This window comes from Arsukibacterium sp. UBA3155 (genome assembly GCA_002364615.1).
Taxonomy (GTDB): domain Bacteria; phylum Pseudomonadota; class Gammaproteobacteria; order Enterobacterales; family Alteromonadaceae; genus Alishewanella.
The window spans coordinates 57,672-173,014 of the sequence record DEYP01000019.1 but is presented as its reverse complement, the minus strand read 5'-3'; the positions used below and the strand labels follow the sequence as shown (position 1 = coordinate 173,014).

Genomic DNA, 115,343 nt, shown 5'->3' with positions numbered 1-115,343 from the left:
TGGACCCGGCTTTTAGTATTGGGGAGCAGCTTTGTTTTTACGGTCAGTTGCAGGGTTTAACCGCCCGCGCAGCACGGGCCGAAACCGAGCGGGTGCTGGCACTGGTTGACCTTGGGTCACACTATCACACCAAAGCCGGCGCACTTAGCCACGGCATGCGCAAACGGGCCTGTATGGCACAGGCGTTTATCGGCTCGCCAGCACTTATTTTGCTGGACGAGCCGACCGCCGGGCTCGATCCGGCCAATGCACTGCATATTCGTGAGCTTATTAGCGATTTAAGCCAGCACACCAGCTTTTTAATTAGCTCACATAATATTTTCGAGCTGGAGCGACTGTGTAACAAGGTATTGTATTTACAAGATGGCCAGCTGCAGCAACATCATGCTCAACCCAATGAGAGTACCGCGCATTTAAGCCTGCAACTTGCTGCCGGGCCAGGTAACGCTGTTGTCGATAGTGAAGAAGTGTGTCAGCAGCTGCGGCAATTAGCGGGTGTAAAAGAAGTCACAGCAGGGCGTAACCATGAATATCAGCTTAGCTACCAATCTCAGGTGGTAGATGATTTCGATATCAGGTTGTTGCAATGTCTGGCCGCTAATGGCTGGCAGTACAAACAGCTAAGCAAAGGCAAAAGTCTGGAACAGCAGCTTTTCGCCCGCAAAAAAATGGCGGCGGTCTAGCATGGCTAAGAAGCTGGCAAGCCATGTTTGCCAGTTTCTTTACCTGAATAGCGGCTAACCGTTATTCAACTAGATTTGGATACTTCAGGTAATTTCAGGGCATACAGTAAACCCGCCAGACAGCTGGCGGCAAAAAACCACAGCACTGCGGATAAAGACCACCAGGCCAGCAAGCTGCTAAGGCCGCCCACCACTAACAACAATACGCCGATAAGCGAATTACTGACTGAGACATAATCGGTACGCTTATTGCCCGATGCCATATCGAGCAAATACGTTTTGCGCCCCACTCGCACTCCGGCATGACCAACACTTAACAGCAAAAACAGCAGCAGATAACCATATAATGGCAGTTCGCCAACTACCATTTGCAAGACCGCCAGCACCGCGCAGCCTGTCAGCGCCAGAGCGGCAGCAATAATAATCACCTGACGGCTACTGCGATCGGCCAGCCTGCCCCAGAAGACGGCACTGAGCGCACTGGCTAAACTGGTGCAAATTAAAAACCAGGCCAGAGTCTGGCCATTGCTATGCTGTTGCTGAGCCAGCAGCACCAGAAAGGGAGAAACCAGCGCCGATCCTAACAATAAACCACGGCAGATAACAAACTGCCGAAACTGCGTGTCCGTTCGCATTAAACCCAGATTCTGCCAGGCCTGCTGCAGCGCATTAGCACCACCATCGGTCTCACCAGGTTGCTCCTGCACCTGGCTGAAAAGCGCTGCAGCGCTGAACCATAACAAACCGGCGGCAACGAGTAGCACCACATAAACTAACAAATTGTCTGGCTCCTGGCGCAGCAACCAAAATGATACCAATAGTGTCAGCACACCAGATACGGTACCGGCAATGCCGGTTAACTGGCCGCGCTGGCCTTTGGGTACTGTTTTGCCCTTTACGTCTTTCATGGCCACTGAACATAAACCACGGCCCAGGCTAAATAATACCAGCAAACCAATAATTGCCAGGCCGGCCAGAACGCCCTGCCACTGGCTGACCGCCAGAGCCATTGCCAGCACACAGCTACCCTGGACGATACTGCCGGCAATCCAGAATGTTTTGCGCACCGCATAGCGCCGCACCCAGGCACCGATCAGTAATTGCGGTAACATTGAACCAGATTCGCGAATGGGCACCAGCCAGGCCACCATTGCCGCTGGCGCACCCACAACACTCATCAGCCAGGTTAATACGGTTTTGGGACTGGTTAATAAATCACCCAGACTGAGCAGTAGCTGGCTAAGCAGCAACAAGACAAAGTTTTTAGGTACTTTGGTACAGGCATTGTCCGGTATATCCTTACACGCCCGGGCATCTTCTTCATTGATCAGTAATTCATATATTTTCCGCTCGGCCATAACCCTGCTTCTGTTGTTAATTGTAAACCTCTACCACCGTCATAGTTTATTACAAATGAAACAGTAGCAAGCTATTAAATTGATTGACCCTTTTATCTAACATCAGGTACTGTTTGTGGCTCAATTTCTTCTACAGGATAAAGCTATGAGTATCGCAATGATCTGGATCATCGTTGGCGTGCTATTAATTCTGTCAGAACTGCTGGCGACCAGTATTGTTGCCGTATTTCTGGGGATAGGCGCTATTGTCGTTGGCATATTATTGCAGCTGGGCTGGATAGAATCTGCCACCATGCAATACCTTGTTTTCGGTATCGTCAGCCTGGCATTATTGCTTTTAGCCCGTGGTCATTTTAAGCGCTGGTTTACCGGTTATGTCGCTGACAGTGGTGAGCAACCAAGTCGGCTGAAAGACGATATCGGCAACCGGGTTATTGTGCTCAATGATTTTACCCAGGGCGCAGGCCGTGTAGTATTAAACGGCGTACAATGGGACGCTCGCTCTAACGAGGCATTAAAAGCGGGCGAAGTCGCCTGGGTAATTGCCAATGAAGGCATTCATTTAATTGTGTCGGCGCAGCAGCCGGTTTGATAATTAGTTATAAAGGAAAAACTGAAAATGGAAGAATTTGATATTCAAACGGTACTGACGCTGGGCTTTGCGATAGCGGTAGTGATTACCATTATAAAAACTGCCCGGGTAGTACCGCAGAAATCTAACTTTGTAATTGAACGCCTGGGTAAATACTCACGCACCCTCGACTCTGGCTTTCATATTCTTATCCCGTTTATCGACAAGGTAGCTTACACCCACAGTTTAAAAGAAGAAGTCATAGACGTAGAGCGCCAAACCTGTGTTACCCGTGACAACATTCAGGTAGGCATTAACGGCGTGCTGTATTTACAGGTGGTAGACCCGCACAAAGCCAGTTACGGCATCAATGACTATCGCTATGCGTCTTCGCAACTGGCACAAACTACTATGCGGTCAGTTATTGGTCAGACTGACTTAGATAAAACCTTTGAAGAGCGGGCTAAAATTAACGAAGAAGTAGTAAAAGCACTGGATGAAGCGGCCTCGCCGTGGGGCATTAAAGTGCTGCGTTATGAAATCTCTGACATCGAATTACCGCTTAGCATTAAAGATGCGTTAGAACAGCAAATGCGTGCAGAGCGGGAACGTCGGGCGGCCATTGCTAAATCAGAAGGTGAACGTCAGGCGATGATTAACGTGTCTGAAGGCCAGAAGCAGGAGGTTATTAACCTGTCAGAAGGTGACAAGATGCGTCAGATCAACGAAGCCGAAGGTCGCGCCCGCGAAATAGAACTGATTGCCATCGCTACCGCCGAAGGTATCCGCCAGATAGCCGAGGCCATTAACCACCCGGGTGGTTCGGAAGCAGTAAGCCTGCGGGTAGCCGAGCAATATGTAAAAGAGTTTGGTAATCTGGCCAAAACCAACAACACCATGATCGTACCTGCCGAACTAGCTAATATCGGCGGCGCCGTTGCGGGCCTGACTGAAATACTGAAAATAGCCCGGCCGGGTGCGAAATAAGGCCGCAGCCAAAGGAGTAATTTATGGCGACTCAACAAAGTTTTAATGAAGCATTACTGAAGCTGGCTATTTTAATGTACCGCGTTGACGGCAAAATACGCTTAAACGAGCAGGAGCTGGTAGATGACATTGCCGACAGTTTAGACTGGACCGGCGTGAACAGCATTACCGCTATACAAAGCCAGGCCATGGCCGATGTACGTCAGGCCATCAGCTCTAATAAAGTAGAAAGCTATATAACCGGGTTAAAAAGCGACTTAATGTTTAATAAGCAACAAGCGCTGGATACCGCTAAGCAAATTATGCAAAGTGATGGTGAAGAAGCCATTCAGGAACGTCGCCTGTATGACATGCTTCGCCAGTCAGTATTGGTATAACCTGCCAGGGTGTGTTTGGAGCGAAAGCCAGCATAATGCTGGCTTTTTTATTTAGATCGAATCGCTAAAAACTATGACTGACGTATTCACTCCCATTGAAGCCATTATGATGGATCAGCTAAGTTTTGATATGTGGCGGGTGAAACTAGAAGCTAAGATGGTTCAACGGATAAAAAGAGCAGGTTAATTTATGTTAAAGAAGATTTTGTTTCCTGTTTCGTTGGCACTGTCAGTATTTGCTTGTAACGGAGTGGAGATTGAAAAAAAATTAATTAACAACATCGTTCCTTCTGAAATATGCACCGAAAAGGCTGCCTTTGACGGAGAGACCACGGTTATATTTTCTGAATGTGAGCACTACGAATTCATAAATCAATATACCGTAACAGATGCGATGAGCATGGCTGATTTCAGTGAGTTCATTGCTAATTACAAGCTCGGGTCTGAGTATGAAACTAGACTTGAGCAGGAGTTGTTGCGCCACTTTGACGCAATGATTTCACCATTCGACCCTGATACGAAAGTAAGCCAACACGATAATTTGATATTATTTCAATCGAAGAGTCATCTCGCGTTATTTCAGCGTAATGATAACCATTGGTTACTTACCAAGGCGGTATTGCCACAGGCTGACTAATTAGTGTTAAAAAAGAAAAGCCAGGGCAGTGCTGGCTTTGCTAATTTTAAGGCAACTACCATGAAAACAATTGGCTTGCTGGGCGGTATGAGTTGGCAGTCGACCATTCCTTACTACCGCATAATAAATGAAACGGTGAAACAGCAGCTTGGTGGCCTGCACTCGGCTAAAGTTATTCTATACAGCGTTAATTTTGCCGAAATTGAGCAGATGCAGCGAGCTGTGTCTGGGCAAGGTGCTGCCAGAGTCAAGAGAACAGTATCGCCAGATCATTGGCCAGCTTATCGACCAGGGTGCCGAGGCTATTATTCACGGCTGCACTGAAATTTCTTTGCTGGTATCCCAGCAGGACTCTGTCGCGCCCCTGTTTGATACCACCAGCATCCATGCCTGCAGCGCCGCTGAACTGGCGTTGCGGTCATAGTGGTTTCGGTCAATAAGGTCATTACAAATTGGATCTGACCCTTAACATCCAAATTGGATCTGACCCTTAACATCGCTGGCAGAATAGCAATCAGCTAACCTGTTTCCGTTTTTTGATCTTTTGCAACGACATCGCGATAAAATCTAATACTAAAGCAATTGCAAAAGCATAAATCGGTACCAGCACCTCAATTGCATTATTTAACGGGTCAATCTCAATGGTAATGTCGAAAAGCAGACGGTGAATTAATTGATCAAGCGCCATAAAAATCAGACAACTGGCAAATATCATAAAAATGGCTTTGGGATAGCTAATATTTAGTAAACGGTTAATCAACACCGGCATACCGATTATCAAAATAAGGCTGAATACACCATAAATCATACCGAGTCGTTCCTGATATTCGATCATCTCCAGCTCCATAGTGATGTTAGTAATGTTAGTAATGTTATTAATGTTAGTGATGTTAGTGATGTTAGTGATAATTGTAAAAACTAAGCTTTATTTCTATCCACAGCTATCGCTTTAATCCCTGCCACTATTGCCGCTGCGCTATCTTTGCCATAGCCACCGCCACCTAAAAATACCGTTGGGATATTTAGCGCTTTTAAGCGCTGATACACCAGCTTATGGCTTTGGGCGACATCGGCAATGCTAAGCTTTAAGCTACCCAGCGGATCGGTTGCCAGGACATCGGTACCGGCTACTACAAAGGCCAGTTTATAACCCCCGGTAAGCAATTCCAGCGCGCCGCCTAGTTTATTCAAATATAAATCGCTGCCGGTGCCAGTGGGCAAAGGTACCTGGATATCGACCCGCTGCCGGCTGACCGGTGTATTGGGATAAATATCCTGGTTATACACATCGAGCAGGGTGGTGTACTTGTTGTCGTCAAAGGTGCGTGCATTGCCGTTACCATGATGAGCATCGATATCAATAATCAGAATTCGGTCAGTAGCCGTTAGCTCGCCACTTGCCAGCAACTGCTGATAGCAAATGCCAATATCGTTATATATACAAAAACCTTCCATCTTATGTGGGCTGGCATGGTGATAACCACCAGCCAGATTCCAGGCATCGGTGCCAGTCAATGCTAATCGGCTGGCCGCTAATGTGCCAGCAACGCCCCAACGCATAGGCTCAAGGATGCGACTGTCCAGCCACGAAAATGACAAAAACGGAATTTTAGGAATTTCAAGCGCCCGGCATAATGCCGCTTTATCTTTCAGCTGTATTTTTAGCAGTTCATTTACTGAGCCAAGAATGGCCGATTCCGAAATAGCAGCGTCAGGTGCAACAACATCTGCATCATACAGTGCTGCGCGCACCTTGCGAAACTTACAACCATCAAACGGATGCAGAAATTTAAAAATGCCGACATCAATGTTGTATTTTTCGTGGTAGATAATCTTCATGCTGATTTCAATTCGTTTGCATAGCGCATTACGTTTGCCGGAGTCCATATACCGTAACCCAATATACGACCGACTTTAGCATACTCTGCTGCGTTAGGTTTGAATGTCGGCTTTTTACTAGCGCCTTTTTGCAGTATATCTACAACTAAATGCGAACAATTATGCCGGGCAAGTTGATAGCGCGGTACGTTATTTTGTAAATAGTTTACATAGTGCAGCATCGCAACCTCATTCAGGTTGGCTATATCAACTGTAATGGGCTTGCGACCTCCCTCATTAATGATATCTTGTGCTAACGTCTCGACATATGAACCCGGGTGGCTGGTTTTTATTTTTAAGTCTTTTTTGCCAGCATCACCATCGGGCCAGAAGCTAACGTAAACATCTCTTATAGTAAGAGCTGCGTGGCCAATATGTTGTTCATCCCTTAACCAGATATGTACCTTTACCATGACTTATTCCTTTGCTTTTTGAAGCCATTAGGATAATGCAGAGATACCAAAAGATAAATATATTGTTAATTAAAAATTAACATTAGTTGGCTATCAACCAATTTACAATTTAACCTTCTTTAGGTGCTGGCTATTCTATTTTTAAGGCAACTACCATGAAAACAATTGGCTTGCTGGGCGGTATGAGTTGGGAGTCGACCATTCCTTACTACCGCATAATAAATGAAACAGTGAAACAGCAGCTTGGTGGTCTGCACTCGGCTAAAGTTATTCTGTATAGCGTTAATTTCGCCGAAATTGAGCAGATGCAACGCGCTGGTGACTGGCAGGCTGCCGGCCAGTTACTGGCAGAAGCCGCCAAAAGCCTTGGCGCCGCCGGTGCCGATTTTATTGTTCTGTGTACTAATACTATGCACAAAGTAGTAACGGCTATCGAGGATGCGACAACACTGCCACTACTGCATATTGCCGATGCCACTGCTACAGCGGTAAAAGCTGCCGGTTATAAAACGGTTGGTCTGTTAGGCACCAAATTCACCATGGAGCAGCCATTTTACAAAGACCGGCTAACAGCGCAGCACGACCTGAATGTGCTTGTGCCCGATGAACAAGCACGCGAGCAGGTGCACCAGATAATTTATAACGAGCTTTGTCTAGGCAAGGTGCTGCCAGAATCCAGAGCGCAATATCACCAGATCATCTCGCAACTTGTGGCGCAAGGTGCCGAAGCCATTATTCTCGGCTGCACTGAAATTTCTTTGCTGGTATCCCAACAGGACTCTGTCGCGCCCCTGTTTGATACCACCAGCATTCACGCCCGCAGCGCCGCTGAACTGGCGTTGCGGTCATAGTGGTTTCGGTCAATAAGGTCATTACAAATTGGATCTGACCCTTAATATCGCAACTTGGATCTGACCCTTAACATCGCTGGCTTTGTAATGACCGAATCAACGCCTATTTATCCATAAAGCTTTACACAATGACAAGCTTGCTTGACACCCCAATCCATTTGATCTACTCTTCGCATGTCAAGCAGGCTTTACTTAAAGTCAACAACACTTACGGGGTATTATTATGAACGACACGACATCAACGACTTTGGATCAGCGTAATAAAGCATCCACAAAGTCATTATTTATTTGGACCCTGGGATGGCTAGTATCTTTAGCGCTACTAGCGTTTGGCCCTAAATTCATCTGGGACTTTAACGTCACCATCAGCCTTAGCGTTATTGCTGTTAACGTTTTTCTTGGTTATCGGATGATTATTACTAATAAAAAACATCTGGACGGTTTAGATGAACTGCAACGCCAAATGCACCTGAATGCGATGGCTATTTCGCTTGGGGTTAGTGTGGTATTTGGGGCTATTTATGGCTTATTAGAACCCGCCCGCTTACTCGAGTCGACACCGAGCCCTTCTAACATTTTATTTGTTATGGGCATTTCATATTTTGTCAGTTTGGTACTTAATTTTCGGAAATATCAATGAAGAACCGGCTAAAAGTGTTGCGGGCAGAACGCAACTGGACCCAATCGGATCTGGCAAAAGCACTTGATGTGTCGCGCCAAACCATCAATGCCATAGAAACGGGCAAATTTGATCCCAGTTTACCGCTGGCGTTTCGTGCCGCCAGGATCTTTGGTTTGGCGATTGAACAAATTTTTGATGACAGTGCGCACTGATCAGCGTCTGATATCTCTTCTTGCCTGGCAGACTATCAGAAACTATGGTTAAGCCATTGTTTTATTAAAAATGAGAAAGCTGTGTTTTTAAAGCAAGCGTTGTTACCCATTTCGTCGTTATTTATTTCCATTGCCTTTCTGGCGACCGGCTATGGCATGCTGATGACCTATATCGGTCTGTATTTAAAACAGGCCGGTCTGTCAGAAATGGCCATCGGTGTTATTAACTCGGCGTTTTTTCTGGGGGCCCTGCTGGCAGCCGTTTTTAGTCAGAAATTGATTGTAACGGTAGGGCATGCCCGCAGTTTCTCTGCATTTTCTGCACTGATGGTCATGGCCTTTTTAGGCCATACCTTACATTATGATCCCTGGCTTTGGGCTGGCCTCAGGCTGCTGTCCGGCTTTGCGTTTTATGCCTTATTAATTGTGCTGGAAAGCTGGCTGAACGAAAAGAGCAGCTCGGCAGACCGCGGCCGCGTGCTGGCGGTGTATACAGTGGTGTTTTTTATGGCCACGGCAGTGGGCCAGCTGATTTTAGGTTTGGATGTGGCATCACATGTAGTATTTGTGCTGGGCTCAGTACTGGTGCTGGCGTCACTGTTTTTAGTCGCGATTACCCGTATCAGCCAACCCGTATTAAAACCGTTTGAGCGCTACAGCTTACCCAGGGTATTACATATTGCGCCATTAGCGCTGGTAGGCAGTGTTATTGGCGGTTTTTTTGTTGGGGGCTTTTACACCATGGTGCCGGTGTTTGTGCTGAATACTTACGGACAGCAGTCGGTAGTGGCGTCCTTTATGGCCATTTCAATATTAGGTGGTTTGTTGGCGCAGTGGCCTGTCGGCACCTTGTCTGATCGCTATGGCAGGCGCAAATTACTGGCGTGGGCAGGCTTATTCAGTGCTGTAATTTGTCTGTTGCTGGCGCTGCTGGCAACCCAAACCTGGTTATTTTACCTGCTGGGTTTTTTACTTGGCACCAGCCTGTTCAGTATTTATCCGCTGAGCGTGGCCCGGGCCAATGACCGTTTAGACCATGGTAAAGATCTGGTTGAAGTAAGTCGCAGCTTATTGTTTGCCTATGGCATAGGCTCTTTTTTAGCACCGTTGTTGCTGGGTGCGGTGTTAGGTTTATCCGGCGGTTTATTTTTCACGGTGTTAGCCGTCGCTGCGCTGATTTTGGGTGGTTACGCCTTAACCGCTGAGCGCATTGCCAACGAGAATTTAAGTGTCTATGTGGCGGTACCGGCAGCCTCTGGTGCATCCCTTGCCCAACTGGACCCGCGCCAGGATGACGAGTGGGTCGAAGATCATAAACCGACTTTTCCAGCAGCGACAGACAGTGCGCCCCGTACTGAACCGACCATGACAGATATCACTGAAACCGGGAACGCTACGGACGATTCGACACAGCCAAAACGACCGAGCAATAATTAACTTGGACTAAAAACCTGCTGCCACGGATAGTTGCATAACTGCTGGCAAAACCAGCTAAGTGCATTGCCTTGCTGTTGTTTATGCCAGGCCAGGTATAACTTAGCACTGTCGCGCGGAATACTGTGCTGTTTAGCAATCAACTCACCTCGTGCTAACTGCTGTTGCACCAGGTGGCGGGGTAAAAAACCGACCCCTAAGCCTTGCTGCTGAGCACTAATTTTTTGTGCCAGATTAGCCACCACTACTTTTTGCCGGGTATCGAACAGGCCACTGGACAGCTTTTGGCTGTCGATGGCCGAGTCGGCAACAATAATGGCGGTTTCCTGCTGCACGTCAGCCAGCGTAATCACTTTGTCACGTTCAGCCAGCGGGTGGTGCGGCGCTACAGCAAACACAAACTCCACTTCACCCAGCAGCTGCAAATGGTAAGCCCCACTATGCTGGGTAGCCGGCACGCCTATAGCAATATCGGCCCGGCCGGTGTGTAGTGCTTCCCAGCCACCCGCCATCACCTCCTGGCGCAGTGCCAAGCGGGTTAACTTACCCAGCTGCAAAAACTGGCTGATTAACGCAAAAACCGGCTCGGCCGGCACTACGCTGTCCAGCGCAAGCGTAAGCTCAGCCTCCCAGCCACTGTCCAATTGCTGCACCGCTTTTTGCAATTGATCGGCCGCTTTGAGCAACTCGCGGCCCTGCTGCAGCAATAACTGGCCGGCAGGGGTTAAGCGGGCTTTTTGTTTACTGCGATCAAATAAGCTTACCCCCAGATTTTGCTCCAGCTGAGACATAGTGTAACTAAGCGCAGAGGGCACCTTATGCAACGCGTCGGCCGCCGCCGCAAAACTGCCTTTGCGCTCAATAGCGTCCAGTGCCCTTAGTGCATCTAAATTAATCAGTTGCTGCATAGTAAAATCTGCCTGCATTAAGCCAATGGTGGCAGGATAGGCCGCCAGCACCAATCCCAGCAACATTAATTCAAAATATTTGAACTAATAATACGAAAAGCTCCGCTTTTTCTAAGCTCAGTATAGCGATATCTTTAACTCATCGACAGGTTGTTTGCGGTCGAGTGAATAACCAAACCTTACTCAACCAATAAATATTTTGACAGGTGATTTATGAAAACATTGATTAAAAAACTGACTGCAACAGACGCTGGCTGGTCAGCCCTGGCACTACGTATTCCGGTAGGTATTATTTTTGCCGCGCACGGTGCCCAGAAATTATTTGGCTGGTTTGGCGGCTATGGTCTAGAAGGCACCGCCGGCTGGATGGACAGCATTGGTTTAAGCCCGGGCATGCTAATGGCCTTGTTAGCCGGCGCAGCTGAGTTTTTCGGTGGTCTTGCTCTGGTGATTGGCCTGTTAACCCGGCCGGCCGCAGCAGCCTTGTCGGTAGCCATGCTGGTTGCGATATTTGCCGTACATTTCCAGAATGGCTTGTTTATGGCCAATAATGGTTACGAATTTGGGCTGGCACTATTAGCAGCCAGTGTCTCGCTATTGTTTAGTGGCGCAGGCAAGTTTTCAATCGATAATCTGCTATCTGGCAAACTTAGCCGCTGAACCTGACTGCATGGTGGCTGGTATGCTGACGTAACAGCAGCAAGGATACTGCGCAGGCTGAAGGGGCACAGGGATGTGATCCTTGAAGCCGGTGAAGTCAGTATGCCAGCCACCATGCCTTTCTCTTAATTACGTATCTAAATGGTTTAATAATCAGCATCCAAATTATTTGGCAAAAAGGAGCAGCGAATGATTACCCTACGCAAAGCTGAAGAACGTGGCAAAGCGAGTTTTGGCTGGCTGAAAAGCCACCATAGTTTTTCCTTTGGCAGCTATTACGACCCGGCGCATATGGGATTTTCAGCGCTGCGCGTCATTAACGATGACTGGGTAGCCCCCGGTGCAGGTTTTGATACCCACGGCCACCGCGATATGGAGATTATTACCCTGGTGCTGCAAGGGGCCATTGTTCATAAAGACTCCGCCGGTAACGAAAAAGTACTGCCGGCCGGTGAATTTCAGTTAATGAGTGCCGGTAGCGGTGTGTATCACTCGGAATATAACGCCAGCCAGAGTGAAGATCTGCGTTTTTTGCAAATCTGGATAATGCCAGACCAGCAAGGCGGTGCGCCTGGTTATCAGCAAAAGCATTTTGCCGAAAAGGCTGGCTTAACCCTGATTGCTTCAGCCGATGGCCGTGACGGCAGTTTAGTACTAAAACAGCAAGCCCAACTGCTACGGCTAAGCTTGAGTATTAACGAGCAGCTTAGCTACCAGATTGCCGGCCGTAATGGCTATTTGCAGCTGATCAGTGGCGAGCTAACGGTGGGTGACCAGATTATGCAACCGGGTGATGGACTAGTGATCAGTGCTGAAAGCGTGTTGCTACTGCACGCGGCTAAACCTAGCGAAGCACTGTTGTTTGATTTGCCATAATACCCAGTCACGCACAATCGAAGAAAGTCGGGCGAGAGCGTCAGCCGCTATCGCCCTGTACAGCAGTTTTTACTGCTGATCCGCCGTGGGTAAATCTGTTTGCGGGTCGGCAGTTACGTTCTGGGCCAGTAAGGCCGAAACCTGCAGCTCCAGCTGTTCAACTTTTTCCCGGGTACGCAGTAATACCTGGCGTTGCACGTCAAACTCTTCCCGACTGACAAAGTCCAGATTGGCCAGCTTTTGCTGCAATACCTGCTTAACTTTGGCCTCAGTATCATCAGCAAACTGCTTTATTTGTGGTGGCAGCGCATTGCCAATTTGCTTAGCAATATCTTCAATTTTCTTTGGATCTAACATAACTGACTCCATTTATTCGGTTTCGCTGGGGTTTTAGCCTATTCTACGGAGATAAATCCAGAACGCGAATGCTATTTGCCGCATATTTTGGTTACAATGCCGGCCCCGGGTCAAGGTATAGGTTATGCAGTTAAATTCGCAACAAAATGCCGCAGTCAAATTTATTGCTGGCCCCTGCCTGGTACTTGCCGGCGCAGGCAGCGGTAAAACCCGGGTTATTATTAATAAAATCGCTTACTTAATTGAGCAATGTCAGTTACCTGCCCGGCATATTGCCGCGGTGACCTTTACCAATAAAGCCGCCCGGGAAATGCGTGAGCGTATTCAGGCGCAGCTACCGAAAACCGCCACCCGCGGCCTGACCATTTCTACCTTTCATACCCTGGGTTTGGAGATCATCAAAAAGGAATACCGCCATATTGGTTATAAACCCAGCTTCAGCCTGTTTGATGATCAGGACAGCATGGCGTTGTTAAAAGAGCTGACGGCCAATGAGTTTCAGGGTGACAAAGACTTATTAAAAGCGCTGCAAAGTAAAATTTCCGGCTGGAAAAATGACTTAACCCTGCCGGCTCTGGCGATAAAACACGCCAGCGATGCGCAAAGCATTAATTTTGCCAACTATTACCAGCAGTACAGCAACCAGCTTAAAGCCTATAACGCGCTGGATTTTGATGATTTAATTCTGATCCCAACCTTGTTGTTTCAGCACAATATGGAAGTACGACAAAAGTGGCAGCAGAAAATTCAGTATTTGCTGGTCGATGAATATCAGGATACCAATACCAGCCAGTATGAACTGGTTAAAGCACTGGTAGGTGAGCGCCAGCGCTTTACCGTGGTGGGCGACGATGACCAGTCTATCTACTCCTGGCGCGGTGCCCGGCCGCAGAATCTGGTGCTACTTAAAACAGATTTTCCGAATTTAAATGTGATTAAGCTGGAGCAGAATTACCGCTCGGCCGAGCGGATTTTAAAAGCGGCCAATATTCTGATTGCCAATAACCCGCATGAATTTGAAAAAAAGCTGTTTAGCCAGAATAGTTACGGCGTGCCATTAAGGGTACTGCCCTGCAAGCATGAGGAAGATGAAGCAGAGAAAGTGGTAGCCGAAATTATTTCTCACCGCTTTATTAATCGCAGCGAGTATCGTGATTATGCCCTGTTATACCGGGGTAACCATCAGGCCCGGGTGTTTGAAAAGGCGCTGATGACCAACCGCATTCCGTATAAAATTTCCGGTGGCACCTCGTTTTTTGCCCGCAGCGAAATTAAAGATGTCATGGCCTACCTGCGGCTATTGGTCAACCAGGATGACGACAATGCCCTGCTTCGAATTATCAATGTGCCACGGCGTGAAATTGGCGCAGCGACGCTGCAGCAAGTGGGCAATCTGGCCAATGAAAAACATATCAGCTTATTCGCCGCCTGCTGCGATATGGAACTATCCATGCACTTGTCGGCTCGGGCTCAGCAAGCCGTGCAGCAGTTTGCTAACTGGATTAACCAGGTAGCCGATAACGCTAAACGTGCTGATCCGGCAGAAGCGGTGCGTGATTTAATCCGGCAAAGCCATTATGAAGCCTGGTTGTTTGAAACCAGCAACAGCCCTAAGGCGGCAGAGATGGCGCTGAAAAACGTAAATGAGCTGTATCGCTGGATCAGCACCATGCTGGAAGGCGATGACGAACACGAAGCCATGACTCTGCCGGAAGTCGTTACCCGGCTTACCCTGCGCGATATGATGGAGCGCCAGCAACAGGAAGATAATGCCGATCAGGTGCAGTTGCTAACCCTGCATGCTTCTAAGGGCCTGGAGTTTCCTTATGTGTTTATGGTGGGCATGGAAGAAGGTTTGTTGCCGCATCAGAGCAGTATTGATGAAGAGAACGTGGAAGAAGAGAGACGGCTGGCTTACGTAGGCGTCACCCGGGCACAGCGCGAATTAATTTTCACCTATGCCAAAGAACGTCGCCAGTACGGTGAAGTAATACGACCTGAACCGAGCCGCTTTTTGCACGAATTACCGCAGGACGATCTGGAGTGGCAGCAGACTGCGCCAGTCAAAACCGAACAGCAACGGCAACAGACCGGCCAGGCCCATTTGGAGCGACTGCGCCAGATGTTGAAAAAAGAGTAATTTTCACTATTTTAGTGCGGCAATAATCGGCAGGCACATCAGGCGATAATTTAGTCGGCGCCGAGTGCACGCAGCATCTGATCGCGCATCTTGTCCTGAAATATCGCATAACGGCCACGGCCCAGTGCCTTGGCGTGGTACATCGCGGCATCTGCATCTCGTAACAACTGCTCGCCGTTACTGTACTCGGCTTGCATTAACGCAATACCAATACTGACCCCGGAATTTACCTGCTGACCTTCCAGATAATAAGGCTCGCGTACTTTTTCAATAATCCGCTGTGCTACATCCTCAGCGTCATGCTCGCCCTGCAAGTTCTGTAACAAGACGACAAATTCATCACCGCCAAGCCGGGCCGCCAAATCGTGCTCCCGTACCGCACTTAAAATTCGTTTACTGGTTTCTATCAGAAAGGCGTCACCAATATGGTGCCCCAGCGTGTCATTAATAAGTTTAAAACGGTCCAGATCAAGAAAAAGCAGTGCCATTCCTACTTCCGGTTGCCGTTTGTAAAGCGCAAACTGGCGCTTTAACTGTTCCAAAAACATCTGACGGTTCGCCAGGCTGGTCAACAGGTCGTGATTGGCTTCGTAAAACAACTTTTGCTCTGCTTTTTTCCGTTCCTCTACCTGTAACCGCAGAAATAAATTGGTCTGACGCAGCTCGCGGGTGCTTTCAAAAACTTTACGTTCAAGCTCTTCCTGATGCTGCCTTTGTTTTTCTGCTGCCAGTTTGCGCTGAATAGCAACACCGATATGCTGCGAGACAAAGCGCAACACACTCAGCTCCTGCTCTGTGTAATCGTAGGCATTGTCATACGATTGCACCGCAATAACCCCGATAACCCGTTGGTCTATCAGCAAGGGTGCGCCTAGCCAGCATGAAGAGAGTCTCGCACGCTGCATAGGGTTTGCCATACCCCGGCGGATCTCACCTTCTGCTGCTAACTGTTCAGCAGCATCGGTGTTAATTAAACGCGCTTCAGCACACCGGATAACATATTCAGTGAAACCGCGGCTAATCGGCCGTTCCCGCGCTGGTGGTGAATACTGATCAAGATAAAACGGAAACGTCAGTTTAGTCTGATCGCTATTAAGTAATGCGATATAACAGTTATCTGCCGACATTAATCCAGACAGTACTTTATGCATGGCTTTATAAAAGCTTTGCATATCACGACTGCTAGCCGTCAGTTCAGAAATTTCATACAAGGCAGCCTGCAATCGTTCGGCGTTGGTGCGCTCTTTAATTTCTTTCTGTAACGACTTATTGATAAGCTGCAATTGCTGCGTTCGTTCCTGTACAGTCAACTCCAGTAATTCACGGCTTTTCACCCGATCCAGCGCAGTAACGGTATGGCCGCCAATGCTGAGGAACATCGCCAGCTCTTCATCGCCATAACGGTAATCACTATCATAGGTTTGAATTGCCATGACACCGATTAGCTGTTCATCCCGCCACAACGGTATGCCCATCCAGTGAGTACACTCAGAACCCTGCGCCCGAATATCGCCGTTAGCGACCATGGCATCAAATTCATCTTTGTCACACAATAAGGGCTTGCCTGTTTTGGTTACATAGCCGGTCAGGCCGCTGGAAAAAGCCGTTGATGGCACTTGCTTGATATATTGCTGGTCTTTTTCGTCAGAAAAATATTGAAGCTGGTATTGCTCGTTACTTGTATCGTAAAGCACAACATAAAAATTTTCAGCATGTAGCAGCTCTGAAACCATTTTATGGATAGCCGGATAAAACTCCCGCATATCACTGATGGTACTTGCCAGTTCAGACAGCTTTAATAGTGCTCCCTGAATAATATAAGCCTGCTTATAGCGGCTGATCAGGGTAGTTAACCGACGGGCTTTGGCTTTTATCAGTTGGAGTTGTGATCCGTTTAGCTTCAACGTATTTCTGCTCTGCTTCTACTGGATTGACAATAACTCTTATTATGCACAAAGTTTCACCACATGGAAGCAGTCAACGGTTAAACATGTACTAAACCGTGCCTTTTTTAAAAACAAAGCCGTGCTTGGCACGGCTTTGTCAGCTTAAAACGTTAACTATATTACACGCCGTCGGTCATAAACCGGATAGCAGCGGCAATTTCATCTTCACTGCAGGTGGCACAAGTGCCCATCGCCGGCATGTTGTTAAAACCTTCCAGAGAGTGTTTTAACATCACATCAAAACCCTGAGCAATTCGTGGTTTCCAGCTGTCGCTACCTGGCTTAGGTGCATCTAACGCTCCCGTACCATGACACGCAATACAGGCACCATTATATACTTGCTCGCCAGAACGCGGGCCACTAGCAGCGGCCGCCACCTCGGCTTGCTGACCCGCTATATACACCTGACCCACCGGCGCAATGCGCTTGGCTAATTCTTCGTTGTTGTCAGTGCTGGCGGTCGCACCAACCGCCAGCAGCATTGTGGCCAGCGCAAAAGTTAGTTTCTTCATTAAATATTTCCCATAGCTCAAAGCAGTTTCATATTGCTGGCATTATAGCCTGCAAGCTAATGCAATTAAAAGACTGCAATGCCGATCCGGACTGCTGATTAATTAATCGATTCGGGTCAAGGTAGATTACGGTAAAATAATCTCGCGGGATCAACAAAGGTTTTTCCATTGTCGAACCCCGCTAAGCCTTGCCACACTTGCTTTATGCTTTTAGCTTCTTTAACAGCTAACCTTTAATAGCGAAATTATTTAAAACAACTACTATGCTTCGGCCTGGTTTGTGGTAGTCTATTCGACCTACTCAGTCAGGGAATGATTAAGTTGCCAAGCTCCCTCAGACCTCGTAGAAAGTTTTTCCACAAAGTGGATGTAAAAATAATAATAACAAGGGCGTTCGCGATTTCCCCCTCAGTTACTATATAAATCAAGCAGTTAAACACCATTCTTACCCATCATTTTTTTAAATGCGTGGTGCATTTCTATTAGTTTTGCACAAAGTTATCCACAGCTTATCCGTTAAAATTCAACTTTGCTTATTGCGGCAATTCTGGCTGTCACCCGTTGGCTGTGGCATGCTATAAAAAATTTCCAGAGGACAGCTTAACCATGGTCTATATTCCAAAGAATCCGTTGATTTTAGTTGATGGTTCTTCTTACCTCTTTCGCGCCTATCATTCTCCGCCACATTTAACCAATTCCCGCGGAGACGCTACGGGTGCTATTTATGGCGTGGTCAACATGCTGAAAAGCTTGTTACGTCAATATAACCCCAGCCATATGGCAGTGATTTTTGATGCTAAAGGTCCAACTTTTCGCAACGAGATGTACAGTGAATACAAAGCTAACCGCCCGCCAATGCCAGACGACTTGCGTAGCCAGATTGAACCGATACATCAAATCGTGCAGGCCATGGGCCTGCCACTATTGTGCATCAGTGGTGTAGAAGCCGATGATGTTATTGGTACCTTAGCTAGACAAGCCAGTTTAGCAGGCCGCCATACCCTGATCTCTACCGGCGATAAAGATATGGCGCAACTGGTGGATGCACACGTTACCCTAATTAATACCATGACCAATACCCTGCTGGATCCGGAGTCAGTGGTGAGCAAATTTGGCGTAGGCCCCGAAGCAATAATCGATTATCTGGCATTAATGGGCGACAAAGTAGATAACATTCCCGGCCTGCCTGGCGTTGGTGAAAAGACGGCAGCAGCCCTGTTGCAAGGGCTGGGATCGATTGAAAAAATTTACCAGCAGCTGGATAAAGTTGCTGAACTTAACTTTCGTGGCGCCAAAACGATGGCCGCGAAACTGGCAGAGCACAAACAGCAGCTGGAATTATCGTATCAGTTGGCCACGATAAAAACTGATGTGGCATTGAATTGTCAGCTGGATGATCTGGCGATTGAACCAGCAGATAGTAAACAACTTGCTGAGTTGTATAAGCTTTGCGAATTTAAACGTTGGCTCTCGGAGATACTGCAGGATAACCCGACGCAGACACCTTCAACCGGTGACTCAAAGCCAGCAGCAGAAATGCTGGAACCTGCGGCTGTACCACCGACCTTAGATCGCAGCCAGTATCAAACTATTCTCAATCAGCAGCAATTTGCAACATTGCTGGAGACAATAGACAAAGCTGAACTCACCGCTTTTGATACCGAAACCACCAGTCTGGATTATATGCAGGCCGAACTGGTCGGGATGTCTTTTGCGGTCGCTCCAGGCCGGGCCTGGTATTTACCGTTGGCGCATGACTATGTTGGTGCGCCTGAGCAACTGGACCGAGACGAGGTGTTAGCGGCATTGAAGCCCTGGCTGCAAGATAATAACAGAGCAAAAGTGGGCCAGAATCTTAAATACGACAGCAGCGTGCTGGCACGATATGACATATCTCTGCAAGGCATCTGCTTTGATACCATGCTGGAGTCGTATGTGTTTAATTCGGTCGCCAGCCGGCATGATATGGATAGCCTGGCGCTAAAGTATCTGGGGCATAATAACATCAGTTTTGAAGACATTGCCGGTAAAGGTGCTAAACAACTTACCTTTAACCAGATTGCGCTGGAACAGGCAGCGCCCTATGCTGCAGAAGATGCCGACGTTACCCTGCAATTACATTTGAAACTGTGGCCACAACTCAGTGCCGAGCCCGGTCTGAAAAAAATTCTGACCGACATTGAAGTGCCGTTACTTACGGTATTAAGTAAAATTGAGCGCAATGGCGTGCTAATTGACAGCACTGTGCTGGCTCAGCAAAGCCAGCAGTTGGCTGAACGCATTGATGAACTGGCAAAGCAGGCTTACGAACAGGCAGGCCAGACCTTTAACATGGCCTCACCCAAGCAACTGCAGGAAATTTTATTTAACCAGATGGGCTTACCGGTATTGAAAAAAACCCCGGGCGGCACCCCGTCTACTGCCGAAGATGTGCTGGCAGAACTGGCGCTTGAATATGAATTTCCTAAATTGATTACTGAACACCGCGGTTTAAGTAAACTTAAATCGACGTATACCGATAAGCTGCCAAAAGTGATAAACCCGACCACTGGCCGGGTGCACACCTCGTATCATCAGGCCATCGCCGCCACTGGAAGGCTAAGCTCTACCGAGCCAAATCTGCAGAATATTCCCATTCGAAGTGAAGAAGGTCGCCGCATTCGCCAGGCTTTCATTGCACCGACAGGGAAAAAAATACTGGCCATCGATTATTCACAGATTGAATTACGGATAATGGCGCACCTGTCAGGCGATAAAGCCTTACTGGATGCCTTTGCAAAAGGTTTAGATGTTCATAAAGCAACTGCTGCAGAAGTATTCGGTGTCACTCTGGATGAGGTCAGCAGTGAACAACGTCGTCAGGCCAAGGCGGTTAACTTTGGCTTAATTTACGGTATGTCGGCGTTTGGCCTGGCGAAACAACTGGGGATCAGCCGCAGCGACGCCCAAAGCTATGTAAATCGTTACTTTGACCGCTTCCCCGGAGTACTGCGCTATATGGAAGATACCCGCAAACAAGCGCATGAACTTGGCTATGTCGAAACCCTGTTTGGTCGACGTCTATATTTGCCCGACATTAACGCCCGGAATATGGGGCGGCAAAAGGGTGCAGAACGGGCCGCTATCAATGCACCAATGCAGGGTACCGCTGCCGATATTATAAAAATGGCGATGATTAAAGTAGATAGCTGGCTCGACAGCCAGCAAACCACTGAGGTGAAAATGATCATGCAGGTACACGACGAACTGGTGTTTGAAGTACCTGATAGTGACTTAAAGCGGGTGCAAACCGAGTTAGTTGCATTAATGGAAAGCGCTGCCAGTCTGAAGGTGCCGTTACTGGCTGAAGCGGGCAGTGGTGACAACTGGGATCAAGCACACTGACCGTACTCAAACCGCCTGCAAATATGGTAACTAAATTACATTAATTGGTTAAATGCTGCTATTTATCATTTTTTTGTAGTTTTATTACATAAAAAACTTGCAATCGTCGACTGAGTGGTTAAAATTTGACGGGTAGGGTACAGAGGTAAGATGTTCTATCTTTCAGCGCTACGCCACTGGCAAAGCCAGGTTCGGTAAGCAATAGAAAGTAGGCTTATTTAGCCGCCCCGCTGTTTTCAGCGGGGCGTTTTTTTATCTGAAATTCAGTAAGCGGTAAAAAAACCACGATAAACCTGAAATTTAGCAATATATTTTAGAGTAAATACTTCAAAATGCGCGGATTTGTTGTATAATGCCGCAGTCCTAGCGATAGGACACCCTGTTGATTTGAATTATTAGCTTCTCCCCGATTGCTATAACCGACGCCCACTGGTGTCGGTTTTTTTATGACCGCTGCTTTATTCAGCCTGTGGTAACAGTACTATGTTCATTCCTATCACTGCTAAACCAGTTGTCCAACGTCTGCTCGAATTCATCCATACCCAGCTTGGTCAGTGAACTAAACATATGAACAGTAACATCTCCCATAAAGGCCAACGACGCCTCGCGAACCTCCAGTAAGGTTTTTTTACGGGCACCGGATCCCAGCTTATCGGCTTTAGTCAGTAAAATAAGAACCGGTAAATCGCTTTGCACCGCCCAGTGTACTAATTGTTGATCTAAATCTTTGAGTGGATGACGAATATCCATCAGCACGACCAAACCCTGCAAACTCTGCCGCTTTTCCAGATACTGCGACAATGACTTTTGCCACTTTTCTTTGACCGCTAGTGGCACTTTTGCAAAACCGTAACCCGGCAAATCGATCAATCTTTTATTTTCCGCAAAGGTAAAAGTATTAATCAGTTGGGTACGGCCAGGTGTTTTACTGGTTCTGGCTAAACTATTTTGCCGGGTAAGCGTATTAAGTGCACTGGATTTTCCTGCATTAGAGCGACCAGCAAAAGCGACCTCAATACCATTATCTGTTGGTAATGCCTTAATATCGGGGGCGCTGGTTAAAAAACTAGCTTGTTGATAATTGAATTTTGCTTTGTACACAGCCTGCTCCGGCGGTTAAATTTGGGCTATTGTAACGGATCTGGCGGATCGGAAGAAGCTTTTGCAACACAGATGGGATTTTACTTTGGGCAGTTTCGTGTAAAATGGCGTAATAAATTCTTATAAACTCACTTGGTTGCCAGTTTGCTGGCGGTTTAATGCGGACAGAGACGGATATAAAATGAAAAAACTCGTACTTCCACTGACGCTGTTAATCGGTTTAATCGGTACAGCACACGCTTTTGATGGTGATGCTGAGGCAGGCAAAGCAAAAGCAACAACCTGTGTTGCTTGTCACGGTACTGACGGTAACAGCATGGTTGATATTTATCCTAAAATTGCCGGCCAGCATGCTGAGTACTTATATAAGCAGCTGACTGATTATAAACTGGGTATGACTACTGCCGGCAAAGAAGGCCGTAACAATGCCATTATGTTTGGTATGGTTGCATCGCTTAGTGACCAGGATATGAAAGATCTGGCAGCTTATTTTTCTTCTCAAACCATGAGCAGCGGTACAACCCCGGAAAACGTCATTGCGAAAGGTCAGCAGTTATATCGCGGTGGTGACGAGGCGCGTGGTATCGCGGCCTGTATCGCTTGCCATGGTCCACGCGGCGTGGGCACCAGCCTGTCGGGTTTTCCTAAAATATCAGGTCAGCACGCTTCTTACCTGAAAGCGACTTTGCAAGAATTTCACAATGGTACCCGCGCCAATGATATGAACGGCATGATGGGTGATATTGCCAGAAAACTGACCGATGAAGATATTGAAGTCTTGTCACAATATTTAGGCGGTTTGCACTAATCTGTTACGCCGGACAGGGTTTCAACCTTGTTCGGCGCTGTTTTTTTGTGAGATATCTCTCACAATTCCGTACGAAATTGACCATATTAAACTAAATATTGAACTTTTCTTCTTTCCCCCAAAAAATTTAAACCATTGTTTTTGAAGGCATACCTGTATATCAAGCTATTAAAATTGCTTTTTTTTTCGACAGAGACTTGTCATCTGCTCAGATCAGAGTAAATTAAACACAGTTACGTTTAGTAACAAATAACAACAGGGAAATGCGCAAGCGGCAAGGAAGTAAGTGCCGATATCGGTACACTCTATTTGGCATCAGGAAGGTGCACAGCGTTTTGAAAACGCCCAGGGATGAGTAATAAAGTACCAGGATGGTCGTAAAGAATAAAATTTAATACATGGAAGATACGCAATAATATAGGGAACTTTGATTAACAGGGTCGTTGTAAACGCATCAGGATGATTTAGCGAAATTGAGAGAAGTGTCCACCTAGACACAAGTATAAACGGGGCGATAAGGCTATCTTATCGCCCTTTTGTTTTGTCGAAATTGCATTTTTTGAGAAATAGCCCAACCAATGCCTGCCAATAGCTATTGTCCGCTTTGTCTGACAACTCATACCCGTTTTTATGTTCAGGATAAGCTACGCCAGTACTTTCGTTGCGATAGCTGTGCATTAGTTTATGCAGATCGCAGCAGCCTGCTAAGTGCACAAGCCGAACATGCTCAGTATCTGTTACATAATAATGATATCAATGACGCCGGCTACCGGCGCTTTCTGAGCAGAGTAAGTGAACCATTGCTGGCCAGGCTTAACCGTACCGGCTTATCAGGTCTTGATTTTGGTTGTGGGCCCGGGCCACTTCTGGCAAAGATACTGAGTGAGGCTGGCCATAGCATGCAGTTGTGGGACCCTTACTTTGCTGCCAACCCGGCTGCCCTGCAGCAACAATACGATTTTATCAGTTGCACCGAAGCAATAGAGCACTTCATTAATCCGGCTATTGAATGGGCAACCTGGCAGCAATTGCTAAAACCCTCAGGCATACTGGCAATAATGACCAAGCGCTATACCGATCTGAATGCATTTAGTCGCTGGCACTATAAAAATGATCCAACTCATGTCAGCTTTTTCCATAACGATACTTTTTGCTGGCTGGCGGCGCAGGCAAAAATGACTGTAGACTTTGTCACGAATGATGTGGTGATCTTGCAGAAATCTGGTTAAAATATGCGCCCTTTTTTACAGGTATCCTGTTATGACGCGTCAAAAGAAAAGCCGTAATGCCGGCGACAATGGTCAGCGCCATTTGCCAGCTTCAGAAGCCCGCAAACTTCGCCAACCCAAAGAAGAAACCAAGAAAAAAGGCGCGGGCAAAAAATCCGGTAGTCGTAATTCGGTTATCGAACAGCAAGCAGAGCAACTCGCTGGCCACAGTGGCCCTAAAGATCCCAGAACCGGCAGCAAAAAACCGATTGCGCTTGTGGTAGAGCCGGTAATGGCGCCTCAGGTTAAAGCCGATTTGCAGCCTAAAGCACGGTTAAGTAAAGCGGTAGCGCCAGGTTTAAGCCCGGCAGAAGAGCTGACGCTGATTGAAAACGATGCGCAGTTGCAGCAATTGCTGGAGCGGGTTGAAAATAATGAAATCCTGACCGGTAAAGAAGCCAAATACTTTAACGCCAAGACCGCCAGACTGGAACAACTGTTGGAGGAGCTTGGTCTTTCTGAGAATGCCGCACCTGACACCGATGACGATCCATTAGCTCAGTTTGAGCGTACTGATTGGCGTAAGTCAATATTAGGTGATGAGGATTAATGCAAAACGTCTGGATGATCATACTGGTAGTACTGGCGGTAGTAATAATAGCAAGTCTGGCGTTTTATGCTGGCAAGCTATTGTTGCTGTTGCAACAGCAAACTAAACAACAAGCACAGTTGGCGCAAAGAGAGCAGCAACAGCAATTACAGAATCAGCTGTATGTTGAGCAAAGTATTTATACGATTTGCAAGGCAGTCAATGCCGGCCAGTGTGAGTTGTCAGAAGGTGCATTACGGGTATGGGTGTTGCTCAATCGCTTGCCAGAGCAGCAACAAGGCCCGCTGACTGAAGACTATCCCGGTATATATCAGATGTACCAGGTAGTAAAAGAAATGCCGACACATGAAGTGCGGAAACAACAGAGCAAACAAGCCACGGCAGAACAAGACAAGCAACGGCTACAAGCTGAAAAAAACCTGGAGTCGCTAATTCAGGCAGATGTCAGCAGATTACTACAGCGCTTCAAGCCTGTTTAACCCGCACTGATTATCAGGCCTGAACGCTACCTTTCAGGCCATATTGCGCCGGCTTTTTTAGCTAATTAATGCTAATGGGTTTAAAAACGGTACCGGCTTTCATTACGAAGCTGACATCACCCATGACCCGGATATCCTGCAATGGATCTCCGGATACCGCAATAATATCGGCTGTTTTACCGACTTTGATGCTACCCAATTCTGCTTCTACGCCTAACAGGCGAGCGCCCTCTATCGTTGCCGACTGAATAGCAACCATGGCAGGCATACCGGCTTCTGTCATATAAATGAACTCCCGCCAATTGTCGCCATGAGGAAACACCCCGGCATCGGTACCAAACGCAATTTTTACGCCGGCTTTATAAGCTTCACCAAAGGTTTGTTGGATCAGCTTGCCGATATTTGCGGCTTTTGGCCGTACCAACTCCGGGAAAAATCCATTTATCGCTGCTTTTTCTGCGGCCCATTTGCCAGCGCTAATGGTGGCGACATAGTAGGTACCGTGCTTTCGCATCAGAGCGAAGGTCTCTTTATCCATAAAGGTGCCATGTTCAATAGAATCTACCCCCGCTTTTATCGCCCTCTCCATCCCCTCTTTGCCGTGCGCATGCACTGCAACCTTCATGTCATAATCCCGGGCGGTATCCACTACAGCGGCAAACTCGGCATCGGTAAACTGCGGGTTAGTACCGCTTTTAGCTACGCTCAGTACGCCACCGGTTCCGGTAAGCTTTATCAGGTCGGAGCCCTCTTTGTAGCGCTGTCGCACTGCTTTTCGGGCCTCATCCGGTCCATTAATCACCCCATCCTTCGGTCCCGGGTCACCCATCTGAGCGTAAGCCACCCCATTAGTGGGGTCGGCATGACCGCCGGTAGTAGCAATTGATTTGCCTGCTGCAAAAATTCTCGGGCCCTTGACGTAGCCCTGTGCTATCGCCTTGCGCAATGCAACACTAATATGATAACTATCACCCAGTTCACGTACTGTGGTAAAACCAGCCATTAAGGTCTTTTCTGCAAACACCGCACCACGCAGAGCAAAATCAGCCTCATTTAACCGATGTCCTTCACTGTATACAGTGGGGCTGAACTGGGTGTAAAAATGGGTATGCATATCCATCAGGCCTGGCATTACTGTCTGCGCCGTCAGATTTATTACCTGATCACCACTGGCTGGCTGACGATAGCCCGCCTCTAGAGCGGTAATAATTTCACCTTCAATAACAATGGTTTGCTCGGTTAATACCTTACCGCTCTCTACGTTAATAAGCTTGCCGGCATGGATCAGGGTCGCGGCGTTTAAAGTAGTGCTACTGCAACAAAAAGCAACTGCAATGGGTAATAGTGCTATGCGCATAATAAATTTCCTTACAAAAATTCACCCAATGTGCACCTAGCCAACGCTGGTTAGCAACAGCACTGCGGCACAGCCCATTATTTGTCAGTTGAAATGCAGGTTCAGGCCAATACACCCAGGGTAAACGGATAACCGGCACTTTTCAGCTGATAATGACGCGCACCATCGCAGTACACTTCGCTGGATTGTTCTATCAGCTGATAATAAGTATTGCGATTTATTCGGGCTGACAAACCCCGCCACAATTGTAAATAGGGCAAAGGTTGCTGCTGAAATGATTTTAAACGTAAAGGATACTCTGGTGTGACACTTACCGCGTCACCAATATTGGTGGTAAGCGTAAGCAAAGGCCCGTTTCTGGTGTTTTGCCACTGGCTGGCGACAACCAGAAATGGCGCGTCTTCCACCTGGATCCGCACTTTTTCTACCGGGGTTTGTAAAAAAAATTGTTGTTGCTGACAAATTAATACCGAGGCAAATAACCGTACCATCGGTTGACGACGGATTTCACTGCCCTGATATAACCACCGTCCATCTGCGGTGATCAACAGCGGTAAATCGCCACAGAATTTTGGCTGCCAGCTTTCTACCGGTGCAAGGTCGGGGCACTGTAGCTGCTGTTGAAGAGATGTTAAATCCATATCAGAGCGGGTAATAATTAAAAGTGATCTTAACAATAGAGGGCAGACGTAGCAGGGTCAAGCCATGGATTGCAGTCTCAGGCACTGCTGGAAGCATCTGTATTGGCAACAGCAAGAGAAGTGGGGTGACTGATGGGGCTCGAACCCACGACAACCGGAATCACAATCCGGGGCTCTACCAACTGAGCTACAATCACCACGGTATATGGTGAATATTTTAGCTAAAATTGCTGCCTCAACCAAGTTTTTTTACTTAAATCATGTGGTGGCGTACCATCATCTGGCTAAGATTGTTAAACTTGCCATGATATTACGTTTTAATAAGGAATGTGTAATGGAAGAAATAACGACATTTTATCAGGAAAATCACGAAGTTGTATTAGGGTATTTGTTGCAGCTGGTTGCTGCTATTGTTATTTTTTATGTCGGTCGGTTTGTCGCTAAAGGCGTATCGCGCTTGCTGGAACGTGGCTTGCTCGCCCGCTCTGTAGATAAGGCGGTAGTCTCGTTTCTGATCAGTATTGTCTACGCCATTATTCTTATTGCCACTATCCTGATGGCATTATCGCAACTGGGAGTACAAACTACCGCCTTTATTGCGATTCTCGGCGCTGCGGGTCTGGCCATTGGCCTGGCATTACAGGGTTCGCTGGCTAATTTCGCCTCAGGGATACTGATTATTCTGTTTCGTCCATTTAAAGCCGGTGATTTTATTGACGGCGGTGGTGTCAGTGGCACGGTCGAGAAAATAGAGATTTTCCAAACCCAGATGAAAACCCCGGATAACAAGCGGGTTATTGTGCCAAACGCGCAGATCACCAGCAACCCCATCACAAACTACTCGGCAGAGCCTATTCGTAGGGTCGATCTGGTGATCGGCATTAGCTACGATGCAGATTTATTGCTGGCTAAAAAATTACTGGAAGATATTCTGAAAAACGATGAGCGCGTGCTGGCTGAACCAGAGTTCAGCATTAAGGTTGGCGCTTTAGCTGATTCGTCGGTAAATTTAAACGTTCGGCCCTGGGTAAATTCAGCTGATTACTGGGGTGTGTACTGGGACACTCTGGAAAAAGTGAAATTAACCTTTGATGCCAACGATATTGGCATTCCATTCCCGCAAATGGATGTACATTTGTTCAAAGAGCAAACAGAGACTAAGGAGTAAGCATGAGGTTATTCACTGTACTGGCGCTGGGCAGCCTTGCCATAAGCAGCGCCCTCAGTGCGCAGGAAGCCACGTCGGATGATAATAGGGTATGGAAAACCTCTGCAGAGCTGGGGGCTATTACCACCTCAGGGAATACGGTAGGCACGTCAATTACCGGTAAAATTGATGCCCGCCAGGAACTGGAATCCTGGAGCAATCAGTACATTGCCAGCGCTTTCTTTAAAGAAGACGAGAAGCTCGATGCCGAAGGTAACACCATTACCGAACGGTCTGCTGAACGTTATCTTATTTCGGCTAAAGGCGCTTATAAGCTTGATAAAGAACACGATAATTTGTTTATTATCGGCTCGCATACCAGCGATAAGTTTGGCGCTTTTGAAAAATACAATACCGTGGCAGTGGGTTACGGTACGCGGCTTTATAACGCTGAAACACAAAATCTGGACGTTGAAATTGGTCCGGGTTATTTCAGCGGCACCCGGGCAACAGGTGAGTCAGAAAGCGGCTTTATCGTCCGTGGTGCAGCTGCATACGAATGGCAAATAAGTGAGTCGGCAGCATTTAGTCAGACCCTTAGTGTCGAATACGGTACCGACAACACCCGTACTATTGCCGAAACTGCGCTGACAGCAAAAATTAATGGCGCCATGCAAATGAAAGCGGCTTTTTTAGTGCAAAACGATTCTGATGTCGTAGATAAAGAAAACACTGACACTCAAACCTCACTTACCCTGGTCTACTCTTTTTAATCGTCCTGTGCCTTAGTCAAATTCCATGACTAAGGCATTCTTATCTAATAAGAATCTCTATTAATTCATGTTTTATTTTCTATTTTTACACTATGCTTAACCTTCTCATCACCGGCAACGGTGTTTCGCTATTTGTGCCAGAGAAGTAAATGATGAAACATAAAGGCGCCGCCAAAACACTACGGTTTTACCCAATCATGGGTGGACTAATGTATGTTTTACTCGGCGTTAGCTGGATTTTGTTCAGTGATAATATCTTGATCATGCTGACTGACAATCCAGAACTGCTTAACCGGTATCAAACTTACAAAGGGCTGTTTTATGTTGGCCTGACCGGATTACTGGCCTGGCTGCTGTTGCGTCAGCATCATCGTCTGGCCCTTTCTTTACAAGCGAGCGAGCAAGCGTTCAGCGAAACCTTTGAGTTTGCCGCCGCGGGTATTGCCCACGCCAACGCAGACGGCCAGTTTTTACGGGTAAACCAACATTTTGCCACTATGCTCGAGTACAGCCCGGCAGAGATGCGTAATTTTTCTTTTCATCAGATCACCCATCCGGAAGATCTAGACCACGATCAGCAGCAGTTTAGCCAACTGCTGCAAAAGATCACCACAAGCTACACCCTGGAAAAACGCTACTTTAGCAAAACCGGTAAAGTGGTTTGGGTAAAGCTTGCTGTTTCCAAAGCGCCAGACAGTACAAACATGGCCCCTTATTTTATCGCTGTGGTACAAGATATTTCCGCTCAGAAACTGGCAGAGCAACAGTTACTGGAAAGCGAGCTGCGTTTTCGTACCCTACTGGATAATGCTCCGCAAATCTCGGTGCAGGGATATGATCAGTTTGGCACAACCATTTACTGGAACCGGGCCAGTGAATTAATTTATGGCTACACTAAAGAAGAAGCGCTTGGGCAAAGCTTGCTGGAGTTAATTATACCGGATGAAGCCCATGATGACGTTCGTCAGGCCATGACCTACATGGCTGAGCACGCTGAGCCGATAGCGGCCGAAGAATTAACCTTAAAACGTAAAGATGGTTCGCTTATTTCGGTGTTTTCTAATCATGCTGTGGTCAAATTACCGGATAAGCCACCACAAATTTTCTGCATCGATATTGATTTAACTGAACGTAAACGTCAGGCGAAAGAACTGGCCTTTTTAGCCGAGTTTGACCCGCTAACTCAGCTTCCTAATCGGCAACATTTCAGCAACCGTTTAAGAAGCGCAGTCAAGCTGGCCAAGCGCAACCAGCAATTTCTGGCAGTCATGATCCTCGATCTGGATCATTTTAAAAATGTGAATGACAGCTTTGGACATCAGACCGGAGATGCTCTGTTATTGCAGGTAACTGACCGGCTGAATCTGAGCTGCCGGGAAACCGATACGCTGGCCCGCCTGGGCGGTGATGAATTTGTATTTCTGGTAGAGCAGCTGGCGCAGCCTGAAGATGCTGCCAGAGTGGCCGATAAGATTCTGCAGCAGCTGCACGCTCCCTTTAACCTGGGGCGGCACAACGATATTACAGTGGCGGCCTCCGTCGGCATTTGCATCTACCCTACCCATGCCGATAGCGCTGAGGCCCTGTTGCAAGGTGCAGATGCGGCGCTGTATCGCGCTAAAGCGGATGGTCGCAACACCTATAGCTTTTATTCTGACAGCCTTACCCAGCAGGCCAGAGCCCGTTTAGTACTAGAGCAGCGCTTACGTAATGCGATGAAACAGAATCATTTAACCTGTTATTACCAACCACAACTGGATATGCAAAGTGGCCGGATTATTGGCGCGGAAGTGCTGTTGCGCTGGATTGACCCGATTGATGGCATCATAGGCCCGGATACCTTTATTCCGATGGCCGAGTCCACTGGCTTGATCCATCCCATTGGTAACTTTGTGTTACAGCAAGCCTGTCGGCAGGGCCAGGCCTGGAAACTGGCCGGCCTGTCGGACATCAACCTTGCTATCAATGTCTCAGCACAGCAATTTAATAAAGGTGACCTGCAGCAAAAAATTGCCAGTATTTTGCGCGAAACCGGGTTTAATCCGAGCTGCCTGGAACTGGAAGTCACCGAAAATGCTTTAATGGGTGACGAAGATGTGGTCATTAAAACCATGACCGCACTGCGTGAGCAGGGTATCAAATTGGCTATAGACGACTTTGGCACCGGCTATTCATCGTTAGCCTATTTAAAACGCTTACCATTAGATGTGCTTAAAATCGACAAACGCTTTATTGAAAACCTACCCCACGCAGAAGACGATCAAAGTATTACCAAAGCAATTATCGATCTGGCGCACAATCTGAGGTTTAAAGTGCTGGCCGAAGGTGTCGAAACGGCTGAACAGCTTGATTTTTTGCGTGAGCAGCATTGTGACTATTATCAGGGCTATTATTTTAGCAGGCCGGTGCCGGCTGCAGAATTTGCACAGCTGCTGAAAAAACAATGTCCCGCTGCTACTGACTAATCCGGATTTGGCTGTATCCTAACCCTTGCTGTTTCTCTAATCTGATTTGCACCGGCAGCCGCTGTTTCAGTGCTTCCACATGGCTGATAATACCGATCATTTTGCCACTGGCATTAAGTTGATCCAGCGCAGCCAATGCACTTTCCAGCGTGTCAGCATCCAGTGTACCAAAGCCTTCGTCCAGAAATAATGAGTCAATGCTGGTTTTGGTGCTGACTAAATCTGATAATGCCAGCGCCAGCGCCAGGCTCACCAGAAAGCTCTCGCCACCCGACAAGGTTTTTGTATCCCGCGCGACGTCGGCCTGCCAGGTATCCAATACCTGTAACTCTAACTCTGCACTAGGGTGACGCGCCAGCTGATAACGGTTATGCAATAATTGCAACTGCCGGTTAGCCAGCACCACCAATTGTTGCAGTGTCAGGCCCTGAGCGAAACGCCGGTATTTAGCGCCATCTGCCGAACCAATCAGGCTGTTAAGTCGTTGCCAGAGCGCCAGTTGCTGCTCTGCTTCAGCAATTTTTGCCAGCAAACTTTGTTGATTGGCACGCCGCTGCTGATCGCTGCTTAGCTGATGTTGCAGTTGCCCTTGCTGCCCGGTAAGTTGCTGTAATTGTTGCTCCAGCTGCTGTAAATGCTGCTGTACCTGCTGCTGCGGTAGTGATGTTAGCTGTTGTTGCTGTAACACATTGACCTGCTGTTGACGGTCGCTGAGCAAGCGATTTATTGCCACTTCCGCTTGTTGCAATTCTTGCTGCAACAGGGTCAACTCTGCTAATTCAGTATCAGTCAGCAGTGCCGCCAGAAACGCTGGCTCATCAGCAAAATCACTTATTGTTAGCGCCTGTTGCCATTGCGCTGCGGCTTGCTCAGTCTCAGCAACTATTTGCTTCAACTGCCGCTCTAGTACTTGCTGCTGCCCCTGCCAGTGCTGCAATTGCTGTTGCTGCTGTTGCACCTGACGCTTCAGCTCAGCCAGCTCAGTAACATTAGCACTCACCTCAGGCTCGGTTTGCTGCAAGGCTTGCCATTGCTGACGCCATTGGCTCAATTCGCTATGCTGTGCGGTTTGCTGCTCCGTTAAGCGCTGCTGTTGCCGGGTCATTAACTCCAGCTTATGCGTCAGTTCAGTTTGCTGGCGCTCAGTTTGCTGCTGTTTTTCTGCCAACTGCTGCAATAGCTGCTGTTGTTGCTCCAGCTGCTGTAATTGCTGCTCGGTAGTATGCAGCTGCTGCTGTTGCTGCTGATAATGCGAGCTTAACAGCTCAGGCAAGTTAGCCGTTGCGGCATGCTCCGACAGGTTATTACCGGCACCTTGCTCCAGCCCCGTTAACAAAGCTGTCAGTTGGCTGCTCAGTTCCGCCAACTCCTGCTGCCGCTCTGTACTCTGACGTTGTAGCTGCTCTGTTTCACTTTGCAAACGAGCCTGACTGGCCCGGGCCGCCTCGCCGGCCTGCTGGGTCTGGCTTAATTCGGCCTCTTTTGCAGCCAGTTGGCTGGCGGTAACCGAGCCATCCAGCTGCTGATATTCAGTCACCGCCGGATGTTCAGTGCTGCCACATAACGGGCACGGCTGCTCTGGTTGTAAATGATTACGATGCTCAGATAACTGCATAATCAACTGTTGCTGTGCCAGCAATTGTTTTTTATCCGCGATTTGCTCGCTTAGCGTTTTAAACTGGCTTCGCAATGCTGTTAACTGCTCCGTCAACGCGCTTAGCTGCTGCTGTTTGCTGTGAAGTGCCTGTTGAAATTCTATCTGCTGTTGTTGCCATTTTTGCTGCTGACTTACCAGTTGCTGCGCTTGCTGCAGCTGGTACAACCGCTCCCGCTGCTGTTGCTGGTTCTGACGTAGTTTAACGGCATCGCTACCGTTGGTCAGTTCGGCGATTTTCTGCTGTAAGGTTTTATAGGCTGCAGTATCTCGTTGCAGCGTTGTTTCCAGCTGACGTTGCTGCTGCTGCATAGCCTGCTGTTGCTGTTGCAGCTGTTGCTGTTGTTGCTCTGCCTGCTGCTGCAAGCTTTCCAGGCATTGCCAGCCCTGCCACAGCAAGCGGCCTTGTTCAGTGCTGGCACCTGCAATTCGGGCTTGCAGTTGCTGCTGCTCATCAGTCAATTGCTGCTGTTGCTGCTGAGCCCGCTGCCACGTCTGATAAAGCGGCAATAACTTGCTGGCGGGCTGATATCGTTTTAAACGGTCTAACGCTGGCTGTTGTCTGGCCTGTTCTGCATTGAGTTCAGCGGCCTCTTGCCGGGTTTGCTGTAATGCCTGCTCAGCCGCAGCCACACTCTGGCACCACTGCTCTAATTTGCGCTGCTTATTAACTGCGTGTTGCTGCGCTGCTACGTGTTCCTGAATATTATCCAGCTCAGCTGTCAGGTTTTGCAGCTGCTCAGCAGATAACAATTCGGTGGCCGAGGCTTTGGCCTGCAATAACTCCAGTGCCGTCTTCTGCTCGCGGGCATCGCTGAATACCTGCATTGATATCCGGCCATAAATATCGGTGCCTGTCAGCTCCTCTAATAGCTCGGCCCGCTCATTAGCATCGGCATTTAAAAACGCCGCGAAGCTACCCTGCGCCAATAGCATTGATTTGGTAAAGCGGCCAAAATCCAGGCCAGTCAGTTCGGTTATCAGTTTTAATTTTTCATTGGTTTTTTCGGCTAAAATGGTGCCATCCAGCTTCGCCAGTTCTACCTTTGCTGCCTGCAGGTTTCCGTCAGCCTGACCGCGCGCCCGGCGCTGACTCCAGAACGCCCGGTATCCCTGACCTGCCACTTCAAACTCGACTTCTGCCAGACACTCGCTGCTGTGTCTGCTCATCAGCTCATTACTGGTTGGCGAGGTTTTTAAACGTGGGGTTTGGTGATACAACGCCAGGCATATCGCATCTAAAATGGTGGTTTTACCGGCGCCGGTAGCACCAACAATCGCAAACAGACTGGTGCTGTCAAAAGGGGGCTTGCGAAAATCGATGCTCCACTCACCTCGCAGTGAGTTCAGGTTTTGCAGCCGTACTGCTAAAATTCTCATGGCTTCGCGGGCTCTTTCTTAGGCTCTGGTTCAGCTTGCTGTGCTGCATCCTGCACAGTGGCCAGCACTTGTTGATGCAACGTACTCAGCTGCTGTTGCTGCTCAACTGTCAGTGTTTCGTCTGCCAGCCTGGCCTGCCAGACATCAGCTGGCGCCAGCTCAGCCAGACTGGTTTGCTTAAGTTGCTGCAAGCTTGCGCCACTGCTATTTCGTTCACGCCGCAGCCTGAGCAATTCCACCGGCTGGTCGATAAGCAGCTGCTCGACCCGCGGTTGCAGGTCGGTTAAGTAACCATCGCTGCTGCTGATCACCACTTCCAGCCACAGGGTATCATTCACGGCCAGCTTATCCAGCTGCGACGTTAACATGGCCGGTAAACTGGCCAAATCGGTTTTTATGCTGGCTAATGGCTGAAAACATGGGATTGCAATGCTGCTGACTGTTTTTTGCTGATTGCTGAATTCAACTAACCAAAGCTGCTTCTGCTGACGGGCTTCATCAAAGCTCAGCGGTATCGGCGAGCCACTGTAGCGGATATCGGTTGTACTGTTCAGCTGCTGCGCCTGATGAATATGACCAAGAGCAATATAATCCGCCGGCGGAAACTGGCTTGCCGAAAACGCCTCTAAAGTACCAATGTAAATATCGCGTACCGATTCAGACTGGCTAACCCCGACGGTGGTTAAATGACCGGTCATTACAACGGGCAACTGTAGCTGATGCTGCTGATTGTACTGCTCTGCCAGGGCAAAAAGCTGCTGGTAATGGCTGGCTATAGCTTGTTGCAGGTTTTGCTGCTTCTGCTGACCACTCTGGCCAGCCTGGCTTTGCAAAAGATCGCGCGAACGCAAAAAGGGTACCGCCGCCAGCAAGCAGGCAGCATTGCCGTTTTTATCCTGCAGTACTAATAATTGTTCAGTCACCTCAGCTGGAATAGCGGGTATCACAGTGGTATTCAGTTTTGCTAACAGCTGTTTACTCTCCGCCAGCACCGCCGGCGAGTCATGGTTACCGCCCACGACCACCAACTGGCAGGCCGTTGGCTGCAATTCAACAATAAACTGGTTATATAACTCGCGGGCATAACTGGGCGGTGTGGCCGTATCAAATATATCGCCGGCAACAATAATAGCATCTATATTCAGCTCTTTTACTTTCGTCACCAGCCAGCACAAAAAGGCCGCATGTTCGCCAGCGCGGCTTTTACCAATAAAGTGCTGGCCTAAATGCCAGTCAGACGTATGGAGAATCCGCATATCAGCGCTGCTGCCTACCTAATGTAAAAAGCCTGACGATGCAGGCTTTTTTAACAATTAACTGTCAGAATGGAATATCGTCATCGAAATCGATTGGCGGTTCCATTGGCGGGCGTTGCTGCCCCTGGGCCGACTGGCTACCGCCTTGCTGCGCTGGCTTCTGATAGCCGCCTTGTTGTGGTGCATTCTGAGACGGCTGCTGATAGCCCCCGCCTTGTTGTGGTTGCTGGTACCCGCCACCTTGCTGGGCCGGTTGTTGCGCCGGACGCTGATAGCCACCTTGCTGGCCACCGCTCATGCCGCCACCCTGTTGCTGACCATCACCACGACCATCCAGCATTTGCAGCTCATTGGCTACAATTTCAGTGGTATAACGTTCAACACCGTCTTTATCAGTCCACTTGCGGGTTTTCAGTTTACCTTCAATATAAACCTTGCTGCCTTTACGCAGGTACTCGCCGGCAATTTCGGCCAGGCGTTGATAAATCACAACCCGGTGCCATTCGGTCTGCTCTTTTTTCTCGTTGGTATTTTTATCGGTCCAGCTTTCTGAGGTTGCCAGTGTCATATTGGCAACAGCACCGCCCTGTGGCATGTAACGCACTTCCGGGTCAGCACCCAGATTGCCGATTAAGATAACTTTGTTAATTCCACGCGCCATGCGTTTTCTCCTGAAAAATTAGGGTTGGCCGATGCCAACTAATGATCTGGCCTGTGCCAGATCAAATTGCTGCGAACTGACTTTTAAATAACAGCGTTGTTCAGTCAGTAAAATTGTCACTTCCTGCACACCGCTAAGGGCCGCTAACTGGCCAGCCAGCTTGTTGGCGTCCTGCTCTGATGCCACCTGCACCGCCAACGACAAGCGCTGAGCCCGGGCAGGTACCCGCATCGTCCGGGCAATAAGCAACCATATTAAACCAATACCGGCCAGCACGGCAAACACCATTGCATAACTAAATTTCTGGGCAACCAGGCCACCAATAACCCCGCCGGCAAAGGCTCCAAAAAACTGACTGCTGGAATAAATACCCATGGCGCTGCCTCGCTGCCCGGCAGGCGCTACCCTCGACACCATTGCGGGTAAGCTGGCTTCCAGAAAATTAAAACCGGTAAAAAATAATAATAGCGCGGCAATTAACCAGCCTAACCCGGTGGCAGTAAACGCCAGCAGCATAGCAACAATTAACAGCGCGATCGCCAGTAGAAAATAGCCTTTTTCCTGCTGACGGCGCATAGCGATGATCATCATCGGTACCATCAACACAAAGGACCCCAGCAGCACCGGCAAATACACTTGCCAGTGCTGATCAGCCGCCAGCTGATACTGGCTGAACAACACCGGCAGTGCCACAAACATGGCGGTTAACATCAAATGCAGCAGCATTACACCAATATCCAGCTGTAACAGCTGGCGGTGTTTTAACATATTAAGTAACGTAGCCGGTACCGCCAGAGTTTCAGCAGCCGGCGCTTTACTGACGCTTTTCGGCACCAGAAACGCCACAATTAACATCGCGCAGCAGGCCAGTATCGCGGTAAACCAGAATACGCCGCCAAGACCCGCCCATTTTGCCAACAGCGGTCCGACAATCATCGCCAGTGCAAAGGATAAACCAATACTGGCACCAATAATTGCCATTACTTTAGGCCGCTGCTCATCGCGGGTTAAATCGGCTGCCAGTGCCAGTACCGCGCCAGCAATCGCGCCAGCGCCTTGCAAAATACGACCCAGTGTCACCAGATATACTGAGTCAGCCAGCGCGGCGACGACCGAACCTACCGCAAATAACGCCAGGCCCAGCAACATGACTTTATGCCGGCCAATCCGGTCAGATAACCAGCCAAACGGAATTTGTAAAATAGCCTGCGTCAGGCCGTAGGCACCAATGGCCAGCCCTATCCATAACGGCGAGTAGCCAATCAGTTCCGTGCCATACAGCGCAAAAACCGGCAGCAGCATAAACAGGCCAAGCATCCGGGTAGAGAAGACCATAGCCAGCGACAGCGCAGCGCGTTTTTCAAGAGGGTTCAGTTGATCCATTAATTCTAATTAACAGCCAGAATAAGCGCGTAAGTGTAACATAGAAGCAGCGCGCGTTAACGTGCTAAACGTTAACAAACAGCCATTTTGCGCTATTGTTAAAGTCTGAGTTCAGTTTTTATATTTAGGTAGTAAGCCAGTTTAGTCTCCATGCCGTATTGAGACGTTCTGAACAAAAGACTAATTGCTTCGGGTTACAACACCCGCCCCGGCTCGCCACAGCAACTCGACTTTACTGGCGTAAAGCCTCAGACACTCTGTGGCGACCGAAACGGGGTTCTAACCCTTTGCTAACTCAACCAACATCCCGCTAAACTAACTAAGCCGGGCTGGCTGGTTTTTTATTAATGCCATGTAGTGTATATTTGTACAGCCATAGTGCTTCACTGCCCATAACCGGAAACCGCAATGGATAAAATTGATATTCGGGGTGCCCGTACCCACAACCTTAAAAACATTTCGCTGCAAATTCCGCGCGATAAACTTATTGTGATCACCGGTTTATCCGGTTCCGGTAAGTCGTCTTTAGCATTTGATACGCTGTATGCCGAAGGTCAGCGCCGTTATGTTGAATCGTTATCAGCATACGCCCGGCAGTTTTTAAGCATGATGGAAAAGCCCGATGTCGATCATATTGAAGGCTTATCACCGGCTATTTCTATTGAGCAAAAGTCGACCTCGCATAACCCGCGCTCGACCGTTGGCACCATTACCGAAATATACGACTATCTGCGATTGCTGTTTGCAAGAGTGGGCGAGCCGCGCTGCCCGATACACGACCAACCCTTAGCCGCGCAAACCATTAGCGAAATGGTCGATAAAGTGACTGAGTTTCCGGAAGGCACCAAATTAATGGTATTGGCACCGGTGGTGCAGGAGCGCAAAGGGGAGCATGTTAAAACCCTGGAAAACCTGGCGGCGCAGGGTTATATCCGGGCCCGGATCGATGGCGAAGTATGTGACTTGTCAGACCCGCCAACTCTCGATTTACATAAAAAGCACACTATCGAAGTGGTGATAGACCGGATAAAAGTACGCGATGACATTAAGCTGCGCTTAGCGGAATCGTTTGAAACGGCGCTGACGTTATCCGGTGGCGTGGCCAAAGTAGCGTTTATGGATGAGCCTGACGCGGCAGAACTGGTGTTTTCAGCCAATTTTGCCTGCCCGACCTGTGGCTATTCGATGACCGAACTCGAACCTCGGTTGTTTTCATTTAACAATCCGGCCGGCGCCTGCCCCAGTTGTGATGGCCTTGGGGTAAAGCAGTTTTTTGACCCGAATAAAGTGATTGTCAGCAACCAGCTAAGTCTGGCCGGCGGTGCTATTCGTGGTTGGGATAAGCGTAACTTTTATTATTTTCAAATGCTTAAGTCTTTATCTGAGCATTTCGGTTTTAAGCTGGACGTGCCTTTTAGCAGTCTGTCGAAAAAGCAGCAAGACGCCATTTTACAGGGCAGCGGCAGTGCCGTGGTCGACTTTAAATACCTGAACGACCGTGGCGATGTGGTACTGCGCAGCCATCCGTTTGAAGGCATTTTACCGAATATGGAGCGGCGCTACCGCGAAACAGAATCGAACTCGGTAAGGGAAGAACTCAGTAAATATCTGGCGACTCAGGCCTGCCCCAGCTGTCATGGCACCCGGCTGCGCACCGAAGCGCGCCATGTGTTTATTGGTAAAACTAACCTGCCCGAAATAGTTGAGTTATCTATCGGTGACTGTCTGGCGTTTTTCCAGCAACTTAGTCTGCAGGGACAAAAAGCCAAAATTGCCGAAAAAGTATTAAAAGAAATTCAGGATCGGCTGAGCTTTCTGGTCAATGTCGGCCTTAATTATCTGAATTTATCGCGCAGTGCCGAAACATTGTCAGGCGGCGAAGCACAGCGTATTCGCTTAGCCAGCCAGATTGGCGCCGGTTTGGTCGGAGTAATGTATGTACTCGACGAGCCCTCTATTGGCCTGCACCAGCGCGACAACGAACGCCTGCTCGGCACGCTGACTCACCTGCGCGACCTGGGTAATACCGTTATCGTGGTAGAGCACGATGAAGATGCAGTAAGGCTGGCCGATCACGTTATCGATATCGGCCCGGGCGCCGGGGTGCACGGCGGCTATATTGTAGCCCAGGGCAGCCTTGAGCAAATTATGGCAGAACCGGAGTCTTTAACGGGCCAGTATATGTCGGGTACCCGCAAAATTGCCGTGCCGGAAAAACGCACGCCGCTGACCGATAAATGGCTGGAAGTAACCGGTGCCACCGGCAATAACCTGAAAAAAGTGGATTTGGCCATTCCGTTCGGGGTTATGACCTGCATAACCGGCGTGTCGGGCTCGGGTAAATCGACCCTGATTAACGATACGCTGTACCGGGTAGCACACCGGGTACTGAATAAAGGTGAGGGAGCCGATCCGGCGCCACATAAAGAAATTAAAGGCCTGGAGCATTTTGATAAAGTTATCGATATCGACCAGAGCCCGATCGGCCGCACCCCGCGCTCCAATGCCGCCACCTATACCGGCATTTTTACTGCAGTACGTGAGCTGTTTGCCGGCACCCAGGAAGCGCGCTCACGTGGTTATCAGGTCGGCCGTTTCAGCTTTAATGTTAAAGGCGGGCGCTGTGAAGCCTGTCAGGGCGATGGCCTGATTAAAGTAGAAATGCACTTTTTACCCGACGTATACGTGCCATGCGATGTGTGCAAAAGCAAACGCTACAACCGCGAAACGCTGGAGATAAAATACAAAGGCAAAAATATCCATGAAGTATTGGATATGACCGTAGAAGATGCGCTGGCCTTTTTTGAAGCAATACCGGCGGTAAAACGTAAATTGCAAACCCTGCAGGATGTGGGCTTAACCTATATTAAGCTCGGCCAGTCGGCGACCACCTTATCGGGCGGTGAAGCACAGCGGGTAAAACTGGCGCGAGAGCTCAGTAAACGCGACACGGGTAAAACGCTGTATATTCTGGACGAGCCGACCACCGGCCTGCATTTTTACGATATTCAGCAACTGCTGAACGTATTGCACCGTCTGCGCGACCATGGCAACACTATAGTGGTAATAGAGCATAACCTGGACGTAATAAAAACCGCCGACTGGATAGTCGACTTAGGCCCGGAAGGCGGTAACGGCGGCGGTAAAATCCTGGTAGCTGGCACCCCGGAGCAAGTCGCGGCCTGCAAAAAATCCTACACCGGACAGTATTTAAAACCGCTGTTGGGGTAAGGTACTAACTGAATGACGGATAAAAAATACACCATTGCAAAGTCCCATAATGGGACTATAATTGCGCTATGAGAATTATTGCACTTTCAACGTTAAAAGCATTCTGGCAGGACAAACCAGAATATAGTGATGCCACAGAGCCTATTCTCGCCTGGCATCGCCACGTATTAAGTGCAGACTGGCATTCGCCTGCAGATGTAAAACAAGATTTCAGGCATGCCAGTATTCTCAAAGATGGCAGAGTGGTATTCAACATAGCTGGTAATAAATATCGGCTGGTAGTTTGGATTAATTATGCCTACAAAGTCGTTTATGTGCGGTTTGTCGGCACTCACAGCCAATATGATCAGATTGATGTACAAACGATATAATCGCCGGAGAAGCAATGATGGATATCAGACCTATCAGAAATGATGCCGACTACCGCGCGGCGTTGCATGAAGTCGAGCAACTGATGCTGGCTCAACCAGATACGCCGGACGGCGAGAAGTTAGATGTAATGGTTACGCTGATTGAAGCTTATGAGGCTAAACACTTCCCCATCGATTTGCCCGATCCTGTTGAGGCTATAAAGTTTGAAATGGAACGAAAAGGCCTGACAGTTAAAGACCTGGAGCCGATGATTGGTAAAAGTAATCGGGTTTATGAAATTTTAAATCACAAACGCTCGCTTACTTTGAAAATGATCTGGCGGCTGCACGAGGGGTTGGGCATTCCGGCAGAGTCACTGATTAAACCACCGGTAAACCGGTCAAATTAAAACCAGCGCCTTACCTGTTTGGTATAAACCTGATACTCCGCACCAAACTTTTCCAGCAAATAGCGCTCTTCCGGTACTATCTGCAACCGGTTCATATACAGCACAAACAGCGGTAGCATTGCCAGGGCTGCTATGTTTATTAAATAACAAGCCAATGCGGTTAGCAGCAGTAAAAACCCCAAGTACATAGGGTTACGGCTATAGCGGTAAATCCCTTTGATAACCAGACTGGAAGTTTGCTGCGGCACGCGCGGATCTACCGTGGTATCAGCGCGGCGAAATGCCAGCACACCCGCTAACGCCACCGCGATACCGGCACCAGCCAGCATAAAAGCTGCAACCTGCCCCCACAACGCTGGCAAGGCCAAAGGCGGCAGCCACTGCGCCACCAGCCACATTGCTAGTGCAAACAGCACTACCACAACAACCGGCGGGATTTTAAGTTCAAGTGCCTGCATTATCGTTATCCATTAATTTCTGTAATTGCATCATACTGCTTTGCACACTTTATTGGCTGTAGTTTTGGTGAAATTACACTTTTCTGCGCCTAAAAGTGTAATATAAAAGTTAAATATTGCTTATTACCATCGGGGCTCACAAAATCAACCAATTATTGCGAAGAAGACCTCAATTATGGCTTTAACGAGTAAGCAGAATGCTGCAGGTCTGGGTTTATTGTTGTTTTGCTTGCTTCTGTTACCTCTGGTTATCTGGGGTTTGCTATACGATCTATCGAATCAACAGCAACAAGTTGCAAGTGGCCATCAGCTTATTATTCACAGCGACATGCATGGTTTAGCTTTTGGCGGCGGCATTTTTTGCCTGGTACTTATCATGTGGATTGCAACACGACTAATTACCCACAAATTTAGCGTGCATACTCAGCCCTCAGAGAAAAAATTTAACCGGATTTTCAGCGGGTTGTTATTAGGTAGTTTTGGGCTAATGCTCGTGAGTTATTACGGAGTTAGCCACTACTGGCAAAACCAGATCGCTGCAAAGGGCTATGAATCCTGCCCGACTACCACTCTGCTATTTACCCGGGTAACTTACAGCGCCTGGACGCAGAACCCTGCTTTATGTTTTGACAGCGACGTGAAGCGCATTGTAACCCGGGGCTCATGGAATGAATCTGTACAGGTAGAACAAATGCTTCAGCAGCGGGTACGACAGCAAGAAGCACGCGGACAGTTTTTGTTACAGGAAGAGCAGCTTAAACGGTCCCGGAATACTCAATCATAATAATCAGATTACCGTTATTACAGCCAGTGAAGCCAATAGCATCGACTTAAAACCGTAAACTACAACCAGCGCCGGAACTCTTTACTCTACAACTTCAGGCAGTTCAGCAAAGCTGCTGCCGTTTTGCAGCCAATTGGTGATCTTATTGGTAAGTTGTGGCAGCGGCAGTTTTTTCTTACCTTTTAGTGCACACTCCCAAACCAGCAATACCCGCCAGCCCAGCTCACGCAGTTTGTCCTGCACCGCCTCGTCATGGGCACGGTTGGCGCTGATTTTCTGCTGCCACCAGTCAGTGCGGGTTTTCGGCCAGTGAAACATAACTTGTAGTATTTGAGAGCCGAAAGTTTTTGTTGATTTATATCTCCCTTAAACCACAGCTCAGCAAAAATTGGAATGTACCGTCGTAAAATTCGGGTTTTCTCGTACAATCAGATACGCTACCTTCTGGAATAAAAATAATCATACCTTCGCGAGCTCGTGTTAATAAAACTCTATATGCATTTTCTAAATAACGTTGATTCTCAAGCTTATGTCGAGCTTGCCAGCGAGTACCTTTGAATTGCCAATGCTGAAACTCGCCATTAACGAATCGTAGATCTGCGTCCCAAGCTACTAGAGTCCAGTCTAACTCAAGACCTTGTACATCAAACTCAGAGGCGGCATCCTCTAGAAAGTTACTCGACCGAATATCATCGCCGGGGGCAAGGAACCATTTTTCTGGTTCGATCGTGTTTTTAATAAAAATACCTTCGGCTTTTAATCGAATACCATTGGAAGATGCCAATATGCCGCTTCGTCTGTTTGCTAGCGTTTTATTTTTAACCCATGCCTTAGCTTTGACAATGTCCCGAGTAATTGCAATAGGAAACAGGTGCATAATCTGTGAATAAATTTGTGCTGCCGCAGCAGCCTCACCAGCGATTAGAAAGTGTACAAATGAAGAAAGGTTTTCAGCGCGGAAGGAGCGCATAGACGTTGCTAGGTGTAAACTCTGCTCCTGTTCAAAATATTGCAAAGTTTTTGGTTCTATCCCATTGCTTACATATTCACCAGCCAATAAATTTGGTGAGCAATAGACCTGCCAATGCTTAAATGACTGATTAATTGCTTCAAACCAGCCAAGAATACCGGCTTCACCAACATTAATTTCTTGCCCTCCACCTACCAGAGCAATAATAACTGCCCAATCTTCATGCCGATCCATGACAGAAATAAGAAACTCGGGTTCTGTCATATCAAAGTCGGGAATACCTCGCTTGGTTTGCATAAATTTTGCGGTTTGTGTTTTATCCCATGCGCGTTGCGCTTCATCAAAAATAGCGACATGTTCTGGTGGTTTGGCTCGGTCTTGCAAATAATAGTCTCGAAACCGATGAATATTTTGAATAAAGCTTTCTACCCTTTGCCTAGCATCCTTTTTAGTAAGTTGCTTGTCGATGTCATGCCGCATCTGCAATAACTCATTCTTATAAAGGTCCGTTGCCAACGCTTCCTGAAGCACAGCAACTAGAGGACCATTTCCACTTAGAAATACCGAGTACTCATCGTCTTTTGGGTTTGCGTGTTGATTAGCGATATTTAACCCTACCAACGTTTTGCCTGCTCCAGGTACGCCGGTAACAAAACAAATTACTTTATGTTTGTTCAGCCGAGCTTGATGAATAACCTCAAACAACCTTAAACTTGTTTCAGAGATATTTTGGCTACCGGCTTCTGAACGAGTAATGTCTACAACGCTGTGCTTGGAATACAGGGCTTGAGCGGCTTCGACTATAGTGGGAGTCGGTTTATATGACGCTTCTAACCAAGTTTTGATGTTGAATTCTGGAAGCGAAAGTTGAGTAATTGTCTTGTTAATCAATGCAGCTAAGCTTGAACCTGAAGTACATAGAACATTTGCGACATGTTCAGAGTTAAAAAGTAGCGGGGCGTTTTGTTCTAAAGCGTTGGTGCAAACCAGAATTGGCACAATATACCTATGGTGGCTACCGGCATGAAAATGTTTTAAATCTAAAGCGTAGCCAGCAGCTTGAGTGCGGTCAGCGTAATTGTATGTGCTAGCGCCAACCTTGAACTCTAAGACGAATATTACACCTCCTAGAATAAGCAGAACGTCCGCACGCCGACCCATTCTTGGGATCATAAACTCAAAGAAAACGTTGCCATTGCGCTCTGTGTTCACAAAGACTTGTTTTAGTAGTCGTATTTGCTGAGCCCATGCAACTGTTTGCGAGTGCTGTAACTCCTGACCATGGGCCTTGGTTAACTCGCCGATAATCAAAGACTCATCAGCTTGAAGAAACGCCTCGATAGACGCGTTGTAATACGCCCGGCTCATACATTAAATTCCGGGATATTAAACAAATCAGAAACAGAAACTTTCAGAGCACTAGCAATTTGCAAAATGTTCCTAAGGCTGACATTACGTTTACCACGCTCAATACCGCTGATATATGTGCGATCTAAACTGGATAACGCTCCTAGTTCTTCTTGGCTAATTCCCTGAGCAAGCCGGAGCTGTCTAACCCGTAGACCAAATAATTGCAGTGCATCCTGATGCATAACTCTACCCGATAATTTGAGAGCTAACATCGTCCAGCGATGTGACTTATAATACTACGGACTATGAGTCACATCGAGTGTCAATTATGGATTTGGAAAGTAATAATAACGATTATTTTAAGCAGCTTAGTAAAGAGCTCGAGCGTCAATACTGTATAAGCTTTAATGACACTGGTTATACAGAGTACGAATGGTTGGACCGGTTTGGAGATATGCCTTTAGACGAAGCGGTTTCAGCCTATGCACAAAAATATGACCTAACTTCGTTAAAGGATGTTGCACCGATGGTTAAATACTAACTATTTGCGTATTCACGCCGACCGTGGCAGTTTGCCAATTACCATAAATTGAGTAGCGTTGAATTGGTAAACTTGTGTGTCGCCGTTTTGTTTAAACGCTGCCTGTGCTGCGATTTCTTTTAACATAAGGGTAATTAAATATTGAAAGCAGATTCCTGCATTATTTGCTCTGTCCGGCTAATGCCCAGCCGCTTCGCAACGGTTTGCCAGTGTTTAACCGAATTTAGCACTTCGTCTTGAATTTTAGTTGCCTGAATTTGAGAAAGCCGAAAGAAGTCTTTTACATCAAAAGCCAACTGGTAGTCTAAAGCGTTGTCTGTATCAGTAATGTTCAGGTGTAGGCCTTGTTTACCAACGATGGGGTTTAAGTCATAAGCAGGTGATAACTTCCAGCCATTCTTGGTCAGTAAAAAACCATGGTTACGCAGGTGATCATCCGTATTAGACACCGCAATATTAAAGACGATACGGCGCCACAATTGTGCTAAATCAGCTTCTGTTTGTGCTCCCTGTTTGGAAAGAAACTCAGCAATTTCCAAATAGCTGGCACCTTGCGATTGTTCGCAATCATAGTATTGCAGCTGAGTCATAGCCGATGAAAAATGCAGCCGCTGCTGTCCCTGCCGGTCAAAGCGCTTTGTTAAAAAGGTATGGTGTTGCGATGAAAACTGCCTGATCTCACTTGGAAACATCTCAACGCCAGCGGCTAACGCCAACTCATAACAGACCATCTCCCACGCACCAACATCATGGGTATCATTTACATTAGGAAATTTAGCTATCCATAATTGATTTTGTTCATCGGTTACACAGGCTTTTGGTCTGGCACCGCCTAAAGATGAACCAGGTGCAATCAGCATTTGTAGCCAACGATAATACTCGTCACTGTCAATGTTATCGTCTTTTTCAATTTGCATGGCGGCGTGTTCTAACTCACGTAATGATGCCATTGGCGGTGCAACAAACTCGACATGATTGTCTAGAAAAGGGTTGTCTGAAAAAGAGGCATCTGAATAATCAGCATTGTCAGCCCGCTTAAATCGGATCCCTCCCATTCGATATGAATCATGTACGCCCAGCAAGTAATCCAATTCGTTTAATCGACTCGTTGCCCGAATGCCCTTACGCGCTTCAATGGCAGCACGGCGTTGCATCAAAATACGGCCCCAACGATCGGGGGATGAATCCAGAAAAGCCCGGAAGTTTTTATCGGCTTCGTCGTTGTACAGTTCACCAGCGTACAGTGTCAGCATAGGGTCTATTTGTAAGCGATAAGGTGAGGTAAGAAATGCTTTGTCGTACGCAAAGCTAAACGCACCGCCCCGACTTGATTCACTGTAAGCAAGGTGCCCAACCAATAATGGCTGTTCAATTGGATGCCAGTCGGCATACACCTCGACGATTTCACGGCTCATTTTGAACCTTCCAGCAATTTTATATTTTGCAGCTTGATGCCCACTTCATCATGAGCAGCCATTTCTGCAAAGTTACTTTCCATTCCCAATACGGCCATGATCTTCAGGTAAGTGCCGATAGCGACACCAGGGTCACCCGCGAAGACCTTGTTCACGGTTTTATGATCAAAACCAGTTCGCTCACACAATAATTTTTTAGTAAAACCACGGCGTTTCATGGCTAACAACAAGTCCTCACCAAAATGCGTAAGGATTTTTCGCTGCTTAGGAAACAGAACATTGTGCAAATCACGCTTAGCCATACCTCACCTAATGGGATTATATTCCTACTAATTAACCATTAATGGGAATATAGTCCTACTTTATCAAGTTAGCAACTGTCAAATGAAATTAAGAGGACTATGTTCCCACATATGCGATTTTAATAGGATTAATATCCCACTATAAGATATTCCACACGGAATCGATGAAGTTGATGGCACTATTAACCCGGTTTTGCTAATTATTCACGCCGGCCTTGGCAGCTCGTCACTTGCTTTAAATAGCCCGGCGCTGAATTGATGTAATTCGCTGTCACCGGCATGTTAAAAAACGACCTGCTCAGCACTCAGCTCGCACAACCACTGGCTGGTGCTGTCGGGCTGGCTATTGGTAAATTCGGCGGTGCATAACAAACCAATACACAGTTGCTGAAACCATAAAAAAGGGGCTACAAATGTTGCCCCAAAAGCGCTAGCGTAACTACCAGAGAAACTTAGAACTGACCCACTACGCTCAGGCTGTAGACCTTAAGATCTGAGTTATCAGCATTGCTGCCAAAACCGGCTTCTAATGCCCAGTTCTGGTTAAAGAAGTGTTTAGCATTGATGCTGTAGCTGTCTTCTTTATCGTAAGACACACCGACGGAGGTCATTTTACTGAAATAGTAGTCAGCATTTGCTGCCCATGTTGAGCGATCAAACTGCTCTGACAACGACACACCTACAGCGATAAATCGGTCAGATCCCAAGCTCGCGAAGTATTTACTGCTAACACCATATTGATCAAATTCGTCATCTGTGTATGCCGAAAAACCGACATAGTCATTACCCTGCAGCTGATGATTGTAGCTTGCAGAGAAACGATAGCTGGTATCACCTTCTTCTGGCTTAGCTGCTTCAGCACGGATAATAAAGTCTTTTGATATCAGATAGCCAATACCAACAGCCGTTGTATAAAAGCCGTCATTGTCGGTGTAACGAGCAGACAATACCAAGTTGTTGTCTGCAAAGTACTCACCACCAATACCCCAGAAGTTATCGCCATCAAACCGGCTGAATGCTGCATTTACGTTAGTTACTTTATTTATATATTCAAACTGATCCAACGGGCCTAAGGTTTCCTTCTTATCAAAGAAGTAAGTGCCATTAAGCGACCATACTGTTTCGCTTTCGCCGCTCGCCCGCAAGTGGTCTGCACGCAGTTCAGTAAATATTTGGTATTCTTCGGCAGAAACGGCCGTAGCGGTAAGTGCGATAGCAGGCAGTAAGTACTTCAACGTCATTGTTTTAATTCCCTAAGTTGGTGATTTCGGCGCGCATTCTATAGCTGGCGAGTACCAAAGTAAATTAATATTTAATTTTTATTTTACAAATAACACCGCATGATTACTTTTTGAGAGAAATAAGGTAATTCCCTTGCATCAATAGGAGACACAGATCAAACCTGCATTGTAAGGCAGCCGAGCGCTTGCCTTTTCTGGTGGTTCCGCCAGAATAGGGTATTGGCTACAGGAGCATCACTATGTTTAAAACACTTTTGGCTTTGGCATTTTCCGTCACATTGTTCAGCGCTCAGGCCACTACCGTTTTTGGTGAGGTTGTTGATAAAGCAGCGGCAATGCCGGTGGAGCAGTTATTAGCTGCACCGCAAAAGCACTTGCAGCAGGTAGTGACGATTTCAGGCACTGTTGACTCGGTTTGCAGCAAGCAGGGCTGTTGGATGAAATTTACTGCGGATAGCGAAAATGGCCCATTCAGGATAAAAGTTCGTGACGGTGATATGGTGTTTCCGCTTAGCGCGAAAGGCAAAACAGCCTATGCCACCGGCTTAGTAACGCCGTGGCCGCAGGGCGAAGATAAAGCCGATGGTTATCAGCTGGTACCTACTGCAGTGGAAATAGCCGACTAGGTGATACTGCCAAGTCGCAGTTGCACTAAGTAATGACGTAGCTGCGCCACTCGCTCTGGCCGGTTAAACAGCTGATATAGCTGTAGCCAGTCTGCAGGCGGCATCCAGCATACGCTATTTTGCCAGTGGCAGCGCTGTGGGTTAAAGTGCCAGCGATTCATTTTGCCGCCGGTTTTTACCGCAATGCCTGCCATCAGCTCAATGTCAGGCCAGCCAGCGCGGCTGAAGCGGGCAAAGTGTCTGGTAGCATATTCACTATGTGCTGGCCGGTCATGTAACTGATACTCTGCTGCCAGTTCATTACACATAGCGGCAAAGTCATCCTCGCTGCACACAATATCGATATCGTTGGGTGATGTTTCCAACCCCAGTTGCCACAACAAACAGCTGCCGCCTATGCCAAACTGAAACGGCCGCAATAACTCACTCAATTGCTGCAGCTGTGCCAGCAACATTTCATTATTCATCTAATGTCCTTATCAGCTGCGCTAAATAAACCAGCTTTTCATTATTAAGCTGTCGGTAGTCAAAATACGGGCAAACCAACACCCGGTTGAACTTATCAATGGCAAACTCGTTATTCAGCCAACTTAGTTGAACTGTTAAACCGGCATCAAGCAATGCTTTGGCGTAAGTACGACCAGCAATTATATGAACGGTATTAACGCGCGGCAGCAACTGCGGGATGCTAAACAACAATGCCGTGTCACTGCCGGCTTGTAACAGGCGCCGATCCCGATACTGCTGCCAACTCGCTGCTTGCCGGGTAAAAGCAAACTGCTTCGTATCCAGCGCAAATAAAAGCTTGGCATAAACATTAAACACCTTACGCCAGCCATTGCCGCAGGCACTGTTGATCAGCGTAACCTCACCGCTTTGTAGTTGCTTTAGCTGGGTTAATTCAGCGTACTCGGCCATCGGCGGCCGCCTGGCAATATATACCCGGATGCCCGCAGCAGTATCACCAAAACCGATGTCTGAAGTGTTATTCATGTTTACGCGGCCAAAAATAAAAAGGGTGGCCACGGCCACCCCAGAAAATACAATTTAGCAATTAAGCATCTTTGGACAATAAATAGCTAATTAACTCCTGCAGCTCATTTTCCAGGTTACGCTGGTTAAGAGCTTCATTCAGAATTTTGTATTTGTCGTTTACCACCAACATTGGCACTGAACTTAACACCCGGCTTTCTGAAAGTTCGGCTTGCTCTTTTTTCATTTGGTTGGCTGCGCCACGAACTGAGAAGCTGCGCATGGCTTTTTCATAATCCTCTGCGCTAATGTCGTTAATCAGCATCAGACTACGCACGTCATCTTCGTTAACGAACGGTACCCGGCTACGATGGATTTGATTAAAGATAGCTGAGGCGACCTGATCGCCCTTACCCATGTTTTTGCCAACAAGGTAGGCGCGTGCCAGCATATTCTGAATTTCTGGCGACGCAGCACGGATAAAATCGACATGGACTTTCTGAAATTCGGCATTGTCAGGCAATTTTTTGGCCAGGCTTTGTGCTACCGGTTCAAACCCATAACAACCGCCGCAAAAGAACGAAAAATATTCTTTCACTACCGGTTTGGCAGATGCTTTCTCGGCAATCACCTCATAATGCTTACCTTCTACAAATTTTGAATTAGCACTTACTGCCAGTGGCAATAGCAGCGCAAACAAACATAGTGATAACAGCTTTTTCATTTTAACTTACATCCTTAATCGGGCCGACTCAGCCGCTAGCTTAACAAATTGTCAGTAGCCTGGCACCAATGATAATGGCGGTTGCTGCAATAATGCCAGTTGTTCTTTTAGCACCAGGCATTGTTGTTCCCAGTATTTATCAGTAGCAAACCAGGGAAAACTCTGTACAAAAGCCTGATCTTGCCAGCGTCGTGCTAACCAGGCCATATAGTGCACCATACGCATTGCTCTGAGTGGCTCGATCAGTTTTAGTTCCGCAGGATCAAAATCACAGTATTGTTCATACTCGTCCAGCATCAGTTCCAGTGTTAGCCGTTGTTCTTGCTGATCACCAGACAACATCATCCACATATCCTGAATGGCTGGTCCGGTACGACAGTCGTCCAGGTCTACAAAAAAGGGCCCCTTATCAACGTAAAATAAATTACCGGCATGACAATCACCATGCAGTCTGATTTGCCGGCCAGGTTTATATTGCCTGCCCGCCTCGGTAATGACCTGTTGCAGCACCGTGTCGAAAGCCAGTCGCATATAATCAGGGATCAACTCCAGCTTGTTCAGTACTTGCTGACTTTGCAGCAGGTGGCTGTCGATGCTGAAGGTTGGCCGGCTGACAAAAGTTTTTTTGGCACCGACCTGATGCATCCTGCCAAGAAAGCGTCCTAACATCGCCAGCTGTTCGTCGTTGTCTACTTCCAGTGTGCGCCCGCCACGGCTGGGAAACACCGCAAAATAATAGCCCTGATACTGCAGTAAACTGTCGCCGTTAAACCGTAGTGGCGCCACCATAGGAATATCGGCATCGGCAAGTTCAAAGGCAAAATCATGCTCTTCCTGAATTTGCTGTGGACTCCAGCGCTCGGGCCGGTAAAATTTCACCACATATTTTTGCGCTGTCGAGCTGTGATCCGGGTACGCCGTAAATTGATATACCCGGTTCTCATAGCTGTTTAATGCCAGTAAGCCGCTACTGACATCCAGCCCTAACTGCAATAACGCATCCAGAATAAGTTCGGGCCCAAGGGTGGCAAAATCAAACCGGCTGATCACTTCGCTATTAACGGCCGGCAAAGAATTTATTCCCCTGGCTGACGCTATAGCCATCTTCCGACAATTCAGTCACCGTGAATTCAATATCCAGGATGGGTTTACTTACGCTGTAAGGGTCAAGTGCCAGGCTTACCGGCACATTAAGATTGTCACCGCCGGCAATAGTAACTTGCGTCACGCCAATCCAGCTTATTCCCGTCACGCCCGAAACCTCGAGCTGATAACGTTTTTCCTGTTGCGATTTATTAATAATGCTAAGGGTGTAGGTGTTTTCAATCAGACCCTCCGGCGTTTCACGATACAGCGCACCCCGGTCGCGAATGATATCCAGCTCCAGCGGTTTGCGCAGGTATAGGTTAGTGGCAAAAGCAGCACACACAACCAGCAGAATAATAAAGTAGCCCACCAGTTTTGAGCGGAATACCTTAGTGGGTTTGCCGTTTAAGCTATGCTCTGTGGTGTAGCTTATCAGGCCGGGCGGGTAGCCCATTTTTGCCATGGTATCGTCGCAGGCATCTATGCAGGCGCCACAGTTAATACATTCATATTGCAGGCCGTTACGGATATCTATCCCGGTTGGGCAAACATGAACACACAGGTTGCAGTCAATGCAGTCCCCAAGGCCTTTTTCTTTATAATCTTTATCTTTACGGCTGCGGGGGCCGCGGTTTTCGCCACGTTGCTCATCATAAGTTACCGTAAAGGTATCTTTATCAAACATGGCTGATTGAAAGCGGGCGTAAGGACAAATGTGAGTACACATAATTTCCCGCATCCAGCCGGCGTTGCCATAGGTACAGGCTGCAAAAAATAGCACCGAAACAACCGCCCAAAACCCGGCCTGAAAAGTAAAAAACTCCATAAACAAGGGGCCTACCGGCGTAAAATATCCGACAAAGATTAATGCTGTTAATAGCGCGAAAGCCAGCCAGCAAAAATGGGTCAGTGCCTTTTTAACAAACTTAGAGACCGACCAGGGTGCCTGGTCCAGTGTCATGCGCTGGTTGCGGGTGCCCTGAATTTTTTCTTCAAACCACATAAAAATAAAGGTCCATACCGACTGTGGACACAAATAGCCGCACCACACCCGACCATAAAAAGCAGTAACGAAAAATAAGGCATAGGCTGCAATAACAAATATCCAGGCCAGAATAGTGAAATCCTGAGGCCACAAAGTAAGAGCAAAGATATTAAATTTCTGCTCACCAATGTTCAGCAGGATGGCCTGTTTGCCGTTGTATTGGATCCAAGGCAGCAGCATAAACAGCGCCATAAAAATAAAACCCATATTGCGCCGCAAACTCTGGTGTAAACCTTTTACTGAGCGCACGTAAATGCGATCCCGCGACGCATATTTGGCCTGGCTTAATTGTTCGGGTTTATAGGTTTCCACCTTTACAGGTATATTTTTGATATCGATGCGGTTGTTATCCACTGCTACCTCTTACCAGCTGCTGTGCTGGGGCAAGTATAACAGCCTTGACCAGATAATATTTGATATAAAATAAGCCTCAGTGCAGCAGATGCACCGTTGCCAAAAATACTTTACAATAGCGGCTGCGATTTTTGAGGTGCGCTATCAGATGAAAAAGTTTTTTTGGCTTGCTGTGATTATTTTATTACTTCTTACCTTCTCTGATCATGAGTTACTAAGGCCCTATCGTGATCAGTTATACGGCCTGATACTCGATAACGCGCCCAGTTCCGGAAAAATGTCTGATGAGCAGGCGCTCAGGCAAATTAAAAAACAACTTGACGAGCTTGCTGCAGACTGGGGCGAAGGCCAGCAACAGCAATTAACCAAGGCTGCAGAATCGAAACAGAGCGTATTGACGTTTCACCAGCGTTACTGTGTAAATCGTGATTTTAATCCTATTTTATTTGGTGAGCCACTTCGGCAAAGCTGCAGCATTATCAGCAGCCATCTGGAAGCCCTGACCAGCCCTTAACCGGGCAGAATTAACTGAGAAATACTATGCGTGTATGTGGAATTGAAATTAAAGGCAGTGAGGCAATTTTATGCCTGATGACATTAAAAGACGGTCTGTTTGATTTACCGGAATGCCGGCAAACCCGCTTAGCCCTGAGCAACGATAAAGACGCTGAAAGCCTGCAAAAATTTCAGTTTAATCTGGCGAAACTCATTGAAGATTATAAAATTGAACAACTTGTGGTGAAAGAGCGGCCACAAAAAGGTAAATTTGCCGGCGGAGCTGTTGGTTTCAAAATCGAGGCAGCGATCCAGCTCATCAGCAGTTGTCCCAGCGTGATATTGTCCGGCAATACCATAAAAGAAAAACTGAAACAGCATCCGGTACCTGTTGATTTTAAAGACACCGGTTTAAAAGGGTTTCAGGAAACTGCCTTTATTATTGCTTACGCATTTTTAGCTAAATAAGCAGCGCAACCGTGAACAACGAGGCCGGCTTAGTCAGCGCCGGCTTTATTTTTATTATCGGGAATGTTCTGCAACTCAAAGTCCGCTCCCGGAATGGCACGCAGTATTAACCTGCGTACTAATTTAGACTTCGCTTCACCGGTCAGTTCGCTAAGCTCATTTAACGCGGCTATTGCTTCCTCACTTAAGGTAAAAGTCGCATGGCGCATCGGCAAACGGCTGTTCTCATCCTCTTCCGGTAGCTGCTTGCGTAAACTGACTATACGCGGCACGCCTTGCGCATAGTTGTTTGCGTCATCAATAAACTCGTCAGCAGTAAAAGCCGGTTTACTTGACGGCAAACACTTTTTCTTCAGGTCGCTCAGCGCCATCTTCTTGTATCGCCTTCATTGCCAGGAGTTCTTCAATAATTGCGCGGATTTCGTTGGCAGCTTTGCCGTCGCCATCGACATCCATTACCGATAAGCCTTTCTCTTCGCTATCATCATAAATATTCCTGCTGTAGGTAATATTTTCCAGTACCCTGATGTTGAACGACGCGCAAACTTCTTTGGCATCCAGGATCCGGGCAGCCTGATTAGGTAACGAAGGACATTGGGTCATGACGCATCCAACAATCATATCCGGATTAACGACATTACAGGCACTGACCAGATCTTCCAGATGTTCCAGGGTTTTCAAATCGCGTCGCTTAGGACGCAACGGAAACAGCACGTGGCTCGCTACTACCATTGCAGAACGTAACGCAACGCTATCCTGGCCACCACAATCGACCACTACCACGTCGTAATGTTTCTCCAGGCTTTTCAACTCGAACCGAATTTTGCCGTACATCTGGACACAATTTATCCAGGCCAGGCTGGGATCTGTGTGCCGCTCTTGCACCCAGTCGGATGTAGTTCGTTGCGGATCGCAATCTACCAGCATGACATTTGCTTGTTTTTCACGCGAGAAATACACAGCAATATTCTGCGCCAGACAACTTTTACCACTACCGCCTTTTTCACCACCTACTAACACGATCATTCATGCCACCTTCTTGAAATGCAACGACATACTAATGTCATTGTGATCACGGTATGGATAAGTGTAGGCGAGGAAACGAACAGTAATGCAAACTAAGCAGAATTATTTGCTATAAACATGGCTTTTTAGTGAAGGCTATCTGCTAAGTAGTGCGTTGACCTAAGCCACACTACTTAGCTATAACGACATTCCAGCGCACTACTGCTGGCGGCGGCGCCACCATAATAGTGGCCCAAGCAGCAGTAACCACAGGCTGCTACTGCCGCTACTTTCTTCAGGATCAGGCAACAAAGTATTGGGCTTAGGGTTTAAACCCGATGCACTATTTGCTCTGGCGTCTACCACGGTAATACTCTCAACCGTAACCACATTTGCGATACTAAGCGGCACATTATTCGCACGATCATCTGCAGTGTAGTTTCGCAGTGGTAATCCCTGAATACCGTTAAAACTATAGGTAGGCAGGTTAGCAATGGCCATCACCACTTCCATGTCTGCAGCGCTTATTTGACCGAAAACGGTATAAGCCCCTTCAACGGTATCCAGCTTGGGACTGCCGGCACTGTTGTCCGCCAAATTAATAAACCATTGACTGGTTGCACTATTGGGATTTCCCGATACTTTCGCCATCGCTATGGTAGCCCGAACGTTAGATAGCTTTGGTTCATTAACAATTGCAGCATTTGTTTGAATCGGGGTCAACGGCAATTGTTCTACAAAGCGAAAGCCGCCGCCCTGAATAATAAAGCCGGGAACGGAACGATGAACAATAGTCTGGTCATAGCGGCCACTATTAACGTACGCCAAAAAATTCTGAACCGTTACCGGTGTGGTTTGATCAAATAAATTGACCTCAAAATCACCCAGACTGGTTTTTACCTGAACGATGGTTGCCGCTGCCTGTTGGCTGGCCAGTAACATCGTCGCAGCAACCACAGCCGTAACACATTTATTCTTAATCAAAGCGCTCTCCCACACACATTGTCAAATTAGTGCGGTGAGCATAATAAGCTATGACCTCGCTTACCAGCGAGATTACACTTATTAACTAATTCATACAGTTGTGGCCGCCTTTGTCCCTGATGCTGCACCGTGCCGGGGTGTCACTTTTCCGCGATGAGGTCGCGGCTTACTTGCCGTTTTTTTATCACTGCCGGTAAACACTACTCGTTTTTTCGTTGTTTTTTTTGTCCATTTTTTCGGCTGCCCACTGCCCAGCCCCTGAGGTATAACCGCGCCAGCCTGCCTAATTAATTGTTGCAGGTTAGTCGTTAAAGGCTGCATAAAGGACTGGTAACTTTGTTCACGCTGACAAATATTATTAAGGCCGGCTTCCCATTGTGCCGTCATATCAGGCAACGAGGCCTCAGGCGGTAATGCCGCTATCAGTGCCTTACCGGCGATGGTCGCCCGGATATGCCTGCCCTCCCGTTGCAAGAAATTTCGTTTAAACAACAATTCGATAATTCCTGAGCGCGTCGCCTCAGTGCCTAAACCATCAGTGTCTTTTAAAATGCGTTTAATTTGTGGGTTGGTAACATAACGGGCAATACCGGTCATTGCGCTTAACAGACTGGCATCAGTAAATGGCGCCGGCGGCTGCGTTTGTTTTTCAAGTAAGACACTGTCACTACACAATAGCTGATCACCAGGTTGTAGTTCCGGTAAGCCTGGCTGTAACGGTGGTTCAGTATCCGTAGCAGCGGTTTTACCGCTTTCATTATTGCTGGCCGCGGGTAACAACGCCTTCCAGCCGGCCTGCAGTTTTTTACGGGCTTTTGCTACAAAACAACCACCGACGATGCGAATTTCCACCGTACTATCGGTAAAGGTACATGCCGGATAAAACTGCATTAGGTACTGGCGGGCAATCAGAGCATAAAGTTTGCGCTCTGTTGCATCAAGCCGGTTACCTGAAAGCGTTTTGGCTGTCGGAATAATGGCGTGGTGCGCGGCGACTTTGCTGTCATCCCAGGCTTTGCTTTTTAACTTTAAATTTGCGCCGGCCAGTGCTGTCTCCAGCGTGGGTTCGTTTGCTGTTATTGCCTGTCCGACTTTGCCCGCCTCAGAAAAATGAGCCGTGGGCAGGTAGCGGCAATCTGATCGGGGGTAGGTAATTAATTTGTGTCTCTCATATAATTGCTGACAACTGTTTAACACCTGCTGAGCGCTGAAACCATATGCTTTAGCTGCATCAATCTGCAACGCCGATAAACTGTAAGGCAAGGGTGCATAATGCTTTTTATCTTGCTGCTGCACTCTGATTACCTCTGCCGGCTGACCTTTTACAGCGCGCTGCACTTTTTCCGCCAGTGCTTTAAGTATTATCCTGCCTTCGCTGTCCTGATAAGGTTCGCAAGCTACACTAGGTTGCCACTGTGCGTTAAAGGTAGAGCCATTATTGGTTTGCAGCTCTGCCTGCACCTGATAGAACGTCGCACTGTTAAAACTGGCGATTTCCAAATCACGTCTGACAACCAGACCAAGTAACGGGGTTTGCACCCGGCCAACTGACAATACCCCCTGATATCCTGCTACTTGCCCGCGCAAAGTGTAAGCACGGGTCATATTTAAACCATAAAGCCAGTCGGCACGACTGCGAGCCAATGCGGAGGTAGACAACGGCACAAAGTTGCTATTAGGTTGCTGCTGTTTTAGTGCCTGGCGAATGGCTGCCGGATTAAGATCATTGATTAATAAACGTTTAACATTGTCACGTTTTGCTTTAGGTACTTTGCACCAGGCGATAACCTCATCTACCAGCAATTGCCCTTCCCGGTCAGGGTCACCAGCATGCACCAGCATATCTGCCTGCTTTATTAATGTTTGCAGGATACTCAGCTGCTGCCGGGCAGACTTGCGCTCTTTCAGCAGCCATTGCTGAGGAATAATAGGTAGATGCGCAGCCTGCCAGCGTTTATAATCCGGATTGTAGTCCTGCGGTTCGGCTTGCTCCAGCAAGTGACCGATGCACCAGCTTATGACGTCACCATTGGCCAGTCGGATACATCCTGTATCTTTGTGCTGCGGTTTAGGCAACACAGCAGCAATGGCACGCGCCATACTGGGTTTTTCAGCAATGTAAAGTATCATAGCAGCCACCAACACTGTATAAATTAACAGTTAATTTAGTTGTTCTGCCAGATAAATGCAAAAATTATGTGATAAAAATTTAGTTTTTCTACAAAAAAGACTACAGTATGCTTCTTGCGACTGTTTAAAGTTGTTCTGCAAAATCAAAGTAGTGAATCGGATGTATAACTATGACCCAATATAGTGAAGTCAAAAAGATCTGTGACGAATTGCAGCAAGCTGGCAAACCCGTCTCTCTCGATTATCTTTTGGCAAAAGTGTCTGGCGCCCAGGCCAGCCTGGTTGTGCATTATCAGAAATGGCGTAACGAGCAGGCAACCCGGATCCCAACGGTAGCTGAAACGGCGTTTAGTGAAGACTTTGTGACTGCCTTTCAACGTGAAGCACAACAACACGCCAGTAAACAACTTGAACAGCTAAATGAACAGTTAGCACAAGCTATACAGGCTGAAGTGCAGGCGGCAGAGCATAATCAGCAAATTCAGAAAGATCTTGAGCAATTACAGCAAAAACGCTCTGAGCTCGAAGTTAGTCTGGCCCATCAGCAACAGCAACTGGCAGTGCAGTCTGAAAAATACAGTGCGGTAAAGGATGAGCGCGACCAGGCTTTGCAGCATGCAAAAAGTCAGCAACAGGAGCTGGCCGACTCAAAGCAATTACAGGAAGAGCATCAGATGCGGCTGGATCAGCTGCATAATGAACTGGAAATTGCCGCTACAGAACGCCAGCAAAGCGAACAGCAATTACAGAAACAACTTGACGCTGCGGCCAACGACCTGCAGCAAGGCGAGCAAAAACTGCAGCAATTGCAGCAACAGCTGGCAGACACCAACAACCAATTGGCTGCCAGCGAACAAGCTGCCGCCAACGCCGCTGATGAACTTAAAGCACTGCAACAGAGCAATGAACAGCTGCAGCAACAATTGCAGCAGCAAAGCGAACAACACAGTCAGCAGCTGGCTGAACTGCAGCAGCAACTAAGTGCGGCAAGTTCGGAACAACAGGCTTTACAGGACAAGCTTACCGAAGCGCTGGGCCTGGAGCAGAAGCTACTGGAGCAACAGCAACTTAATAAACAGCAGTTGCAGGATTTAGAAAAATATCAGGCCTCAGCCAAAAAAATCGCCGCTGAGCAACAACAAAGCAGCAACGAAATTGTTGAGCTGCAAACTATGCTCAGCGAGTTCGAGAACAAACTACAGCAAGCCACCAAGACAGAAATGCAGGCCGTGGCACAAAGCCGCCGTTTGCAGCTGCAGCTGGACCAACTACAAAAAGCACAGGAAGAAGGCGGTAGTGCCGCTGCGGATAACGGCCAGCAAGATGCTATTATTGCCGAGCGCGACAGGGCCCTGCAGCAGGTTGCTGAACTGGAAGAACTGCAAGCCAGCCTGACTGAGGAACGCGATGCAGCGCTGGATCAGGTTGCTATTGAACAGAAACAACTGGCTAAATTACAGAGCCAGCAACAGCCGGATAACAATGCTGAACTTGAAGCCGCGCTGGTAGCCCAGCAGCAGTTGGTAGCAGATCACAAGACCGCGTTGGACAGCTTGAAAGCAGAGCGGGAAGCGGCGCAGCAAGAAGCCGACGCCCAACGCAATCTGGTGAGCGAACTGCAGCAGCAAATTGACCATCTGCAGCAGGTACAAAGCGAACAAGGAAGCGATCAGCCCGATCTGCAGCAACTAGTCGATCAGCTGCGTGCCAGCAATAATATGATGAAAGATCAAAGCGCGATTACGGCTAACCATCAGGCTGAGCAACGCGAAACTATTAAGCAACTGCGTGATGAGTTACAGCAACAGCGGGATCAGATGCAGGAAATGCTGGTTGATAAAAACGGCTGGTCAAAGCAAAAGCAACAGTTAGAAGAGCAAGTAAGTTTCGTAAAAAGCAATGCTACTGCGACCATTGAAAGGCTTACCCGCTATCGGGAGCAGGCGCAGGAGAAAATTGAAAAACTGGAACAAAAATTACGAGATCAGCAAAAAGATCCCGCTAAAGCAACTTAATTAATCTTTATACAACATATAGGTTTGTGCCGGCTAACCAGCCATAAGCCGGCAATCATGTTCTTTTAGGTTACCGAAATAAATACCGGGCAGTGAGTTAACCACGGCATGAAGCAAAAGACACTGAGCAGCCTGTTAACGATTGGCACCTTATTGGTGCTAACAAGTTGCAGCAGCAATACTATTACGCAAGTAGCAGGGCAACCCGATAATGCGCCAGAGCTGATTGAAAATAACCAGCCGTTTCGAAATCTGTACTACGGCAATATTCCTTATCCGGCTAATTGTGAGCAGGACTGCTACCTGGCAAACCCACTGGTTGACTGCAAAACCCCGGCTGAACAATGCCGTTATACTGGCCAGCAACACGCACCTGAGTTAAAAAGCGGCTTTAGCATCCACTGGCTGGGCCATGCCAGTTTTAGTATTCAAACCCCTGATGGCCAACAGGTATTATTGGATCCGGTAACCGGCCAATTTGACTGGCCGGTAAACTGGGCAGCCCATTTAGTGGGTACCAAAGCACGGCCCACCACGCCAAGGGTCAGTGCTGAACAATTGGCCGCCACCGATGCGGTGTTATATTCCCACCTGCATTATGATCATTTCAGTATCCGTGACATCAAACGGATTGGTAGCAATGCCCACTACTACCTGCCCTATGGTATGGCGTCGTATATGCCAAAGGGTGGCTATAACGCTACCGAGATGGCCTGGTACAGCAGTGCGCTCCAGGGTGATTTAACCATTCATGCGTTACCCGCACGCCACTTTAACAGCCGTACTTTAGGTGATGAGAATCAGGCATTGTGGGCAGGCTGGTTACTTCAGCATGGCAATAGTAAGTTATTTTTTGCCGGAGATACTGGTTATTCGCAGCATTTTAACGATATTAGGCAAAAATTTGGCGCTATTGATATTTGTCTGTTGCCAATCGCTTCGTACCATGGCCCTAATTACCGTGCCGTACATATGACACCCGAAGATGCGCTGATGGTTGCTGATGAGCTGGGCTGTAAAGTGATGATCCCGTGGGGGTACGGTAATGCCAGCTGGCAAATGGGCGATCACAGCTCACACTCACCCTTGCTGCGTTTACTGAATATGCAGCAGCACCTGAATAGCCAGGTGCCGCTGCTAATTTTAAACGAAGGTGATGTCGTCGCATTGTAACTCTGCGCAGATTATGCCACCGGTTTTAAGCGAGCTTTAGCGGCCAATTTATCACCCAGTTTGCCGGTAACCGCCCACACACATAACGCCACCCAGGCTATTACCGAAAACCCTGCCGGCACATTTAACAGCGCAATTTTGCCGGCGTGCCGACGGTTTAACAGCAGTGCCAGCAGGCTGGGTAAAAACCATACCGCCAAAAAGAACAGGCCAAACACTACCAGAAAAACCCAATCCGCTTGCTGCCAGGCGCTGCTAAAGGTCGCGATAAATTGGTTTAAAGTTTCCATTTTTACTTCCTCTTTGTTTATTGATTTGTGTTTAATATGTGGTGGTTATAGCTCAATATCAGTCAGCGAAACTAATCGTGCTTTTAACTCGTCCACCTGCCAGCTAGTGCCTTGCTGCACTACCGTGTGTAACGTATTCAACGCCGCAAGATCATCCAGCGGATTGGCCTTCAGCACAATAAAATCGGCAACAAAACCCTCTGCCAACTGTCCAGTGTCAGCTAAATCGAGGTGGCGGGCGCCGCCTGAGGTGGCGGGCGCCGCCTGAGGTGGCCAGTTGCAGTACCTGCCAGTTTGTCAGGCCGGCAGCCTGACTAAGCTGTAATTCACGCAAATAAAACGGCCCGCTGGCTACGCTGTCGGTACCAATTGCTAATGGCACGCCGGCGTCATATAAACGTTTAAAAAATTGCTGCACTTTAGGTAATTGCTGCTGCGCAACTTTAAAATCTTCTGTTGTCCAGTCATAGCTGGGCGCTGCCATCAGCGCGCGCCAACCCTTGCGCATTTGCGGGTGAAAAACCCATAACCCCGGCTCCGGATAGATGGCATTTAGCTCACGGGCAAAATAGAACAATTCGTTCACTACCAGGGTGAGATCAATCCGGGTGTGCTGCTTAGCCAGAGTGCTGATTAACCGCTGCATTGGCGCACTGTCATAGTCAACATATTGAAACCAGCTGTAAATAAATCGCTGATTCATCGGATTTTTTCGCTCTTTCAGATAAATCTCTCTGGCATCGCCGGTTAACAGCTCGGCGCTGGTTGGCAGCGCATGGGTTAACATATCAACTCCCAGATCAGCCGCAAACTTCCAGCTGACATTGTCAAGATGAGCCACTGTTTTCAAGCCAGCTTCGTTCGCCAGACGGACCCCCATAGTGACTTCATCTTTATTAAGACCCGTATACAATTTAATGTAATCCACTCCTAGTGCTTTCTGGCTGGCAATTTCTGCCCGCCAGCTGCTCTCATCCTTCGGATGAACAGCCCCCCCCAGAATCGGGGTAGGCTCAAAGATAAACCCGGCATAACTCAAATTTGGGCCAATCCAGTTACCCTGTTGCTGCTGGCGCACATATTCCGCGTTGGCCGCCGGCTCTCCCGCCGGACTAAATGCGGTGGTAACACCGGTAGCCAGTGTGCTGATGGCATGATAACGCGTAAGCTGGCTGTGACCCTTCATTGTCAGCAGCGGCTTGCCATCCTGCATTTCAACCCGCGCCGGTCCGGCGGTCAGGTGCAAATGCACATCAATCAAGCCGGGCATAACGTACTGATCCTGCAAATCAATTTGCGTTGCCGTTACCGGTAAAGATTGATTTTCCTGCAGCTGCCCCATTTGTACAATGCGACCGTCCTGCACCAGCAGCCAACCATCATTAAGTTGCTGCTCAGTAGCCGGGTTAATCAACGTTGCGTTGTGATACAGCACCGACTCTTGCCGGGCAGTGGTTAAGCTTTCCGCCTGAACCTCTGCCACCAACGTGTTAGCTATCAGATAAAGTAATAAAGATTTTTTCATAGTTCGTTTCTCGCTTTTCGGATGTTTGTTGGTTAAGTCGTGGCGGGCTTATCAGCTGTTACAATATTTTTTTTATTTATTTATGTAACACTTTGCCAACACCGGCAGACTTACTAATGGCATAGTGTTAACGTTGATAAATAAAATAAGATAATAATAAGACATTGAGCAGAGAGGCTTTTTTGACTCTATCCCATTTAATCGCAGAAACACCTGAGCAGTTTTTACTGACGCTATGGCAACAAGACCAAGGTGCCATCAGCCGCACATTAATGGCATCGGAAGCAGACCCGGCTGCACGGCAGGATTTAAAACAGGATATTTTTCTGGCATTGCACCAGTCGGCTGAGCGGTTGCAAGCGGCCGAGCTACCGCGGGCTTATTTGTTTCGAATTGTCCATAACGTCACCGTTGATCACATTGCCCGGGCGCAGCGCTATAAATGGCAACCGCTGGATGATGAGACTCAGCAACAGATGCTGCAAGAATGTCCGTCTACAGAGGTAGCCGAACAGCAGCAAAGCCAGCAGATAATGCAGGCCGTTCGCCGCTTATCACTGGCCAACCGTCAGGTGATGTTACTGGCAATGGAAGATTTAGATGCACCGGAGATCGCAGAAATTCTGCAGATAAGCCATGGTGCGGTAAGAGTGCGGCTTAACCGCGCCAAAACAGAATTAATGGAGTTAATGCAAAATGACCGATAATTTTGATTTTGCCGCCTTAGCAAAAAGCTGGCAACAACAAGTTACTCCAGCTGACACTTTGCCGGGTGAGGCAGACTTGGCTCAAGCCCGCCAGCGACAACACCAGCAAAAGTTACTGATGTATGGCGAATGGCTGGGTGGATTAGTCATGGCCGCGGCGTCCTGCTGGTTGATTCTGGCGATGCCAGACGCACTAGGGTATTTAGCCGCCGCGTTTTTAGCGCTGGGGGCAGTCAGCACCTTTTATATCAGCTGGCAGGTGCACCGGCCCATTCTGGCCTATGACAATTGGAGCAGCGGCGGCCTGCTGCAATTTCGCCAGCGCGCCTGCCAACTAAGCTTACGCTATTACCGCTATACCCAACTTAGCTTCGTTGCTTTGCTGCTGTTTACTGCCGCACTTTGGCTACTACGTTGGTGGCAGCCGGCCACCGCCTCAGTCGACTTGATATTATTCTACAGTCTGATTGTCTCGCCACTATGCTTGTTTGGTATCTATCGGTTGCAGCAAAAATCTCGGGTAAAAGCGGCGGAGTTGGCACACTTAACCAGGCTGGCAGACGATTTTAATTTTATTAGCGAAGGCAACTAGGCAACGGCGGCCAAAGCGGCTAATGTAACGTCTTTGTAAATTACAAGGAAGATAGATGAAATTCTGGCCGCACCTTACAATCGGTGTTGCAGCTTATCAGCAGCCAGTAGCGTAGGTGTTTGCTGCTGGTCAAGGCGCACAATATAATTGGCAGCGGTGGGGAGCTGTTGCCAGCTGGCCTGGGTCAGGCGCTCAAATGTTTGCATAAAGTGAGCGAGCTGGTGCTCGTTCATGCCTTTGCCCCTGCTTTGCCTTAGCTGTTGTTCTTGTTTGGCCCGCCAGCGACAAACGCAATCCCAGTCGGGTGCTTGTAACCAGATCAGCGGCGTTAATAATCGCCAATAGTCGGCATAACTTCCTGCCAGCTGTGCATTAACATAATGACGCCACAACGCGTGCTCATCCTGCTGCGCTTCCAGGGCATTAACGGGCAGATTAAGTTCGGCCGCCGATTGTGCTTTAACGCCCAGGCACCAGCCTTCCACTATAAGAAGCTGATACTGCTGCGCTGGCAGCGCTTCATCAGGTTCATCCAGGGCTTTATCAAACTGCGGTAATGATACCGGTTTGCCCGCCAGTACAGCGTTGGCATCGTTTATAGCCCGTTGAATATTATGGCTGCCGGGCACGCCGCGCATAGCCAGCAACGGATGAACCCTTTGCGCCAGTTGCTGCCGGTGGCTTTTACTTAAATAATAGTCGTCCAGCGACACGGTTGCGACGGCAATGCCCTGCGCGCTGAGTAACTGCACCAGCGCACTGGCTAAGGTACTTTTGCCAGTGCCCTGAGCACCACTGATACCCATAACTTTAGGCCGGCCGCTAATCAGATCGGTTTGCAGTTTATTGGCTAATCGGGCTAAGGTAGCCTGATACTGGTTGCTGGCAATAAAGTCAGCCATGTTGAATGCCCAAACACATAATAATAACGAGCCCCTTATGCTAAATGCCGCCGCTAAACCCTTGGTCAAACTGGTTGACCGTTACCTGCCGGACCCTTTTATCTTCGTGTTATTACTTAGCATAGTGGTTTTTGCTGCTGCTGTAATCGTTGAAAAACAGGCTCCGTTGCAGGTGTTACAAATTTGGGGTGACGGTTTCTGGGGCTTGCTAAGCTTTTCCATGCAGATGCTGCTGGTATTGGTAACCGGCTTTATGCTGGCTAGTACGCCACTGATTAACGGCGTGCTGAACCGCCTGGCTATGCTGGCTAAAACAGCCGGCCAGGCCATTATTCTGGTAACGATAGTCTCGCTTATTGCCAGCTGGCTGAACTGGGGGTTTGGCTTAGTGGTGGGTGCTCTGTTTGCCAAAGCACTGGCCCGAAACGTTAAAGTTGATTATCGCTTGCTGGTGGCAAGCAGCTACTCGGGCTTTATTGTCTGGCATGGCGGTCTGGCCGGTTCAGTGCCACTTACTATTGCCACCCCCGGCCATTTTAGTGAGTCAATGATTGGCGTAATTGGCACCACTAATACCATTTTTGCCAGCTTTAACCTGTTGTTAGTCGCGCTGCTGTTTATTGCCATACCGCTGGTCAATTATCTGATGCAGCCAAAACCTGCTGACAGTGTCTATGTCGACCCGGTCAAATTACAGCAAGATACCCTACCGGCCAGCAGTAATACGCGCCCGGCTGATAAGCTGGAGAACAGCATGCTATTGGGCGTGCTGATGGGTGTTGCCGGTGTCGGCTATTTAATCCAGTACTTTACAGACGGCGGCGGCCTTAACCTGAACATTGTCAACACCCTGTTTTTATTTCTGGCCATCATGCTGCATGGCACGCCACGGCGCCTGCTCCACAGCCTGCAGCAGGCGATACAGGGCGGTGCCGGCATTGTTATTCAGTTCCCGTTTTATGCCGGCATTATGGCGATTATGGTGCAATCGGGCCTGGCACAAAGTATGTCACAGTGGTTTGTCAGCTTTGCCACCGCAGAAACCCTGGCGTTCTGGAGCTTTATCAGTGCTGGTATTGTCAATATTTTCGTGCCCTCCGGCGGTGGCCAGTGGGCGGTGCAGGCACCTATTATGCTGCCTGCGGCAATAGAACTGGGTGCCGATGTCAGCCGGGTTGCCATGGCAGTCGCCTGGGGTGATGCCTGGACTAACCTGATTCAGCCATTCTGGGCCTTGCCGGTGCTGGCAATAGCCGGCTTAAAAGCCAAAGACATTATGGGCTTTTGTCTGCTGCAACTGCTGATCACCGGGGTTATTATTAGTCTGGTGTTAAGTTTTGGCTGATTGACGCTCAATCCGCCCATTACCCAGCTGCATTTGCTGCATCAGCATCGCCAGTGCTTGCGCCTCTGGCTGTGCGTTATTACTAAGCGCGGCAAATACGCCTTGCTGATCCGCAACACTTCTGTGCTGGCCGAGCTTTAACTTACCCCCTAACTCAGAAATAGTAACCTTAACACCAACAATGCCTCTGGCCAGCTGTTGCTGATATTGCTCAGGCATTTTCAGCAGCGCTGCTGCCTCGTCGGGTTCGTATTGCGCGACCTGCTGAGCTAGCCTGGCACTGGTCACCGAGTCATCCAGCAGCTCTGCCTGCCCCAGCACCTGAGCCACCGCATAGTTCCAGGTTGGCACGGCTTTTTGACTCTGATACCAGCGCGGCGAAATATAGGCTTGTGGGCCGGTAAAAGTGATGAGTACCTGTTGTTTATCTAATTGCTGCCAGTGCGGGTTTTGCCAGGCGAGATGGCCGTACAGTACACCATGTTCCCCTTCGTCGCGCTGTAACAACCAGGGTAGATGGCTGCAGAAAAATGGCGTACTCACCAGGGTGCCAAAACTATGCTGCGTTATAAAATCGTGCAGGGTGTTTTTATTGGCAAAGGCCATATGCGGCGGGCAATACAGCATTCTTTATTCCTTACGCGCTATGGCAAACGCATTACTGAGCGGGCTAAATCCCTGGGCTGGGTAATACGCCATCGCCGACGGCGCACTTAACAGCAGTTGCTGCACCTGAGGCCCGGTAACCCGCTGCACCTCAGCCAGCAGCTGCGCGCCAATGCCCTGCTGCTGTACCACTTTATCTACCAGCAAATCGGCGATATACACCACAAAACTGTAATCGGTTAAACAGCGGGCCAGCCCGACCAATTTGTTATTCTGACGCGCGGTAATAATTAAATTGGCGTGCTGTAACATGCGCTGCATCCGATCTGGCTGATCAGTCGGCCGTTTAATGCCCGATGCAATATATAACGCAATGGCCTCATCCAGCTGAAGCGAAGGTTCAATGGTAAATAGTAATGACATTAGGTGTACTCCAGTTGTGTATCGGGCTATTTCACCGCTAAACTGGCATGTTATAAATAACCAGTTCTAATAAATGGAGCAAACCAGTTGCCAGCTTTTCGTCTGAACACCGATGCGCTTACCCTAAGTGGTAAAGGTGAATTGCAGCAGCAGCTTTACTTGAGCCTGCGTCAGCAATTATTAAGCAAGCCGTGGCCTGCCGACGCATTATTGCCCTCTGAGAGGCAACTGGCGGCTGATTTAAAGCTCAGCCGCAGCACCGTGCAGCAGGCACTTCAGCAGTTAGTGGCGGAAGGTTATATTGAGCCACAGCAGGGCCGAGGTTATGCCATTGTTACCGCGCTGCCCGATAGCTTTTTTGCGGCAGAATACAGCCGCGTTGCAGCAACCGCCGCCTTGCCCAGCCAGCATTATGGCTTAACGGCAAAAGCACCTTCGCCGGCAGGTCGGCTACAACCTGGCGTGTCTGCATTGCAGCAATTTCCGTTTAGGCTATGGCAGCAGTTACAGCAGCGCCATGCTGACCGGGCGGTGCTATGTGGCATGGCTGGCGATCCCTTGGGTTACGCACCACTGCGTCAGGCCCTGGCTCTGTATCTGCGCCAGTCGCGGCAATTAGTGTGTGATGAAAATGCCATCTTGATCACTACAGGCGCGCAGCAGGCGCTGTTTATTGCTGCAAAATTAGTCGCCAGCAGTGGCCAGCATGTGTTCATAGAGTCACCGGGCTATCCGCGGTTAAAGCAGGCATTGCAGTTGGCAGAATTGCAAATTAGCTATGCTCCGGCTTCTGGCGCCAGCGGCTTGAACCCTGCGCTGCTACCGCGAAACAGCCACGCCAAAGCGCTGTTTTTAACACCGTCGCACCAATATCCGTGCGGCGGCATTATGCCGCTAAGCCAACGGCTGGCGCTGCTTAACTGGGCTGCCGCTGAACAATGCTGGCTGATTGAGGATGATTATGACAGTGAGTTTCAGTACCGGCACCGGCCGATGGCCAGCTTGCAGGGCTTAGCTGGCGGCCAGGGCGTGCTATTCGCCGGCTCATTCAGTAAAACATTGTTTCCGGGTCTACGCTTGGGTTATCTGGTACTCCCACCAGAACTGGCGGGCCAGGCCAGTGCCATTCAGCAAGCCATGCATGGCGATGTGGCAATGCTATCGCAAGCAGTACTGGCCGATTTTATCCACGAAGGCCATTTTAACCGCCACCTGCGCAAAATGCGCCGCGTTTATCAGCAGCAAAAACAGCTAGCGGTGCAACTACTGCAGCAGCATTTTCCAGCATGTACCTTGCTGGCGCAGGATGCCGGCCTGCATTTGACCATGCTACTCCCTGAGCTGACTGACGATTTGGCATTGTGTCAGTACCTGAACCAGCATGGCTTTAAAGTGCAGCCATTCAGCCGCTATTGTTTTCTAAACGAGCCGCAGCGGGGCCTGGTAATTGGTATTGCCGATGCTGATGAAACCCGACTAAACCAATTAATCGGTCTGCTTAAAGGGCAGCTGCTGCGTTATTCCTGAAATAATATTCAACACTCCAGATATTAATGGTATTGATAATCATTATCATTACTGTATGATTATCACCAATTTGGGAGATGAGTATGCAGTTAACCATGAATAAATTAAAACTGGCCATCGCGGTCCAGCTGGCCTGTCTGCCAGCAGCAGCTTTTGCTTCGGTAGCAGACAATGAAAAAGCGGTTGAAACCATTACCGTGAGGGGTCAGTACACAGTAAATGAAACCATTGATACCGCCACTGGTCTGGGCTTAACCTTGTTGGAGACTCCGCAATCAGTCAGCGTGATGACAGCGCAGCGGATAAAAGATTTAGATATTAGCTCAATTGCCGATGCGGTAACGCAAACGCCGGGGCTGACATCAAAATCCTTTGACAGCACCCGTAACACTTTCAGTGCCCGTGGTTTTGATATCGATAAATTTCAGCTGGACGGCGTACCTATGGCCTGGAGCTTGGCCGGTGACTCCGGTGAAACCATAACCGATGTCGCTATTTATGAACGGATAGAATTCGTGCGCGGTGCGACCGGTCTACTGACCGGCGTTGGTGAACCCTCAGCCTCTATTAACCTGGTGCGCAAACATGCCAATGCCCGTGAGCTGACAGGGAGCGTTAATGGCGGTATTGGCAGTTGGAATAAGCGTTTTCTGACTACCGATGTCAGCACATCGCTGACAGCCGATGGTAATGTGCGCGCCCGCATCGTCGCCAAAAAAGAGCTTAGCGACAGCTTCCGTGATTTGGCAAAAGAAGACAAAACCGTACTGTACGGAGTGCTGGATGCCGATTTAAGCAATAGCATGACCTTAAGCCTCGGTAGCAGCTATCAGGACAATGACCCAACCGCCTCTACCTGGGGTGCACTACCTCCGCTGTTTACTGACGACACCCCAACCAACTGGGACAGAGCCACTACCACCGCTGCCGACTGGACCCGCTGGGATTCGACCAGCAAGAACCACTTTGTCAGTTTAATCCAGCAATTTAATAACGGCTGGCAGCTGAAAGTTAACCTGAACCACAATAAAAATACCGCCGATACCCGCCTGCTCTATATTTATGGCGCAGCAGACAAAGACAGCGGCACCGGGTTGCTCGCCTGGCCGTACAATAGCGATGGTTTTAGCAAACAAACCAGCGTTGATATTCAGTTGCAGGGCAGTTACGGTTTGCTTGGCAGCGAGCATGAGTTCGTCGTCGGTGCATTAGACAGCCGGCAACAATCTGAAGTAGTGACCTATGCGGCGCTGGTATGGCCTGGCACCGGTAACTTTTATCAGTGGGATGGCATCGTAGCCGAGCCGGAGTGGGCCACTACACCGGAACAGGCAGTAAATCTGGATACCGATCAATCTGGTTTCTATGCTGCAACCCGCTTTGCTATCACTGAGCAACTTAAGCTGATTGCCGGCGGCCGCTACACTGAGTGGCAACGTGCCGGTATCAACTACGGTGCCGCTCTGGATTTTGGCGATGATAAGTTTGTGCCCTATGTTGGCTTAACCTGGCAGGTTGCCGACAACCATATATTGTATGCCAGCCATACTGAAATTTTTACCCCGCAAAATGCCTATGATCGCAACGGCAGCTTCCTGGATGCCGTTGTTGGCAGCAATCAGGAAATCGGCGCCAAAAGCAGCTTCCTCGACGGCGCACTGCAAACGGCTGTTGCCGTGTTCCGCATTGAACAGGATAACCTGGCGCAGGCAGACAGTGACTTCAATGATCCGGCGAATAACTTCTTCCCGTCGTTTGCTGCCCGCGGTGCAGAAAGTAAAGGTTTTGAACTGGAACTGATTGGCCGGGTTGACGAAAACTGGAATATCAGCGCCGGCTATTCGCAGTTTACTGCTGAAGACCGTGATGGCGCAGACATTAATGTTAACCATCCGCGCAAAAAGCTCAATCTGTTTACTACCTATGAGTTTACTAACGCGCTGGCTGGCCTGACGGTTGGCGGCGGTTTAAGCTGGGAGAGCGAGTCGTACAGTGATCCCCTGCCGCTGCTGTTAAGCGAGCAAACCTATCAGGTAACCCAGGACAGCTTTGTGCTGGCTAACCTGATGGCACGTTATCAGATTAACCAGCAATTCTCGGTACAACTGAACGTGCATAACCTGTTTGATGAAACCTATTACAACGGTTTAACTCAACAATATAACTATGGTGCACCACGTAACTTCAGCCTCGGCGCAACCTGGTCGTTTTAACATGGCAAAACTCAGCAATCGTTTCTGGTTTCAATTACATGGCTGGTTTTCATTGCCAATCTGGCTGATTTTCTGCTTTGTCTGCCTGAGTGGCACGGTGGCGGTGTTCAGTCATGAACTCACCTGGCTGGCTAACCCGGCGGCCCGTGCCAGCAACCCGGATAATCTGCCCGCCAAACCGGTGGCCGAGCTGGTTGCTACCGTGCAGCAGGCTTATCCGACCGCAGATGTTGGCAATGTGATGCTGTTTGAACCTTATCTGGTTAATGCCGTTACTTTCACCGATCACGACAAGCCGTTTGCCATTGCCTACGTTAATCAGTACAGCGGCGAGATTCAGCAGATTAATGAAGGCATGACCTTTATTAACTTTATGCGCAGTCTGCATGGCTGGTTACTGTTTCCATGGCAAAGTGGCTACAGCGTCGGCTATTACCTGGTGTCGGCAATGGCTATCGTCATGCTGGGGGCCTTAGTTACCGGCTTGGTGATCTACAAAAACTTCTGGCGCAGTTTTACCCGGCCAAAGGTGCGCTTGCATCAGGGCAAAAAAACCGTGCTGACCGATCTGCACCGTTTAGCCGGCGTCTGGTCAATCTGGTTTTTGATGGTGATGAGCGCCACCGGGCTGTGGTACCTGGTGCAGGCGGTAATGTGGCACGCCGATATTGATATTGAACCACATGCGCCTATCGTGGCAGTAACGGACTTACCTGCCACACCACAAGCACCTGTGGTCAGCTTTGCTGATGCGATGCAGATTGCCCAGCAACGTTTCCCGGACTTTCAGCCCGGCTTTTTAATGTTGCCGGAGCATAACCGCGGCATGTACACCCTGATGGGCGGCGGCGACCATATTTTTTATGACCAGTATTCCTACAACCTGAGCATTAACCCGTGGACCGGTGAGATTGCCCAGCAGAAATCGCCGGAATCGATGACCGCGCTGCAAACAGTAATGCATATTGCCGACCCGTTGCATTACGGCACCCTTGGCGGGATCTGGACTAAGGCCATCTGGTTTCTATTTGGTTTGTTACTATCGGGCATGTCGATCACCGGCTTTATGATCTGGGGCAGCCGCACCGTTAAAGCCGTGCGGGAGAGCCGCAACGCAACTTATCTGCAGGAGGTGCCGGATGGCGCACAGTAGCCGTTTCTGGCAACGGCATAAGTTTAAATTAAATGGCCTGGTGCTGTTGTTACCACTGTGGTTTTTGTACGACTCACTGACACCGGAATTCCCACCGGTCTGGCCGGCACAGCAACTGGGGCAGTTTGAAATTGCGCCGATGCCGCTGGATTTAAAGCAGCCCTATGCTCACCATGATCAGTATGTGAAAGATTTTTACTTAAGCTTTAGTCAGGGCGACATTGCCAGTATCCGCCAGGGCTATCTGAATATCGGCCCGGTACCACTACCGCTGCCAGAGCTGCAGCAGGACGAAGAAGGCATTTTACATGGCAGCCGCCATGGCCAGCATGTGCATGCCATCGCGCCACCGCAGCTGGCAGCCACCGATAAAGTCTGGCTGACCCTGCAAACCTGGCAGGGCGAAGTGCTGACGACGAGCTGGCCGTTGCCTGCGCCATTACTGGCAGCAGAATAAGCTGCGGCAGCTTAAGCTGGGGCCATTGACCGCAACCTTGAATTGTCGTGGCAGTGACCGGATATCCTGTTTATCGTTTGAGTAAAATAACAGGAGCAACACTATGCAACATGTCGTGATTACCGGCGGTAATAAAGGAATTGGTCTGGCGCTGGTGAAGCAGTATCTGGCAAATGGCGATAAGGTATCGGTGCTGTGCCGCCAGCCCTCAGCCGAGCTGGCCGATTTAGATGTTACCCTTTATAGCGGAGTTGAGTTGAGTGATCCGCAGAAAATTAAAGACATTGCGGCTAAATTCGCCGATAACAGCATAGATATACTGATTAACAACGCCGGTATTTTCTGTAACGAAACCCTGGATAACTTTAATGAAGCCACCATTTTAAAACAGTTTCAGGTGAACAGTATTGCACCCTTACTACTAAGCCAGCAGTTGCAGGGCGCGCTTAAAGACGGTGGCAAAATTGCGATGATTACCAGCCGGATGGGTTCAATTGCGGACAACGACTCGGGCAGTTATTACGGCTACCGGATGTCAAAAGCGGCGCTAAATGCTGGCAGTATGTCGCTGGCTAAAGATCTGGCGCCACGCAAGATCAGTGTGGGCATATACCACCCCGGCTATGTCCAGACCGAGATGGTCAGCTATGGCGGTGATATCAGCCCTGATGAAGCCGCCCGCCGCTTAAGTGGCCTGATAAGCGAACTAAGCCCGGCTAACAGCGGCAAGTTTTACCACAGCAATGGCAGCGAGCTGCCCTGGTAAGCGTTAAAAAGCCGGCCCGGGTTAGCGGGCCGGCAAAGCGGCATTGGTTGGGAGATCAAAGCCGTTAACGCTGGTTTGCTGGTAAAATTTAATGCTTACTGTCCAACAACGCCTGCAATTGTTGCAGCTGATCTTTAGTAAGCTCGGCGTTTTCCAGCAAATGCTTAATAGCGCTAAAACTGTGCTCACCCACTTCACGCTGAATTTCAATATGCATTAACTTCGCATGTTCGCCAGCCTGGCGATGAATTTCAATCAGTTGCTGTTGTTCATGGCCATCAATTTCTTTGTGAATAATAACGTGTTTACTTCCGTCACCCTGATGCCAGCTAGCGCGCGGCGGATGAGGTGGCATCGGCGGCACCGGCGGGGCTTCACTCAATAGTTTTTCCAGCTTTAGTTGTTGCTCAGGTGCCAGCTCAGCACTGAATTTTTGCCACTCTGCACTGTCGCGCCAGTTTTCGCCACTAAAGCGCCACTCTTTTTTCTCGCCGTCCTGCATTACCACAATCCGGGTTTCGTTCGTTTCCTCTGGTGCGCTCTGCTCTGCTTGCGCCTGGGGTAAAGCGCAGCCCGTTAAAAACATGATTAACGCGGCATTAGCCATTATTATTTTCATCTTGTTGCTCCTTCTATTCCATCATACGCAAAATGCACTTTACTAATGAAAGTTTAATGCCACTATTTTTATAGATTTAAATCAATTACTTAAAAAATCACTTGCAGAGTTATCCCGATATCGGTCGTAACACATCCCGATATCGGGATAAATCGTCAGCAAAAGCCTTATGGTTGCCGCCGGTTACCTGACAAACTACCGCCGTCAGTGGCTTTGGCAAACTGGCACAGGGGTTGTAAGCTACACGTTATTAGCATTATTGAGAGCGGCAGTATGTCAATTCGCTGGGCATTGAGTTTAGGCATAATTTGCCTGTTACTGGTTATGGCGGCTAGTCAGATTTGGCTGGTACGGTTTTTTCAGGGCCAGATAGAACAACAAATTAGCAGCAGTAGTTCAGAAATAACCCGGGTAGTACTGGCACAAACCGCGGATCAGCTGGAAACCATAATCCGCAGGCCACCCCGGCCTCCTGCGCCGCCAGTACCCGCTAACAGCGAGGCACCACGCGAGCAGGCCGCAACGCGCCAACATAAGGTACGAATTATTGAAATTGAAAAAGACGGCCGGCAACTTAGCGTTGAATCACTAACTGATATTAACTGGCAGCAGGAGCAACATGCGGTAGAGCATTTGTTGCAGCAAATTGCCGCCGAAAAACTGCAGGATCGCGCGGAACAATTGCACCGCAGCGGCCGCTTTAATCAAGCAGGGCCGCTGATTGCTGAATTTACCCGTTATACCATGCTGCTGATTGCCGCCAGCACCGCACTGGCCATGTTGATTGCGCTATGGCTGGGGCATCGTCTGATCCAGCCATTGCAACGGCTGGTGGCGGGTTTTAAACAGTTGCAACAGGGTCAGCTTGGTCAGCAGGTAGCCACAACAGGTTTAGCAGAGTACCGTTTTGTCAGTGAACAATTTAACCAGATGAGCAGCCAGCTGGCCGCTTTGGCCGCGCAAGCAGAGCAACATCAGCAGCAACAGCACCTGGCCGAACTGGGTGAAATAAGCCGGGGTATGGTACACGCGCTACGCAACCCCATCCATACTTTAAGCTTATTGCTGGAACAGGTTGCCAGCAGTGACGACCCGCAGTTGCGCCAGCGTTTAAGCGAGCAGGCCGAGCAGAAAATGCAGCATATCAACCGTAACCTGACGGCCATGCTAACATTAAGTTGTGCCGATATTGACCGCAGCCAACCGGTATCACTTCAAAACGTAATTAATGATTTGCTGCTGGAATTCAGCACCGGGCAATTACAGTTTACGGTCAGTGGCTCTGGCAGTGTCCGGCTGCCCGGAGCCGAAGCAGAACTGCGTAGTATTTTTCATACCGTGTTAGCGAATGCCGCTGAAGCGTCCGGCGGTAAGGGCCAGATCAGCATTGACGTGCAACCGCAGGCGCAGCAGTTACACATAACAATTTGTGACGATGGCCCGGGCGTGACTCCAGACATTGCCAGTCGCTTATTCAGCCCGCATTGCTCAAGCAAAGCCGATGGCGCCGGCATGGGCTTGTATATCACCAGCAGGCTGCTGAAGCTTTATTATCAGGGTAGCATTAGCCTGGAAAACCGTGCAGCCGGTGGCTGCTGCGTCACCATTATATTTAATAAAACCGACACCTTTACCGCAGCAGGAGCGCAATGATGACAGCTGGAATTCTGCTGGTGGAGGACGATAACCAACAACGTCAGTTACTGTGTCAGCTGCTACAAGCCGAACAGTATCAGGTATTTAGCGCCGCCACCGTGGAAGACGCCCTGCTGCTGTTAAAACAGCAACCACAAATTGAGCTGGTATTCAGCGACTGGAAGCTGGGTAATTATACCGGCTTAACTATCCTGAATTACGTGCGCAGCAACCTGCCGGAACTGGGCTTTGTAGTGGCAACGGCCTACGGCTCCGTCAGTCATGCGGTCGAAGCGATTCAGGCCGGCGCCGACGACTATTTAACCAAACCCTTTAAACGTCAGGAGCTACTTCTAGCCGTTAGTAAAGGCTTAAACGCCAAGCAGCTACGCAGCCAGAACCGCCAGTTAAGCCAGCAGCTTAGCGAGCAACGCCAGCTGGTCGATTTAATAGGTAAAGCGCCCTGTATGCAGCAATTGTTTCAGCGAATTAACCGGGTATCGAACAGCGATGCCACAGTGCTGATCAGTGGTGAAAGCGGTACCGGTAAAGAGCTGGCTGCCCGCGCCCTGCACCAGCTTTCAGGCCGCAACAAAGGCCCGTTTATCGCAATAAACTGTGGTGCGATACCAGAGCAACTGGCAGAGGCTGAGCTGTTCGGTGCAGAGAAAGGCGCCTATACCGGCGCTCATCAGTCGAAAGCCGGTAAGTTTGAAGCGGCTGCCGGCGGTACACTTTTTCTGGATGAAGTGGCCGAGCTGCCGTTAAGCCTGCAAGCGAAACTGTTACGCCTGTTGCAGGAAGGCAAAGTCACCCGACTGGGCAGCCATCAGGAGATTACGCTGAATGTGCGGTTAATCGCCGCCAGTCATCAGGACCTAGCTCAGGCAGTGCAGGAAGGCCGCTTTCGGGAGGACTTATATTACCGCCTAAATGTGGTGCCGCTGCATATGCCGGCGCTACGTCAGCGCAGTGAAGATATTCCGCAGTTAATTCAGCATTTTTTGCAAATCAGCCAAAAACGTTATCAGCTTGGAGCACCTGTTTTAACGAAAGGCACCCTGAAACAACTCATGGACTACCCCTGGCCGGGTAATGTGCGGGAACTGGCCAACCGGATTGAACGCTTTGTATTGTTGGGCGATGAGCAGGAGCTGCTGGCGGGGTTAACTACCAGCACAGCCAGTACCGGTCAGTTTGCATTGCCGGCAGAGGGCCTGAACTGGCAACAGCATGAGCGCGACTGCCTGTTACAGGCTTTGCAGCGGGCAGACGGAAATAAAGCCCAGGCTGCTAAGTTATTACAGCTGCCTTATAAAACCCTGCTGTATCGGTTGGAAAAGTATCAACTAACGTCCTGAGCTTTTGCGTTTACTGCCTTTTAGCTTTTAGCACCGGCGTAGCGACGGAAAATCCACAGGTTTATCATAACCAGTATGCCGGTGAACAACAGCAAAATAGTCAGATGCAGCCACCACGGCTGGCCCTGATCCATAGCCAGCAATTTTAATCCCAGCTGCGACAGATGATAACTTGGCCAGACCCAGGCCAGCTGCTGTAAAAAAGACGGCAGCATAGTAACCGGCAGCCACAACCCCGATAAAAAGGCCATCGGCAGGTAAATCAGGTTTACCACACCTGGCGCAGCTTTATCACTCAGGGTTAAGCCCAATAACAAACCGATAAGGGCAAAAGGTACTGTCCCCGCCAGTAACAGTAACGCCAAACCAAGCCACTGGCTGCGCTCCAGCCGAACGTCGCCAAAGATAGCGGCCACACTGAATAACATCAGAATAATCAGCATCGCAAACACCAGGCTGGTGGCCATTTTCGCTAGCAAATAAGCACTGACCGGCATCGGTGACAAACGCTTTAGCGTTAACCAGCCCTGCGCCCGATCGCTGGCGATATTCATGGCAAAGTTAAACATCGCCGGGCCCATAATGCCAAAACAGCTGTAAGTCACGAGCATATAAGCGGCATGACTGCTGCTGCCAGAAGGACTGAACAGCACCCCGAAAAAAACATAAAACACCACTGGAAAAGCCAATGCCGGCAAGACAAAGCCCGGCGTGCGCCAAACACTGATTAAGTCGTACCAGGCTTCTTTCTGATATATCGATAAGCGACTCATGCGGCGTGCTCCTTAGTTCCGTTGCTATGCTTCGCAGCCGGTGCGGTAAGTTGTAAAAAGGCTTGCTCCAATGCCACCTGCTTTACTTCCAGCTGGCTAACATTGCTATCCTGAGTCAGCAACGCCAATACGGTTTTCTCAGCATGGCTGCTTTGTAGGGTAACCGTGCCCTGCTCACGGCTAAGCGCCAATACTGCGGGTAGTGCTAACAACGCCTCATCACTAAGTGCCGTGCAACATTGCACCAGCTTATAGCGGGTCAATGCTTTTAATTCAGCCGGGCTGCCACTGGCAATAAACCGGCCCTGATGCAGTACCATCACCCGATCGGCTAGCTGTTCAGCCTCTTCCAGGTAATGAGTAGTTAGCACCACAGCCACCCCTTGCTGTTTCAGCTGGCGAATTTGCTGCCATAAATTGCGCCTGGCCTCGACATCCATGCCCAGGGTCGGTTCATCCAGAAATACCAGCTTTGGTTTGCCCGCCAGTGCCAGCGCAAATAACAAGCGCTGTTTCTGACCGCCGGATAAGCGGCCAAAGCGGGCTTTAGCGTGCGCTTCAAGTCCGGCAATACTTACCAGCTCGGTAGCGCGGTATCCGCTCTGGTAATAACAGCTGAACAAATCACACTGCTCGGCCACCGTTAAATTAGCGCTCAGGCTGCCAATTTGCATCATCACGCCGCACTGCTGGCGCAAGGCCATGCTGCGGGTAGTACCTTTTTGCAGCTGCCCCAGTAATTGTATGTCGCCGCTATCGGCGCCAATAAGCCCTAAAATGGCAGAGATTAGCGTGGTTTTGCCAGCACCATTAGGGCCAAGAATACACAACACTTCGCCGGCGGCCAGCGTCAGGTCAACACCATCCAGTACCGTTTTGCCCGCGAAACGTTTAACCAGACCGGTCACCTTTACCTGTGTTTGCATTGTACTCATCAGTTACTCCTGCTCAGGTTTTGCTAAAAACTGTATAATTTGCTGGTTCAACCACTCTGGCGCATCGGCCATAATAAAATGCTTAGCATCACGGGCGAAGGCAAAGCGGTGATACTGTGCTGGCGCATTCGCTAACTGATTTTCATAGTTTTGCTGTACCTGCTCCGGCGTGCTGTAAGGCGCACCATGTTGTAAGGCGCCCAGCGTTAGCACCGGCACCCGGATATTGGCCAGTTGCCCCCGTAAATCAGCTTGCATTAGCTCGCCCATTACCCGGCCAGAAGTTTGACCGTCAGAGCGCATCATATTAGCGACAATCCGTTGCTGCCAGTCTTCGTCCGACGCCATGCTTTTTGCCATTGCCATCGGGTCAAACCGTTGTGGCTGTTGCGACTGTTGCTCATTACTGTTGCTGGCAGCCTGGCTGAATAAGGCACCTAAGGCCGGCAGGCCATCAACATTAACCGCAGCGCCAATCTGCTCTGGCGCATTTGCCGCCAGCGCCAATGCCAGATAGCCGCCCAGTGAATGTCCGATAATCACTGGTTTATCCAGCTGTTGCTCGTTGATATAACGCAAAATCGCCTGCTGCTGGATTGCCAGATAGTCTTCTCCCCAGCTTTGCATCGGTATCGGCTTTACCCCGGCAAAACCAGCAAGGGTGAGCACATGCAGCTGATAATCAGCTTTTAACGCTTGTACCGTGCTCTGCCACACTTCGCCCGATGAGGCGACGCCGGGAATAAGAATAATCGCCGGGCCCTGGCCGGTGACTTCTACTTCAAAACACGCACAAGTCTGTTGCTGCTGCACTGCAGCCCCGGCATGTTGCGCGCTGGCCTGTGGGCTAAACAGACTACCAGTTAAACCTAAAGCCAGCGCCAGCGTTAAAACCTTCAAATGTGATGCTTTCATTTTATGTATCCCGTTAGTGTTGGTAAGTGTTTATGAATGTTTCATATCGAGGTTGTCAGCTTAAATGTGCGGGCAGCCAAGCGCAGGTATGGTTTGTCATCAATTGCGGCTGACAACTGTCACGGCGTCGAATGACAGTTGTCACTGGCGTAAACCCCCGGTTGCTGATTACACTGGTAGCCCAAACAGCCTGGGAGAAGTAGATGGCGTCATTCGACAAACTGGAAAGTAAACTAAGTTGGATTTATCTGATAAACCTTATTTTCTATATCATTCCACTACTGACAGTAGACTTTGCCCCGTGGCAGTACCTGAGCATGCTGGCGGCACTGTTGTTGTTTCTGGGCTGTTATTTCTGGGCTTATCGTTGCAGCCGCCAGACGATGCACTGGCCCATAGCCGGTATCGTGCTGGTAGCCGCTCTGATAACCCCGGTTAACCCGGGCTCTATTGCCATGTTTGCCTATGCCGGCTTCTTCATTGGTTTCGCCTATTCGCTGAAGCGCTATCTGCTGCTGATAACAATGCTGATGGGGTTACTGGTATTACTGGATTTAACCCTGACTATTCACTGGGATCTGTTTTTAGTGATGGGGATCCCCATTGTGCTGGCGGTGAGTTTTCTGGGCCGGGCCGAGCAGGCAAAGCTACATCATCGACGGGCAGAGCTGCAAAGTGAGGACGAAGTTAAACAACTGGCAACCATGGTAGAGCGGGAAAGAATTGGTCGTGATTTACATGATATTCTTGGCCACACGTTATCGAGCATTATTTTAAAAGCTGACCTGGCAGAGAAATTACTGGCGCGCCAGCAGAGTGAAGCCGCCCAGCAACAATTGACCGAATTAAGCCAGATAGCCCGCGATGCCCTGGCGCAGGTGCGGCAAAGCGTCTCGGGTTATAAACATCAGGGGCTGACGGCGGAAGTGGCCAAACTGTTAAACCGGTTGCGTGAAGCAGGCTATACTGCGGTGCTGAGCGGCGAGATCCCACAGCTGGACAACCGTCGGGAAACGGCTGTCATTCTGGCACTGACGGAATTAGTGACCAATGTGATGCGCCATTGCAAAGGCGATCAATGTCAGCTTCGTTTCGCCCGTCTGGGTAACCGGCTTATTATCAGCCTGGATGACAACGGCCATGCTACTGAATTGAACGAGGGGAACGGTATTGCCGGTTTACGTGAACGGCTGGCGGCTATTGGTGCCACTCTGACGCTGCAACTTAATAACGGCGTAGCGGCCACCATCGAACTACCGCTGCAGGAGGCAGCTTAATGAATATATTGTTAGCTGAAGATCAGGCTATGGTGCGCACGGCCCTGGCCAGCTTACTGCGCTTAGAAGCAAGTTTTGCGGTCACAGAAGCCGCTGACGGCAGCGCGGCATTGGCGCTGCTGAAGCAAAAACCGTTTGATTTACTGCTCAGTGACATTGAAATGCCTGGCCAAACGGGTATCGAGCTGGCGCAATATGTTCAGCAGCAACAGCTGACAACAAAAGTGGTTATCATTACCACCTTTGGCCGCGCCGGCTATGTGAAACGGGCCATGGACGCGGGAGTGGGCGGCTTTTTATTAAAAGACGCCCCGGTAGAGGAACTGGTGCAGGCGATCCACCAGGTAATGGCAGGTAAGCGGGTGGTCGACAGCGAGCTGTTATTGAATTCACTGGGCGAACAGGACCCGCTGAGCGACAAAGAACGTCAGGCGCTGCGCCTCGCCGCCGATGGCAAAAGTACCAGTGAGATTGCCGCGGCACTCTACATTGCTGAGGGCACCGCCCGTAATTACTTATCTGAAGCCATCAGCAAATTGCACGCAGCAAACCGGATTGACGCCGCCCGGATTGCCCGCCAGAAAGGCTGGTTGTAAGTGTGCTTGCGTTATTGCAACTCGCGGCTAAGTTCAGCTTGCAACTTTTCAATTCGCGTTAAGGTACGTTCAATAAATTGTTTACGCTGAGTGGTTTCGCTCATGGCAAACACCATCATATTTTTAAACAAAACCAGATGTGGCATTTGCGGGTCTTGCAAGGTGCTGTTCATCACATCAACGCTTCTTATCCATAAAGGAATAAACTCTTCATCCAATCCCTGCAGGTAATTTTGCTGCAGCCTGTTTAATATGTCATAGCTTTTATGCACCGCCAGCAACTGGGATTTTATCTCCTGATTGCGAATAAGCTTAAAATCGCCGGACTCCCGTAACGATAACAAGGTAAAATCCTGAGGTGAGAAAAAATGATAATTGTTTACCGCGTCAGAGCCACTTAGCGCTGTTGCTGCTGCAAACTCCGGGTCGGTGGTATAGCGGGGATCACTAAATGCCAGCAAATGCGTTTCTAAGGTCTGTAGTTTTTGTTCAATACGGCTCAGAATAATAGCCAGCTCTTTTTGGTCCGTACGTAAATCGGCCGCAATCAGGCTTATATACTCACTCTCTTTACGATGATCTTTCCAGGTCTGCACTTCGTTTTCCATCCACAGTGCCAGATAAATACCAAAGGCCAGTATCGCCAGCTCTTTGACTGTGCCTGCAACGGAAGATGAAAATAACATTTTTCGGAGTCGGCCCATTTTTTCTATCTACCCATGTCTTAGCGTCATATAAATCTAACCGACAATCTGGTTGTAAGCCACTGCTTTACAGCGGGCTTAGGTTTGGGTCACACTGAGCCCACTTAAGCACCGCTGGAAACCATGATGGATTTTCACAATAAAATCAAAGCCGACCGGGCACTGCAAAGCAGTAGTAGTGATTTACAAAGCGCATTAGAAAGTGACCGCGGCCGGATTATTAATTCGGCCGCGGTGCGCCGGTTGCAGCAAAAAACCCAGGTGTTCCCGCTGGAGCGCAATGCGGCCGTACGCAGCCGGTTAACCCATTCGCTGGAAGTGCAGCAAACCGGTCGTTTTATTGTGCAAACGGTATTTCGCCTGCTATCTGAGCAACAGCAGGCTGAATATGGCCTGACCGCACTGGAGCGGCCAATAGAATCACTGGTTGAAATGGCCTGCCTGCTGCACGATGTAGGCAACCCACCCTTTGGTCACAGCGGCGAAAGCGCAATAAACAGCTGGTTCAGCCAGGCATTGCCTGAGTTAACCCGCGGCCATCAGCTGGCAGATAACACTTTATGGCAGACCCTATGCACCGAGCTGGCCCAGTTTGAAGGCAATGCCCAGGCCATCCGGCTGGTGCAAAGCCTGCAGCGAATGAACCTGACCTATGCGCAAACCGCCTGTATTCTGAAATATACCCGTTGCGCCACCAACCCCAAACCAGATAAACAGCAACCGCTGAGCTATTTACAGAAAAAACCGGGCTATTTTTTCAGCGAGCAGCCGTTTGTTGAGCAACTGTGGCGTGAGCTGGAAACTACCCCTGGGTGCCGCCACCCACTGACCTACATTATGGAAGCCGCCGATGATATCTCTTACTGTCTGGCCGATATTGAAGATGCGGTAGAGAAAGGCTTATTCAGCCTGAAAGAACTGGCGCATCAACTGAATACCGCGTTTGCAGCACTGGAACCGCAAGCGCGCTTAATCACGACTCAGCGCGGCGGCAGCGCCAGTTTTTCCGCACTGATCAAAGCGGCGTTAGATAGTGCCGATGCTGAACCTGTCAACTGCACCTCTGCATTTTTTATCAGACTGCGGGTGATGATGATCCACCCACTGGTTCGCCATGCTGCACGTCAGTTTGTCAGCAATATCGGCGCAGTATATGAAGGTAATTTGAACCGTGCCCTACTGGAAGATAACAGCCAGTACCATGCCATTACCAGTACCTTCAAACAGGTGGCGAGGCAGTTTGTATTTAACCAGCCCGAGGTAGAAACCCTCGAGCTGCAGGGCTTTCGAATTATTGCCGGGCTGCTGGATAGTTATCAGCCGCTGCTGTTATTAACGCGTCAGGACTTTACCGCGGTGCTGCAAAACCGCGGCTATCACTTTGTACAGCAACAACGGCTGGCTCATCGCTTGCCGAATAAACATGTCGCCGCTTATCAACTGGCCACAGCGAATATAAGCCCGGAGGACAATGCACTGGAATTGTATTATCGCTGCCGGTTATTGCAGGATTACATCAGTGGCATGACAGACCATTTTGCCTTTGATGAATATCAAACCCTGGTGCAATGCGCTAACTAGCCGGCTGTTGTGCCGGTAGCTCAGGGCAATTGCAGCTGAGCAAACAGCCATTCCAGTGCAGCTTTAATTTGCTCCGGCTGCTCAAGCGCCACCAGGTGATCACTATCGCTAAGCGCAATATACTGGCCATTAGCTTGCTCCGCCTGTTGCTGATTCCAGCTGTTACTTTCTTGCTGCCACAACCTTAACAACTCGACATTGTCAGGATTAGCATCAATTTGCGCCTGCTCAAAATCGGTATCAATTACTGATACTGGTATCGCCTTCAGCATAGGTAAGGCAGCATAAGCTGTTAAATCGGCACTGTAGGCCGCAATTTCCCGCGCCCTGCTTTGCTGATGGCTAATTAGTAAACGCTGCTGGCTTATCAGATCAAAATATTGCCAGTCCATCAGCGGGTTGTTGCCAACCAGTTGTTCGGCATGACTGCGTTCGACCTGAAGTTTATCAATAGTACGCTCTGTCCAGGCACCGCTGGCCAGATGCGGAATTAATGCTTCAAGATTGGCCAAATACCAGTCGGCCGGATAACCCTGGTAAACGCTCAAGGCATTAGCGGTAGGTACGTCCGGGTCGAGCAGCAGCATCGCTTTGATATCAATAGCCTGATGATGCTTCTCATAAAAAAAACGCGCGCTGATACTGGCGCTGGCCATCGCCATAACGACAACTTGCTGCTCATCTAGTGCTTTCAATACTGCAGCTAAATCATCGGCAAATCGCCGGTACGACACGTTCTCTGCAACATCACTGAAGCCATTACCCAGCCTGTCGATACTGTACACCCGGTATTTTTCCGCCAACACCGGTTGCAACAAGCTGAACCAGGCGCTGTCACTGTGATAGTTTTCGTTGGGTCCGGCTAACAGCACCACTGCCGGGCCAGGATGTTGTTCGCCCATCAGCCTTACATGCATTTTCTTATCGTCAACTTGCACCAGCTTAGAGGCTTCAGGCAGGCGCGGCGTATCCAGTTCTCGGAAAAATGTCAGAATTTCAGCCGAGGTATCAAACGAATTAAACCGCCACTGATGCTGGCCCTGTTTAATGCTAAATAACTCGGCTTTTTGGCGGCCATTGCTAAAACTTAGTATTTCGACCTGATCATTTGTCATAGTCTGTTTTAGCGCCACCGGTAAACTTCTGTTTAATGTTGCAAAACGGGTTATCGCCTGAGTAGCTGACACCAGTCCGAAGTTGGAATGGGTGTAACCATTGTATGGCAGCACATTATCGTTTTTGCCCATTACTAGCATGATCGACACCGGTTCTGCAGGCTCACAGCTTTGCCACAACTGACCTGACATTGGCGCAGCGACCACCGCAAAAGCTTTAAAACTGCTGCTGCGATTACAGGCTAAATTCTGGGTAAACAGTCCGCCCTGTGAGAAGCCAACAGCAAAAACCTCACCCGGCTGAATACGGTATTTTGCGCTGATATCGGCGACAACTTCATCAACAAAACCGAGATCATCGATACCCAGCCGGTTGGCAATATTACAATTACAGCCCTCATTCCACTCTACTGTGCCAGACTGCGGATAAGCCACGATATACTCATCACTATAGCCACTGAAGTTAGCCGTGTTTTGCATATCGGCACTGGTGCCGCCAGAACCATGGAATGCCAGCAACAGTTTATATTGTTGCTGTGGTTGATAACCGGCGGGGAGGTTCAGAAAATAACTGCGATCGCCCAACTTAATCAGGCTACTTTCGCCTTGCTCAGCATCACCGCTACCGCAACCCGCCATTAGCAGTGCTGCCCACAACAGCAAAAATCTTAGTTGTAATTTCATATTGCTTTCCTGTTAACATAACGTCGCCAGTTAAGCTAATGCCACGCCGTAAATATAGCGATAATGGCCAGATGATTAATTTATGATGAAAAGCTTACAGGCTTTTTATGTATATAAACAATGGGTTGTAATAGCTTATGAACAAAAGGCACTGGCAGCTGGGTAAACTTGTATTCGACCCGCAACGCCGAACTCTGCAACTGAACGGGCAACGCTGTGCATTAGAACCCCGGCAGGCAGCGCTTTTGCTGTTTCTGGCGCAACACGCCGGCGAGCCGGTCAGTCGTGAAAAACTGATAGACGAGATATGGCAAGGTCGTGTGGTCAGTGAAGGCGCCATAAACCGAGCGGTAAGTTTATTGCGAAAAGCCTGCGCCAGCCTGGATCCTGCTACTGATTACATCGCCACTATTCCTAAACTGGGTTATTGCCTGCAGGCAAGCGCAAGCGAAATAGCTGCGGCTGCAGCGCCGGACAGTCAACGTAGCACTCAGCCTTTTGCAAAGTCCGCTTCAGAACACGATTTGCAGCAAATAGCCGCAAATAAAAAGCACCATGTTAAACCCGTCGCCGCTAAAAATCGCATGATGATATGGCCCTTTATTTTACTTTTGATGCTGGTTTTGACGGCACGCTGGGCCTGGTTACAATATTACCCTGGTGCCGGTAAGGAGCAAAACAACGTTTTGATCCCAATACCGGTCACCAGCTTCGACGGCGCAGAGTTTAATATCAGCAGCAGCAACGATGGCAAGCTGCTATATCATCGCCGTGATGCTGACGGTAAAATTCAGCTGTGGCTTTTGCATGGTCAACAGCACAAGGCACTTATCACGCAGCCAGAGCATGCTATTAACGGCAGTATCAGTCCCGATGGTTACCAGGTGGTTTACCGCAGGCTGGACGGTAATCAATGCCAGATAATGTTACTGTCCTTGCATCCGGTGACATCTGAGCGGGCGTTATTTGATTGCCCTGTAGACAGTGTATTTCAGGCCAGTTGGAGCCCGGACAGCGAGTACCTTTATTACCGGATCCGCCAAAATAAAACCCGGCCTTACCTGGTGTATCGGTACCAGATTGCCACAACAAAACAGGAACAGCTAACCCTGGCTGATCCCGCCAGCTTTAATGGTGCCATCGCCCTGACACTAAACGCAGATGGCACACAACTGGCCATTGCCAGTTATCTTACTCCCGATAGCAGCCAGCTTAAGTTATATAAACTGGTCACGGGTCAGCCGCCGCAATTGCAGCAAACAACAGACCTTAACATTGGGGTGGTCGATTTAACCTGGCCGGCTAACCAGGCGTTGCTGCTGGCCAGCAGTAACCAGGTGTACCAGCTGGCCGTGGATTTTAGCTTACAGCACTATTTTTACTCGCAGCAGCTTATTAACTCGATCACCAGTAATCAGCAACAGCTGTTTTTTGCCAGCCAGCAGCAACAAGCCGATATCTGGCGCCAGCCGCTGAAAAACGTAGCCGGTAATTCTGCAACCGTCGATAGTGCAATACCCCTGATTGCCAGTTCAAGACTGGACATACTCCCCCGGGTCAATCAGCTGGATAGCGAGCTGCTATTTTTGACTACCCGCCAGGGAGTCCATCAAATCTGGCGTAAACCCATCAATGGTCCGGAGCAGATGTTGTCAGCTATACCGGCACCGGCCGGCTTTATCCGACTCAGCTGGTCGTTTGATCAACGTAGCGTGTATTTCAGCCAACAAGGTTCGGTGTATCAACTGGAGCTGGATAATGCCCAGTTAACTCAGTTGTTTTCCGCCGAACATCAGGCCTTCGTCATCAACCCAGGGCCAGATAATAACAGCCTGATCTACAGCAGCAATAAAACGGGTGACTGGCAACTGTGGCGTTATATGCAAAACAGTAAACAACACCAGCAACTCACCACGCAGGGTGGTTATAGCGGTTATATGGCGGGTGATACTCTGTTTTATAGCAAATTTCATCAGGATGGCTTGTGGCAACTCGATATTGGTGCAGACAACGCCGGCAATGCAGAGACACTGCTCTTCGCCGATTTTGATAAAGTTAACTGGCTTAACTGGCAGTTGCAGGAGCAAAGCGTGGTGTACTATCAGCCGGGTACAGGTATCTACCGCCAGGCACTGACTACTGACGCCACACCTGAATTACTGCTGGCCTACAGCCCGGAGCTGGTACATCACTATAGTGTCAGTAAACAGGCAATTTACTTCGTAAAACGACAGCCACCACAGGGTGATATCTACCAGTTACCCTTGCCATCAGGCACGCCATAATTGTTTCAGGCCAAGCCGAGGTGGTCGGGTACTTTGCGGTTTTAAGGGTTAGCTTCTATGCTTGCTGTTGATTCACACTGCCTTGTTTTCACGGTCACGGAGGATATTTATGCAAGATTATATAGCCAAGCCAAACTATTTCGCCAAACTAAAGTACGTTACTGCCATCAGCACCCTGTGCAGCGCGCTGCTTGTGTTTAGCTTGTCCGCCAATGCTGAAAAGCTGAAACTGGACGTTGAACCCGGCTTATGGCAGCACAGCTTTAGCATTGAAACTGCCAGTGGTGAACTGGAACGGGCAATGCAACAACTGGAGCAGCAACTGGCCAGCATGCCAGCAGCGCAGCGCCAAATGATGGAGAAAATGATGGCAAGCCAGGGTATGTCTTTTGATTTAAAAAGCCGCTCTATGCAGGTTTGCCTGACCCAGCAGGAGATTGATCGCGGTCAGTTGCCGCAACAGGACGGCTGTCAACAGCAACTTAACCAAACCGGAGATAGCAGCTACCGTTTTTCTTTTAGCTGCGACACCAATCCACCCACCAGTGGTGAAGGCGAAATGACATTTAGCAGCCGTAAGGCGTATAACGGCAGCGCCAGCTTTACTACCGAGGTTAATGGCAAAGCGGAACAGATGACCATGCAGCAGAGCGGCAAATGGCTTAAAGCGGAGTGCAGCTAGCCACAGCGGGTTTAACTTTAAGGTTAAACCCGGCTACAGCTAGAACGTGTTACGTTTAATCCGTTTTAAAGCGGCTAACCTGGCCGCTTAAACCGGTCGCTACTTTCTGTAATGCCGCGACGGCGCCGCGATTTTGCTTCATCGCTATCGTCGTTTCGCGCGACATCGTCGCAATTTGTTCAATATGCCTGGCAAGCTCAGATACCGCTGCCGATTGCTCATTGGTTGAACGGGACACGTCACGCACATTATGCAGCGAATCTTCCGCCTGTAAGCGAATTTGCTCCAGCATGGTCGCCGCCTGCTTGGCTAACGCCAACCCCTGCGCTACCCGTGGTGCCGAGGTTTCCATTCCTTGTACCGCCTGCTGGGTTTCATCCTGTACTAACTGGATCATGCCGGCAATTTCAGTGGTGGCCTTACTGGTTCGTTCGGCCAGCTGTCTTACTTCATCTGCTACCACCGCAAAACCGCGACCTGACTCTCCGGCTCTGGCGGCTTCTATCGCGGCATTTAATGCCAGCAAGTTGGTTTGTTCTGCAATGCTGCGAATAACTCCGGCAATACCGGCAATATCTTTCGAGCGCTGCTGCAGGCTGCCAATCTGAGTGGCTGACTGTTGCACCGTTTCCGCCACCACACCGATTTCGGTAGCGGCATCTTTCACCAGTTTAGCGCCCTGTGCTGACAGTTCTGCCGTTTTCTCAGAATTCTGCTCGGTCAGCTGCACGGTGTTAGCCACTTCTTTCAGACTAACCGTCATCTCTTCAATGCTGGCAGCAGAGGCAGTTGATGAAGTAGCCTGCAACTCAGAGGCTTGCAGCGCTTCTTTTGAAGCAAGATCCAATTCCGTTGCCTGAGCCGATACCGTGCTGGCAGCACTAATCACTTCTGTCAGTGTTTGTCGTAATTGCTGTTGCATTCTGGCAATGGCTGCCAACATGCTGTTTGGCTGGCTGGTTTTAATCCGGGTGGTTAAATCACCGCCGGCGATTTGGCTGACAATTTCTGCAGCCTCTGCAGGTTCGCCACCCAGAGAGCTGCGCAAGTACCGGCTAATGTACCACGCGGTAAGTGCACCAATCACAATCGCCAGCAAAGTCAGCAATACCATCGACACGGCAAAGGTGGCCGCTACATCGCGGGCATAGGTGGTAGCTTGCTGATTTTTCTGCTCCTGAAAATCGATAAAGGCATTAATGCTGGCTAACCAGTCCACAAAAGCCGGGCTCATTTGCTGCAATAACAACTGCTGGGCCGCAGCTTGCTGGCCTTGCTGGCGCAGCCGGATAACCTCGGCTGCCAGCGGCTGAGCGCGCTGCTCTACCTGATGAATAGTATCCAGTAAGCGCCGCTCCGCCGCGCTAATATCAGCAGACGCCTGAAACAGCTGGTCCATCGGCTGTCGGGACTTAAGATAAAACGCTTCCAGCTGCTCAATGCTCATCAGAACAGGCGCCAGGTCTGTGATATTGGGTACCAGGGTCACATCGCGCAGGGCGATGGCCCTGTCATGCACACTGCCCCGGAAATTAATGGCATAACGCTGTTTAACTGAGTTTACTTCTGTAATTTCGGTCAGAGTCTGATTTATCTGACTTACCCGCTGCACGCCGAACAATGTCAGCCCCACCATCAGCAACAACACCACCCCAAAACCTAACCCAAGTCGCATGGCGACTGTCATTGCCTGTTTATCCTGCATATTTTTTCCTCAGCTCTGCATGCAACTCTACAACGGGTATACGTTTATCATGCTAAATTAGACATGCAGTATACGCAGTTGTTGTTAACAAATACCAATAAATTAAACGAACAATCGCATCGCTTTTTTGGTGTATTCACTTTATGTTTTCGCAAACTTGTTCAACAATATTAAGCTTCGTGCGCTGCCGTGGCCGTAACTGTTAATTGCATCCGGGAATTACTATGACTTTGCAACACACTCCTCTGACGGATTATCTTGCTAATACCAGCCGCCTTATTTTTGGTTGTATGAATTTGGGTGGAGGCTGGAATACCAATGCCATCAGCATTGATGATATTAGACAAACTCACGCGGTAATAGATGCCGCGCTGGATGCCGGCATTAGTATTTTTGATCATGCCGATATTTATACTTTTGGTAAGGCAGAGCAGGTATTTGGTAAGGTATTGGCAGAGCGCCCCGCGTTGCGCCAGCAAATGTCTTTACAGTCTAAATGTGGTATTCGTTTTGCTGATGAACAGCAGGTTCAGCGTTACGATTTCTCAGCCAACTGGATAACCTCGTCGGTTGACCATATTTTGCGCCGGTTGCAGATTGAGCAACTGGATACCTTGCTATTACACAGGCCCGACCCGTTAATGCAACCGGAAGAAGTGGCGGCAACCTTTGCCAGCTTGCGCGAAGCCGGCAAGGTAAAACAGTTTGGCGTATCAAATATGCAGCAGCATCAGATTGGTTTGCTGCAAGACGCCTTAATTGAACCTTTAGTGGTAAATCAGCTGGAGCTTAGTTTAAGTCACCTGGCCTGGCTGGATGAAGGCACGACCGCAGGCTGCAGTGGTCAGCCGCCCGTTAACTTCAGTGCGGGGACTATTGAATATTGTCGACGTCAGCATATCCAACTGCAAGCCTGGGGCAGCTTAAGCCAGGGATTGTTCAGCGGCAAAGATGTCAGTAACCAGCCGGAGCACATTCAGCATACAGCCAAACTAGTGCAACAGTTAGCGGCAGAATATCAGGTGAGTAAAGAGGCAATAGTATTGGCCTGGTTAATGCGCCATCCGGCAAATATACAACCGGTAATTGGCAGCACAAACCTGAAGCGAATTGCGGCCTGTGCCCAGGCAACAACCGTGCAGCTTAGCCGCGAGCATTGGTACGCGCTTTATGTTGCCGCCCGCGGTGTGCCTTTGCCCTAGTTGTTAAAAGCGAAAGTTGTTATAAGCAAAAGTCGTTATCTGCAACAGTGGCCACACGCGAGCTTAGTCTGCCGTAGCCCCGGCCACTGAGTCACGGGGTATAAGGTGCGGATTAAATATTTGCTGCACATCAATTCGACTTTGCTGATATACCTGTTTCAGCACCCAGCGCGCCGCCATCTGGCCCATGGCGCTGACCGGATAGTCAATTGTGGATAACTTCGGATAGGTGTAGTAGGCAAAATTAACGTTATCAAAACCGATTACCGAGAAATCTGCCGGCACATCATACCCCAGCTCTCTGGCAGCAGTGAGCGCACCAGATGCCATTTCATCGTTGGCACAGACAACGGCACTAAATGGCCGGCCGCTGTCCAGTAACACCTGTAAGCCTTTGCTGCCGCCAGTCTCCCGGAAGTCACCTTCAAAAAATAAGGCGTCTTCCGCGGTTAACTGATACTCGCCCAATGCCCGTTGATGACCATGAAAGCGATCGCGGGCATCCGTTTTCCACATCGGGCCGGCAATATAGCCAATATGGCGATGGCCCTGTGCCAGCAAATGCTTTGTCGCCAGATACCCCCCTAATTCATTATCCAGACTAATGCAGCGATCTGCCAACGCCGGTACATGGCGGTTTAACAACACAAAAGGGGTTTCTTTAGTGCTTAAATCAATCAGAAACTGGTCGCTGACGGCTTCAACATGCAAAATTAATGCATCACAATTGCGGCTACGTAAAAAATCAATGCCATCTTCCTCGGTTGCCCGCTCACTGTGGCCGGCGGCAATAATAACGTGCTTACCCGCGGCCCGGAACTCGGCTTCAATACCGGTGAGCATTTCGCCATAAAACGGACCATGCAGTTCTGAAACCAGAATACCGATACTGTTCGAGCGGCTGGAAGCCAGAGACTGAGCAATAGAATTGGGCCGGTAACCCAGTTGCTCCATTGCAGCAAGGACTTTATTGCGGGTCGCTTCACTCACCCGGACGTTATTGTTCATCACCCGGGAAACTGTTGCCAGTGATACGCCAGCTAATTCAGATACCTGGTAAATGGTTGCCATGTCGTGCCTGCATTAATGGTTTGAGGCCGGTACTGTAGCATGCTCTGGCGCGACATCACCAGATTGCTGTGCCAGTTGCCGGTGAATATCCAGTACCCGCTGGCCAGTAAGCTGGTAGCGGGTCATTACCACAGCCACCAGCACCGAGCCAATAGCGGGCAATACGGTAAAACTGAGCAGAATACCCTGCTGCGTAGAGGCGCTTTGCACCACATCTGCCTGATAACCAAAGCCGGCCAGCAACCAGCCCGCCAAGGCACCACCCAGGGCCAGCCCCAGCTTGATAAAAAACACGATAGAGGAATACACCAGGCCGGTGATCCGGATCCCGGTTTTATAATGACCGTAATCGACCGTGTCGGCCATTTTGGCCCATAACAACGGCGTAGCCATTTGCAAAAAGAAACCCCACAAAAAGTACAGGGCAAAGGCCAGTGCCACTTGCTCGCTGCCAATAAAAAAGCTGATAACACAAATAAAAGCCGAGATAAGCTGCAGACCAATATAGGCTTTTACTTTATCAACATAGCGGCTTAGCCATTGAGCGACAGCGCAGCCGGCAATATTGCCCAGCATACCCAGGGTAATAAAGGCGGTAATTAAGTCTTCCCGCCCCAGATAATACTTTACGTAAAAAATGGCCAGGGTAGAGCGTAGCACCATGCCGGTAAGCAGGAAAAAGGCGGCGACACATAAAATTCGCCACTGATCATTTTGCCACAAAGAATTAAAGCTGCTTTGCAAGGTCAGTTGCTGATTAACCGGGGCATGCACCCGCTCACGCGTGCCGAAAAAGCACAGCAAAAACAATAGCAGACCCAGCGCGCTCATGGCGGCTATGGTTAGCTGATAGCCTTTGGCGCTATCGCCATTACCAAAGAAGTTGACCAGCGGTAAGGTGCAGGCGGTGACCAGCAAACCACCCAGCATGCCGAATACAAACCGATAGGATTGCACCGACACCCGCTCGGTCGGATCAGCAGTTAACACTCCGCCCAGTGCCGAGTAAGGAATATTAATCGCCGTATACGCCAACATTAATAAGGTATAGGTGGCAAAGGCGTAGATTACTTTGCCATTGGCTGATAAATCGGGCGTGGTAAAGGCCAGCACACTGCACAGCGCAAAGGGCAGCGCTAACCAGAGTAAATATGGTCGGTATTTACCATGCCGGCTGGTGGTTTTATCGGCCAGGGCGCCCATTAGCGGGTCGGTTACGGCGTCGATAATACGGACCAGCAAAAACATACTGCCCACTACCGCCGGCGAAATGCCAAAAATATCGGTATAAAAAAAGGTTAAAAACAGCATGACGGTTTGAAATACGATATTGCTGGCAGTATCACCAAGGCCGTAGGCCACTTTTTCCCGTTTTGTCAGCATACTGGCCCCGTTATGGCACTGTTATATTTTTATATGATGTCAGCCGTGCTTTCTGTCGACATAGACTCAGCCGACATGCGTTCTGCCGGCAAAGCAGTCACGCAAGGCGATAGCACTGGCTTTTAACGTACGTTGCTGGGTAGTGTAATCAACATAGACTATACCAAACCGTTTGGCATAGCCTTCAGCCCATTCAAAGTTATCCATCAGGCTCCAGGCAAAGTAGCCGTCAATCCGCATTCCGGCATCTATTGCCTGCTCTACCGCCTGCAAGTGTTGCTGAAAGTAGGCGACCCGCTCGCTATCTTCTATCTTGCCCTGCTGTAAGGCGTCAGGCATGGCGGCACCGTTTTCAGTGATGTAAACCGGCGGCAGTGAATAGCGGGTATTCATATCCAGCAGAACTTCGGTTAAGCCTTGCGGGTAGATCTCCCAGCCCATATCGGTTAGGGGCGGGCTGGTCGGCGGCACATCGCTGAACCAACCTTTGTTATTAGCTCTGTATACTGTGCGGGTGTAATAGTTAACACCCAGAAAATCTAATGGCTGAGCAATTATTGCCATATCACCGGCCGCAATGTCTGGCTGTTCAGCAAGCGGTAACTGTTCCAGCAGCTTTGGATAGCAACCTTGCATCAGTGGCTTAAGATACCACTGGTTATGATATTGATCGGCCATATCAGCAGCACGAACATCCGCCTCACTTTTACTGGCGGGGTGGCAGGGACTAAAATTCAGTACTATGCCATTTTTGGCCTGTGGCGCATTGTGTTGCAGCACTTTTAATGCAAGGCCATGCGCCAGCAATAAATGATGCGCTACCTGACGGCCTTGTTGACGGTTTTGGACACCGGGGGCATGAATACCGGCTTCGTAACTTAAATAGGCACTGCAAAACGGTTCATTTAAGGTGGCATAAGAATACACTCTGTCACCAAAAGCGCGGCTGACTTTATCTGCGTAATCAGCAAACTTGTAGGCGGTATCACGCTTAAGCCAGCCACCTAAGTCCTGCAGGTATTGGGGTAAATCCCAGTGATACAAGGTAACAAACGCTTTGATCCCCCGAGCCTGAAGGGCATCCAGCAACTGCAGGTAAAAATCGAGTCCGGCCTGATTGATACTGCCATCAACATTAATGACCCGGCCCCAGGCTATTGAAAAGCGATAGGCATCGACGCCCAGCGCAGCAATAAGCTCAATATCATCATGCCAGCGATGAATATGGTCACACGCTGTCAATCCGTCAGAGCCGTCTTTAATCCGGCCGGGCTCGGCACAAAAGGTGTCCCAGATACAAGGCAGGCGGCTATCGGCCCCGCCTTCAATCTGAAACGCAGCGGTTGCCACCCCGAACACAAAGTCGGGCTGGCGCAGGGGCGAGGTGGCAGCTAAGGAGATTTTCATCAATTTGGCTATCTTCCGAACGAAAAGTTACTGGCAGCTGGACGACAAAAAATTTGCCAACAGCGTGATATATGCTATAAATGAAAGCGCTTACATAATACTAGACGGCCCAGACCAGTACGTCAACAACCGGCCCGTCAATAAAACACAATGCACCCCAGGGGGACAAGATGGCAACAACACCAATTCCAGCAGCTGGCGCCAACGCCGCTAGTAACCAGGGCAATTATCGCTTTGCGTTAACGGCCCTGACCTCACTGTTTTTTATGTGGGGTTTTATTACCTGTCTGAATGACATTCTGATCCCCTACTTAAAAATTCTGTTTGAGTTAACTAACTTCCAGGCCATGCTCATCCAGTTTTGCTTTTTTGGCGCCTATTTTATCGTCTCGGTGCCAGCCGGTATGCTGGTCAGTAAAATTGGTTATAAAGCGGGCATTGTTACCGGCTTGCTGATTGCCGGTGCCGGCTGTTTGTTGTTTATTCCGGCTGCCGCAATGCATGTCTATGCTATGTTTTTACTGGCACTGTTTGTACTGGCCTCGGGCATTACTATTTTACAGGTGGCGGCTAACCCTTATGTCAGCGTGCTGGGAAAACCTGAGACGGCGTCAAGCCGCTTAACCATGACCCAGGCGTTTAACTCACTGGGCACCACCGTTGCGCCCTTCTTTGGCGCCTGGCTTATTTTTGGTGGTATGGATGCGCCGGAGCCGGTGCCGGGCGCGGTCACCGAATCCACCGTACAATTACCTTACCTGATACTGGCCGCCAGTTTAATTGTGCTGGCGATTATCTTTGCCTGGTTAAAACTACCGGCGATGGGCAAAAAAGACCCGGGCCAGGCACTGCCACTGGGTGGTGAAGCCTGGCGGCAGCGGCATTTAATGCTGGGCGCACTGGGTATTTTTGTTTATGTTGGCGCTGAAGTGGGTATTGGTAGCTTTTTGGCCATTTATCTGTCGATGCCGGAAATCGGTGATATGACGACGGCCGCTGCCTCACACTATATTTCCTGGTACTTTGGTGGTGCTATGGTCGGGCGCTTTATTGGCGCTGCGGTAATGCAAAAACTCAATGCGGGTAAAGTACTGGCCTTTAATGCCATTATGGCGGTATTACTGCTGGCGATAACCATTTTATCTGCAGGTAAACTGGCCATGTGGTCCCTGTTATTAGTGGGCCTGTGTAACTCCATTATGTTCCCGACCATTTTCAGTTTAGCCATAGCCGGCTTAAAACATTATACCAGTCAGGGTTCCGGCATTTTATGCCTGGCCATTGTTGGCGGCGCTATTTTGCCTCTGCTGCAAGGCGCCTTAGCCGACACCGTTGGCGTGCAACTGGCGTTTATTATACCGCTGCTTTGCTACATCTATATTGCTTTTTACGGTTTAAATGGCTGCAAACCCCGCGGCTCGCTGACCGAAACCATTGCAGCGACGAAGGAGGCGTTATAATGCTCCACAGACCATCACTGTTGTTAAAACCCTTGCTGCTGGTCATCAGCAGCAGCCTGACACTAGCGGCATGCAGCAAACCTGCCCCGGTATCGCCAGTTGTCGGGGACAGCCCGACCTCAACCGCAAATAGTACGATCTGGCCCAGGCTTGAATTGCCAGTAGCACAAGACCCGGCCACTGAGCAGGAAATTACCGAGCTGATGGCAGGCATGACCCTGCAGCAGAAAATTGCCCAGATGATCCAGCCGGAAATTCGCGATATTACCATCGAAGATATGCGCCAATACGGTTTTGGCTCTTACTTAAACGGGGGTGGCGCCTTTCCAAACGATGATAAATACGCCACACCCGCCGATTGGATAGCGCTGGCCGAAGCCATGTATCAGGCCTCGGTGGATGCCAGCATCGACGGCAGTAGCATCCCGACCATGTGGGGTACCGATGCGGTGCATGGCCACAACAACGTCATTGGTGCCACTATTTTTCCGCATAATATAGGCCTGGGCGCGGCTAAAAATCCGGCATTAATTGAACAAATTGCTAAAGTCACCGCCCGTGAAGTGATGGTAACCGGTATTGACTGGGTGTTTGCCCCGACAGTCGCCGTGGTGCGCGATGATCGCTGGGGCCGAACCTATGAAGGCTATTCAGAGCATCCGCAAATTGTGCATGACTACGCCGCGGCAATTGTTACGGGCTTACAGGGCGCGGCGGATGCTGATTTCCTGGGCAATGAGCGGGTAATCAGCACCGTAAAACATTTTGTCGGCGATGGCGGCACCACCGGCGGCATTGATCAGGGCAATACCGAAGTGACCGAGCAGCAGTTGTTCGATATTCATGCTCAGGGCTATGTCGGCGGCCTGCAGGCCGGTGCCCAGTCGGTCATGGCGTCCTTTAACAGCTGGAACGGCAGTAAAATTCATGGCAATCAGTATTTGCTTACTGATGTGCTGAAAAACCGCATGGGCTTCGATGGCTTTATTGTCGGTGACTGGAATGGCCATGGTCAGATCCCGGGTTGTACTAACGACAACTGCCCGCAGGCTGCCAATGCCGGACTGGATATTTATATGGTGCCCACCGCAGCTTGGAAACCACTGTATTACAATCTGATTAAGCAGGTTGAAGCCGGTGAAATTAGCATGGCGCGCATTGATGACGCAGTGCGGCGTATTCTACGGGTAAAAAAACGCGCAGGCTTATTCACTAAAGCCAGCCCGGCACAGCGCCCTCTGGCAGGAAAAACCGAATTAATTGGCTCGGCAGAGCACCGGTCCATTGCCCGTGATGCGGTGCGCCAGTCACTAGTATTACTGAAAAACCAGCAAAATCTGTTACCACTTAACCCCAGCCAGCGCATCTTAGTTGCCGGGCCGGGTGCAGATAATATTGGCCAGCAAGCCGGTGGCTGGACGATAAGCTGGCAGGGTACGGGTAATACTAACGCCGATTTCCCCGGCGGTAGCTCCATTTATGCCGGTATTGCCCGCCAGGTTAACGCCGCAGGCGGCTCAGCAGAGCTTTCAATCGATGGCAGTTATCAGCAGAAGCCCGATGTTGCTATCGTGGTTTATGGTGAAGAGCCTTACGCCGAAGGCAATGGTGATATTGATAACCTGGAATACCAACGAGGCGTTAAAACAGATTTAGCGTTACTTAAGCAGTTAAAAGCCGACGGTATTCCGGTGGTATCGCTGTTTATCAGCGGCCGGCCACTATGGGTAAACCCAGAGCTTAACGCCTCAGACGCTTTTGTGGCAGTGTGGTTACCAGGCAGCGAGGGTGATGGTGTTGCTGATGTTATTCTGGCCAAAACCGATGGCAGTGTGCAGTATGATTTTCACGGTAAGCTGCCGTTTTCCTGGCCAGCCAGTCCGCAGCAAACCGCGGTAAATGATGGCGATAAAGAGTATCAGCCTTTACTGCCGTATGGCTTTGGCCTGCGTTATGGCCAGAGCGATGTATTGGCAACAGATTTATCAGAACAGGTGGAGCTGGACGACCAACTGGATGAATTGGTTGTTTTTGAACGTGCTCCGCGCTCGCCGTGGCAGTTACAACTACAAAGCGGAAATGATAACGAGCTGGTCAGCAGCAGCATTCAGCAGCTCGGCGCAATCAACAGCCGTACCTTTGATAAAGAGGTGCAGGAAGATGCCCGTCGCTTTGAATTTGATGGCACTGCCAGCGCTTCGTTCAGCTTTATCAGCCCGTTTCCACGTGACTTACGGGCCTATGCCGAAGCCGACAGCCAGTTAACGTTACTGGTTAAACGGCAAGGTGAAGTGCCGGCGGAAGTGATGCTAAGCATGGCCTGTGGTGATGCTTGCGGTGGCGAGGTGAATATCAGCGCCGCACTGGCCGTTATGCCGGAAGATCAGTGGCAACCACTGACGGTAAAATTAAGCTGCCTGCAGCAACAGGGACTGAACCTGGGGCAGGTATTCCAGGTGCTGTCGGTGCAAACCAGCGGTAAGTTAACCCTGAGCCTGGCTGATGCCAGAATAAGCCCGGTGGCGGATAAGCAGCATACTGTGGTGGCTTGCCAGTAACGACCTGGTGTTAAAGTAAAGCTTAAGGGTGCCCGCGGGCGCCCTTTTTTAAATCCTCTCAACTATCATTCCCTCTGTACTGAGTTGCTAAGGCTGATACTAACTCCGAGAGGCACAGTGACTGGTGTAGCCGCTAAGATCGGTGCAGAGGCTGGGGGGCTGGAGATACTTACTTCACCGCCTTCAAGGATCACATCCCTGTGCCCTTTCAGGCTCCGCGGCATCCATGCCGCTGTTACGTAAGCACACCAGCCACCCAGCCATAACAGATTGTTGTTAGAGTTAGTGAGCAATATAAAATCAACTTAAAAAAAAGTGCCCGCAAGCGGGCACCAAACCGGAGTTACAACAGGGAGGGTATTAAACTATTATTAATTGCCCATGGTGTATCTGACACCAATGGCGTACCGCGGACCATATTGAGCGGCACTTAAGAACTGTCTTTCGAACCGGCCAAAACTGCGCTCGGTTTCATTGGTCAGGTTAATGCCTTCAAAGAATACAGTCAGGTTTTCATTAATGTCGTAGTTAACACTTAAATCCCACTGCAAGTACTCTTCCACATAATTAGGCGGCGCATCGGTGGTATCCGGCTGGCCCTGTCCGGCCAGATATTCATCACGCCATGCGGCCGTTAACCGTACAGACAAACCTTCTTTCTCGTAAAAGAGCTGCCAGTTAGCCGAGTTACTCAAACCGGGCAAAATTGCCTGTGCCGCCAGCACGAAATTATCGTACTCGACGTCACCGTCAACCAGTGTGCCGTTTATTCCCGTGCCGAAACCACTGTCGCCAAACACATGCTGAACCGCAAACTCCAGGCCGTTTACCTTTCTGGCACCGACGTTTTCAGGAGAATTAATTGTCCACTGAATCAGTGGGTCTGTGTTCGGATCCGGTAACACACGGTTGTTTTCACCTATACCCACACCATTGGCAACAATCTCATTGTAAATGGCTGAATCGGTGGCCTGATCGCCACGAGCCTCGATGGCCGCAACCGCATTATTCCAACGCTGGCCCTGATAAACGTCGTGCAAGCCCTCGAAAGTGGTAGTGACTTGTGAGTTATCGATCCAATCGTCAACGTCTTTCCAGAACAGCCCTATGGCTGCATAGCTCGCCTCGGCATAGTAATACTCAAAGGAGATATCCAGGTTAGTTGACTCGAATGGCTTCAGATTAGGGTTGCCGCGGCTACCACTTCTGGCGCCTATCTTGGGTGAAGGCGTCAGGCTAAGGTTACCCAGCATCTGCCCCAGGGTAGGCCGGGTAATGGTTTTACCTGCGGAGAAGCGTCCAACCCAATCATCGGTAATGTCAACTTTCAGGTCAAACATTGGCAGCAGTAAGTCATAGTTACCGGTGAAATCGACTTCCACCAGATCTCCGCCACCAGCGAACTGAGTCAGCCATTCCGAACCACCGGCCCAATAGACATACTCAGGTACGCGGCTCTTAGCAGGACTAATAATGTCGGTTTCTTCATAACGCAAACCAAGGTTCACATCGACATAATAACCTTTGACCTCAAATTCCCACTCTGATGAAACATAAAGGCTGACCGTTTCTTCTTCGATGCTATTCACCGGGAACATGTCCGGCCCGAATGAACCAATCTCGTACGCATCGGCACCCAGCACATCCTGTGTCAGGAAGGCCATTTGCCGGATGATGGCTTCATCGATATCATAGGTATAGGCATAGCCGGGTGATACGCCCTGTGGCCCGAAGGAAAATTCATCCAAGAAGTTACTTAAATCAACACGGGTAAACATGCTATCCGGGAATATTTCAGCAAAGGTACCGTTGTTAAATCCCGGCGCGTTGGCGTTGTTCGAGCCGCCTGAGCCGCTAAGCGATTGTTTGGTGTAAGCCGCACCAAATGAAACACCTCTAAGGCCATAACCAAGTTCGGGTAACCAATCTCCGCCAACCTGATACTGAGTCACTTCTGATTCACCCGGTGTGCGGGTGAAAATGCTGAAGTTCGAGCCTATTTCATTGGGGTCGAGTTCATTGGAGCCATTTTGCCACCTGATGTTGTAGCCTGGAATATCACCCTCGCGGAAAAAATATTCCTTGGATGACAGCGCAGCTGACCCCAGAATAATCCGTGCCTGTGCCCCCAATCCCTCATCCATGCCATTGTCTGTGGTGGTTTTAGAGGTATGCGCATCAAAACTGAAATTTAGTGAGTCAGAAAACGTCCAATCCATATTGAGGCCAGTGGCTTTTGAGTCAACTTCGCTCGTTTCCCTGAACCCGGTAAAAGAGCCATCATCACCGGATGAGTTGTAATAAATAGCCGTACCATTTTCATCCAACTCATAGGCATTGGCGTTGCCGCCGAAGGAACCGTTCCATACCCCCCAGGACAACGAGTTATTGCCAGTCACCGCATTGGAGACGGTGTGATCCAGGGTAAAGATCATATGTTCGGTTGCCGCAAACTGAAAGGTCACCTGGCCATTGGTCCGCTCACGCTGAATATCATCGCGGGCGAAACTGATTTCCTGCGGAAAGAACGCTGCCGTAACAGGCTGTAAATCACCGTTGGCATCGGGTGCCAGGAAACGGGGAACGATTTCGCCGTTGGCATCCACTGGCCGGCCATCCACAATATCTGACGCATCCACCGACAAGGACGGGTTTAACTGCCATGAACGAACATTGGCCGACTGCCGTTGGAAATCTCTGCGGTGGAAGGAGAAGTTAGCGGTGACGCCGAAACGGTCATCCATAAAGGTATTGCTGTAAATACCCGCCAGTTCGGGTGTCACGTCATCACCGGCTTTATTCGAAGAGTCATGCAGCCCCTTGGCCATAACAGAGTACCGCTCTCCCGGGTTTTGGAAGGGTTTAGCAGTAACAATATTAACCGTTGCGCCCAGGCCGCCTGTTGGCACATCTGCCCGGGCGGTTTTGTATACCTCTAACGCACTGACGCCCTCGGAGGATAAGTTTTCGAAGTTAAACGACCGTGAAAAACCCGTTCCCGCCATCTGACGACCATTAAGCGTAACCAAATTGAACTCAGGACCAAAGCCCCTTACGGTAATCTGACTGCCTTCACCGTTTGCCCGACTGACCGATACCCCGGTAATACGCTGCAACGATTCAGCCAGGTTGGTATCAGGGAACTTACCCATTTCTTCTGCTGAAATGGCATCCACTACGCCCGAGGCTTCGCGTTTCACGTCCATCGAACGCGCTAAACTACCGCGAATACCCTTTACCTGAATAATCTCTACTTTAACGTCCTGCGTCTGCTCTTCTGTTGCTTCCTGAGCGTGCACCGGCATTAGCAGGCCGGCTGTCAGTACAACTGATACCGCAATGGCAACCGGGCTTTTATTAAATAATATTGGTTTCATAATGGTTTTACTCTCGTCGCACTGATTAGTTATTAGAAATTTCAACGTTATCAATCTGATACACTGCACCTAACCCAGTACCCCAGGCCGGGAACACCATAATCACATTGATGTCGCTGATATCTAAGCCGGCGTCAAACAGGCTTTGTAACGAGAAGCTGTATCGCTGCCACTCACCGGTAACGGGCGCCTCATCGTTGTTGCCAGCAGCCAGTGGCAGCTCTACTGCACTGGCTGCGCCAGTCGATTCAATTTTAAATAACCAGGTTGAATCCGGATTAGCCGGGGCATCAACGACCCGCATGTCAAAGCTAACGCTGCCGTTAGCAAGCAGTGGCGTAGCATCGTACGACACACCCTCGTTGGCTAGGATACCCTGCACAGTTTCTGGTGAACCCAGCACTGAGTACTGCGCGACATTGCCATAAGGGGCACCGGCATCGACCACCTGAGGGGTTGAACCGGCACAGCAATCCCATAAGGTCCACTCCGGGTTCACCGCATCACGGAACAGCGATAACATACCGGCACTTTGCGCGTTAGGATTGTAAATACGAACGTTATCCAGGCGGTACACGGCACCATTACCGGTATCCCAGGCAGGGAATACCATCAGTACATCAATCGCGCTGATATCCAGGCCAGCATCAGACAAACTTTGAATGCTGAAAGTGTAAGTTGCCCACTGGCCGGTAACCGGTTCCTGCCCTGCGCTGCCAGCACTTAACGGCAGCTCAACAGCTGATGCAGCTCCATCGGCTTCAATTTTGAACATCCAGGTCGAATCGGGGTTGGTCGGCGCAGTTACTACTTTCATTTCAAATTGAACGACACCTTCGCTTAGTAAAGCGGAAGCATCAAATGGCTCGGCTGCGGCTTCAAGCAAGCGAGTATTAAAGCCCATTACTGTTGGCGTGGCGCCAATAGTAAACTCGGCAGTAAGACCATGGGCTTCATCGTCCATCACTTCAACCGGGGTGGTGCCGCCACAACAGTCCCACATTGGCCAGGCTGGGTTTTGCTCGTCGGTAAAGATAGTTAACTCTGGTGATGCACCCTCTGGCTGGGAAATTTTTACGTTATCGACCCGATAAACTGCACCATTACCGGTATCCCAGGCTGGGAAAATCATCACAACATCAATGGCCGATAAATCCAGACCGGCGTCGGCCAGCATTTGCAGCGAGAAGGTATAAGTTTGCCACTGGCCGGTAACCGGCGCAATGCCTTCATTACTGGCGGTAATAGGCAGTTCGGCGGCGGTGGTATTTTCGTTGCTCTCTACTTTAAATACCCAGGTCGAGTCCGGGTTAGACGGCGCTGATACCACCTGCATATCAAAGCTGACGCTGCCGTTTTCAATTAACGGTGAGGCGTCAAACGGGCTGGGCACCCCTGCCGGATCGGTAATAAAAGCCGAGCGGGTAATAAAGCCATTTACGGTAGGCTGAGCATTAACAACAAACTCATACACATTGCCACGGCCCTCAACTTCAACCAGCGCCGGGGTAGAACCACCACAGCAATCCCAGGCAGGCCAGTTCGGGTTCGGTGTATCAGCAAAAATAGTCAGGTTTTGCGCCACACCGGTAGAAGGGGGTGACGGGATGGGTGCTTTACCGAGCACCAGCGTTTGTTCATCTTTGTAGCCGGCACGTACGGTTTCACAGCCTTTGCCGCTGTCTAAGTCCTGGCCACATTGATATACCCGGACATAATCAATTTCATAGGTCTGGCCATCTGCAAAAGCGTCAGCATCAATTCCCAGATTATTAACGTTTTCTGGCCAGTTACCGCCTACAGCTAAATTCAACAGCAAGTGAAAGCGTTGGTCAAACGGCGCGCTGCTCCACTGGGTTTTCAGTTCGCCGGTGATGATATCAAAGTTTTCAGTGAACCAGCCACGATGACTCAGGCCAACGGCCTCGCCCCGGCTGTTAAAACGCACTTTTGATGCCATCTGGGTTTGATACAGGTAATCATCAACATACCAGCGAATTTCACCCTCGTTCCACTCAATGGCATAGGTATGGAAGTCATCAGCCGGATTGGCGCCATCAGGCAATAAATAAGCCTTTCCAGAGTTGGAGTTATTTGGTGCAGAACGACCATAGTGCAGCGTACCATGCACATTGGCTTCAGCCACGCCGTCTTCACCTACAACCTGCAGGTTAACGGCTTCCATAATGTCAATTTCGCCAGATTTCGGCCATTCGCCGTACACATAATCAGTCGGTAACATCCAGAATGCCGGCCAAGAGCCCTGACCTGAGGGTAATTTGGCGCGCATTTCAAAACGGCCATATTTAAAGTCGCCTTGGTATCTGGTGTTCAGCCTGGCGGAAGTGTAAGGCTGCACCGCGCCTTCTTCTGCTGGCAGGGCGACAATTTTCAGGGTGCCGTCTGACACAAAGGAATTGTCCGGGCTATCGGTATAGCATTGCTTTTCGTTGTTACCGCCGCCGGCGCAATTTATTTCATGCGTCCACTTATCGTCATCAATGCTGGCACCGTCAAATTCGTCACTCCATACCAGTTGCCAATCACTTACCGGCGCGGTTGGGTTAACAGCCGTAAGATCCGTGGTAGTAGCAGTATCGCCACCACAACCGGCCAGGCCTGCCGCCATTAATACGGCGGTTAACGTTGAAATTTGTTTCATTTTAATTATCATCCCCTGGGTCTTTGCTACCTGCTGACTGAAACGCCAACACCATAAAAGGTATCTGCAACATAAAATGTAAGCGCTTACAAAAGGTAGATGATTAAATTTCAGCCGTCAATAGCGGCGCGATAAAAAGCCTGTTCAAATCAGGGCAAACCGTGGCAATTAAATTGCATTAACTTTAAATTTCAATGACTAAGCATGCACCAATAAAAAAGGGCCCGAAGGCCCTTTCCTAACATTTGGTGCAGCTTATTCAACCGTAACCGATTTCGCCAGGTTACGCGGCTGATCGACGTCGGTGCCTTTGATAATGGCAACGTAGTAGCTTAACAATTGCAGCGGTATGGTGTAGATAATGGGCGCGATTAGCGGGTGCACGTGTGGTACGTTAACCACGCGCTGGGTGGCGTCAGATTTGAAGTGGGCGTCGATGTCGGCGAACACATATAAAATACCACCGCGGGCCCGCACTTCTTCCACGTTAGATTGCAGCTTTTCCAGCAATTCATTGTTAGGCGCGACCACAATAATCGGCATGTCGGCATCAATCAGCGCCAGCGGGCCGTGCTTTAACTCGCCGGCAGCGTAAGCTTCAGCGTGGATGTAGGAGATTTCCTTCAGTTTTAATGCCCCTTCCATGGCGATTGGGTACTGATCGCCACGGCCCAAAAACAACGAATGCTGCTTGTCAGCAAACTCTTCGGCCAGGTTTTCAATATTACCTGCCAGTTGCAGGGTCTCTTCCAGCTTAGCTGGCAATGATTTCAGTGCGGCCACCATGTCTTTTTGAGCTGCCGCGCTTAAACCATTATATTTACCAATAGCCAGGGTCAGCATCGCCAGGCCAACTAACTGGGTGGTGAACGCTTTGGTAGACGCCACGCCAATTTCGGCACCAGCACGGGTCATAAAGGCCAGGTCTGATTCACGCACCAGTGATGAACCGGCTACGTTGCAAATGGTTAAACTGCCAATATATCCGGCTTCTTTAGCTAAGCGCAGTGCCGCTAAGGTATCGGCCGTTTCACCTGATTGCGAAATACTGACCAGCAGGCTGTTTGGCTGTACGAATGATTTACGGTAACGAAACTCTGAGGCAATTTCGACATTACAGGAAATGCCACCTAATGACTCTAACCAGTAGCGTGCCACCATACCAGAGTGATAGCTGGTACCGCAGGCAACAATTTGCACATGTTTCACTTTCTTAAATAGCTCTGCAGCGCCATTACCAAAGGTTTCGTCCATTACAGACTCGTTGCTTAACCTGCCTTCCAGCGTATTGTTGATAGCATGCGGCTGCTCGTAAATTTCTTTTAGCATAAAGTGACGATACTGGCCTTTGTCGCCGGCGTCGTAACTAACGGTAGATTCATGCACTTCGCGCTCTATTGCATTGCCGTTTTTATCAAAAATACTAACGCTGTGACGGGTAATTTCCGCTACATCGCCTTCTTCTAAAAAGATAAAGCGGCGGGTAACCGGCAATAATGCCAGTTGATCAGAAGCAATAAAGTTCTCGCCAATGCCTAAGCCAATTACCAGCGGGCTGCCCGAACGCGCTACCACCACCCGGCTGCTGTCGGTTTTATCCAGCAACACAGTGCCATAAGCACCATGCAGCTGTTTTACTGCTTTTTGTACCGCCGCCAGCAGTGAACCGGCACTTTTCAACTCTTCTTCAACCAGGTGAGCAATAACTTCGGTGTCGGTATCAGAGGTAAACACATAACCCTTGGCTTTTAACGCATCACGTAGCGGGTTATGGTTTTCAATAATGCCGTTATGCACCACGATAATATTGCTGGATACATGGGGGTGGGCGTTACGCTCGCTCGGCTCGCCATGGGTGGCCCAGCGGGTATGGGCAATACCGGTACCGCCTGCAGTTGGCGTTAACGCAACCGCATCGGCCAGCTCTTTTACTTTACCCAGGCGACGCAGCCGTGTCAGCTCGCCGCTATCGCTGACCACTGCAACACCGGCCGAGTCATAACCACGGTATTCCAGGCGGCGCAGGCCTTCAACCAGAATATCCACCACATCACGTTGCGCTACGGCGCCGACTATTCCACACATAATTTATCTCCGTTAATCCGTTAAAATTCAGCTTATTTCGAGCGGGCGAATCAGGTATTAACCCGAATCACCTTCACCCCTTGTTCGGTTATCCTGGCCGCCGCATCGTCAGTTAAACCATCGTCGCTAACCAGTACTTTTATCATGTCCCAGGGCAGTTCCAGATTATGGATTTTCCGCCCCAGCTTGTCAGATTCCAGCATCACAATCACTTCACGGGCACTTTCGGCCATAACCCGGCTTAAACTGTACAGCTCGTTGTAAGTAGTAGTACCACGCGCCAGATCTACGCCATCAGCACCAATAAACAGCTGATCGAAATCATAAGCCCGTAACACCTGCTCGGCCAGCTGGCCCTGAAAGGCCTCGGATTGCGGGTCCCAGGTGCCACCGGTCATCAATAAGGTGGGCTCGTTCTCCAGTTCACGCAGCGCATTAGCAATAGCCAGTGAATTGGTCATGACCACCAGGCCTTGCTTACTAGCCAGCTCAGGCAACAAGGCTGCCGTAGTGCGGCCGCTGTCGATAATAATCCGGTAATGATCTTTAATCAGTCCGGCGGCGGCCTTAGCAATTGCCAGCTTTCGCTTTGAAACTTTCTCGAAACTGGAGTCGGCAATAAAATCCTGCGGTACCGGCACCGCGCCACCATAGCGACGCAACAACAAACCCGCTTGCTCCAGCACCGTTAAATCTTTACGAATGGTTACTTCTGACGTCTGGAAGCGCTCTGCTAGTTGCTCTACAGACAATTCGCCTTGTTGCTGCAACTGGCTGACAATAAGGTGTCGGCGCTGCTGAGTATTACGTTTATTCATCGTGGCACTCAATAAACTTTCAAAGATGTTTCAGAACGAAAGATATTGTAGTGATTTACCATCAAATTACAAGCCACTGCGCGATAAAACAACAAATTTACCGCCAGTGGTAATTATCCTAACGCGTACCGCTTGGGCTAAACGCCAGCTTGCCATCCTGCACCGCCATATTTACCGGTACAGCAGTCAGTAACTTTACTGTTGGGTTAGTCTGGTCCAGTCGGTACACCGGGTTCGAGGCCAGGTAACCATTAACCAGTTGCAAAAGTTCATTGCTTACCGGCGCTAAGTTGCCGCGATATCCCGCAGCTTCAATACTGCTGTCGAGCAATTTAACCGATCGGATAAAAATGGCTTTTTCCGTAGCGTCATAATAAGGCGCTCCTTCAATTTGCAGCTGTAAATTGGCCGGGTAACTTAAGCCAAACAAAGATAATACAGCGGAAGCATCAGTGTTTATCCGCACCAAATCACTGTTATCGGGGCCTATATCAACCTGCATTTTGTCTACCGCCATTTTCAGCGGAATACCTGCTACATTCGCCTGGCGGGTCAGTTTCGGTAGCTGCGATGACAGCATCTGCTCTAAATCTGCCTCGCTAACATTGTAAGTAGACAATGACCCCAGCTGCGCACAGCCTGCCAGCAATAACATACCCATCAAAGCCATTATTTTATGCATAAGTTTTTCCTTAAAACCAAGTTCGCTGTGTTACACAGTAACGATAGCAGCTGAGTATAACCTGAATAAGAAGTTATGTTATGCTCTGGCCGGTAAATCCAGATCCAGATAACAACCAATAATAAACGAGAATCCACTATGCAACTGATCCTGAAACTGATTGCCGGTATTGTGCTGGGTATGCTGCTCGGCTTATACGCGCCACACTGGCTTACCCAAATTCTGATTACCTTTAAAGCGCTGTTTGGCCAGTTATTGTTTTTTACTATTCCACTGCTGATTTTGTTCTTTATCACCAGCGGTATTGCTGCCTTGCCCCAGAAATCGGGTAAGTTACTAGGCCGTACCTTAGGTATTGCTTATTTATCGACTATCACAGCCGGCACTCTGGCGTTTTTAGTCGCAGCAATTGTAGTGCCTATGCTGGCCCCGGCTGGCGAGGCCACATCAACCGGCGTGGTAGCCAATTTAACCCCTTATATTGAAATGAATATACCACCGGTATTCGGCATTATGACGGCGCTGGCGCTGGCCTTTATTTTTGGTTTAGGTATTGCCGCTACTCAGGCCCAGCAGCTTAAGCAATTGTCGGATCAAGGTCGAGATATCATCCAGCTGTTATTATTAAAAGTAATCATACCGCTACTGCCATTTTATATTGCCGGGGTATTTGCCCAATTAGCGGCCGCCGGCACGGTGTTCAATACCTTACAAACCTTTGGTGTAGTGTTAGTTCTGGCGGTGCTGCTGCACTGGGTCTGGATCCTGGTGTTGTATAGTATTGCCGGAGTTAAGGCTGGCAAGTCGCCGTTGCTGCTGATTAAAAACATGCTGCCTGCCTATTTCACTGCGCTGGGTACCATGTCAAGCGCTGCGACTATTCCGGTTTCACTGCAGGCCACTAAAGCGAATGGCGTAAAACCCAATATTGCTGACTTTACGGTGCCGCTTTGCGCAACCACCCATTTAGCTGGCTCCACTATTACTATTGTCAGCTGCGCCGTAGCGGTAATGGTAATGCAAAATGGCCTGGAAATTCCGTCGCTGCTTACCATGCTGCCTTTTATTCTGACCTTAGGTGTCGTCATGTTGGCCGCTCCCGGCGTTCCAGGCGGCGCGGTAATGTCGGCCGTAGGCCTGCTGGGCTCTATGCTGGGTTTTGGCGAAGCAGCCGTAGCCATGATGATCGCGCTGTATATGGCACAAGACAGCTTTGGTACTGCCTGTAATGTTACCGGCGATGGCGCTATTGCCGTACTGGTAGATAAAGCGGACTAAGCGGTATTTGAACGCGTAGGTTGGAATCCCGATGTGGGCGTCACAGAGTGTTTGAGCCCTGCCGCAGGCACAAGGGCGAGTTGCTGTGGCGAGCCAAAGCGGGAGTTGCAACCGCAGCAACCCGCAGCCTGACATAGCCTACTTTTCTATACAGTCCGTTAATAAAACAGCCCGCTTTTGCGGGCTGTTTTATTACTAAGTTCAGGCATTATTTTTTTATCTTAACCGGCCGCTGCCAGCCTTCGATATGCCGCTGTTTGGCACGGGCAACTACTAACTCGCCGTCGCCCGCATCGCGGGTTAATACACTACCCGCACCAACCGTAGCATTAACACCTACCGTTACCGGCGCTACCAGGGAGCTGTTAGAGCCGATAAAGGCGCCATCGTGAATGGTAGTAACAAACTTATTGGCACCGTCGTAGTTACAGGTAATGGTACCGGCGCCAACATTCACCTTGCTGCCAATTACCGCATCGCCTAGATAAGTTAAATGGTTAGCTTTAGAGCCTTTACCCAGGGTGGTTTTTTTCATTTCAACAAAGTTACCCACATGGCTGTCATCCAGCATCACGCTATCTGGCCGTAGGCGGGCATAAGGGCCAACCGAGCAGTCGCTGCCAACCGTGGCTTGTTCAATCATCGAGTTCGGCTTTATTTCAGTGTTATCGCCGATGGTGCAGTCTTTTAAAATACAATTTGCACCAATGCTCACGCCTTTACCCAGCACCACGGTGCCTTCGAAAATAACGTTAATATCGATCATGACATCGTTACCAACCTCAACCGTACCACGAATATCCAGCCGGGCCGGGTCGCGCAGGTTGGCGCCAGAGAGCATCAGCTCCTGGGCTTTACGTTGCTGGTAAGCCCGCTCCAACGCAGCTAATTGCACCCGGTTGTTAGCACCTTCCACTTCCATCGCATCTTGCGGTTGCGCGGTAGCAATCTCGACACCGTCGCGGTGGGCCATGGCAATGACGTCAGTTAAGTAATATTCACCCTGAGCATTGCTGTTAGACAGCTTACCCAGCCAGGCTTTTAACTGTTTACCCGGCAGCGCCATAATGCCGCTGTTTACTTCACTAATCAGCAGTTGCGTGGCATTGGCATCTTTTTGCTCGACAATACCTACAACTTTGCCGCTATTATTTTCACCATCGCGCATAATCCGGCCATAACCGCTCGGATTCGCTAAGTTTACCGTTAAAATTGCCAGACCGTTGGCCGGTTTTACCGCTAGTAATTGTTGCAAAGTTTCCAGGCGGGTAAGCGGCACGTCGCCATATAGCACCAACACGGTATCGTCATCGGCAATATTCGGGTTAGCCTGGGCGACCGCATGGCCGGTACCCAATTGTTCGGCCTGTAACACCCAATGCAGCGGTTGCTCGCCCATAGCCACTTTTAAGGCTTCTGCGCCATAGCCATATACCAGCTGTGGCTTTTCGGCACCCAATGCCCGGGCGGTATCAATAACATGTTGTACCATTGGCCGCTCTGCTACTTTGTGCAGCACCTTGGGTAAGTCTGATTTCATCCGTGTGCCTTTGCCGGCGGCCAGAATGACTACATTTAATGCCATATAATAAATCCCTGTAATCGTGTCTTGTCGATCGTGTGCTTAGTCAGATTGGTACTTATTCTAATAGATATCGCCACAGATTGCAGGGGCGGTTAACGTTTTACCAAATAAAAAAGCCACCCGCAGGTGGCTTTTCTGACAAGCTTAAACTTACTTTTTGCGCAGTTTCTGAATTACCCGCAGCTGGGCAATGGCCTCGGCCAGTTGCGCTGCCGCTTCAGCATAATTGAAATCTGCACCGGCGTGTTGCATCGCTTCGGTTGCCCGTTTCTGGGCATCTAACGCAGCCTGCTCATCCAAGTCTTCGCCACGTACCGCAATATCAGCCAGCACGGTAATGCTGTCGGGTTGTACTTCAAGTACGCCACCGGCTACATATATTACGTGCTCTTCACCGAACTGCTTCACGATACGGACCATGCCAGGTTTCAGAGGAGTCAGTAACGGGGCGTGAAAAGGTAAAATACCTAACTCGCCCTCACTGCCTGTGACCTGCACGGACTCGACAAGGCCAGAGAAAATTTTCTCTTCAGCACTTACTACATCCAGTTGCACTGTCATCGCCATTTCGCTCTCCTAAAGCCTGGTTGCTTAAAGCTTCTTCGCTTTTTCGATCGCTTCGTCGATAGAGCCTACCATGTAAAAAGCCTGCTCTGGCATGTGATCGTATTCACCTTCCAGAATGCCTTTAAAACCACGGATAGTTTCTTTCAGCGGTACGTACTTACCTGGCGAGCCAGTGAATACTTCAGCTACGAAGAAAGGCTGAGACAGGAAACGCTGAATTTTCCGCGCACGGTAAACCAGGGTCCGGTCTTCATCTGACAATTCGTCCATACCTAAGATGGCGATAATGTCTTTCAGTTCTTTGTAACGCTGCAGTACCGTTTGTACGCCACGGGCTACGTCATAATGCTCTTTACCGATAACCAGCGGATCTAACTGCCGTGAGGTAGAATCCAGTGGGTCGATTGCCGGGTAAATACCCAGTGAAGCAATGTTCCGGCTCAGTACTACCGTTGCATCTAAGTGCGAGAAGGTAGTAGCTGGTGATGGGTCAGTTAAGTCATCCGCAGGAACGTATACCGCCTGAATTGAGGTGATAGAACCGGTTTTAGTAGAGGTGATACGCTCTTGTAACGCACCCATCTCTTCAGCCAATGTTGGCTGATAACCTACTGCTGATGGCATCCGGCCTAACAAGGCTGATACTTCAGTACCGGCCAGGGTATAACGGTAGATGTTATCCACGAAAAACAGTACGTCGCGACCTTCTTCCCGGAACTTCTCTGCCATGGTTAAGCCGGTTAACGCTACGCGTAAACGGTTACCTGGTGGCTCGTTCATCTGACCATATACTAACGATACTTTATCCAGAACGTTAGAGTCTTTCATTTCATGATAGAAATCGTTACCTTCACGGGTCCGCTCACCTACACCGGCGAATACTGAGTAACCGCTGTGTTCGATCGCGATGTTCCGGATCAATTCCATCATGTTTACGGTTTTACCTACACCGGCACCACCGAACAAACCTACTTTACCACCTTTGGCGAACGGGCATACCAAGTCGATAACTTTAATACCGGTTTCCAACAGGGCGTTTGATGCAGCCTGCTCTTCGTATGAAGGTGCAGCGCGGTGGATTGACCAACGCTCTTCTTCACCGATAGGGCCCGCTTCGTCAATCGGGTTACCTAATACGTCCATAATACGACCTAAGGTCGCTTTACCGACAGGAACCTGAATGGCTTTTCCTGAATTTCCAACCTGAGCGCCACGACGTAAACCGTCAGTGGTACCCATTGCGATAGTACGAACTGTACCGCCACCCAGCTGTTGCTGCACTTCCAGCACTAACCCAGCCAGATCACCGTCAGTCACGTTTAACGCGTCATAGATGCTAGGTACCGCTTCTTGTGGAAAATCGATATCCACAACGGCGCCAATGATTTGGACGACCTTACCTTGACTCATGATGTTTCCTCAAATTTCTCAAAACTGTTCACCTTAGCCTACAGCTGCCGCACCTGCGACAATTTCGCTGAGCTCTTGGGTAATAGCGGCCTGACGTGCTTTGTTATACACCAGCTTCAGGTCATCCATTAAATTACCGGCGTTGTCGGTAGCGGCTTTCATAGCCACCATACGCGCTGCGTGTTCGCTGGCGACGTTTTCAACAACACCCTGGTAAACCTGTGACTCGATGTAGCGGTCCAGCAACATATCTAAAATAGGTTGCGGGTCCGGCTCGTACAGGTAATCCCAGTTATGCTCTTTTGGCGAAACTTCTGCTTGGGGCAAAGGTAAGAGTTGATCGATCACTGGCTCTTGCTTCATGGTATTCACAAAGGTGTTGTATACCAGGAATAAGCGGTCGATACGGCCTTCCAGGTAAGCTTGCAGCATTACCTTAACTGTACCAATCACATCAGCCAAACGTGGTACGTCACCTGAACCCGTTTGTTGTGCTACAACTTTACCGCCGAAACGCTTAAAAAACGCCGTCGCTTTGTTACCGATAACGGCAAACTCTGCTTCCAC

At 49.3% G+C, this 115,343-nt stretch carries 106 protein-coding genes and 1 tRNA gene (2 of these 107 cut by a window edge); 50 read left to right on the top strand and 57 right to left on the bottom strand.

The window, feature by feature from the left end; genetic code table 11:
- A protein-coding gene (locus B2X65_RS09135; RefSeq protein ID WP_290612119.1) for an ABC transporter ATP-binding protein crosses the window boundary here: on the top strand, positions 1 to 683 show its 3' portion. Its footprint begins 259 nt before the window's first position; 683 of the gene's 942 nt are visible here — the last part of the coding sequence; its start codon lies beyond the left edge, outside the window; it ends in the stop codon at positions 681 to 683.
- A 65-nt stretch (positions 684 to 748) separates the two neighbouring features.
- On the opposite strand, the gene B2X65_RS09130 is transcribed toward B2X65_RS09135, so the two are convergent.
- On the bottom strand, positions 749 to 2,041 hold the full coding sequence (locus B2X65_RS09130) for an MFS transporter (protein ID WP_290612118.1): 1,293 nt from the start codon (positions 2,039 to 2,041) through the stop codon (positions 749 to 751).
- A 145-nt stretch (positions 2,042 to 2,186) separates the two neighbouring features.
- Here B2X65_RS09130 and B2X65_RS09125 point away from each other — a divergent pair, with 145 nt between their 5' ends.
- The 5 genes from B2X65_RS09125 to B2X65_RS09105 all read left to right on the top strand — a co-directional run bounded on the left by B2X65_RS09125 (position 2,187) and on the right by B2X65_RS09105 (position 5,037).
- Positions 2,187 to 2,633, top strand: a complete 447-nt coding sequence (locus tag B2X65_RS09125; RefSeq protein ID WP_290612117.1) for an NfeD family protein — start codon at positions 2,187 to 2,189, stop codon at positions 2,631 to 2,633.
- 27 nt (positions 2,634 to 2,660) lie between these two features.
- Positions 2,661 to 3,599 (top strand): SPFH domain-containing protein, encoded by a 939-nt coding sequence (locus B2X65_RS09120; protein ID WP_290612115.1) that lies wholly within the window; start codon positions 2,661 to 2,663, stop codon positions 3,597 to 3,599.
- Between the two features lie 23 nt (positions 3,600 to 3,622).
- Positions 3,623 to 3,976: a hypothetical protein gene (locus B2X65_RS09115; RefSeq protein WP_290612113.1), complete on the top strand. Its 354-nt coding sequence runs from the start codon at positions 3,623 to 3,625 to the stop codon at positions 3,974 to 3,976.
- 190 nt (positions 3,977 to 4,166) lie between these two features.
- Entirely contained in the window at positions 4,167 to 4,613 is a 447-nt protein-coding gene (locus B2X65_RS09110; RefSeq protein WP_290612112.1) for a hypothetical protein, read from the top strand.
- Between the two features lie 193 nt (positions 4,614 to 4,806).
- The gene (locus B2X65_RS09105) at positions 4,807 to 5,037 is read left to right on the top strand and encodes an aspartate/glutamate racemase family protein (RefSeq protein ID WP_290612111.1); all 231 of its coding nucleotides are present in this window, start codon (positions 4,807 to 4,809) and stop codon (positions 5,035 to 5,037) included.
- A 90-nt stretch (positions 5,038 to 5,127) separates the two neighbouring features.
- Here B2X65_RS09105 and B2X65_RS09100 read toward each other — a convergent pair whose 3' ends face one another.
- From B2X65_RS09100 to B2X65_RS09090, 3 genes are all read right to left on the bottom strand, one after another.
- Positions 5,128 to 5,448, bottom strand: a complete 321-nt coding sequence (locus B2X65_RS09100; RefSeq protein ID WP_290612110.1) for a hypothetical protein — start codon at positions 5,446 to 5,448, stop codon at positions 5,128 to 5,130.
- A gap of 83 nt (positions 5,449 to 5,531) precedes the next feature.
- Positions 5,532 to 6,452: a histone deacetylase family protein gene (locus tag B2X65_RS09095; RefSeq protein WP_290612109.1), complete on the bottom strand. Its 921-nt coding sequence runs from the start codon at positions 6,450 to 6,452 to the stop codon at positions 5,532 to 5,534.
- Positions 6,449 to 6,904: a hypothetical protein gene (locus tag B2X65_RS09090; protein ID WP_290612108.1), complete on the bottom strand. Its 456-nt coding sequence runs from the start codon at positions 6,902 to 6,904 to the stop codon at positions 6,449 to 6,451. The genes B2X65_RS09095 and B2X65_RS09090 overlap by 4 nt, the downstream gene beginning before the upstream one ends.
- 155 nt (positions 6,905 to 7,059) lie before the next feature.
- Here B2X65_RS09090 and B2X65_RS09085 point away from each other — a divergent pair, with 155 nt between their 5' ends.
- The 4 genes from B2X65_RS09085 (at position 7,060) to B2X65_RS09070 (ending at position 10,026) form a co-directional block, all read left to right on the top strand.
- A complete protein-coding gene (locus tag B2X65_RS09085) occupies positions 7,060 to 7,755 on the top strand; it encodes an aspartate/glutamate racemase family protein (RefSeq protein WP_290612107.1) in 696 nt (231 codons plus the stop codon).
- 223 nt (positions 7,756 to 7,978) lie between these two features.
- Entirely contained in the window at positions 7,979 to 8,395 is a 417-nt protein-coding gene (locus tag B2X65_RS09080; protein ID WP_290612105.1) for a hypothetical protein, read from the top strand.
- Positions 8,392 to 8,589, top strand: a complete 198-nt coding sequence (locus B2X65_RS09075; protein ID WP_290612104.1) for a helix-turn-helix transcriptional regulator — start codon at positions 8,392 to 8,394, stop codon at positions 8,587 to 8,589. Before B2X65_RS09080 ends, B2X65_RS09075 begins: the two co-directional genes overlap by 4 nt.
- Before the next feature lie 81 nt (positions 8,590 to 8,670).
- Complete coding sequence (locus B2X65_RS09070) at positions 8,671 to 10,026, top strand: MFS transporter (protein ID WP_290612103.1); 1,356 nt, start codon at positions 8,671 to 8,673, stop codon at positions 10,024 to 10,026.
- On the opposite strand, the gene B2X65_RS09065 is transcribed toward B2X65_RS09070, so the two are convergent.
- Positions 10,023 to 10,997, bottom strand: coding sequence for a LysR family transcriptional regulator (locus tag B2X65_RS09065; RefSeq protein ID WP_290612102.1), 975 nt, complete (start codon positions 10,995 to 10,997; stop codon positions 10,023 to 10,025). The genes B2X65_RS09070 and B2X65_RS09065 overlap by 4 nt on opposite strands.
- Positions 10,998 to 11,144: 147 nt before the next feature.
- Here B2X65_RS09065 and B2X65_RS09060 point away from each other — a divergent pair, with 147 nt between their 5' ends.
- Positions 11,145 to 11,591 carry a DoxX family protein gene (locus B2X65_RS09060; protein ID WP_290612100.1) on the top strand — a complete coding sequence of 149 codons (447 nt, stop codon included), beginning with the start codon at positions 11,145 to 11,147 and terminating at the stop codon, positions 11,589 to 11,591.
- Positions 11,592 to 11,780: 189 nt separating this feature from the next.
- Entirely contained in the window at positions 11,781 to 12,467 is a 687-nt protein-coding gene (locus tag B2X65_RS09055) for a pirin family protein (protein WP_290612099.1), read from the top strand.
- Positions 12,468 to 12,536: 69 nt separating this feature from the next.
- Here B2X65_RS09055 and ubiK read toward each other — a convergent pair whose 3' ends face one another.
- The gene (gene ubiK / locus B2X65_RS09050; protein ID WP_290612098.1) at positions 12,537 to 12,824 is read right to left on the bottom strand and encodes a ubiquinone biosynthesis accessory factor UbiK; all 288 of its coding nucleotides are present in this window, start codon (positions 12,822 to 12,824) and stop codon (positions 12,537 to 12,539) included.
- 124 nt (positions 12,825 to 12,948) lie between these two features.
- Between ubiK and rep the strand changes: the two genes are divergently transcribed.
- Positions 12,949 to 14,964 carry a DNA helicase Rep gene (rep, locus tag B2X65_RS09045; RefSeq protein ID WP_290612097.1) on the top strand — a complete coding sequence of 672 codons (2,016 nt, stop codon included), beginning with the start codon at positions 12,949 to 12,951 and terminating at the stop codon, positions 14,962 to 14,964.
- 50 nt (positions 14,965 to 15,014) lie between these two features.
- On the opposite strand, the gene B2X65_RS09040 is transcribed toward rep, so the two are convergent.
- Positions 15,015 to 16,868, bottom strand: a complete 1,854-nt coding sequence (locus B2X65_RS09040) for a sensor domain-containing diguanylate cyclase (RefSeq protein WP_290612096.1) — start codon at positions 16,866 to 16,868, stop codon at positions 15,015 to 15,017.
- Between the two features lie 161 nt (positions 16,869 to 17,029).
- Positions 17,030 to 17,422, bottom strand: a complete 393-nt coding sequence (locus B2X65_RS09035) for a c-type cytochrome (protein WP_290612094.1) — start codon at positions 17,420 to 17,422, stop codon at positions 17,030 to 17,032.
- A gap of 606 nt (positions 17,423 to 18,028) precedes the next feature.
- Here B2X65_RS09035 and polA point away from each other — a divergent pair.
- On the top strand, positions 18,029 to 20,806 hold the full coding sequence (gene polA / locus B2X65_RS09030; RefSeq protein ID WP_290612093.1) for a DNA polymerase I: 2,778 nt from the start codon (positions 18,029 to 18,031) through the stop codon (positions 20,804 to 20,806).
- A gap of 462 nt (positions 20,807 to 21,268) precedes the next feature.
- Here polA and yihA read toward each other — a convergent pair whose 3' ends face one another.
- Entirely contained in the window at positions 21,269 to 21,907 is a 639-nt protein-coding gene (yihA, locus tag B2X65_RS09025) for a ribosome biogenesis GTP-binding protein YihA/YsxC (protein WP_290612092.1), read from the bottom strand.
- A 181-nt stretch (positions 21,908 to 22,088) separates the two neighbouring features.
- Between yihA and B2X65_RS09020 the strand changes: the two genes are divergently transcribed.
- From B2X65_RS09020 to B2X65_RS09005, 4 genes are all read left to right on the top strand, one after another.
- Positions 22,089 to 22,715: a c-type cytochrome gene (locus B2X65_RS09020; RefSeq protein ID WP_290612090.1), complete on the top strand. Its 627-nt coding sequence runs from the start codon at positions 22,089 to 22,091 to the stop codon at positions 22,713 to 22,715.
- A gap of 578 nt (positions 22,716 to 23,293) precedes the next feature.
- Complete coding sequence (locus B2X65_RS09015; protein ID WP_290612089.1) at positions 23,294 to 23,944, top strand: class I SAM-dependent methyltransferase; 651 nt, start codon at positions 23,294 to 23,296, stop codon at positions 23,942 to 23,944.
- 31 nt (positions 23,945 to 23,975) lie between these two features.
- The gene (yihI, locus tag B2X65_RS09010; RefSeq protein ID WP_290612088.1) at positions 23,976 to 24,533 is read left to right on the top strand and encodes a Der GTPase-activating protein YihI; all 558 of its coding nucleotides are present in this window, start codon (positions 23,976 to 23,978) and stop codon (positions 24,531 to 24,533) included.
- Positions 24,533 to 25,012 (top strand): DUF2489 domain-containing protein, encoded by a 480-nt coding sequence (locus tag B2X65_RS09005; RefSeq protein ID WP_290612087.1) that lies wholly within the window; start codon positions 24,533 to 24,535, stop codon positions 25,010 to 25,012. The genes yihI and B2X65_RS09005 overlap by 1 nt, the downstream gene beginning before the upstream one ends.
- Before the next feature lie 61 nt (positions 25,013 to 25,073).
- On the opposite strand, the gene B2X65_RS09000 is transcribed toward B2X65_RS09005, so the two are convergent.
- The 3 genes from B2X65_RS09000 to B2X65_RS08990 all read right to left on the bottom strand — a co-directional run bounded on the left by B2X65_RS09000 (position 25,074) and on the right by B2X65_RS08990 (position 27,207).
- On the bottom strand, positions 25,074 to 26,369 hold the full coding sequence (locus tag B2X65_RS09000) for a metal-dependent hydrolase family protein (RefSeq protein WP_290612085.1): 1,296 nt from the start codon (positions 26,367 to 26,369) through the stop codon (positions 25,074 to 25,076).
- 101 nt (positions 26,370 to 26,470) lie between these two features.
- The gene (locus B2X65_RS08995) at positions 26,471 to 27,010 is read right to left on the bottom strand and encodes a DUF1285 domain-containing protein (RefSeq protein WP_290612084.1); all 540 of its coding nucleotides are present in this window, start codon (positions 27,008 to 27,010) and stop codon (positions 26,471 to 26,473) included.
- Positions 27,011 to 27,131: 121 nt separating this feature from the next.
- A tRNA-His gene (locus tag B2X65_RS08990) sits at positions 27,132 to 27,207 on the bottom strand.
- Positions 27,208 to 27,344: 137 nt separating this feature from the next.
- Between B2X65_RS08990 and B2X65_RS08985 the strand changes: the two genes are divergently transcribed.
- The 3 genes from B2X65_RS08985 to B2X65_RS08975 all read left to right on the top strand — a co-directional run bounded on the left by B2X65_RS08985 (position 27,345) and on the right by B2X65_RS08975 (position 31,395).
- Positions 27,345 to 28,178, top strand: a complete 834-nt coding sequence (locus tag B2X65_RS08985; protein WP_290612083.1) for a mechanosensitive ion channel family protein — start codon at positions 27,345 to 27,347, stop codon at positions 28,176 to 28,178.
- 2 nt (positions 28,179 to 28,180) lie between these two features.
- Positions 28,181 to 28,930, top strand: a complete 750-nt coding sequence (locus B2X65_RS08980) for a DUF481 domain-containing protein (RefSeq protein WP_290612082.1) — start codon at positions 28,181 to 28,183, stop codon at positions 28,928 to 28,930.
- Positions 28,931 to 29,079: 149 nt separating this feature from the next.
- Positions 29,080 to 31,395, top strand: coding sequence for a sensor domain-containing protein (locus B2X65_RS08975; RefSeq protein ID WP_290612081.1), 2,316 nt, complete (start codon positions 29,080 to 29,082; stop codon positions 31,393 to 31,395).
- Here B2X65_RS08975 and sbcC read toward each other — a convergent pair.
- The 4 genes from sbcC to B2X65_RS08955 all read right to left on the bottom strand — a co-directional run bounded on the left by sbcC (position 31,385) and on the right by B2X65_RS08955 (position 37,729).
- Positions 31,385 to 34,429: an exonuclease subunit SbcC gene (gene sbcC / locus B2X65_RS08970; protein WP_290612080.1), complete on the bottom strand. Its 3,045-nt coding sequence runs from the start codon at positions 34,427 to 34,429 to the stop codon at positions 31,385 to 31,387. The genes B2X65_RS08975 and sbcC overlap by 11 nt on opposite strands.
- Positions 34,426 to 35,685, bottom strand: coding sequence for an exonuclease subunit SbcD (gene sbcD / locus B2X65_RS08965; protein ID WP_290612079.1), 1,260 nt, complete (start codon positions 35,683 to 35,685; stop codon positions 34,426 to 34,428). The genes sbcC and sbcD overlap by 4 nt, the downstream gene beginning before the upstream one ends.
- 64 nt (positions 35,686 to 35,749) lie before the next feature.
- Positions 35,750 to 36,346, bottom strand: coding sequence for a single-stranded DNA-binding protein (ssb, locus tag B2X65_RS08960; protein WP_290612078.1), 597 nt, complete (start codon positions 36,344 to 36,346; stop codon positions 35,750 to 35,752).
- 18 nt (positions 36,347 to 36,364) lie between these two features.
- Positions 36,365 to 37,729 carry an MFS transporter gene (locus B2X65_RS08955; protein ID WP_290612077.1) on the bottom strand — a complete coding sequence of 455 codons (1,365 nt, stop codon included), beginning with the start codon at positions 37,727 to 37,729 and terminating at the stop codon, positions 36,365 to 36,367.
- Between the two features lie 408 nt (positions 37,730 to 38,137).
- Here B2X65_RS08955 and uvrA point away from each other — a divergent pair, with 408 nt between their 5' ends.
- From uvrA to B2X65_RS08940, 3 genes are all read left to right on the top strand, one after another.
- On the top strand, positions 38,138 to 40,960 hold the full coding sequence (gene uvrA / locus B2X65_RS08950) for an excinuclease ABC subunit UvrA (protein ID WP_290612075.1): 2,823 nt from the start codon (positions 38,138 to 38,140) through the stop codon (positions 40,958 to 40,960).
- 68 nt (positions 40,961 to 41,028) lie between these two features.
- On the top strand, positions 41,029 to 41,331 hold the full coding sequence (locus B2X65_RS08945) for a type II toxin-antitoxin system HigB family toxin (protein WP_290612074.1): 303 nt from the start codon (positions 41,029 to 41,031) through the stop codon (positions 41,329 to 41,331).
- A gap of 17 nt (positions 41,332 to 41,348) precedes the next feature.
- Complete coding sequence (locus B2X65_RS08940) at positions 41,349 to 41,720, top strand: helix-turn-helix domain-containing protein (RefSeq protein ID WP_290612291.1); 372 nt, start codon at positions 41,349 to 41,351, stop codon at positions 41,718 to 41,720.
- Here B2X65_RS08940 and B2X65_RS08935 read toward each other — a convergent pair.
- Positions 41,717 to 42,178, bottom strand: coding sequence for a methyltransferase family protein (locus tag B2X65_RS08935; protein ID WP_290612073.1), 462 nt, complete (start codon positions 42,176 to 42,178; stop codon positions 41,717 to 41,719). The two genes, B2X65_RS08940 and B2X65_RS08935, sit on opposite strands and share 4 nt — an antisense overlap.
- A gap of 175 nt (positions 42,179 to 42,353) precedes the next feature.
- Between B2X65_RS08935 and B2X65_RS08930 the strand changes: the two genes are divergently transcribed.
- A complete protein-coding gene (locus B2X65_RS08930) occupies positions 42,354 to 42,962 on the top strand; it encodes a hypothetical protein (protein ID WP_290612071.1) in 609 nt (202 codons plus the stop codon).
- 81 nt (positions 42,963 to 43,043) lie between these two features.
- On the opposite strand, the gene B2X65_RS08925 is transcribed toward B2X65_RS08930, so the two are convergent.
- Genes B2X65_RS08925 through B2X65_RS08915 form a run of 3 tightly spaced genes read right to left on the bottom strand, consistent with a single transcriptional unit; the run spans position 43,044 to position 45,524 of the window.
- Entirely contained in the window at positions 43,044 to 43,280 is a 237-nt protein-coding gene (locus B2X65_RS08925; RefSeq protein ID WP_290612069.1) for a hypothetical protein, read from the bottom strand.
- A 37-nt stretch (positions 43,281 to 43,317) separates the two neighbouring features.
- On the bottom strand, positions 43,318 to 45,300 hold the full coding sequence (locus tag B2X65_RS08920; protein ID WP_290612067.1) for a DUF2075 domain-containing protein: 1,983 nt from the start codon (positions 45,298 to 45,300) through the stop codon (positions 43,318 to 43,320).
- Positions 45,297 to 45,524, bottom strand: a complete 228-nt coding sequence (locus tag B2X65_RS08915) for a helix-turn-helix domain-containing protein (protein ID WP_290612065.1) — start codon at positions 45,522 to 45,524, stop codon at positions 45,297 to 45,299. Before B2X65_RS08915 ends, B2X65_RS08920 begins: the two co-directional genes overlap by 4 nt.
- 86 nt (positions 45,525 to 45,610) lie before the next feature.
- On the opposite strand from B2X65_RS08915, the gene B2X65_RS08910 reads away from it, so the two are divergent.
- Complete coding sequence (locus B2X65_RS08910; protein WP_290612064.1) at positions 45,611 to 45,823, top strand: hypothetical protein; 213 nt, start codon at positions 45,611 to 45,613, stop codon at positions 45,821 to 45,823.
- A gap of 134 nt (positions 45,824 to 45,957) precedes the next feature.
- Here the strand turns inward: B2X65_RS08910 and B2X65_RS08905 are convergent, their stop codons facing one another.
- The 3 genes from B2X65_RS08905 to B2X65_RS08895 form a co-directional block, all read right to left on the bottom strand.
- Positions 45,958 to 47,238 carry a type II toxin-antitoxin system HipA family toxin gene (locus B2X65_RS08905; protein ID WP_290612063.1) on the bottom strand — a complete coding sequence of 427 codons (1,281 nt, stop codon included), beginning with the start codon at positions 47,236 to 47,238 and terminating at the stop codon, positions 45,958 to 45,960.
- The gene (locus B2X65_RS08900) at positions 47,235 to 47,540 is read right to left on the bottom strand and encodes a helix-turn-helix domain-containing protein (protein WP_290612062.1); all 306 of its coding nucleotides are present in this window, start codon (positions 47,538 to 47,540) and stop codon (positions 47,235 to 47,237) included. The genes B2X65_RS08905 and B2X65_RS08900 overlap by 4 nt, the downstream gene beginning before the upstream one ends.
- Positions 47,541 to 47,992: 452 nt before the next feature.
- Positions 47,993 to 48,781, bottom strand: coding sequence for a putative porin (locus B2X65_RS08895; protein WP_290612061.1), 789 nt, complete (start codon positions 48,779 to 48,781; stop codon positions 47,993 to 47,995).
- Between the two features lie 239 nt (positions 48,782 to 49,020).
- Between B2X65_RS08895 and B2X65_RS08890 the strand changes: the two genes are divergently transcribed.
- Positions 49,021 to 49,407: a DUF4920 domain-containing protein gene (locus B2X65_RS08890; RefSeq protein WP_290612060.1), complete on the top strand. Its 387-nt coding sequence runs from the start codon at positions 49,021 to 49,023 to the stop codon at positions 49,405 to 49,407.
- Here B2X65_RS08890 and B2X65_RS08885 read toward each other — a convergent pair.
- From B2X65_RS08885 to ccoG, 5 genes are all read right to left on the bottom strand, one after another.
- Positions 49,404 to 49,874 (bottom strand): hypothetical protein, encoded by a 471-nt coding sequence (locus B2X65_RS08885; protein WP_290612059.1) that lies wholly within the window; start codon positions 49,872 to 49,874, stop codon positions 49,404 to 49,406. The genes B2X65_RS08890 and B2X65_RS08885 overlap by 4 nt on opposite strands.
- On the bottom strand, positions 49,867 to 50,400 hold the full coding sequence (locus tag B2X65_RS08880) for a DUF6942 family protein (RefSeq protein ID WP_290612058.1): 534 nt from the start codon (positions 50,398 to 50,400) through the stop codon (positions 49,867 to 49,869). The genes B2X65_RS08885 and B2X65_RS08880 overlap by 8 nt, the downstream gene beginning before the upstream one ends.
- Positions 50,401 to 50,461: 61 nt before the next feature.
- Entirely contained in the window at positions 50,462 to 51,103 is a 642-nt protein-coding gene (locus tag B2X65_RS08875) for a thiol:disulfide interchange protein DsbA/DsbL (RefSeq protein WP_290612057.1), read from the bottom strand.
- A gap of 51 nt (positions 51,104 to 51,154) precedes the next feature.
- Complete coding sequence (locus tag B2X65_RS08870) at positions 51,155 to 52,174, bottom strand: serine/threonine protein kinase (RefSeq protein ID WP_290612056.1); 1,020 nt, start codon at positions 52,172 to 52,174, stop codon at positions 51,155 to 51,157.
- The gene (ccoG, locus tag B2X65_RS08865) at positions 52,161 to 53,588 is read right to left on the bottom strand and encodes a cytochrome c oxidase accessory protein CcoG (protein WP_290612054.1); all 1,428 of its coding nucleotides are present in this window, start codon (positions 53,586 to 53,588) and stop codon (positions 52,161 to 52,163) included. Before ccoG ends, B2X65_RS08870 begins: the two co-directional genes overlap by 14 nt.
- Before the next feature lie 148 nt (positions 53,589 to 53,736).
- Here ccoG and B2X65_RS08860 point away from each other — a divergent pair, with 148 nt between their 5' ends.
- Together B2X65_RS08860 and B2X65_RS08855 are read left to right on the top strand one after the other, a co-directional pair.
- Positions 53,737 to 54,102, top strand: a complete 366-nt coding sequence (locus tag B2X65_RS08860; RefSeq protein WP_290612053.1) for a hypothetical protein — start codon at positions 53,737 to 53,739, stop codon at positions 54,100 to 54,102.
- Positions 54,103 to 54,128: 26 nt separating this feature from the next.
- Complete coding sequence (locus tag B2X65_RS08855; protein WP_290612052.1) at positions 54,129 to 54,551, top strand: DUF3010 family protein; 423 nt, start codon at positions 54,129 to 54,131, stop codon at positions 54,549 to 54,551.
- A gap of 29 nt (positions 54,552 to 54,580) precedes the next feature.
- Here B2X65_RS08855 and B2X65_RS08850 read toward each other — a convergent pair whose 3' ends face one another.
- The 4 genes from B2X65_RS08850 to B2X65_RS08835 all read right to left on the bottom strand — a co-directional run bounded on the left by B2X65_RS08850 (position 54,581) and on the right by B2X65_RS08835 (position 58,670).
- Entirely contained in the window at positions 54,581 to 54,892 is a 312-nt protein-coding gene (locus tag B2X65_RS08850) for a replication protein RepA (RefSeq protein WP_290612050.1), read from the bottom strand.
- On the bottom strand, positions 54,879 to 55,577 hold the full coding sequence (locus B2X65_RS08845) for a division plane positioning ATPase MipZ (protein ID WP_290612048.1): 699 nt from the start codon (positions 55,575 to 55,577) through the stop codon (positions 54,879 to 54,881). The genes B2X65_RS08850 and B2X65_RS08845 overlap by 14 nt, the downstream gene beginning before the upstream one ends.
- A 198-nt stretch (positions 55,578 to 55,775) precedes the next feature.
- Positions 55,776 to 56,540 carry a peptidylprolyl isomerase gene (locus B2X65_RS08840; protein WP_290612046.1) on the bottom strand — a complete coding sequence of 255 codons (765 nt, stop codon included), beginning with the start codon at positions 56,538 to 56,540 and terminating at the stop codon, positions 55,776 to 55,778.
- Positions 56,541 to 56,630: 90 nt separating this feature from the next.
- Complete coding sequence (locus B2X65_RS08835; protein WP_290612045.1) at positions 56,631 to 58,670, bottom strand: DNA topoisomerase III; 2,040 nt, start codon at positions 58,668 to 58,670, stop codon at positions 56,631 to 56,633.
- A gap of 170 nt (positions 58,671 to 58,840) precedes the next feature.
- Between B2X65_RS08835 and B2X65_RS17885 the strand changes: the two genes are divergently transcribed.
- Positions 58,841 to 60,685 carry a DNA-binding protein gene (locus B2X65_RS17885; protein WP_290612044.1) on the top strand — a complete coding sequence of 615 codons (1,845 nt, stop codon included), beginning with the start codon at positions 58,841 to 58,843 and terminating at the stop codon, positions 60,683 to 60,685.
- A gap of 108 nt (positions 60,686 to 60,793) precedes the next feature.
- Positions 60,794 to 61,858 carry an MBL fold metallo-hydrolase gene (locus B2X65_RS08825; protein WP_290612043.1) on the top strand — a complete coding sequence of 355 codons (1,065 nt, stop codon included), beginning with the start codon at positions 60,794 to 60,796 and terminating at the stop codon, positions 61,856 to 61,858.
- Between the two features lie 11 nt (positions 61,859 to 61,869).
- On the opposite strand, the gene B2X65_RS08820 is transcribed toward B2X65_RS08825, so the two are convergent.
- From B2X65_RS08820 to B2X65_RS08810, 3 genes are read right to left on the bottom strand one after another with little or no spacing between them, the layout of a single operon-like run.
- The gene (locus B2X65_RS08820) at positions 61,870 to 62,148 is read right to left on the bottom strand and encodes a superinfection immunity protein (protein WP_290612041.1); all 279 of its coding nucleotides are present in this window, start codon (positions 62,146 to 62,148) and stop codon (positions 61,870 to 61,872) included.
- 45 nt (positions 62,149 to 62,193) lie between these two features.
- Entirely contained in the window at positions 62,194 to 62,355 is a 162-nt protein-coding gene (locus B2X65_RS08815) for a hypothetical protein (protein ID WP_290612040.1), read from the bottom strand.
- A gap of 10 nt (positions 62,356 to 62,365) precedes the next feature.
- Positions 62,366 to 63,673: an amidohydrolase family protein gene (locus B2X65_RS08810; protein ID WP_290612039.1), complete on the bottom strand. Its 1,308-nt coding sequence runs from the start codon at positions 63,671 to 63,673 to the stop codon at positions 62,366 to 62,368.
- Positions 63,674 to 63,855: 182 nt separating this feature from the next.
- Here B2X65_RS08810 and B2X65_RS08805 point away from each other — a divergent pair, with 182 nt between their 5' ends.
- Entirely contained in the window at positions 63,856 to 64,380 is a 525-nt protein-coding gene (locus B2X65_RS08805; protein WP_290612037.1) for an RNA polymerase sigma factor, read from the top strand.
- Entirely contained in the window at positions 64,370 to 64,972 is a 603-nt protein-coding gene (locus tag B2X65_RS08800) for a hypothetical protein (RefSeq protein ID WP_290612036.1), read from the top strand. Before B2X65_RS08805 ends, B2X65_RS08800 begins: the two co-directional genes overlap by 11 nt.
- Positions 64,973 to 65,046: 74 nt before the next feature.
- Here the strand turns inward: B2X65_RS08800 and B2X65_RS08795 are convergent, their stop codons facing one another.
- Positions 65,047 to 65,874, bottom strand: coding sequence for a kinase (locus B2X65_RS08795; protein WP_290612035.1), 828 nt, complete (start codon positions 65,872 to 65,874; stop codon positions 65,047 to 65,049).
- Positions 65,875 to 65,911: 37 nt separating this feature from the next.
- Here B2X65_RS08795 and B2X65_RS08790 point away from each other — a divergent pair, with 37 nt between their 5' ends.
- Positions 65,912 to 67,219 carry a short-chain fatty acid transporter gene (locus tag B2X65_RS08790; RefSeq protein WP_290612033.1) on the top strand — a complete coding sequence of 436 codons (1,308 nt, stop codon included), beginning with the start codon at positions 65,912 to 65,914 and terminating at the stop codon, positions 67,217 to 67,219.
- On the opposite strand, the gene B2X65_RS08785 is transcribed toward B2X65_RS08790, so the two are convergent.
- Positions 67,205 to 67,846 carry an FMN-binding negative transcriptional regulator gene (locus tag B2X65_RS08785; RefSeq protein WP_290612032.1) on the bottom strand — a complete coding sequence of 214 codons (642 nt, stop codon included), beginning with the start codon at positions 67,844 to 67,846 and terminating at the stop codon, positions 67,205 to 67,207. The two genes, B2X65_RS08790 and B2X65_RS08785, sit on opposite strands and share 15 nt — an antisense overlap.
- A 3-nt stretch (positions 67,847 to 67,849) precedes the next feature.
- Entirely contained in the window at positions 67,850 to 68,248 is a 399-nt protein-coding gene (locus B2X65_RS08780; protein WP_290612031.1) for a GNAT family N-acetyltransferase, read from the bottom strand.
- Between the two features lie 87 nt (positions 68,249 to 68,335).
- Between B2X65_RS08780 and B2X65_RS08775 the strand changes: the two genes are divergently transcribed.
- From B2X65_RS08775 to B2X65_RS08755, 5 genes are all read left to right on the top strand, one after another.
- On the top strand, positions 68,336 to 69,775 hold the full coding sequence (locus B2X65_RS08775) for a PLP-dependent aminotransferase family protein (RefSeq protein WP_290612030.1): 1,440 nt from the start codon (positions 68,336 to 68,338) through the stop codon (positions 69,773 to 69,775).
- Between the two features lie 95 nt (positions 69,776 to 69,870).
- The gene (locus B2X65_RS08770; protein ID WP_290612029.1) at positions 69,871 to 71,988 is read left to right on the top strand and encodes a TonB-dependent siderophore receptor; all 2,118 of its coding nucleotides are present in this window, start codon (positions 69,871 to 69,873) and stop codon (positions 71,986 to 71,988) included.
- A gap of 1 nt (position 71,989) precedes the next feature.
- Positions 71,990 to 73,141 (top strand): PepSY-associated TM helix domain-containing protein, encoded by a 1,152-nt coding sequence (locus B2X65_RS08765; protein ID WP_290612028.1) that lies wholly within the window; start codon positions 71,990 to 71,992, stop codon positions 73,139 to 73,141.
- Positions 73,128 to 73,598: a hypothetical protein gene (locus B2X65_RS08760; protein WP_290612027.1), complete on the top strand. Its 471-nt coding sequence runs from the start codon at positions 73,128 to 73,130 to the stop codon at positions 73,596 to 73,598. Before B2X65_RS08765 ends, B2X65_RS08760 begins: the two co-directional genes overlap by 14 nt.
- A gap of 103 nt (positions 73,599 to 73,701) precedes the next feature.
- Positions 73,702 to 74,364 carry an SDR family oxidoreductase gene (locus B2X65_RS08755; RefSeq protein ID WP_290612026.1) on the top strand — a complete coding sequence of 221 codons (663 nt, stop codon included), beginning with the start codon at positions 73,702 to 73,704 and terminating at the stop codon, positions 74,362 to 74,364.
- Between the two features lie 88 nt (positions 74,365 to 74,452).
- Here the strand turns inward: B2X65_RS08755 and B2X65_RS08750 are convergent, their stop codons facing one another.
- The gene (locus tag B2X65_RS08750) at positions 74,453 to 74,983 is read right to left on the bottom strand and encodes a hypothetical protein (protein ID WP_290612025.1); all 531 of its coding nucleotides are present in this window, start codon (positions 74,981 to 74,983) and stop codon (positions 74,453 to 74,455) included.
- Between the two features lie 273 nt (positions 74,984 to 75,256).
- On the opposite strand from B2X65_RS08750, the gene B2X65_RS08745 reads away from it, so the two are divergent.
- Together B2X65_RS08745 and B2X65_RS08740 are read left to right on the top strand one after the other, a co-directional pair.
- Complete coding sequence (locus B2X65_RS08745; protein WP_290612024.1) at positions 75,257 to 76,636, top strand: sensor histidine kinase; 1,380 nt, start codon at positions 75,257 to 75,259, stop codon at positions 76,634 to 76,636.
- Positions 76,633 to 77,979: a sigma-54-dependent transcriptional regulator gene (locus B2X65_RS08740; protein ID WP_290612022.1), complete on the top strand. Its 1,347-nt coding sequence runs from the start codon at positions 76,633 to 76,635 to the stop codon at positions 77,977 to 77,979. Before B2X65_RS08745 ends, B2X65_RS08740 begins: the two co-directional genes overlap by 4 nt.
- Before the next feature lie 20 nt (positions 77,980 to 77,999).
- Here B2X65_RS08740 and B2X65_RS08735 read toward each other — a convergent pair whose 3' ends face one another.
- The 3 genes from B2X65_RS08735 to B2X65_RS08725 are packed head-to-tail and all read right to left on the bottom strand — an operon-like array spanning position 78,000 to position 80,602.
- Positions 78,000 to 78,752, bottom strand: coding sequence for an ABC transporter permease (locus tag B2X65_RS08735; RefSeq protein ID WP_290612020.1), 753 nt, complete (start codon positions 78,750 to 78,752; stop codon positions 78,000 to 78,002).
- A complete protein-coding gene (locus B2X65_RS08730; protein ID WP_290612019.1) occupies positions 78,749 to 79,687 on the bottom strand; it encodes an ABC transporter ATP-binding protein in 939 nt (312 codons plus the stop codon). The genes B2X65_RS08735 and B2X65_RS08730 overlap by 4 nt, the downstream gene beginning before the upstream one ends.
- A 3-nt stretch (positions 79,688 to 79,690) precedes the next feature.
- Entirely contained in the window at positions 79,691 to 80,602 is a 912-nt protein-coding gene (locus B2X65_RS08725) for an alpha/beta fold hydrolase (RefSeq protein ID WP_290612018.1), read from the bottom strand.
- 203 nt (positions 80,603 to 80,805) lie between these two features.
- Between B2X65_RS08725 and B2X65_RS08720 the strand changes: the two genes are divergently transcribed.
- Together B2X65_RS08720 and B2X65_RS08715 are read left to right on the top strand one after the other, a co-directional pair.
- Complete coding sequence (locus tag B2X65_RS08720; RefSeq protein WP_290612017.1) at positions 80,806 to 81,879, top strand: sensor histidine kinase; 1,074 nt, start codon at positions 80,806 to 80,808, stop codon at positions 81,877 to 81,879.
- Complete coding sequence (locus tag B2X65_RS08715; protein WP_290612016.1) at positions 81,879 to 82,475, top strand: response regulator transcription factor; 597 nt, start codon at positions 81,879 to 81,881, stop codon at positions 82,473 to 82,475. The genes B2X65_RS08720 and B2X65_RS08715 overlap by 1 nt, the downstream gene beginning before the upstream one ends.
- 11 nt (positions 82,476 to 82,486) lie before the next feature.
- Here the strand turns inward: B2X65_RS08715 and B2X65_RS08710 are convergent, their stop codons facing one another.
- Positions 82,487 to 83,179 (bottom strand): hypothetical protein, encoded by a 693-nt coding sequence (locus B2X65_RS08710; RefSeq protein WP_290612014.1) that lies wholly within the window; start codon positions 83,177 to 83,179, stop codon positions 82,487 to 82,489.
- Positions 83,180 to 83,302: 123 nt separating this feature from the next.
- Between B2X65_RS08710 and dgt the strand changes: the two genes are divergently transcribed.
- Positions 83,303 to 84,760, top strand: a complete 1,458-nt coding sequence (gene dgt / locus B2X65_RS08705) for a dGTPase (RefSeq protein ID WP_290612012.1) — start codon at positions 83,303 to 83,305, stop codon at positions 84,758 to 84,760.
- Between the two features lie 20 nt (positions 84,761 to 84,780).
- Here dgt and B2X65_RS08700 read toward each other — a convergent pair whose 3' ends face one another.
- Entirely contained in the window at positions 84,781 to 86,559 is a 1,779-nt protein-coding gene (locus tag B2X65_RS08700) for an alpha/beta hydrolase (protein ID WP_290612010.1), read from the bottom strand.
- A 137-nt stretch (positions 86,560 to 86,696) separates the two neighbouring features.
- On the opposite strand from B2X65_RS08700, the gene B2X65_RS08695 reads away from it, so the two are divergent.
- Positions 86,697 to 88,844 (top strand): winged helix-turn-helix domain-containing protein, encoded by a 2,148-nt coding sequence (locus tag B2X65_RS08695; RefSeq protein ID WP_290612008.1) that lies wholly within the window; start codon positions 86,697 to 86,699, stop codon positions 88,842 to 88,844.
- Between the two features lie 109 nt (positions 88,845 to 88,953).
- A complete protein-coding gene (locus tag B2X65_RS08690) occupies positions 88,954 to 89,526 on the top strand; it encodes a DUF3617 domain-containing protein (RefSeq protein ID WP_290612007.1) in 573 nt (190 codons plus the stop codon).
- 55 nt (positions 89,527 to 89,581) lie between these two features.
- Here B2X65_RS08690 and B2X65_RS08685 read toward each other — a convergent pair whose 3' ends face one another.
- Positions 89,582 to 91,231: a methyl-accepting chemotaxis protein gene (locus B2X65_RS08685; RefSeq protein ID WP_290612006.1), complete on the bottom strand. Its 1,650-nt coding sequence runs from the start codon at positions 91,229 to 91,231 to the stop codon at positions 89,582 to 89,584.
- A gap of 224 nt (positions 91,232 to 91,455) precedes the next feature.
- Between B2X65_RS08685 and B2X65_RS08680 the strand changes: the two genes are divergently transcribed.
- Positions 91,456 to 92,433, top strand: coding sequence for an aldo/keto reductase (locus B2X65_RS08680; RefSeq protein ID WP_290612005.1), 978 nt, complete (start codon positions 91,456 to 91,458; stop codon positions 92,431 to 92,433).
- 63 nt (positions 92,434 to 92,496) lie between these two features.
- On the opposite strand, the gene B2X65_RS08675 is transcribed toward B2X65_RS08680, so the two are convergent.
- The 3 genes from B2X65_RS08675 to B2X65_RS08665 form a co-directional block, all read right to left on the bottom strand.
- Positions 92,497 to 93,504 (bottom strand): LacI family DNA-binding transcriptional regulator, encoded by a 1,008-nt coding sequence (locus B2X65_RS08675; protein ID WP_290612003.1) that lies wholly within the window; start codon positions 93,502 to 93,504, stop codon positions 92,497 to 92,499.
- 12 nt (positions 93,505 to 93,516) lie between these two features.
- Positions 93,517 to 94,887, bottom strand: coding sequence for a glycoside-pentoside-hexuronide (GPH):cation symporter (locus B2X65_RS08670; protein WP_290612002.1), 1,371 nt, complete (start codon positions 94,885 to 94,887; stop codon positions 93,517 to 93,519).
- Between the two features lie 66 nt (positions 94,888 to 94,953).
- Positions 94,954 to 96,294 (bottom strand): GH1 family beta-glucosidase, encoded by a 1,341-nt coding sequence (locus tag B2X65_RS08665; protein ID WP_290612000.1) that lies wholly within the window; start codon positions 96,292 to 96,294, stop codon positions 94,954 to 94,956.
- Between the two features lie 170 nt (positions 96,295 to 96,464).
- Here B2X65_RS08665 and B2X65_RS08660 point away from each other — a divergent pair, with 170 nt between their 5' ends.
- Both B2X65_RS08660 and B2X65_RS08655 read left to right on the top strand, forming a co-directional pair.
- Positions 96,465 to 97,754, top strand: a complete 1,290-nt coding sequence (locus tag B2X65_RS08660) for a sugar MFS transporter (protein ID WP_290611998.1) — start codon at positions 96,465 to 96,467, stop codon at positions 97,752 to 97,754.
- Positions 97,754 to 100,312, top strand: coding sequence for a glycoside hydrolase family 3 protein (locus tag B2X65_RS08655; protein WP_290611997.1), 2,559 nt, complete (start codon positions 97,754 to 97,756; stop codon positions 100,310 to 100,312). Before B2X65_RS08660 ends, B2X65_RS08655 begins: the two co-directional genes overlap by 1 nt.
- 371 nt (positions 100,313 to 100,683) lie before the next feature.
- Here the strand turns inward: B2X65_RS08655 and B2X65_RS08650 are convergent, their stop codons facing one another.
- From B2X65_RS08650 to B2X65_RS08630, 5 genes are all read right to left on the bottom strand, one after another.
- A complete protein-coding gene (locus B2X65_RS08650) occupies positions 100,684 to 103,689 on the bottom strand; it encodes a TonB-dependent receptor (RefSeq protein WP_290611995.1) in 3,006 nt (1,001 codons plus the stop codon).
- A gap of 25 nt (positions 103,690 to 103,714) precedes the next feature.
- On the bottom strand, positions 103,715 to 106,351 hold the full coding sequence (locus tag B2X65_RS08645; protein WP_290611993.1) for a glycoside hydrolase family 16 protein: 2,637 nt from the start codon (positions 106,349 to 106,351) through the stop codon (positions 103,715 to 103,717).
- A gap of 255 nt (positions 106,352 to 106,606) precedes the next feature.
- Entirely contained in the window at positions 106,607 to 108,436 is a 1,830-nt protein-coding gene (glmS, locus tag B2X65_RS08640; protein ID WP_290611992.1) for a glutamine--fructose-6-phosphate transaminase (isomerizing), read from the bottom strand.
- A gap of 50 nt (positions 108,437 to 108,486) precedes the next feature.
- Positions 108,487 to 109,254 (bottom strand): DeoR/GlpR family DNA-binding transcription regulator, encoded by a 768-nt coding sequence (locus tag B2X65_RS08635; protein ID WP_290611990.1) that lies wholly within the window; start codon positions 109,252 to 109,254, stop codon positions 108,487 to 108,489.
- 118 nt (positions 109,255 to 109,372) lie between these two features.
- The gene (locus tag B2X65_RS08630) at positions 109,373 to 109,936 is read right to left on the bottom strand and encodes a DUF1439 domain-containing protein (RefSeq protein WP_290611989.1); all 564 of its coding nucleotides are present in this window, start codon (positions 109,934 to 109,936) and stop codon (positions 109,373 to 109,375) included.
- A gap of 138 nt (positions 109,937 to 110,074) precedes the next feature.
- Here B2X65_RS08630 and B2X65_RS08625 point away from each other — a divergent pair, with 138 nt between their 5' ends.
- Positions 110,075 to 111,214, top strand: coding sequence for a dicarboxylate/amino acid:cation symporter (locus B2X65_RS08625; protein ID WP_290611988.1), 1,140 nt, complete (start codon positions 110,075 to 110,077; stop codon positions 111,212 to 111,214).
- A gap of 208 nt (positions 111,215 to 111,422) precedes the next feature.
- Here the strand turns inward: B2X65_RS08625 and glmU are convergent, their stop codons facing one another.
- The 4 genes from glmU to atpG form a co-directional block, all read right to left on the bottom strand.
- Positions 111,423 to 112,799 (bottom strand): bifunctional UDP-N-acetylglucosamine diphosphorylase/glucosamine-1-phosphate N-acetyltransferase GlmU, encoded by a 1,377-nt coding sequence (gene glmU / locus B2X65_RS08620; protein WP_290611987.1) that lies wholly within the window; start codon positions 112,797 to 112,799, stop codon positions 111,423 to 111,425.
- A 150-nt stretch (positions 112,800 to 112,949) separates the two neighbouring features.
- Positions 112,950 to 113,366, bottom strand: coding sequence for a F0F1 ATP synthase subunit epsilon (locus B2X65_RS08615; protein ID WP_290611986.1), 417 nt, complete (start codon positions 113,364 to 113,366; stop codon positions 112,950 to 112,952).
- Between the two features lie 24 nt (positions 113,367 to 113,390).
- The gene (gene atpD, locus B2X65_RS08610; RefSeq protein WP_290611985.1) at positions 113,391 to 114,776 is read right to left on the bottom strand and encodes a F0F1 ATP synthase subunit beta; all 1,386 of its coding nucleotides are present in this window, start codon (positions 114,774 to 114,776) and stop codon (positions 113,391 to 113,393) included.
- 33 nt (positions 114,777 to 114,809) lie between these two features.
- On the bottom strand, positions 114,810 to 115,343 hold the 3' portion of the coding sequence (gene atpG, locus B2X65_RS08605) for a F0F1 ATP synthase subunit gamma (protein WP_290611984.1). Its footprint extends 330 nt past the window's final position; only the last 534 of its 864 coding nucleotides appear in the window; its start codon lies off the right edge, out of view; its stop codon occupies positions 114,810 to 114,812.

Excerpts from the sequence above, each read along its gene's own strand:
- B2X65_RS09130 (WP_290612118.1), bottom strand. The coding sequence starts at position 2,041 with ATGGCCGAGCGGAAAATATATGAATTACTGATCAATGAAGAAGATGCC.
- B2X65_RS09125 (WP_290612117.1), top strand. The coding sequence starts at position 2,187 with ATGAGTATCGCAATGATCTGGATCATCGTTGGCGTGCTATTAATTCTG.
- B2X65_RS09120 (WP_290612115.1), top strand. The coding sequence starts at position 2,661 with ATGGAAGAATTTGATATTCAAACGGTACTGACGCTGGGCTTTGCGATA.
- B2X65_RS09115 (WP_290612113.1), top strand. The coding sequence starts at position 3,623 with ATGGCGACTCAACAAAGTTTTAATGAAGCATTACTGAAGCTGGCTATT.
- B2X65_RS09110 (WP_290612112.1), top strand. The coding sequence starts at position 4,167 with ATGTTAAAGAAGATTTTGTTTCCTGTTTCGTTGGCACTGTCAGTATTT.
- B2X65_RS09100 (WP_290612110.1), bottom strand. The coding sequence starts at position 5,448 with ATGATCGAATATCAGGAACGACTCGGTATGATTTATGGTGTATTCAGC.
- B2X65_RS09095 (WP_290612109.1), bottom strand. The coding sequence starts at position 6,452 with ATGAAGATTATCTACCACGAAAAATACAACATTGATGTCGGCATTTTT.
- B2X65_RS09090 (WP_290612108.1), bottom strand. The coding sequence starts at position 6,904 with ATGGTAAAGGTACATATCTGGTTAAGGGATGAACAACATATTGGCCAC.
- B2X65_RS09085 (WP_290612107.1), top strand. The coding sequence starts at position 7,060 with ATGAAAACAATTGGCTTGCTGGGCGGTATGAGTTGGGAGTCGACCATT.
- B2X65_RS09080 (WP_290612105.1), top strand. The coding sequence starts at position 7,979 with ATGAACGACACGACATCAACGACTTTGGATCAGCGTAATAAAGCATCC.
- B2X65_RS09075 (WP_290612104.1), top strand. The coding sequence starts at position 8,392 with ATGAAGAACCGGCTAAAAGTGTTGCGGGCAGAACGCAACTGGACCCAA.
- B2X65_RS09065 (WP_290612102.1), bottom strand. The coding sequence starts at position 10,997 with ATGTTGCTGGGATTGGTGCTGGCGGCCTATCCTGCCACCATTGGCTTA.
- B2X65_RS09060 (WP_290612100.1), top strand. The coding sequence starts at position 11,145 with ATGAAAACATTGATTAAAAAACTGACTGCAACAGACGCTGGCTGGTCA.
- B2X65_RS09055 (WP_290612099.1), top strand. The coding sequence starts at position 11,781 with ATGATTACCCTACGCAAAGCTGAAGAACGTGGCAAAGCGAGTTTTGGC.
- ubiK (WP_290612098.1), bottom strand. The coding sequence starts at position 12,824 with ATGTTAGATCCAAAGAAAATTGAAGATATTGCTAAGCAAATTGGCAAT.
- rep (WP_290612097.1), top strand. The coding sequence starts at position 12,949 with ATGCAGTTAAATTCGCAACAAAATGCCGCAGTCAAATTTATTGCTGGC.
- B2X65_RS09035 (WP_290612094.1), bottom strand. The coding sequence starts at position 17,422 with ATGAAGAAACTAACTTTTGCGCTGGCCACAATGCTGCTGGCGGTTGGT.
- polA (WP_290612093.1), top strand. The coding sequence starts at position 18,029 with ATGGTCTATATTCCAAAGAATCCGTTGATTTTAGTTGATGGTTCTTCT.
- B2X65_RS09020 (WP_290612090.1), top strand. The coding sequence starts at position 22,089 with ATGAAAAAACTCGTACTTCCACTGACGCTGTTAATCGGTTTAATCGGT.
- B2X65_RS09015 (WP_290612089.1), top strand. The coding sequence starts at position 23,294 with ATGCCTGCCAATAGCTATTGTCCGCTTTGTCTGACAACTCATACCCGT.
- yihI (WP_290612088.1), top strand. The coding sequence starts at position 23,976 with ATGACGCGTCAAAAGAAAAGCCGTAATGCCGGCGACAATGGTCAGCGC.
- B2X65_RS09005 (WP_290612087.1), top strand. The coding sequence starts at position 24,533 with ATGCAAAACGTCTGGATGATCATACTGGTAGTACTGGCGGTAGTAATA.
- B2X65_RS09000 (WP_290612085.1), bottom strand. The coding sequence starts at position 26,369 with ATGCGCATAGCACTATTACCCATTGCAGTTGCTTTTTGTTGCAGTAGC.
- B2X65_RS08995 (WP_290612084.1), bottom strand. The coding sequence starts at position 27,010 with ATGGATTTAACATCTCTTCAACAGCAGCTACAGTGCCCCGACCTTGCA.
- B2X65_RS08985 (WP_290612083.1), top strand. The coding sequence starts at position 27,345 with ATGGAAGAAATAACGACATTTTATCAGGAAAATCACGAAGTTGTATTA.
- B2X65_RS08980 (WP_290612082.1), top strand. The coding sequence starts at position 28,181 with ATGAGGTTATTCACTGTACTGGCGCTGGGCAGCCTTGCCATAAGCAGC.
- B2X65_RS08975 (WP_290612081.1), top strand. The coding sequence starts at position 29,080 with ATGATGAAACATAAAGGCGCCGCCAAAACACTACGGTTTTACCCAATC.
- sbcC (WP_290612080.1), bottom strand. The coding sequence starts at position 34,429 with ATGAGAATTTTAGCAGTACGGCTGCAAAACCTGAACTCACTGCGAGGT.
- sbcD (WP_290612079.1), bottom strand. The coding sequence starts at position 35,685 with ATGCGGATTCTCCATACGTCTGACTGGCATTTAGGCCAGCACTTTATT.
- ssb (WP_290612078.1), bottom strand. The coding sequence starts at position 36,346 with ATGGCGCGTGGAATTAACAAAGTTATCTTAATCGGCAATCTGGGTGCT.
- B2X65_RS08955 (WP_290612077.1), bottom strand. The coding sequence starts at position 37,729 with ATGGATCAACTGAACCCTCTTGAAAAACGCGCTGCGCTGTCGCTGGCT.
- uvrA (WP_290612075.1), top strand. The coding sequence starts at position 38,138 with ATGGATAAAATTGATATTCGGGGTGCCCGTACCCACAACCTTAAAAAC.
- B2X65_RS08945 (WP_290612074.1), top strand. The coding sequence starts at position 41,029 with ATGAGAATTATTGCACTTTCAACGTTAAAAGCATTCTGGCAGGACAAA.
- B2X65_RS08940 (WP_290612291.1), top strand. The coding sequence starts at position 41,349 with ATGGATATCAGACCTATCAGAAATGATGCCGACTACCGCGCGGCGTTG.
- B2X65_RS08935 (WP_290612073.1), bottom strand. The coding sequence starts at position 42,178 with ATGCAGGCACTTGAACTTAAAATCCCGCCGGTTGTTGTGGTAGTGCTG.
- B2X65_RS08930 (WP_290612071.1), top strand. The coding sequence starts at position 42,354 with ATGGCTTTAACGAGTAAGCAGAATGCTGCAGGTCTGGGTTTATTGTTG.
- B2X65_RS08925 (WP_290612069.1), bottom strand. The coding sequence starts at position 43,280 with ATGTTTCACTGGCCGAAAACCCGCACTGACTGGTGGCAGCAGAAAATC.
- B2X65_RS08920 (WP_290612067.1), bottom strand. The coding sequence starts at position 45,300 with ATGAGCCGGGCGTATTACAACGCGTCTATCGAGGCGTTTCTTCAAGCT.
- B2X65_RS08915 (WP_290612065.1), bottom strand. The coding sequence starts at position 45,524 with ATGCATCAGGATGCACTGCAATTATTTGGTCTACGGGTTAGACAGCTC.
- B2X65_RS08910 (WP_290612064.1), top strand. The coding sequence starts at position 45,611 with ATGGATTTGGAAAGTAATAATAACGATTATTTTAAGCAGCTTAGTAAA.
- B2X65_RS08905 (WP_290612063.1), bottom strand. The coding sequence starts at position 47,238 with ATGAGCCGTGAAATCGTCGAGGTGTATGCCGACTGGCATCCAATTGAA.
- B2X65_RS08900 (WP_290612062.1), bottom strand. The coding sequence starts at position 47,540 with ATGGCTAAGCGTGATTTGCACAATGTTCTGTTTCCTAAGCAGCGAAAA.
- B2X65_RS08895 (WP_290612061.1), bottom strand. The coding sequence starts at position 48,781 with ATGACGTTGAAGTACTTACTGCCTGCTATCGCACTTACCGCTACGGCC.
- B2X65_RS08890 (WP_290612060.1), top strand. The coding sequence starts at position 49,021 with ATGTTTAAAACACTTTTGGCTTTGGCATTTTCCGTCACATTGTTCAGC.
- B2X65_RS08885 (WP_290612059.1), bottom strand. The coding sequence starts at position 49,874 with ATGAATAATGAAATGTTGCTGGCACAGCTGCAGCAATTGAGTGAGTTA.
- B2X65_RS08880 (WP_290612058.1), bottom strand. The coding sequence starts at position 50,400 with ATGAATAACACTTCAGACATCGGTTTTGGTGATACTGCTGCGGGCATC.
- B2X65_RS08875 (WP_290612057.1), bottom strand. The coding sequence starts at position 51,103 with ATGAAAAAGCTGTTATCACTATGTTTGTTTGCGCTGCTATTGCCACTG.
- B2X65_RS08860 (WP_290612053.1), top strand. The coding sequence starts at position 53,737 with ATGAAAAAGTTTTTTTGGCTTGCTGTGATTATTTTATTACTTCTTACC.
- B2X65_RS08855 (WP_290612052.1), top strand. The coding sequence starts at position 54,129 with ATGCGTGTATGTGGAATTGAAATTAAAGGCAGTGAGGCAATTTTATGC.
- B2X65_RS08845 (WP_290612048.1), bottom strand. The coding sequence starts at position 55,577 with ATGATCGTGTTAGTAGGTGGTGAAAAAGGCGGTAGTGGTAAAAGTTGT.
- B2X65_RS08835 (WP_290612045.1), bottom strand. The coding sequence starts at position 58,670 with ATGATACTTTACATTGCTGAAAAACCCAGTATGGCGCGTGCCATTGCT.
- B2X65_RS17885 (WP_290612044.1), top strand. The coding sequence starts at position 58,841 with ATGACCCAATATAGTGAAGTCAAAAAGATCTGTGACGAATTGCAGCAA.
- B2X65_RS08825 (WP_290612043.1), top strand. The coding sequence starts at position 60,794 with ATGAAGCAAAAGACACTGAGCAGCCTGTTAACGATTGGCACCTTATTG.
- B2X65_RS08820 (WP_290612041.1), bottom strand. The coding sequence starts at position 62,148 with ATGGAAACTTTAAACCAATTTATCGCGACCTTTAGCAGCGCCTGGCAG.
- B2X65_RS08810 (WP_290612039.1), bottom strand. The coding sequence starts at position 63,673 with ATGAAAAAATCTTTATTACTTTATCTGATAGCTAACACGTTGGTGGCA.
- B2X65_RS08800 (WP_290612036.1), top strand. The coding sequence starts at position 64,370 with ATGACCGATAATTTTGATTTTGCCGCCTTAGCAAAAAGCTGGCAACAA.
- B2X65_RS08795 (WP_290612035.1), bottom strand. The coding sequence starts at position 65,874 with ATGGCTGACTTTATTGCCAGCAACCAGTATCAGGCTACCTTAGCCCGA.
- B2X65_RS08790 (WP_290612033.1), top strand. The coding sequence starts at position 65,912 with ATGCTAAATGCCGCCGCTAAACCCTTGGTCAAACTGGTTGACCGTTAC.
- B2X65_RS08785 (WP_290612032.1), bottom strand. The coding sequence starts at position 67,846 with ATGCTGTATTGCCCGCCGCATATGGCCTTTGCCAATAAAAACACCCTG.
- B2X65_RS08780 (WP_290612031.1), bottom strand. The coding sequence starts at position 68,248 with ATGTCATTACTATTTACCATTGAACCTTCGCTTCAGCTGGATGAGGCC.
- B2X65_RS08770 (WP_290612029.1), top strand. The coding sequence starts at position 69,871 with ATGAATAAATTAAAACTGGCCATCGCGGTCCAGCTGGCCTGTCTGCCA.
- B2X65_RS08765 (WP_290612028.1), top strand. The coding sequence starts at position 71,990 with ATGGCAAAACTCAGCAATCGTTTCTGGTTTCAATTACATGGCTGGTTT.
- B2X65_RS08760 (WP_290612027.1), top strand. The coding sequence starts at position 73,128 with ATGGCGCACAGTAGCCGTTTCTGGCAACGGCATAAGTTTAAATTAAAT.
- B2X65_RS08755 (WP_290612026.1), top strand. The coding sequence starts at position 73,702 with ATGCAACATGTCGTGATTACCGGCGGTAATAAAGGAATTGGTCTGGCG.
- B2X65_RS08750 (WP_290612025.1), bottom strand. The coding sequence starts at position 74,983 with ATGAAAATAATAATGGCTAATGCCGCGTTAATCATGTTTTTAACGGGC.
- B2X65_RS08745 (WP_290612024.1), top strand. The coding sequence starts at position 75,257 with ATGTCAATTCGCTGGGCATTGAGTTTAGGCATAATTTGCCTGTTACTG.
- B2X65_RS08740 (WP_290612022.1), top strand. The coding sequence starts at position 76,633 with ATGATGACAGCTGGAATTCTGCTGGTGGAGGACGATAACCAACAACGT.
- B2X65_RS08735 (WP_290612020.1), bottom strand. The coding sequence starts at position 78,752 with ATGAGTCGCTTATCGATATATCAGAAAGAAGCCTGGTACGACTTAATC.
- B2X65_RS08730 (WP_290612019.1), bottom strand. The coding sequence starts at position 79,687 with ATGAGTACAATGCAAACACAGGTAAAGGTGACCGGTCTGGTTAAACGT.
- B2X65_RS08725 (WP_290612018.1), bottom strand. The coding sequence starts at position 80,602 with ATGAAAGCATCACATTTGAAGGTTTTAACGCTGGCGCTGGCTTTAGGT.
- B2X65_RS08720 (WP_290612017.1), top strand. The coding sequence starts at position 80,806 with ATGGCGTCATTCGACAAACTGGAAAGTAAACTAAGTTGGATTTATCTG.
- B2X65_RS08715 (WP_290612016.1), top strand. The coding sequence starts at position 81,879 with ATGAATATATTGTTAGCTGAAGATCAGGCTATGGTGCGCACGGCCCTG.
- B2X65_RS08710 (WP_290612014.1), bottom strand. The coding sequence starts at position 83,179 with ATGGGCCGACTCCGAAAAATGTTATTTTCATCTTCCGTTGCAGGCACA.
- dgt (WP_290612012.1), top strand. The coding sequence starts at position 83,303 with ATGATGGATTTTCACAATAAAATCAAAGCCGACCGGGCACTGCAAAGC.
- B2X65_RS08700 (WP_290612010.1), bottom strand. The coding sequence starts at position 86,559 with ATGAAATTACAACTAAGATTTTTGCTGTTGTGGGCAGCACTGCTAATG.
- B2X65_RS08695 (WP_290612008.1), top strand. The coding sequence starts at position 86,697 with ATGAACAAAAGGCACTGGCAGCTGGGTAAACTTGTATTCGACCCGCAA.
- B2X65_RS08690 (WP_290612007.1), top strand. The coding sequence starts at position 88,954 with ATGCAAGATTATATAGCCAAGCCAAACTATTTCGCCAAACTAAAGTAC.
- B2X65_RS08685 (WP_290612006.1), bottom strand. The coding sequence starts at position 91,231 with ATGCAGGATAAACAGGCAATGACAGTCGCCATGCGACTTGGGTTAGGT.
- B2X65_RS08680 (WP_290612005.1), top strand. The coding sequence starts at position 91,456 with ATGACTTTGCAACACACTCCTCTGACGGATTATCTTGCTAATACCAGC.
- B2X65_RS08675 (WP_290612003.1), bottom strand. The coding sequence starts at position 93,504 with ATGGCAACCATTTACCAGGTATCTGAATTAGCTGGCGTATCACTGGCA.
- B2X65_RS08670 (WP_290612002.1), bottom strand. The coding sequence starts at position 94,887 with ATGCTGACAAAACGGGAAAAAGTGGCCTACGGCCTTGGTGATACTGCC.
- B2X65_RS08665 (WP_290612000.1), bottom strand. The coding sequence starts at position 96,294 with ATGAAAATCTCCTTAGCTGCCACCTCGCCCCTGCGCCAGCCCGACTTT.
- B2X65_RS08660 (WP_290611998.1), top strand. The coding sequence starts at position 96,465 with ATGGCAACAACACCAATTCCAGCAGCTGGCGCCAACGCCGCTAGTAAC.
- B2X65_RS08655 (WP_290611997.1), top strand. The coding sequence starts at position 97,754 with ATGCTCCACAGACCATCACTGTTGTTAAAACCCTTGCTGCTGGTCATC.
- B2X65_RS08650 (WP_290611995.1), bottom strand. The coding sequence starts at position 103,689 with ATGAAACCAATATTATTTAATAAAAGCCCGGTTGCCATTGCGGTATCA.
- B2X65_RS08645 (WP_290611993.1), bottom strand. The coding sequence starts at position 106,351 with ATGAAACAAATTTCAACGTTAACCGCCGTATTAATGGCGGCAGGCCTG.
- glmS (WP_290611992.1), bottom strand. The coding sequence starts at position 108,436 with ATGTGTGGAATAGTCGGCGCCGTAGCGCAACGTGATGTGGTGGATATT.
- B2X65_RS08635 (WP_290611990.1), bottom strand. The coding sequence starts at position 109,254 with ATGAATAAACGTAATACTCAGCAGCGCCGACACCTTATTGTCAGCCAG.
- B2X65_RS08630 (WP_290611989.1), bottom strand. The coding sequence starts at position 109,936 with ATGCATAAAATAATGGCTTTGATGGGTATGTTATTGCTGGCAGGCTGT.
- B2X65_RS08625 (WP_290611988.1), top strand. The coding sequence starts at position 110,075 with ATGCAACTGATCCTGAAACTGATTGCCGGTATTGTGCTGGGTATGCTG.
- glmU (WP_290611987.1), bottom strand. The coding sequence starts at position 112,799 with ATGGCATTAAATGTAGTCATTCTGGCCGCCGGCAAAGGCACACGGATG.
- B2X65_RS08615 (WP_290611986.1), bottom strand. The coding sequence starts at position 113,366 with ATGGCGATGACAGTGCAACTGGATGTAGTAAGTGCTGAAGAGAAAATT.
- atpD (WP_290611985.1), bottom strand. The coding sequence starts at position 114,776 with ATGAGTCAAGGTAAGGTCGTCCAAATCATTGGCGCCGTTGTGGATATC.